This window comes from Enterobacter sp. P82, assembly GCF_037053385.1.
GTDB lineage: Bacteria > Pseudomonadota > Gammaproteobacteria > Enterobacterales > Enterobacteriaceae > Enterobacter.
Genome location: NZ_JBALHX010000008.1, coordinates 1 through 98,734 on the forward strand (window position 1 = coordinate 1; position 98,734 = coordinate 98,734).

Annotated in this window: 85 protein-coding genes, 1 rRNA gene, 1 pseudogene and 1 riboswitch; of the genes and pseudogenes, 39 read left to right on the forward strand and 48 right to left on the reverse strand. The window is 53.2% G+C overall.

Going from position 1 to position 98,734, the window contains the following annotated elements; translation table 11 throughout:
- Positions 1–363: 363 nt before the first annotated feature.
- Together murI and btuB are read right to left on the reverse strand one after the other, a co-directional pair.
- A complete protein-coding gene (gene murI, locus WB237_RS21350; protein ID WP_028018084.1) occupies positions 364–1,215 on the reverse strand; it encodes a glutamate racemase in 852 nt (283 codons plus the stop codon).
- Positions 1,160–3,007, reverse strand: a complete 1,848-nt coding sequence (btuB, locus tag WB237_RS21355) for a TonB-dependent vitamin B12 receptor BtuB (protein WP_336216201.1) — start codon at positions 3,005–3,007, stop codon at positions 1,160–1,162. The genes murI and btuB overlap by 56 nt, the downstream gene beginning before the upstream one ends.
- A 66-nt stretch (positions 3,008–3,073) precedes the next feature.
- Positions 3,074–3,249: riboswitch (cobalamin riboswitch) on the reverse strand.
- A gap of 104 nt (positions 3,250–3,353) precedes the next feature.
- On the opposite strand from btuB, the gene trmA reads away from it, so the two are divergent.
- Positions 3,354–4,454: a tRNA (uridine(54)-C5)-methyltransferase TrmA gene (trmA, locus tag WB237_RS21360; protein ID WP_236920293.1), complete on the forward strand. Its 1,101-nt coding sequence runs from the start codon at positions 3,354–3,356 to the stop codon at positions 4,452–4,454.
- A gap of 90 nt (positions 4,455–4,544) precedes the next feature.
- Here the strand turns inward: trmA and WB237_RS21365 are convergent, their stop codons facing one another.
- Both WB237_RS21365 and fabR read right to left on the reverse strand, forming a co-directional pair.
- On the reverse strand, positions 4,545–4,904 hold the full coding sequence (locus WB237_RS21365) for a YijD family membrane protein (RefSeq protein WP_008501783.1): 360 nt from the start codon (positions 4,902–4,904) through the stop codon (positions 4,545–4,547).
- A gap of 9 nt (positions 4,905–4,913) precedes the next feature.
- Complete coding sequence (fabR, locus tag WB237_RS21370; protein ID WP_028018088.1) at positions 4,914–5,552, reverse strand: HTH-type transcriptional repressor FabR; 639 nt, start codon at positions 5,550–5,552, stop codon at positions 4,914–4,916.
- 196 nt (positions 5,553–5,748) lie between these two features.
- On the opposite strand from fabR, the gene sthA reads away from it, so the two are divergent.
- Complete coding sequence (gene sthA, locus WB237_RS21375) at positions 5,749–7,149, forward strand: Si-specific NAD(P)(+) transhydrogenase (RefSeq protein ID WP_028018089.1); 1,401 nt, start codon at positions 5,749–5,751, stop codon at positions 7,147–7,149.
- Here the strand turns inward: sthA and oxyR are convergent.
- The 4 genes from oxyR to argC all read right to left on the reverse strand — a co-directional run bounded on the left by oxyR (position 7,123) and on the right by argC (position 11,589).
- On the reverse strand, positions 7,123–8,049 hold the full coding sequence (gene oxyR, locus WB237_RS21380) for a DNA-binding transcriptional regulator OxyR (protein ID WP_028018090.1): 927 nt from the start codon (positions 8,047–8,049) through the stop codon (positions 7,123–7,125). The two genes, sthA and oxyR, sit on opposite strands and share 27 nt — an antisense overlap.
- 304 nt (positions 8,050–8,353) lie before the next feature.
- Positions 8,354–9,727: an argininosuccinate lyase gene (gene argH / locus WB237_RS21385; RefSeq protein ID WP_028018091.1), complete on the reverse strand. Its 1,374-nt coding sequence runs from the start codon at positions 9,725–9,727 to the stop codon at positions 8,354–8,356.
- Between the two features lie 74 nt (positions 9,728–9,801).
- Positions 9,802–10,578, reverse strand: coding sequence for an acetylglutamate kinase (gene argB, locus WB237_RS21390; RefSeq protein ID WP_108091191.1), 777 nt, complete (start codon positions 10,576–10,578; stop codon positions 9,802–9,804).
- Positions 10,579–10,584: 6 nt separating this feature from the next.
- On the reverse strand, positions 10,585–11,589 hold the full coding sequence (gene argC / locus WB237_RS21395) for an N-acetyl-gamma-glutamyl-phosphate reductase (protein WP_063144395.1): 1,005 nt from the start codon (positions 11,587–11,589) through the stop codon (positions 10,585–10,587).
- An 88-nt stretch (positions 11,590–11,677) separates the two neighbouring features.
- Between argC and argE the strand changes: the two genes are divergently transcribed.
- From argE to WB237_RS21410, 3 genes are all read left to right on the forward strand, one after another.
- Positions 11,678–12,829, forward strand: coding sequence for an acetylornithine deacetylase (gene argE, locus WB237_RS21400; RefSeq protein WP_128348449.1), 1,152 nt, complete (start codon positions 11,678–11,680; stop codon positions 12,827–12,829).
- A gap of 246 nt (positions 12,830–13,075) precedes the next feature.
- Positions 13,076–15,727, forward strand: coding sequence for a phosphoenolpyruvate carboxylase (gene ppc / locus WB237_RS21405; protein ID WP_129994735.1), 2,652 nt, complete (start codon positions 13,076–13,078; stop codon positions 15,725–15,727).
- A gap of 54 nt (positions 15,728–15,781) precedes the next feature.
- Positions 15,782–16,630, forward strand: a complete 849-nt coding sequence (locus WB237_RS21410; RefSeq protein WP_336216342.1) for a helix-turn-helix transcriptional regulator — start codon at positions 15,782–15,784, stop codon at positions 16,628–16,630.
- Here WB237_RS21410 and WB237_RS21415 read toward each other — a convergent pair.
- Genes WB237_RS21415 through WB237_RS21435 form a run of 5 tightly spaced genes read right to left on the reverse strand, consistent with a single transcriptional unit; the run spans position 16,617 to position 21,578 of the window.
- Positions 16,617–16,973 (reverse strand): PTS fructose-like transporter subunit IIB, encoded by a 357-nt coding sequence (locus WB237_RS21415; RefSeq protein ID WP_336216216.1) that lies wholly within the window; start codon positions 16,971–16,973, stop codon positions 16,617–16,619. The genes WB237_RS21410 and WB237_RS21415 overlap by 14 nt on opposite strands.
- Before the next feature lie 2 nt (positions 16,974–16,975).
- On the reverse strand, positions 16,976–17,851 hold the full coding sequence (locus tag WB237_RS21420) for a [formate-C-acetyltransferase]-activating enzyme (protein ID WP_336216219.1): 876 nt from the start codon (positions 17,849–17,851) through the stop codon (positions 16,976–16,978).
- Positions 17,817–20,111 (reverse strand): formate C-acetyltransferase, encoded by a 2,295-nt coding sequence (locus WB237_RS21425; protein WP_336216221.1) that lies wholly within the window; start codon positions 20,109–20,111, stop codon positions 17,817–17,819. The genes WB237_RS21420 and WB237_RS21425 overlap by 35 nt, the downstream gene beginning before the upstream one ends.
- Before the next feature lie 52 nt (positions 20,112–20,163).
- Positions 20,164–20,484: a PTS fructose-like transporter subunit IIB gene (locus WB237_RS21430; protein WP_129994732.1), complete on the reverse strand. Its 321-nt coding sequence runs from the start codon at positions 20,482–20,484 to the stop codon at positions 20,164–20,166.
- Positions 20,485–20,498: 14 nt separating this feature from the next.
- Positions 20,499–21,578: a PTS fructose transporter subunit EIIC gene (locus tag WB237_RS21435; RefSeq protein ID WP_028018101.1), complete on the reverse strand. Its 1,080-nt coding sequence runs from the start codon at positions 21,576–21,578 to the stop codon at positions 20,499–20,501.
- A 306-nt stretch (positions 21,579–21,884) separates the two neighbouring features.
- Between WB237_RS21435 and ptsP the strand changes: the two genes are divergently transcribed.
- Genes ptsP through gldA form a run of 3 tightly spaced genes read left to right on the forward strand, consistent with a single transcriptional unit; the run spans position 21,885 to position 26,179 of the window.
- A complete protein-coding gene (gene ptsP / locus WB237_RS21440; protein WP_336216224.1) occupies positions 21,885–24,386 on the forward strand; it encodes a phosphoenolpyruvate--protein phosphotransferase in 2,502 nt (833 codons plus the stop codon).
- A gap of 14 nt (positions 24,387–24,400) precedes the next feature.
- The gene (gene fsa, locus WB237_RS21445; RefSeq protein WP_336216228.1) at positions 24,401–25,063 is read left to right on the forward strand and encodes a fructose-6-phosphate aldolase; all 663 of its coding nucleotides are present in this window, start codon (positions 24,401–24,403) and stop codon (positions 25,061–25,063) included.
- 12 nt (positions 25,064–25,075) lie between these two features.
- Complete coding sequence (gldA, locus tag WB237_RS21450; RefSeq protein ID WP_336216230.1) at positions 25,076–26,179, forward strand: bifunctional L-1,2-propanediol dehydrogenase/glycerol dehydrogenase; 1,104 nt, start codon at positions 25,076–25,078, stop codon at positions 26,177–26,179.
- Between the two features lie 51 nt (positions 26,180–26,230).
- On the opposite strand, the gene katG is transcribed toward gldA, so the two are convergent.
- The 4 genes from katG to metB all read right to left on the reverse strand — a co-directional run bounded on the left by katG (position 26,231) and on the right by metB (position 33,299).
- Positions 26,231–28,402 carry a catalase/peroxidase HPI gene (gene katG, locus WB237_RS21455; RefSeq protein ID WP_336216232.1) on the reverse strand — a complete coding sequence of 724 codons (2,172 nt, stop codon included), beginning with the start codon at positions 28,400–28,402 and terminating at the stop codon, positions 26,231–26,233.
- 207 nt (positions 28,403–28,609) lie between these two features.
- On the reverse strand, positions 28,610–29,500 hold the full coding sequence (metF, locus tag WB237_RS21460; protein ID WP_114980093.1) for a methylenetetrahydrofolate reductase: 891 nt from the start codon (positions 29,498–29,500) through the stop codon (positions 28,610–28,612).
- A gap of 203 nt (positions 29,501–29,703) precedes the next feature.
- Positions 29,704–32,136 (reverse strand): bifunctional aspartate kinase/homoserine dehydrogenase II, encoded by a 2,433-nt coding sequence (locus WB237_RS21465; protein ID WP_336216235.1) that lies wholly within the window; start codon positions 32,134–32,136, stop codon positions 29,704–29,706.
- A 2-nt stretch (positions 32,137–32,138) separates the two neighbouring features.
- On the reverse strand, positions 32,139–33,299 hold the full coding sequence (gene metB / locus WB237_RS21470; RefSeq protein WP_049004901.1) for a cystathionine gamma-synthase: 1,161 nt from the start codon (positions 33,297–33,299) through the stop codon (positions 32,139–32,141).
- A 276-nt stretch (positions 33,300–33,575) separates the two neighbouring features.
- Between metB and metJ the strand changes: the two genes are divergently transcribed.
- On the forward strand, positions 33,576–33,893 hold the full coding sequence (gene metJ, locus WB237_RS21475) for a met regulon transcriptional regulator MetJ (RefSeq protein WP_003862042.1): 318 nt from the start codon (positions 33,576–33,578) through the stop codon (positions 33,891–33,893).
- A gap of 48 nt (positions 33,894–33,941) precedes the next feature.
- Here the strand turns inward: metJ and rpmE are convergent, their stop codons facing one another.
- The gene (rpmE, locus tag WB237_RS21480; protein WP_003862040.1) at positions 33,942–34,154 is read right to left on the reverse strand and encodes a 50S ribosomal protein L31; all 213 of its coding nucleotides are present in this window, start codon (positions 34,152–34,154) and stop codon (positions 33,942–33,944) included.
- A 200-nt stretch (positions 34,155–34,354) separates the two neighbouring features.
- Between rpmE and priA the strand changes: the two genes are divergently transcribed.
- The 7 genes from priA to rraA all read left to right on the forward strand — a co-directional run bounded on the left by priA (position 34,355) and on the right by rraA (position 42,323).
- Positions 34,355–36,550 carry a primosomal protein N' gene (priA, locus tag WB237_RS21485; protein ID WP_336216240.1) on the forward strand — a complete coding sequence of 732 codons (2,196 nt, stop codon included), beginning with the start codon at positions 34,355–34,357 and terminating at the stop codon, positions 36,548–36,550.
- Between the two features lie 119 nt (positions 36,551–36,669).
- Positions 36,670–37,695, forward strand: a complete 1,026-nt coding sequence (gene cytR / locus WB237_RS21490; RefSeq protein ID WP_049004903.1) for a DNA-binding transcriptional regulator CytR — start codon at positions 36,670–36,672, stop codon at positions 37,693–37,695.
- Positions 37,696–37,788: 93 nt separating this feature from the next.
- Positions 37,789–38,787, forward strand: a complete 999-nt coding sequence (gene ftsN, locus WB237_RS21495; RefSeq protein ID WP_336216246.1) for a cell division protein FtsN — start codon at positions 37,789–37,791, stop codon at positions 38,785–38,787.
- A gap of 94 nt (positions 38,788–38,881) precedes the next feature.
- Positions 38,882–39,412, forward strand: a complete 531-nt coding sequence (gene hslV / locus WB237_RS21500; RefSeq protein WP_014172194.1) for an ATP-dependent protease subunit HslV — start codon at positions 38,882–38,884, stop codon at positions 39,410–39,412.
- A 9-nt stretch (positions 39,413–39,421) separates the two neighbouring features.
- Complete coding sequence (hslU, locus tag WB237_RS21505) at positions 39,422–40,756, forward strand: HslU--HslV peptidase ATPase subunit (protein ID WP_116343777.1); 1,335 nt, start codon at positions 39,422–39,424, stop codon at positions 40,754–40,756.
- A 62-nt stretch (positions 40,757–40,818) separates the two neighbouring features.
- Positions 40,819–41,745, forward strand: a complete 927-nt coding sequence (gene menA / locus WB237_RS21510) for a 1,4-dihydroxy-2-naphthoate polyprenyltransferase (protein WP_336216346.1) — start codon at positions 40,819–40,821, stop codon at positions 41,743–41,745.
- Positions 41,746–41,837: 92 nt separating this feature from the next.
- The gene (gene rraA / locus WB237_RS21515) at positions 41,838–42,323 is read left to right on the forward strand and encodes a ribonuclease E activity regulator RraA (RefSeq protein WP_014172197.1); all 486 of its coding nucleotides are present in this window, start codon (positions 41,838–41,840) and stop codon (positions 42,321–42,323) included.
- A 141-nt stretch (positions 42,324–42,464) separates the two neighbouring features.
- Here rraA and zapB read toward each other — a convergent pair whose 3' ends face one another.
- Complete coding sequence (gene zapB / locus WB237_RS21520) at positions 42,465–42,704, reverse strand: septal ring assembly protein ZapB (RefSeq protein WP_010436935.1); 240 nt, start codon at positions 42,702–42,704, stop codon at positions 42,465–42,467.
- A gap of 398 nt (positions 42,705–43,102) precedes the next feature.
- Between zapB and WB237_RS21525 the strand changes: the two genes are divergently transcribed.
- From WB237_RS21525 to fpr, 4 genes are all read left to right on the forward strand, one after another.
- On the forward strand, positions 43,103–43,948 hold the full coding sequence (locus tag WB237_RS21525) for an MIP/aquaporin family protein (protein WP_028018114.1): 846 nt from the start codon (positions 43,103–43,105) through the stop codon (positions 43,946–43,948).
- 21 nt (positions 43,949–43,969) lie between these two features.
- On the forward strand, positions 43,970–45,478 hold the full coding sequence (gene glpK / locus WB237_RS21530) for a glycerol kinase GlpK (protein ID WP_336216263.1): 1,509 nt from the start codon (positions 43,970–43,972) through the stop codon (positions 45,476–45,478).
- 99 nt (positions 45,479–45,577) lie between these two features.
- A complete protein-coding gene (gene glpX / locus WB237_RS21535) occupies positions 45,578–46,588 on the forward strand; it encodes a class II fructose-bisphosphatase (protein WP_336216268.1) in 1,011 nt (336 codons plus the stop codon).
- A gap of 96 nt (positions 46,589–46,684) precedes the next feature.
- A complete protein-coding gene (fpr, locus tag WB237_RS21540) occupies positions 46,685–47,431 on the forward strand; it encodes a ferredoxin--NADP(+) reductase (RefSeq protein WP_028018117.1) in 747 nt (248 codons plus the stop codon).
- On the opposite strand, the gene WB237_RS21545 is transcribed toward fpr, so the two are convergent.
- Positions 47,432–47,851, reverse strand: a complete 420-nt coding sequence (locus WB237_RS21545) for a DUF805 domain-containing protein (protein ID WP_114980020.1) — start codon at positions 47,849–47,851, stop codon at positions 47,432–47,434.
- Positions 47,852–47,963: 112 nt separating this feature from the next.
- Here WB237_RS21545 and WB237_RS21550 point away from each other — a divergent pair, with 112 nt between their 5' ends.
- The gene (locus tag WB237_RS21550) at positions 47,964–48,560 is read left to right on the forward strand and encodes a DUF1454 family protein (protein ID WP_336216275.1); all 597 of its coding nucleotides are present in this window, start codon (positions 47,964–47,966) and stop codon (positions 48,558–48,560) included.
- Between the two features lie 111 nt (positions 48,561–48,671).
- Positions 48,672–49,439, forward strand: coding sequence for a triose-phosphate isomerase (gene tpiA / locus WB237_RS21555; RefSeq protein WP_336216279.1), 768 nt, complete (start codon positions 48,672–48,674; stop codon positions 49,437–49,439).
- A gap of 44 nt (positions 49,440–49,483) precedes the next feature.
- On the opposite strand, the gene WB237_RS21560 is transcribed toward tpiA, so the two are convergent.
- From WB237_RS21560 to cpxP, 6 genes are all read right to left on the reverse strand, one after another.
- Positions 49,484–50,788: an SLC13 family permease gene (locus WB237_RS21560; protein ID WP_336216282.1), complete on the reverse strand. Its 1,305-nt coding sequence runs from the start codon at positions 50,786–50,788 to the stop codon at positions 49,484–49,486.
- Positions 50,789–50,861: 73 nt separating this feature from the next.
- Positions 50,862–51,605 (reverse strand): CDP-diacylglycerol diphosphatase, encoded by a 744-nt coding sequence (locus WB237_RS21565; protein WP_129994717.1) that lies wholly within the window; start codon positions 51,603–51,605, stop codon positions 50,862–50,864.
- A 111-nt stretch (positions 51,606–51,716) separates the two neighbouring features.
- Complete coding sequence (locus WB237_RS21570) at positions 51,717–52,706, reverse strand: sulfate ABC transporter substrate-binding protein (protein WP_336216284.1); 990 nt, start codon at positions 52,704–52,706, stop codon at positions 51,717–51,719.
- Between the two features lie 134 nt (positions 52,707–52,840).
- Positions 52,841–53,803, reverse strand: coding sequence for a 6-phosphofructokinase (pfkA, locus tag WB237_RS21575; RefSeq protein ID WP_028018123.1), 963 nt, complete (start codon positions 53,801–53,803; stop codon positions 52,841–52,843).
- A 174-nt stretch (positions 53,804–53,977) separates the two neighbouring features.
- The gene (fieF, locus tag WB237_RS21580; RefSeq protein WP_336216287.1) at positions 53,978–54,871 is read right to left on the reverse strand and encodes a CDF family cation-efflux transporter FieF; all 894 of its coding nucleotides are present in this window, start codon (positions 54,869–54,871) and stop codon (positions 53,978–53,980) included.
- A gap of 152 nt (positions 54,872–55,023) precedes the next feature.
- Positions 55,024–55,530 (reverse strand): cell-envelope stress modulator CpxP, encoded by a 507-nt coding sequence (gene cpxP / locus WB237_RS21585; protein WP_114980026.1) that lies wholly within the window; start codon positions 55,528–55,530, stop codon positions 55,024–55,026.
- Positions 55,531–55,680: 150 nt separating this feature from the next.
- Between cpxP and cpxR the strand changes: the two genes are divergently transcribed.
- Both cpxR and cpxA read left to right on the forward strand, forming a co-directional pair.
- Positions 55,681–56,379 (forward strand): envelope stress response regulator transcription factor CpxR, encoded by a 699-nt coding sequence (cpxR, locus tag WB237_RS21590; RefSeq protein WP_028018126.1) that lies wholly within the window; start codon positions 55,681–55,683, stop codon positions 56,377–56,379.
- Positions 56,376–57,749, forward strand: a complete 1,374-nt coding sequence (gene cpxA / locus WB237_RS21595) for an envelope stress sensor histidine kinase CpxA (protein ID WP_028018127.1) — start codon at positions 56,376–56,378, stop codon at positions 57,747–57,749. The genes cpxR and cpxA overlap by 4 nt, the downstream gene beginning before the upstream one ends.
- 43 nt (positions 57,750–57,792) lie before the next feature.
- Here the strand turns inward: cpxA and WB237_RS21600 are convergent.
- From WB237_RS21600 to WB237_RS21630, 7 genes and pseudogenes are all read right to left on the reverse strand, one after another.
- Positions 57,793–59,042: pseudogene (locus tag WB237_RS21600) on the reverse strand (MFS transporter).
- Between the two features lie 107 nt (positions 59,043–59,149).
- Positions 59,150–60,115: a sugar phosphate isomerase/epimerase family protein gene (locus WB237_RS21605; RefSeq protein ID WP_336216291.1), complete on the reverse strand. Its 966-nt coding sequence runs from the start codon at positions 60,113–60,115 to the stop codon at positions 59,150–59,152.
- 8 nt (positions 60,116–60,123) lie between these two features.
- On the reverse strand, positions 60,124–60,828 hold the full coding sequence (locus WB237_RS21610) for a UTRA domain-containing protein (protein ID WP_028018130.1): 705 nt from the start codon (positions 60,826–60,828) through the stop codon (positions 60,124–60,126).
- Positions 60,829–61,012: 184 nt separating this feature from the next.
- Positions 61,013–61,687 carry a 6-hydroxyaminopurine reductase gene (gene yiiM / locus WB237_RS21615; protein ID WP_028018131.1) on the reverse strand — a complete coding sequence of 225 codons (675 nt, stop codon included), beginning with the start codon at positions 61,685–61,687 and terminating at the stop codon, positions 61,013–61,015.
- 79 nt (positions 61,688–61,766) lie between these two features.
- Positions 61,767–67,217, reverse strand: a complete 5,451-nt coding sequence (locus WB237_RS21620) for an Ig-like domain-containing protein (RefSeq protein ID WP_336216295.1) — start codon at positions 67,215–67,217, stop codon at positions 61,767–61,769.
- A 218-nt stretch (positions 67,218–67,435) separates the two neighbouring features.
- On the reverse strand, positions 67,436–68,056 hold the full coding sequence (gene sodA, locus WB237_RS21625; RefSeq protein ID WP_010436906.1) for a superoxide dismutase [Mn]: 621 nt from the start codon (positions 68,054–68,056) through the stop codon (positions 67,436–67,438).
- A gap of 184 nt (positions 68,057–68,240) precedes the next feature.
- A complete protein-coding gene (locus WB237_RS21630; RefSeq protein ID WP_049004916.1) occupies positions 68,241–68,789 on the reverse strand; it encodes a helix-turn-helix domain-containing protein in 549 nt (182 codons plus the stop codon).
- Between the two features lie 102 nt (positions 68,790–68,891).
- On the opposite strand from WB237_RS21630, the gene WB237_RS21635 reads away from it, so the two are divergent.
- Entirely contained in the window at positions 68,892–69,551 is a 660-nt protein-coding gene (locus tag WB237_RS21635) for an AzlC family ABC transporter permease (RefSeq protein ID WP_336216300.1), read from the forward strand.
- A complete protein-coding gene (locus WB237_RS21640) occupies positions 69,551–69,874 on the forward strand; it encodes an AzlD domain-containing protein (RefSeq protein ID WP_336216302.1) in 324 nt (107 codons plus the stop codon). Before WB237_RS21635 ends, WB237_RS21640 begins: the two co-directional genes overlap by 1 nt.
- A 40-nt stretch (positions 69,875–69,914) precedes the next feature.
- On the opposite strand, the gene WB237_RS21645 is transcribed toward WB237_RS21640, so the two are convergent.
- A complete protein-coding gene (locus WB237_RS21645) occupies positions 69,915–70,127 on the reverse strand; it encodes a DUF1471 domain-containing protein (protein WP_128348430.1) in 213 nt (70 codons plus the stop codon).
- Between the two features lie 114 nt (positions 70,128–70,241).
- Positions 70,242–71,078 (reverse strand): formate dehydrogenase accessory sulfurtransferase FdhD, encoded by an 837-nt coding sequence (gene fdhD, locus WB237_RS21650; protein WP_336216305.1) that lies wholly within the window; start codon positions 71,076–71,078, stop codon positions 70,242–70,244.
- Positions 71,079–71,450: 372 nt separating this feature from the next.
- Between fdhD and fdnG the strand changes: the two genes are divergently transcribed.
- From fdnG to WB237_RS21675, 5 genes are all read left to right on the forward strand, one after another.
- On the forward strand, positions 71,451–74,501 hold the full coding sequence (gene fdnG, locus WB237_RS21655) for a formate dehydrogenase-N subunit alpha (RefSeq protein ID WP_129324946.1): 3,051 nt from the start codon (positions 71,451–71,453) through the stop codon (positions 74,499–74,501).
- Between the two features lie 12 nt (positions 74,502–74,513).
- Positions 74,514–75,416 carry a formate dehydrogenase subunit beta gene (gene fdxH / locus WB237_RS21660; protein ID WP_028018139.1) on the forward strand — a complete coding sequence of 301 codons (903 nt, stop codon included), beginning with the start codon at positions 74,514–74,516 and terminating at the stop codon, positions 75,414–75,416.
- A complete protein-coding gene (gene fdoI / locus WB237_RS21665; RefSeq protein ID WP_008501832.1) occupies positions 75,413–76,048 on the forward strand; it encodes a formate dehydrogenase cytochrome b556 subunit in 636 nt (211 codons plus the stop codon). The genes fdxH and fdoI overlap by 4 nt, the downstream gene beginning before the upstream one ends.
- Positions 76,045–76,974, forward strand: a complete 930-nt coding sequence (fdhE, locus tag WB237_RS21670; protein WP_336216309.1) for a formate dehydrogenase accessory protein FdhE — start codon at positions 76,045–76,047, stop codon at positions 76,972–76,974. Before fdoI ends, fdhE begins: the two co-directional genes overlap by 4 nt.
- Positions 76,975–77,133: 159 nt before the next feature.
- Positions 77,134–78,051, forward strand: a complete 918-nt coding sequence (locus WB237_RS21675; RefSeq protein WP_336216313.1) for an alpha/beta hydrolase — start codon at positions 77,134–77,136, stop codon at positions 78,049–78,051.
- An 11-nt stretch (positions 78,052–78,062) separates the two neighbouring features.
- Here the strand turns inward: WB237_RS21675 and fabY are convergent, their stop codons facing one another.
- The 5 genes from fabY to typA form a co-directional block, all read right to left on the reverse strand.
- Positions 78,063–79,004, reverse strand: a complete 942-nt coding sequence (gene fabY, locus WB237_RS21680; RefSeq protein WP_028018144.1) for a fatty acid biosynthesis protein FabY — start codon at positions 79,002–79,004, stop codon at positions 78,063–78,065.
- Between the two features lie 44 nt (positions 79,005–79,048).
- Positions 79,049–79,486: a D-aminoacyl-tRNA deacylase gene (dtd, locus tag WB237_RS21685; protein ID WP_047345532.1), complete on the reverse strand. Its 438-nt coding sequence runs from the start codon at positions 79,484–79,486 to the stop codon at positions 79,049–79,051.
- Positions 79,483–80,364, reverse strand: a complete 882-nt coding sequence (locus WB237_RS21690; RefSeq protein ID WP_114980041.1) for a virulence factor BrkB family protein — start codon at positions 80,362–80,364, stop codon at positions 79,483–79,485. Before WB237_RS21690 ends, dtd begins: the two co-directional genes overlap by 4 nt.
- Positions 80,358–80,957 carry a glucose-1-phosphatase gene (yihX, locus tag WB237_RS21695; RefSeq protein ID WP_028018147.1) on the reverse strand — a complete coding sequence of 200 codons (600 nt, stop codon included), beginning with the start codon at positions 80,955–80,957 and terminating at the stop codon, positions 80,358–80,360. Before yihX ends, WB237_RS21690 begins: the two co-directional genes overlap by 7 nt.
- Before the next feature lie 131 nt (positions 80,958–81,088).
- Positions 81,089–82,912 (reverse strand): ribosome-dependent GTPase TypA, encoded by a 1,824-nt coding sequence (gene typA / locus WB237_RS21700; protein ID WP_237996078.1) that lies wholly within the window; start codon positions 82,910–82,912, stop codon positions 81,089–81,091.
- A 378-nt stretch (positions 82,913–83,290) separates the two neighbouring features.
- On the opposite strand from typA, the gene glnA reads away from it, so the two are divergent.
- The 4 genes from glnA to WB237_RS21720 all read left to right on the forward strand — a co-directional run bounded on the left by glnA (position 83,291) and on the right by WB237_RS21720 (position 87,565).
- A complete protein-coding gene (glnA, locus tag WB237_RS21705) occupies positions 83,291–84,700 on the forward strand; it encodes a glutamate--ammonia ligase (RefSeq protein ID WP_008501856.1) in 1,410 nt (469 codons plus the stop codon).
- Between the two features lie 170 nt (positions 84,701–84,870).
- Positions 84,871–85,920: a nitrogen regulation protein NR(II) gene (glnL, locus tag WB237_RS21710; RefSeq protein ID WP_129994701.1), complete on the forward strand. Its 1,050-nt coding sequence runs from the start codon at positions 84,871–84,873 to the stop codon at positions 85,918–85,920.
- An 11-nt stretch (positions 85,921–85,931) separates the two neighbouring features.
- The gene (glnG, locus tag WB237_RS21715) at positions 85,932–87,344 is read left to right on the forward strand and encodes a nitrogen regulation protein NR(I) (protein ID WP_114980043.1); all 1,413 of its coding nucleotides are present in this window, start codon (positions 85,932–85,934) and stop codon (positions 87,342–87,344) included.
- A gap of 110 nt (positions 87,345–87,454) precedes the next feature.
- Positions 87,455–87,565 (forward strand): YshB family small membrane protein, encoded by a 111-nt coding sequence (locus WB237_RS21720; protein WP_049008129.1) that lies wholly within the window; start codon positions 87,455–87,457, stop codon positions 87,563–87,565.
- Positions 87,566–87,638: 73 nt separating this feature from the next.
- On the opposite strand, the gene hemN is transcribed toward WB237_RS21720, so the two are convergent.
- Together hemN and yihI are read right to left on the reverse strand one after the other, a co-directional pair.
- Complete coding sequence (gene hemN, locus WB237_RS21725) at positions 87,639–89,012, reverse strand: oxygen-independent coproporphyrinogen III oxidase (RefSeq protein ID WP_336216329.1); 1,374 nt, start codon at positions 89,010–89,012, stop codon at positions 87,639–87,641.
- A gap of 188 nt (positions 89,013–89,200) precedes the next feature.
- Positions 89,201–89,716 (reverse strand): Der GTPase-activating protein YihI, encoded by a 516-nt coding sequence (gene yihI, locus WB237_RS21730; RefSeq protein ID WP_129994699.1) that lies wholly within the window; start codon positions 89,714–89,716, stop codon positions 89,201–89,203.
- Positions 89,717–90,295: 579 nt separating this feature from the next.
- Here yihI and yihA point away from each other — a divergent pair.
- On the forward strand, positions 90,296–90,925 hold the full coding sequence (yihA, locus tag WB237_RS21735) for a ribosome biogenesis GTP-binding protein YihA/YsxC (protein WP_028018155.1): 630 nt from the start codon (positions 90,296–90,298) through the stop codon (positions 90,923–90,925).
- 98 nt (positions 90,926–91,023) lie between these two features.
- Here the strand turns inward: yihA and WB237_RS23080 are convergent, their stop codons facing one another.
- Together WB237_RS23080 and polA are read right to left on the reverse strand one after the other, a co-directional pair.
- Positions 91,024–91,071, reverse strand: coding sequence for a spot 42 RNA, inhibition of DNA synthesis (locus tag WB237_RS23080; protein ID WP_071892919.1), 48 nt, complete (start codon positions 91,069–91,071; stop codon positions 91,024–91,026).
- Positions 91,072–91,237: 166 nt separating this feature from the next.
- Positions 91,238–94,030, reverse strand: coding sequence for a DNA polymerase I (gene polA, locus WB237_RS21740; protein WP_336216334.1), 2,793 nt, complete (start codon positions 94,028–94,030; stop codon positions 91,238–91,240).
- 440 nt (positions 94,031–94,470) lie between these two features.
- On the opposite strand from polA, the gene WB237_RS21745 reads away from it, so the two are divergent.
- Positions 94,471–95,379, forward strand: a complete 909-nt coding sequence (locus WB237_RS21745; protein WP_336216335.1) for an acyltransferase — start codon at positions 94,471–94,473, stop codon at positions 95,377–95,379.
- A 23-nt stretch (positions 95,380–95,402) separates the two neighbouring features.
- Here the strand turns inward: WB237_RS21745 and dsbA are convergent, their stop codons facing one another.
- The 3 genes from dsbA to WB237_RS21760 form a co-directional block, all read right to left on the reverse strand.
- A complete protein-coding gene (dsbA, locus tag WB237_RS21750; protein WP_256068266.1) occupies positions 95,403–96,026 on the reverse strand; it encodes a thiol:disulfide interchange protein DsbA in 624 nt (207 codons plus the stop codon).
- 27 nt (positions 96,027–96,053) lie between these two features.
- On the reverse strand, positions 96,054–97,040 hold the full coding sequence (locus WB237_RS21755) for a serine/threonine protein kinase (RefSeq protein ID WP_336216337.1): 987 nt from the start codon (positions 97,038–97,040) through the stop codon (positions 96,054–96,056).
- Positions 97,041–97,115: 75 nt separating this feature from the next.
- Positions 97,116–97,385 (reverse strand): YihD family protein, encoded by a 270-nt coding sequence (locus tag WB237_RS21760; protein ID WP_003861904.1) that lies wholly within the window; start codon positions 97,383–97,385, stop codon positions 97,116–97,118.
- A gap of 68 nt (positions 97,386–97,453) precedes the next feature.
- On the opposite strand from WB237_RS21760, the gene mobA reads away from it, so the two are divergent.
- Positions 97,454–98,035: a molybdenum cofactor guanylyltransferase MobA gene (gene mobA, locus WB237_RS21765; protein ID WP_336216340.1), complete on the forward strand. Its 582-nt coding sequence runs from the start codon at positions 97,454–97,456 to the stop codon at positions 98,033–98,035.
- Entirely contained in the window at positions 98,035–98,538 is a 504-nt protein-coding gene (gene mobB / locus WB237_RS21770) for a molybdopterin-guanine dinucleotide biosynthesis protein MobB (protein WP_336216349.1), read from the forward strand. The genes mobA and mobB overlap by 1 nt, the downstream gene beginning before the upstream one ends.
- A gap of 87 nt (positions 98,539–98,625) precedes the next feature.
- Here mobB and rrf read toward each other — a convergent pair.
- A 5S ribosomal RNA gene (gene rrf / locus WB237_RS21775) occupies positions 98,626–98,734 on the reverse strand; the annotation flags it as partial.

Here is a 98,734-nt window from a genome sequence, read left to right on the forward strand (position 1 = left end):
TAAACTTCGTAATGAATTACGTGTTCACTCGTTGAGACTTGGTATTCATTTAGTGTCCGAAGACATTAAGAATCCATGTCACTTTGAGTGCCCACACAGATTGTCTGATAAATTGTTAAAGAGCAGTTGCAACGCGGCTTTCGCTCACCGTTGCGAGGTCCCGTATATTACGTTTTCCTCATTCAGAGTCAAGCGATTATTTTCACTTTTCTCTGTTGGTGTTCATCTCTGAACCCCGCTAACCCGGCGGCGTGTGTGCCGTTGTTCCGTGTCAGTGGAGGCGCATTATAGGGAGTTCTCAGACGTTGACAACCCCTCTTTTGAAAAAAACTTTCAACCGCCTCTTTTTTGCTCAAAACCGTGCTACAACGCCAGTTTTTCGAGCGTTTCAAAGCCGTAACGATGTAAAACGGGCAAAAGTTGTTCAGTTTCTTTTGTGATCGCCATACAAAAAGCGATATTTGCATCGGTAGATTTTGCATCTGGCGCTTCATGTTCCAGCAACCAGGCGGTACGACGCGCAATTGCCGCACCGGAATCCACCAGACGAGTCCCCTCAGGCAGAACAGCCAGAAGCTCTTCCTGTAAAAGAGGGAAATGGGTACATCCCAGAACAACGGTGTCTGGCGGCTCCGGCATCCGCAACCACGGGCGCAAAATGCGGCGCAGCTCTTCCAGCGAAACAGCGTGTCCATGCAACTTCGCTTCAGCCATTTCGACAAGCTCCGCCGATCCGAGCATTGCTATCTGGCATTCATTAGCAAAGCGGTCGATCAGTTCACGCGTATAAGGACGCTTCACCGTGCCACGTGTTGCCAGCAAACCAACGATACCGTTCGCCGTCAGACGCGCGGCTGGCTTTATTGCAGGAACGACACCCACAACCGGGAACTGGAATTTTTCACGCAAGGCAGGAAGGGAAACCGTACTCGCCGTATTGCAGGCTATGACCGCCAGCGCAAGGGGGTAACGCTTTTGTACCGCGGTGACAATTTCAACCACACGCTCAACAATAAACTCTTCGCTTTTTTCCCCGTACGGAAAAGCGACGTTATCAAAAGCGTAGATGTAATGGAGATTCGGCAGGAGATGCCGAATCTCATCATAGACCGAAAGCCCACCAACGCCGGAATCAAACACCAGTACAGTGGGACGCGGATCAGAAGGTGTAGCTGCCAGACAAGGTGTATTCCCGTCCTGCAGTTTGATAGCCATAAACTGTCTCGTAATCTTTATCGAACAGATTGGCTATTTTACCACGAACTGTGAGGTGAGAGGTGACAGGATATGAAACTGCGATATCCCACAGGCTCACACCGCCCATTTTCACTTCGCGAGAAGGGTAACCGCTGAAGTCATCGTCGTAGCGGGTGCCCAGATAACGGTATGCAAGATCCCAGTCAATATCCCAGGTTTGCCAGTCGAGCTGATATTTCACCTGCTGTTTAGAGCGACGCTTGAGCACTTCATTGGTGTTTGCATTGCGCGGATCAACATAGTCATAAGAGACCTGATGGCTTACCGGACCGGTATCAAACTGAGCGGTGGCTTCAACCCCTTCGATACGCGCTTTGTCCACGTTATAAGGACGGTACATCTGATCGTAACCAATCAGATTATCGACATCGTTACGGTAAGCGCTAACACGCCAGCTCACCGGGCCGGTTAAGCCTTCAAATCCGCCTTCCCACTGCTTGCTCTCTTCAGGTTTAAGATCCGGGTTGCCGTACTTCTTACTGTGGATCTGGCTCATGGTTGGCGCTTTATAGGCCGTTCCGTAGGAGGCAATGAAGCGATATCCTTCGATAAACTCCCAGGCCGCGCTGGTTTGCCAGGTGCTGTGGTTGCCGAAGTTCGAGTTGTCATCATTACGGGCGGCTGCTTCCAGCGTCACGCTATCAAACTGCTGCATACCGGAGAGGAAAACACCCGTATTGTGCTGCTCGTAGCCTTTCTCCAGAGATGCCGTCCCCGACTGGGTTTTCTGTTTCAGCCAGTCCAGACCAGCTCCGATATTACCGTGACCGACGGCCACATTGTTCATCCACTGAGCGGTGTATTGCTTCACATCATCCATGCTGGAAGAGGCTGCATAGCGACCTTTGCTCGGATCATAGTTCAGGTCTTTGCTGCGACCATAGCCTGCCACCAACTGAGATTGATAAATTCCCTGGCTAAAGCGCAGACCGGTATCCCAGTTCTGGCTATACAGTTGACGCGTGTCCGGGGTGCCGAGTATCGCCGTGTAATCATCATTGTAAGTATCGTAACCGTCATACGCCGTGCGGTTGTCATAACCAAAGCCACGGAAGAAGCCGCTCACGCTGTCGGTGATCTGCTGTTCCACAGAGCCGTATAACGACTTACTCATAAAGCCATCGCGATCCGGCTGACGCGGTGCATCCTGGGCAGCAATATCAAAACCACGGGTATAGGTGTAGTTACCCGCCATGGTGATTTTGGTTTTATCAAGAACCTGCTGGAAAGAGCCATCATAGGTTTGGTAACCCTTAGACCCCACACCCGCAGAAATTTCCGCACCCGGTTTATCGCGTCCGGTAATGATGTTGATCACACCGCCAATCGCGTCAGAACCATACAGGGCCGAACGTGGGCCACGAATGTATTCAATACGCTGAATCAGGGAAGTCGGGATCTGGCTCAGGTCAGGAACGTTGCTGATCCCGGCGTTATTCAAAGGAATACCGTCAATCAGCACCAGCACATGGCGAGATTCGGTTCCGCGAATAAAAGTCGAAGAGTTCGTGCCCATTCCACCACTTTGCGCGATATCCACGCCAGGCAGACGTGACATGATTTCCACCACACTCTTTGCCTGCCAGCGTTCAATATCTTCACGCGTCACAACAGATGTCGGAGCCAGAACGGTTTTTGCCGGTTGTTCAAAACGGTTTGCAGTCACCACCAACGAGTCTTCGCTATCCTGCGCCCAGCCCGAAAATGCCGTGACGGACAACGCCGTCAGCAGCGATACTTTTTTAATCATTGTTAAAGCATCCACAATATAAGAAGGATGCCGCAGGCCTCATCTATAGCACGCGATAATGAAACCAAATGCGACGTGATCCCGGCAGGTCTTCGGGCTAGGTGGCTTTATAAGGATGAAGACTTCCCATTTTCACAGTGTCTACAACTCTCATCCCGCCAGTCTTTACCGCTGCGCGTCAGCTCCAGATTTACACTGGATTCCCTTTTCACTCTCAGGAGACCGGAAACAGAATGCTACAATTAGACACGTATAGATGTCCAGATAGCTATTAGCCATTAAATCTGGACATCCCCTGAACAATGCCTACAATCCCCGCGTAATTCTTTATCACTCAGGACGCATCATGACCCCAGAACACCTCCCGACAGAACAGTACGACGCACAGCTGGCAGAGAAAGTTGTCCGCCTGCAAAGTATGATGACGCCTTTCAACGCGCCCGTTCCCGAGGTGTTCCGCTCTCCTGTCAGCCACTACCGCATGCGCGCTGAATTCCGCATCTGGCACGACGGTGACGACCTGTACCACATCATTTTTGATCAGCAGACAAAATCCCGTATCCGCGTAGACAGTTTTCCGGCGGCAAGCGAGCTGATTAACCAGCTAATGACCCTCATTATGGACGGTGTGCGCACCAACCCTGTGCTGCGCAATAAGCTGTTCCAGATTGACTACCTGACTACTCAAAGTAACCAGGCGATTGTCTCTCTGCTGTATCACAAAGCGCTGAATGACGAGTGGCGTGAGCAGGCAGAAGCCCTGCGCGATGCACTGCGCGCGCAGAACATCAATGTTCATCTGATTGGCCGTGCCACCAAAACCAAAATCATGCTGGATCAGGATTACATAGACGAGCGTCTGCCGGTTGCAGGTAAAGAGATGGTGTATCGTCAGGTCGAGAACAGCTTCACCCAGCCGAACGCTGCGATGAACGTGCAGATGCTGGAATGGGCGCTGAAGGCGACGGAAGGGTCGACGGGCGATCTGCTTGAGCTGTACTGCGGTAACGGCAACTTCTCGCTGGCGCTGGCGCGAAATTTCGAACGCGTGCTGGCCACAGAAATCGCCAAACCATCGGTTGCGGCTGCACAGTACAACATCGCGGCCAATCATATCGACAACGTGCAGATCATTCGTATGGCCGCAGAAGAGTTTACGCAGGCGATGAACGGCGTACGTGAGTTCAATCGATTACAGGGTATCGACCTGAAGAGTTACCAGTGTGAGACGATTTTTGTCGATCCGCCGCGCAGTGGCCTGGACAGCGAAACCGAGAAGATGGTGCAGGCGTACCCGCGTATTTTGTACATCTCCTGCAATCCGGAGACGCTGTGCAAGAACCTCGAAACATTAGGCCAGACGCACAAGGTTGAACGTCTGGCGCTGTTCGATCAATTCCCGTATACGCACCATATGGAGTGCGGTGTACTGCTCACGGCAAAGTAATGTGGGCCTTGTAGGGCAGGTAAGCGAAGCGCCACCTGCCAAAAAAGCCGGATGGCGCTTCGCTTATCCGGCCTACAATGACAAAACCTTTTACTCTGGTAACTGGCTCTTACGGCTACGCATACGCGAGCCAATCCAGAACACCAGCGCCACAGACAGTACCGCAGGGAAGAAGTTAGAGCCGATATCCGGATACTCGGCACGCACCACAGTGCTATACAGCAACACACCCAGAATAAAGCAGGCGGCAGCCAACCCCGGTAACCCGACCGGCATAGTGCGGTTCAGGTAACGTTGATGCAGACAGTAAACCGTCAGCACCAGTGCAATTAGCGGGAAAATCGAAAATGGCACGATTGAGCTAAAAATAGCGGCAAACGTACCATTAATGGATAAGCCAGCGATCAATGCCAGCAACAGCGTCCCTTTATCCTGACCTGACTGTTTCATTACTCACCTTCACTCTTCGGTTTGATGTGCCAGTTTCTCTTGTTCACGGCGATACCAGTAGTACGCGCCTTTAGAAATCATGCGCAGCTGTAATACCAGTCGCTCTTCGAGCTGCTTGCGTTGTTCAATGCTGATATCCAGCGCTTCGGCACCCGCGCTGAAAACAATCGTCACCATCGCCTCAGCCTGTGCTTCTGTAAACGCACGCGGCATATGGTTTTCGAGTTCAAGATAGTCGGCAAGTTCCGCGATGAAATGCTGAATTTCACGCGCGACGGCAGCACGAAACGCCGCAGAGGTTCCGGAACGCTCGCGCAGAAGCAGACGAAACGCGTTGGGGTTATTGCCGATAAATTCCATAAAGGTCGACACGGAGGTGCGGATCACGCTGCCGCCTTTTGCGATACGCTGACGCGCCTGGCGCATGAGCTGGCGAAGCATCAGACCACTTTCGTCGACCATGGTCAGACCCAGTTCATCCACATCACGGAAGTGACGATAGAAGGACGTTGGCGCAATCCCGGCCTCGCGCGCAACTTCACGCAGGCTCAAACTGGCAAAACTACGCTCGGCACTCAGTTGACTAAATGCGGCTTCCACCAGCGAACGCCGGGTTTTCTCTTTTTGTTGTGCTCTTACGCCCATCACGATAGTTGAATCCTTCCAAAGGCCTGATGGCACTATACCAGAGAATAAAATTAATCTGTTTGTCTGGCTTTGTGAATGATTGTTTACGCGCGGTTTGTGCTTCACTGCCCGAAAAAAGCACAACGATAATTGGGTTACTCTGGCAATGATGTTATGATCCTGTTGCTTTTATGTATAAGAACAGGTAAGCCTTACCATGCCACATTCCTACGATTACGACGCAATAGTTATTGGTTCCGGCCCCGGCGGCGAAGGTGCTGCTATGGGTCTGGTGAAACAGGGAGCCAGAGTAGCGGTCATTGAGCGCTACCATAATGTTGGCGGCGGTTGCACTCACTGGGGCACTATCCCTTCCAAAGCCCTCCGCCACGCCGTTAGCCGCATTATCGAATTTAACCAGAACCCTCTTTACAGCGACCACTCCCGACTTCTTCGTTCATCCTTTGCCGACATCCTGAATCACGCGGATACCGTCATTAACCAGCAGACACGTATGCGTCAGGGGTTTTATGAGCGTAACCACTGTGAAATTTTGCAGGGCAACGCGCATTTTGTTGATGAGCACACCCTGGCGCTCGAATGCCACGATGGTTCGGTTGAAACCATCACCGCTGAAAAATTCGTTATTGCCTGCGGCTCGCGCCCGTACCATCCGGCCGACGTCGACTTCTCGCACCCACGTATTTATGACAGCGACTCCATCCTCAGCCTGCACCACGAACCACGCCATGTGATTATCTATGGCGCTGGGGTGATTGGCTGCGAATATGCGTCGATCTTCCGGGGCATGGAGGTCAAAGTTGACCTAATCAACACCCGCGATCGCCTGCTGGCTTTCCTCGACCAGGAGATGTCGGATTCCCTCTCGTATCACTTCTGGAACAGCGGTGTCGTCATTCGCCACAACGAAGAGTACGAGAAAATCGAAGGCTGCGATGACGGTGTGATCATGCACCTGAAATCAGGCAAGAAGCTAAAAGCCGACTGCCTGTTGTATGCCAACGGCCGTACCGGTAACACCGATTCACTGGCGCTGGAAAACATTGGTCTGGAAACCGACAGCCGTGGTCAGTTGAAGGTCAACAGCATGTACCAGACCGCCCTGCCGCACGTTTACGCAGTCGGTGATGTTATTGGCTATCCAAGCCTCGCGTCAGCAGCCTACGACCAGGGACGCATTGCAGCTCAGGCGCTGGTGAAAGGCGAAGCAACGGCGCATCTGATTGAAGATATTCCGACAGGTATTTACACCATCCCGGAAATTAGCTCAGTCGGGAAAACCGAACAGCAACTGACGGCCATGAAAGTGCCTTACGAGGTGGGTCGTGCGCAGTTTAAACATCTGGCGCGCGCGCAAATCGTGGGGATGAGTGTGGGAACGCTGAAGATTTTGTTCCATCGCGAGACGAAAGAGATCCTCGGTATTCACTGCTTTGGTGAACGCGCCGCGGAAATCATTCATATCGGCCAGGCGATAATGGAGCAAAAAGGGGGTGGTAACACCATCGAGTACTTCGTTAACACCACCTTTAACTACCCGACCATGGCAGAAGCCTATCGGGTAGCGGCACTAAACGGTCTGAACCGCCTGTTTTAACGCGCTGTCAAAGTGGCCATCCATTGAACTCCGGATGGCCTCTGCCAGCTGCTCATAGCGGCTGCGCAGCGGCGAACCAGGGCGATAAACCAGGCCAATCGTACGGCGTGGCTCTGGCTTAATGCACGGCAGGTACACCACGCCATCTCGCGTGCGTTCTCGCGGTACGGCCAGCGCAGGCAGCAGTGTAATACCACTTCCCGCAGCCACCATATTGCGCAGCGTTTCCAGGCTGGTTGCGCGGAAATGGGTATCTTCATCAGCACCCGCTTCAAAGCAAAAACCCATCGCCTGATCGCGCAGACAGTGGCCATCTTCCAGCATCAGCAGTTTTTCGCCGGCCAGATCGGCCATCGGCACACGATCGCGGTTCGCCCACGGGTGATCTTGATAGATCGCCAGCATCATCGGCTCGTCAAACAGCGGTACCTCAATAAAGGCTTCACTCTCTTTCACCAGCGCCAGAATGGCGCAATCGAGTTTGCCGCTATCTAACTGCGCCAGCAGCTGATGGGTCTGCGCTTCGTGCAGGTACATTTCAAGTTTCGGGAACGTCTGGTGCAGCATCGGAATGATGTGCGGCAACAGGTACGGGCCAACGGTTGGGATCAGGCCAATATGCAGTGGGCCAGACATCGTTTCTCCCTGCTGGCTTGCCATTTCCTTGAGCACTTTGACCTCGCGCAGCACGGTGCGCGCCTGATCAACCAGCAGCAGACCGGCCTGGGTGAACAGTACCTTACGACTGGTGCGCTCCAGCAGCATCACCCCCAGCTCATCCTCCAGCTTGCGGATCTGACCGCTCAGCGTAGGCTGGCTGACGTGGCAGGAATCTGCCGCGCGGCGAAAATGACGGTGCTCGGCTAACGCTACCAGGTATTCAAGATCACGAATATTCATTATTCATCCTCCGTCGCCACGATAGTTCATGGCGATAGATAGCATAGCAACGAACGATTATCCCTATCAAGCATTCTGTTGAATAATACACCACATAGACGAGGCGGTACGTGTTTGGCCCTTGACGACCCCGCTCCGTCAGCGAGTTTCTCTCAAAACTCGAACAACTAAAGCCAACGTGAACTTTTGCGGACCCCGTGGTCCGCTTTTTTTTGCGTAAAAAAGCCTGGCGTTAAGCCAGGCTCCGTTTTTCTCCCTCTCCCCATGGGAGAGGGTCGGGGGTGAGGACACCCGCCCGCACAGTTTAAACTAACCGGTTTTTCGCATCCGCAATCGCCTGCGCGACCTGCTTAGGTGACACGCCGCCTTTCGCCGCACGCTTATCCAGACAAGACTGCAACGCCAGAATCGGATAAACATCATCCCCGATAACCGCACTGAACTTCTGCAGCTCGGCAAGCGCCAGGTCTTCCAGCGGTTTACCCTGGCGAATCGCTTCCACTACCGCTTCGCCCACAATATGGTGCGCTTCACGGAACGGTACGCCTTTCGCAACGAGGTAATCCGCCAGCTCAGTGGAGTTGGCATACCCCTGCTGCGCCGCTTCCTGGCAACGCGGGCGTTTCACCTGAATACCATCCAGCACCAGTGCGCCCATATGCAGACAGTCCAGCCAGGTGTCGAGCGCATCGAACAGCCCTTCTTTGTCTTCCTGCATATCTTTGTTATACGCCAGCGGCAGCCCTTTCAGGGTCATCATCATGCCGGTCAGCGCGCCCTGGACGCGGCCACACTTGCCGCGGATAAGCTCCAGCGCATCCGGGTTTTTCTTCTGCGGCATCAGGGAAGAACCTGAAGTCACACGGTCAGACAACTCGACAAACCCGGCCTCACCGGAGTTGAAGAAGATCAGGTCTTCTGCGAAACGCGACAGGTGGACCATGCCGATTGAAGCATTTGAGAGCAGTTCCAGCACATGGTCACGGTCAGACACGCTGTCCAGGCTGTTACGGGTGGCAGACGCAAAGCCCAGCCAGCCCGCCAGCTGCTCACGGTCAATTTCATACGCCGTACCGGCCAGCGCGCCGCTACCCAGCGGACTCACGTCCAGACGTTTCAGGGTATCCTGCAGACGGCTTTCATCACGTGCCAGCATCTCGACATAGGCCAGGCACCAGTGCGCAAACGTCACTGGCTGCGCACGTTGCAGGTGGGTGTAACCCGGCATGACCGCGTCCTGGTTATTCTGAGCGGTTTCCACCAGCGCACTCTGCAGTTGACGGTTAGCGGCCAGCAGTTCGCCAACGGTATCTTTACACCACAGCTTCAGATCGGTTGCGACCTGGTCGTTACGGCTACGGCCAGTGTGCAGCTTCTTACCCAACTGACCGACTTTATCGATCAGTTTGCCTTCTACCCAGCTGTGAATGTCTTCGGCGTCGCTCTGGAGGATTTGCTCCGGGTTCAGGCGCACTTCCTCCAGCAGATTATTCAGTGCCTCTTCCAGCTGCTGCTGTTCCTCTGCGGTCAGTACGCCAACTGTCACCAGCGCTTTGGACCAGGCCACAGAGCCGACAATATCCTGTTCGGCCAGGCGGTAGTCGAAGCGCAAAGAGTCGTTGAACTGTTTGAACCGCTGATCCGCTGCCTGTGTAAAACGCCCACCCCAAAGTGCCATAACATCGTTCCTTTATTCGTTAGTTCCGCCGGGTGGCGCTACGCTTACCCGGCCTACGGTCATTCAATAAAAACTTACGCTAAAATACGCGTGCCAATCGGCGTGCCGTTAAACAGCGCCGGGAGTTGCTCCGCGTGACGCCAGGAGGCGATATCTACCGGGCGGCCGAGCGTGCGCGCGGCATCCAGTGCAGCGTTCACTTTGACGATCATGCCGTCGGTAATAATACCCTGCGCAATCAGCTGCTCGGCTTTCGCTGCCGTCATTTCCGCAATGCGCTGACCTTTGCCGTCCAGAATACCGCTCACGTCAGAAAGCAGGATCAGGTCTGCGCCCAGCGTTGCCGCCAGTGCCGTTGCCGCCTGGTCCGCGTTCACATTCATCAGCTCGCCCTCTTCGGTGACACCGATAGAACTGACCACCGGCAGGAAACCACCGTCCAGCAGCGTGTTAATCAGCTTAGGCGAACCTGGCTGCGCCAGTCCAACATGACCGAGTTCTTCGTCGAGCTGAGTCACTTTTACGCTATCGCCATCGCCCAGGTAGAGGCCTACGGAAGCAATATGGTGTTTCTTCGCCCATGCCAGTAGCGTTTTGTTCGCCGTCCCCGCTAGTGCACCGGTGATGATGTCAATCTGATCCGCAGGCGTGACGCGCAGACCATTTTTCTTTTTCACCGGCAGATTGAGTCCTTTCATCAGTTCATCCACCACGCAACCGCCACCGTGAACAATCACCAGCGGACGTTGGTGAGATTCGCGATAGTTAACCAGCGCGGTAAAAAGACGCTCCAGCGCTTCTTCGCTGTCCAGCAGTACACCACCGAGTTTGATAATTAATGGGTTCATCATCACACCTTAAATAAGAGCCTGCGTTTCAGGGAAGCCGAAACGAATATTTGCGCACTGCATTGCCTGAGCGGCAGCGCCTTTGAGTAAGTTATCTTCTGCGGCGACCACAATCAGGTGTTCGCCCTGCACGGCAAAGCCGATATCGCAGAACGGCAGACCGACCACGTTTTTCAGCGCCGGGACGCCTTTATCGTACAAACGCACAAGCGGTTTATCCGCGTATGCCTGAGTGAAGACCTCGTTCACCTGTTCTTTGGTTACGCCCGGTTTCAGGCGGCAGGTAATGGTTTCGAGGATCCCACGCGGGAAGCTGCCCAGGTGCGGGGTGAAAATCACCTCCGCTCCCAGATGGGTGGTAATTTCAGGGTGATGACGGTGGTTAAACACGCCATACGGCTGAAGGCTCACTTCGCAGAAGCTGTTGGAGATAGCGGCCTTGCGCCCGGCACCGCTCACGCCACTGGTGGCGTTGATCACTGGCCACTGATTAAGATCCAGCAGACCTGCGTCGATCAATGGCTTAAGTGAAAGCTGCGCCGCCGTCGGGTAGCAACCCGGTACAGCAATCAGATCCGCTTCTTTCAGTTTGTCTGCGCTCCACTCCGCCAGGCCGTATACCGCTTTTTCAAGCAGATCCGGGTGCTGATGGGTAAAACCGTAATATTTTTCATAGAACGCGCCATCGTTAACACGAAACGCGCCAGAGAGGTCGAACACCACACAACCGGCCGCCAGAAATTGCGGTGCCAGGTCGTGGCTGACTTCGTGCGCAGTGGCCAAAAACACCACGTCGACACCGTCGGTGAACTCACTGATGTCAGACATTGGCTGCAACGGCAGATCAACAATGCCCTTAAGTTGCGGATGCAAATCAGAAATTAACTTTCCTGCATCATTGCTTTGCGCTGACACGGTCAAAGCGGTTATGGTCATATGTGGATGGCGATTCACGTAGCTTACAAGCTCTGCGCCCGCATAACCGCTAGCGCCTACAATCAGCGTATTCAACATCGGGTTCCTTTATGCTCAACGTTAATGTATTTTTATTCACATTTATTGCATGAATATTGATACTATCACGACCTAAGGTGTGTCAACAATGAAAATGAACTTACCGCCATTTATCGAGATCTACCGCGCCCTGATCGCCACACCGTCCATCAGTGCAACCGAAGAAGCGCTGGATCAGAGCAATGAGTCTTTAATCAATCTGCTGGCGGGTTGGTTTAGCGATCTTGGGTTTAACGTTGAGGTTCAGCCCGTCCCCGGAACCCGCCACAAATTTAACCTGCTCGCCCGCACCGGAACCGGTGCGGGCGGCCTGCTGCTGGCCGGTCATACTGACACCGTACCGTTTGATGATGGCCGCTGGACGCGCGATCCGTTCACCCTGACCGAGCACGACAACAAACTTTACGGTCTCGGCACTGCCGATATGAAAGGTTTCTTTGCCTTTATCCTCGACGCGCTGCGTGACGTCGACGTGACAAAACTGAAGAAACCGCTCTACATTCTGGCGACCGCCGATGAAGAAACCAGCATGGCGGGCGCACGCTACTTCTCTGAAAATACGTCAATTCGCCCGGATTGCGCCATTATCGGCGAACCAACATCTCTGCAACCGATTCGTGCGCACAAAGGTCATATCTCGACGGCAGTACGTGTGCTGGGCCAGTCCGGGCACTCCAGCGATCCGGCGCGTGGCGTGAACGCCATTGAGCTGATGCATGATGCCATCGGCCACATCATGCAGCTGCGTGATTCCCTGAAAGAGCGCTATCACCATGATTCGTTCACGGTTCCTTACCCGACGCTGAACCTCGGCAGCCTGCACGGCGGCGATGCCTCCAACCGTATCTGCGCCTGCTGCGAGCTGCATATGGATATCCGCCCGCTGCCGGGCATGACGCTGAGCGATCTGAACGGGTTACTGACAGAAGCCCTGGCACCGGTGAGTGAACGCTGGCCTGGTCGCCTGACAGTTTCCGATCTTCATCCGCCAATTCCGGGCTACGAGTGCCCGCCGGATCACCAGTTGGTCGACGTGGTGGAAAAACTGCTCGGCGAGAAAACCGATGTGGTGAACTACTGCACCGAAGCGCCGTTTATTCAAACGCTCTGCCCGACGCTGGTCCTTGGCCCTGGCTCCATCAACCAGGCCCACCAGCCGGATGAATATCTGGAAACTCGCTTTATCAAGCCAACCCGCGAACTGATTACTCAGGTTGTGCATCACTTCTGCTGGCATTAATGACCTTTCCCCTCTCATCTGAGAGGGGAAAATCTCGCGATCTCCGTCACATTCCCATAAGCATCACTTATCTGACGCGAAGCGAATTAAATTTCGTAAATTACCCACATTTATTCGTTTGCTGAACCGTTTTCGCAGCAATTGACGACGGGGGTTTTACGTGGCTTTATAAAGGGAGATGACAAAATAATGTCCAGAAGATTTTCGACTGGGCATAAACAAAAATGATGGGGTGACTGGGTTTTTATGAACGAACAATATTCCGCGTTGCGTAGTAATGTCAGTATGCTCGGCAAAGTGCTTGGAGATACCATCAAAGATGCGTTGGGGGAGAACATCCTCGACCGTGTTGAAACCATCCGCAAGCTATCGAAATCTTCTCGTGCAGGTAATGAGGCCAATCGTCAGGAGCTGCTAACCACGTTGCAGAACCTCTCTAACGATGAACTGTTACCCGTTGCACGCGCATTCAGCCAGTTCCTGAACCTGGCAAATACCGCTGAGCAATACCACAGCATTTCGCCAAATGGTGAAGCTGCCAGCAACCCGGAAGTCATTGCCCGTACACTTCGTAAACTTAAAGATCAGCCAGGCCTCAACGAAGACACCATCAAAAAAGCGGTGGAGTCCCTTTCGCTGGAGCTGGTACTGACTGCTCACCCAACCGAAATCACCCGTCGTACCCTGATCCACAAAATGGTGGAAGTGAACAACTGCCTGAAGCAGTTGGATAACAAAGACATCGCTGACTACGAACGCAACCAGCTGATGCGCCGCCTGCGCCAGCTGATTGCCCAATCCTGGCACACCGATGAAATTCGTAAGCATCGCCCAAGCCCGGTTGACGAAGCCAAATGGGGCTTTGCGGTGGTAGAAAACAGCCTGTGGGAAGGGGTTCCGAACTACCTGCGCGAACTGAACGAACAGCTGGAAGAGAACCTGGGCTACCGCCTGCCGGTGGATTTTGTGCCAGTGCGCTTCACCTCCTGGATGGGCGGCGACCGCGATGGTAACCCGAACGTTACCGCAGAGATCACCCGTCATGTCCTGTTGCTGAGCCGCTGGAAGGCCACTGACCTGTTCCTGAAAGACATTCAGGTGCTGATTTCCGAACTGTCGATGGTTGAAGCAACACCGGAACTGCGCGAGCTGGCTGGTGAAGAAGGTGCCAGCGAGCCGTATCGTTTCCTGATGAAAAAACTGCGCAGTCAGCTGATGGCTACTCAGGCCTGGCTGGAAGCTCGTCTTAAAGGCCAGCGTCTGCCAAAACCAGAAGGTCTTCTGAGCCAGAACGAACAGCTCTGGGAACCCCTGTACGCCTGTTATAAATCTCTGCAGGCCTGTGGGATGGGTATCATCGCGAACGGTGAGTTGCTTGATACCCTGCGCCGTGTGAAGTGTTTTGGCGTGCCACTGGTGCGTATTGATGTGCGTCAGGAGAGCACCCGTCATACTGAAGCCCTGGGCGAACTGACCCGCTATCTCGGCATCGGCGATTATGAAAGCTGGTCCGAAGCCGACAAGCAGGCCTTCCTGATCCGCGAACTGAACTCCAAACGTCCTTTGCTGCCTCGCAACTGGGAACCAAGTAACGACACCCGCGAAGTTCTCAACACCTGTAAAGCGATCGTTGATGCGCCGAAAGGATCGGTGGCGGCCTATGTGATCTCCATGGCGAAAACACCGTCCGACGTGCTGGCCGTTCATCTCCTGCTGAAAGAAGCCGGTATCGACTACGCCTTGCCGGTCGCACCGCTGTTTGAAACCCTTGATGACCTGAACAATGCCAATGATGTCATGACCCAGTTGCTGAACATCGACTGGTATCGTGGCTTTATTCAGGGCAAACAGATGGTCATGATCGGCTATTCCGACTCCGCAAAAGATGCGGGCGTGATGGCAGCATCCTGGGCCCAGTACCAGGCGCAAGATGCACTGATTAAAACCTGTGAGAAAGCTGGTATTGAACTGACCCTGTTCCACGGCCGTGGTGGTTCAATCGGACGTGGCGGTGCACCGGCTCATGCCGCACTGCTGTCACAACCACCGGGAAGTCTGAAAGGCGGTCTGCGCGTAACCGAACAGGGCGAGATGATCCGCTTCAAGTACGGCCTGCCAGAAGTGACCGTCAGCAGTCTGTCGCTTTATACCAGCGCGATTCTGGAAGCGAACCTGCTGCCACCGCCGGAGCCAAAAGCGTCCTGGTGTCATATTATGGACGAGCTGTCAGATATCTCCTGCGATCTGTACCGTGGCTACGTGCGAGAAAACAAAGACTTCGTACCTTACTTCCGTTCAGCGACGCCTGAGCAGGAGCTGGGTAAACTGCCGCTGGGCTCACGTCCTGCTAAGCGTCGCCCAACCGGTGGCGTAGAATCCCTGCGTGCTATCCCGTGGATCTTCGCCTGGACGCAGAACCGTTTAATGCTGCCAGCCTGGCTGGGTGCCGGTGCCGCGCTACAGAAAGTGGTAGAAGATGGCAAACAGAGCGAGCTGGAAACCATGTGCCGCGACTGGCCATTCTTCTCAACCCGCCTGGGTATGCTGGAGATGGTCTTCTCGAAAGCTGACCTGTGGCTGGCGGAATACTACGATCAGCGTCTGGTGAAACCTGAGCTGTGGGCACTGGGTAAAGAGCTGCGCGAACTGCTGGAAGGTGACATCAAAGTGGTGCTGGATATTGCCAACGACTCACACCTGATGGCGGACCTGCCGTGGATTGCCGAGTCTATTCAGCTACGTAACATCTATACCGACCCGTTGAACGTCCTGCAGGCAGAACTGCTGCATCGTTCGCGTCTGGCGGAAGAAGAAGGTAAAGAGCCGGATCCACGCGTTGAACAGGCGCTGATGGTGACGATTGCAGGCGTTGCGGCAGGTATGCGTAACACCGGCTAATGCTTTATGCCCGGCAGCGCTGCGCTTGCCGGGCAATACCTCGGTATTCACATCATGCACCACGATATCCCCCACATCCTGAGTGACCTGATAAACGGCACGTTGCCGCTACGTCAGGTGCATTTTGCAAACTCAACATCCTCCGTTCCCGCACTTGCCTTGCAGGTCGATTTTCCTCGTCTGGAGATCGTGCTCGAAGGTTCGGTGAAAGACCTGGCTGCTTCCGTTTTACAGCAGGGTGATGTTTTATACGTTCCTGCTGGCGGCTGGAATGATCCGCAATGGCAAAAGCCCGCGACGACGTTGAGCATTCTGTTTGGCAAACAGCAGCTTGGATTTAGCCTCCTGCACTGGGACGGTGTTGAGGTCCGTAACCTGGCAAAACGGCATGTTGCCCGCAGAGGTCCTCGTATTGGCTCATTCCTGCTGCAAACGCTCCATGAAATGCAGATGCAGCCGCATGAGCAGCAAACCGCACGGCTGATTATCGCCAGCCTGCTTAGCCACTGCGTCGACCTGCTGGGCAGCCAGATCCAAACCGCCTCGCGTAGTCAGGCTCTGTTTGAAGCGATTCGGGTCTATATTGACGAGCACTACGCCGCGCCGCTAACCCGTGAATCCGTGGCACAGGCGTTTTACATCTCCCCCAACTATCTGTCGCATCTCTTCCAGAAAACAGGTGCAGTGGGTTTCAATGAATACCTGACGCATACCCGGCTGGAACACGCGCGTCAGTTGCTGAAAGGGTATGATTTAAAAGTGAAAGAGGTGGCACATGCCTGCGGGTTTGTTGACAGTAACTATTTCTGCCGGTTGTTCCGTAAAAACACAGAGCGATCCCCGTCAGAATACCGTCGCCAGTATCACAGCCAGCTAACAGGGAAAGTGGCTAGTCCAGAATGAGCTGAGTATGCTGCGGTGCGGAAAACATTTTACGCACCGCCCCCATCACCCTTTGCGGGTCACGTAAAAAGGCGTTAATCCCGCACTTCACGTAGCGGGTATGTTCGAAGCGTTCACTGCCAGCCAGTTCGATATCCGCGATCAGTAGAACAACATCGGCGCGACGAATATCGTCATCTGTGAGCTCGTTTTCAACGCCCAGAGCTCCCTGCGTCTCAATGTGAACGCTCCACTTCTCTTGCTGGCAGAGTTTTTCAAGCCGTTCGGCTGCCATATAGGTATGTGCAACGCCACTGACACAAGCGGTTACCGCCACCAGGTGACGTTCCGTTATCACTGCCATACTTAACCTCCTACGGTGACATGGAACCCTTCGCGCTCAGCCATTTGACACATCGCCGCAACCTCACTTTCTGTTGGCGGAACCACTTGCCGCATCTCCCACTCCTGACCAAGGAGACGATACTTTGGTTCCCCGTACTGATGGAACGGCAGTAAATGCAGTTGCCGTATTCCAGAAGGTAACAGAAACGCCAGCACGCGAGCCATGTTCGTTTCATTGAGCGTAAAACCCGGAATAAGCGGCACGCGAGGGATCACATTTACTCCGTCAGCCACCAGTTGCATAAAATTATCGAGCACTCTGGGCAGATTCATTGCTACCACTGAACGCGCCTGCTCCGTATCCATTATTTTCAAATCAAACAGCACTTCATCACACTGGTGTGCCAGTGGCAGTAAGCGAGATAAAGGCGCATCTCCTGCCGTTTCGATGGCTGTATGCACGCCATATCGACGCAGCCTCTGCATAAGCAGTGTCGCAAAAGGTGCCTGCATCAACACCTCCCCTCCGGAGAGGGTGACGCCACCACCCGAAGAACGGAAGAACACATCGTCTTTCATTACCTCACGTTCGAGCACATCGAGCGTAACGTCTGTTCCAATATGCTCGAACGCGCCAGAAGGGCACTCATTAGCATCCCGCAGACAGGGGCTACAGTGCAAACATTTGCTCACGCGACGCACTGTCTCGATTTTCGGTGAGATCGACTCAGGATTAGCACACCAGGGGCAGCGGTGAGGACAACCTTTAAAAAACACTACCGTGCGAATGCCACGCCCATCATTCAACGAATAGCGCTGAATGTTGAAAATACGCGCCGCATCGGCGCGCGTTTCAACCTCGTCACAGCTGATGTGCTGTACGACGGATAATGTCATCCTGGATCTCCTTCGATAACTCAACAAAGAAGGCGCTGTATCCGGCAACCCGGACGACCAACCCGGCAAAATCCTGTGGGCGCTGCTGTGCTTCGCGTAACGTGTCCGCGTTAACGACGTTGAACTGGATATGTTGCAGTTTAAGCTGGGTGAACGCGCGCAGAAAATCCGCCAGCTTTTGCAGCCCGGCATCGCCTTCCAGCGTCGCAGGCGTGAATTTAACGTTCAGAAGTGTACCGTTAGATAATAAATAGTTATCCAGCTTACTCACCGATTTCAGTACCGCCGTCGGGCCCTGCATATCTTGCCCGAGCATAGGAGAGAGCCCACCGTCTGCCAGCTGCTCACCTGCCAGGCGACCATCCGGTGTGGCACCCACGACTGCGCCCAGCGGTACGTGTGCCGACACGGTATATGAACCGGGGGTAAATTGCCCACCACGCGGGTTGCGGTATTTTTCGACCTCTTTACAGTAATGGCGCAGCAATTCAGCGCTGATATTGTCGACATCATCAATATCATTGCCGTATTTTTCGAAGCGGTTGATCAGCCTTGCACGCACTTTCTCGCCTTCAGGGGTGGCAAAATTGGCTTTTAACACGGCTAATAGCTCATCAAAACTTAAGCGTTGCTGTTCAAAAACCAGCCCTTTCAGAGCATGCAATGAATCACTCAGATTCGCTATCCCTATCCCCTGCACGCCAGAGAAGTTATAGCGTGCACCGCCGTCGGTAATATCTCTCCCCGTAACCAGGCAATCACTGATAAACGAAGAGAGAAGCGGAACGGGCGCCCAGTCGCGGTGGCCGATATCGCAGATATTGCTCCCCTCGACCATCAGCGCAATGTAGTGATTAATTTTGGCGCGAATATGCCTCAGCAACTCTTCATAACTGAGATCCGCATTACCTTCGTTCTCCTGCATCGCGATTTCCATGACTTTCAGCAAGTTAAACATCGCGATATCGTGAAGGCCGTAGGTTTTACCCGGAATGGACAGTTCAACGCAGCCGACAACAGCGTAATCACGTGCATCTTCAAGTGACACACCACGATTCAGGAAAGCTGGCACCACCACTTCATCGTTAAATATCTGCGGAATACCGGTTCCCAGGCGGATCGTCTCTGCAGTTTTGAGCAGGAAAGGTCGATCAATAAGTTCGTTCACTCGCACGCCAAGGTTGGGTTGAGGAAGCTGAACGCTCTGGTAGGCATCCAGGCACAGGAAGGAAAGCACATTCACCGCACTGCGACCACTCTCCGTCAGGCCGCCCAGCAGTGCAGTATATCCCGTCGGGAATCCGGCAAAATAACGTGCGCTGCTGGTCGAACGTAATAGCACCACGTCATTGCACTTCACCCACAGTGATTCCAGTAGCTCTTTCAGAAACGCGGGATCGTCACCTTGCGAGAGCGAAGCCTGATAAAACGGCAACATATACTGATCAAAGCGCCCGATGGAGAGCGAGCTGGCGTTAGATTCGTACTGTAAAATAACGTTCATGTACCAGAATAGCTGACACGCCTGCCAGAACGTTTGCGGTTTATGCTGAGCGTTATGACGAGAGTTTTCCGCAATCTTCAGTAATTCCTCTCGTCGAGATCCATGGCTGATGGCAGCGACGTCTTCAGCCAGCACTGCATAGCGTAGAATGTGGCGCTGCGAGGCTTCAAGCAGAATCAGCGCCGCTGCATAGAAGGTGTTTTCCGTATCGCGGGTGCAATGTTCACGCATTTCCTCTACCAGCGCACCCAGACCATTATTCAGCAGGCGTGGATAATCAATGATGATATGCCCCTGCCCTTTATCCGTCTGGTTGACGCTAAAAATCTGTGTCCCCACGGCGGCTTTCACTTCATCCGTCATCTGGCTGTTGATGAAATCCTTCATCGACCGTTTTTCCCACCAGGGATACAGCACTTCACGGTAGATCCGCTTATCCTCGTCGCTAATGTCGAAGCGATCCTGGGGTCGTGTGGCAAACTGATCCAACTCCTTAAGCAGCCAGTACGGGTCCATCTCAGGGGACATAATCCCTGCACGCGGTTTAACGGTGCGGTTTCCGGCAATCAGTTCCTCATCACGAATCGCGATATTCACATGGTCGAGAATGTACGCCGTGGCTTTCGCACGCCTGAGCATAACCGGCTCGCCTTCCGTCTGCTGATAACTGGCGGTATAGAGCAAAGCACGCTCAAGTGAGATTTCGCGCGGGTTAGCAAAGAGTGCGTCTTTCAGACGCTGGGTACGATTCGTCATGAGGTAACTCCTGTAACGGAAAAACGAGCCCGCCCCGAAGGGCGGGAGAGCATCAGGCAGTTTGTGTCAGGTGGGCATCAATTTTGTTCATGATGGCGTCAGCACGCTTTACCGCGTCGCTAATGTTGACGCGCACGATGGTTTTCCCGGCAAAACGTTCCTCGAATTTAATGCCGATATCTTTAGTCAGGATCACCATATCCGCTGCGGCGATATCCTCAGCCGTCAGTTCGTTCTCAAGACCTATCGACCCCTGCGTTTCAACTTTCACTTCCCAGCCTTTGGCTTTAGCGGCACTTTCCAGTGCTTCGGCCGCCATATAGGTATGCGCAACGCCTGACGGGCATGCCGTTACTGCGATAATTCGGGCCATGTTCTCTTCCTCATTCAGTTAATTTCGAAATCCAGATCCAGGTCGTCCTCTTTTTCTTCGACCTGTTTTGCATTCTTGCGGGCAATACTTTTCAGCACGTTAACGCTGATGGCGGTAACCACCGCACCCACGGCTACTGCCGCGATGTAGCCCAGTTTGCCCTCCACCACAGGGAGAACGATAAGCCCGCCCCATCCGGCATAACATTGTGCGCCCATCACGGCAGCCGTCACTGCACCGCACGCGGAGCCCAACATGATGGAAGGGATCACGCGCAGAGGATCGGCTGCAGCAAATGGAATCGCCCCTTCGGTGACCCCCACGCAGCCCATCACCAGTGCCGCTTTACCCGCTTCACGCTCTTCACCAGTAAAATTCTTGCGATTAATGAGCGTCGCCAGGCCTAACCCCAGCGGAGGCACACAGATACCCACCGCTGCGATTGCCACAACGGTGTAGACGCCCTGGGCAACACAGATCAACATAAAGGCATAGGCCACTTTGTTAATTGGCCCTCCCATATCGAAGGCCAGCATCAGCCCCATGATGACGGCCAGCACAACGATGCTGCCCTGCTGCATTCCTTGCAGCCACTGAGTTAACCCTGTGGTTAACGCCCCGACAGGCTCACCCAGGCCCCACATCATGATGCCCGCGGTAAGAAAAGTGCCGATAATAGGGATGATGAAGATAGGCATGACTGAGCGCAGCACTTTCGGAACCGGCAGTTTCTTCAGATACCAGACAACTATCCCACCGAGTATCCCGGCAATAATGGCGCCGAAGAACCCCGCACCGAAGCTATTACCAACCCAGGCCGCAATGGCGCAAGGAGCAAGCGCGGCACGTTCGGCAATGGAATAGCCAATATAGGCGGCGAGGAAGGGGACCATCAGCGTTAACCCGGCCACGCCGATATCGAACAGTTTTTTCAGGTTGGGATCGGTTGCTGCATCCGGTACCGCGCCTTTGCCGTACAACATGACTGAAACCGCCAGCAAAATTCCGCCTGCAACCACGAACGGAATCATGTGCGACACACCTGTCATCAGATGCTGCCGCGTGTTCTTGAGAATATGCACCAACTCTTTCATATGTCGCTCCTGGCCTAAAACCCTAAAGGTGTTGTGGCAAACAATAGGCAATCAGAAAGTCGGCGGACAGGAGACAAAAAGGCCATTTACTGGATTTTTGTAATGTTGAAATGAAAATGCGATCCGCCTCGACATTTCGCACAGACGGAAGCGTAAGACAAACCATCACAACCTGTGAGTCAAATCTCACTTTTCGCGTGATATTACATTTGTCCAGTTTTTGGCAGATTTGTCACATGGCGCGCGTCATCACCGCACTCGTATGCTGTTCCCCAATTAATGATGATTGGTTTGAGGAGTGTGTGTATGGCTCTGGTAGTGGAATTTACCTGTGAATTACCCAACGGGGTTCACGCGCGTCCGGCAAGTCATGTGGAAACGCTGTGCAATACGTTTAGCTCACAAATCGAATGGCACAACCTGCGCACTGGCCGTAAAGCCGATGCCAGAAGCGCACTGGCTCTTATTGGTACCGATACGCTGGCAGGTGATGCATGTCGCCTGGTGATTCAAGGGGAAGATGAGCAAAACGCCCATCAACAACTGGAACACTGGATCCGGGAAGAGTTCCCGCACTGTGATTCACCACTCACAGAAGCCATCACTACCGAGCTTGATCCATTACCAGAATCCCTCACGCGCCTTAACCCAACGCTGTTCCGCGCCATGCCTGTTTGCAGCGGTAGCGCCCAGGGTATTCTGACCTTACTGACCTCGTTGGATCTCAATGCACTGACTGATTTGCCCGACGCGAAAAATGTTGAAGAAGAGCAGTCTGCGCTGAATAACGGTCTCACCCTGCTGGTGAAAAACATTGAGTTGCGTGCGATGGACAGCGAGAGTACCGCCAGCGCCATTCTCGATGCGCATCGATCGCTGGCGACGGATACCTCACTGCGCCAGCATCTTCTTGCAGGCGTGAGCCAGGGACTGAGCTGCGCGCAAGCAACAATCGCTACTGCAAACCATTTCTGCGATGCGTTTTCTCATTCCAGTAGCAGCTACCTGCAGGAGCGGGTACTGGATGTGCGCGATGTCTGCTATCAACTTTTACAACACATTTATGGAGAACAACGCTTCCCGGCGCCAGGCCAGTTGACGCAGCCGACCGTCTGCCTTGCTGACGATCTCACTCCCGGTCAGTTCCTGGAACTGGATAAAACATTACTCAAAGGGCTGCTGTTAAAGAGTGGCGGAACCACTTCGCACACCGTTATTCTTGCGCGCTCCTTCAATATTCCCACGCTGGTCGGCGTCGATAGCGAAGGTCTTCTTCAATGGCGCAACCAGCCTGTCTTCGTAGATGGCAATGCGGGCGCGGTTGTGGTCAATGCCAGTGATGCGGTGGTGCGCTACTATCAGCAGGAAGCACGAGTACAACAGGCGATCCGCGAGCAGCAACGCATCTGGCTTGTTCGGGAAGCCAGAACATCAGATGGCCTGCGCATTGAGATTGCCGCGAACATCGCTCATGCAGTGGAAGCCGTGGCGGCATTTGGTAACGGTGCCGAAGGCGTTGGCCTGTTCCGCACCGAAATGCTGTATATGGATCGCACCAGCGCCCCCGGTGAAAACGAGCTGTACAACATTTTCTGCCAGGCACTTGAAAGTGCAAATGAGCGCAGCATTATCGTGCGTACTATGGATATCGGCGGCGATAAACCGGTGGAGTACCTGAACATACCGGCAGAAAACAACCCCTTCCTCGGCTACCGCGCAGTACGTATCTACGAAGAGTATGCAACGCTTTTCACCACCCAGCTTCGGGCGATCCTGCGCGCCTCTGCTCACGGCAACCTGAAGATCATGATCCCGATGATCTCCTCCATGGAAGAGATCCTGTGGGTTAAAGAGAAGCTTGCCGAAGCGAAGCAGCAGCTTCGTACTGAACATATTCCATTTGATGAAAAAATCCCGCTCGGCATCATGCTGGAAGTGCCCTCGGTGATGTTCATCATCGATCAATGCTGCGAAGAAATTGATTTCTTTAGTATCGGCAGCAATGACCTGACGCAGTATCTCCTGGCCGTCGACCGCGACAACGCCAAAGTCACGCGCCATTACAACAGCCTGAACCCGGCTTTCCTGCGCGCTCTGGATTACGCGGTACAGGCCGTCCATCGCCAGGGAAAATGGATTGGCCTGTGCGGTGAGCTGGGTGCAAAAGGTTCTGTGTTGCCATTGCTGGTAGGTTTGGGCCTGGACGAGCTCAGTATGGGGTCGCCTGCTATCCCGGCGACCAAAGCGCGCCTGGCACAGCTTGATAGCCGCGCCTGCCGCCAGTTGTTGAACCAGGCCATGGCGTGTCGCACCTCACTTGAAGTGGAACACCTGCTCGCCCAGTTCCGCATGAATCAGCAGGATACACCGCTGGTGACACCACGCTGCATTTCTCTGGATAACGACTGGAACAGTAAAGAAGAGGTCATGAAAGGCATGACCGATAACCTTTTGCTCGCAGGGCGTTGCCGCTATCCGCGCAAGCTGGAAGCCGATCTGTGGGCGCGCGAAACCGTATTTTCTACCGGGCTGGGTTTTAGTTTTGCCATCCCACACAGCAAATCGGAGCACATTGAGCAATCCACCATCAGCGTTGCACGCCTGAAAGCCCCCGTCATGTGGGGAGATGAGGAAGCGCAATTCATCATCATGCTGACGCTGAACAAACACGCCGCAGGCGACCAGCACATGCGAATTTTCTCACGCCTGGCACGTCGCATCATGCATGAAGATTTCCGCAATGCGCTGGTGAACGCCAGCTCCGCGGAGGCTATTGCTTCTCTGCTGCAACACGAATTAGAACTTTAATACGAGGAAGAGTGATGGAACTGTATCTGGATACCGCCAATGTGGCGGAAGTCGAACGCCTTGCACGCATTTTTCCCATTGCGGGCGTGACCACTAACCCAAGCATTATCGCTGCCAGCCGTGAATCCATCTGGAACGTGCTGCCGCGCCTGCAAAAGGCCATCGGGCCGGACGGCACGCTGTTTGCCCAAACCATGAGCCGCGATGCAGAGGGCATGGTGGCGGAGGCTAAACGCCTGAGTAATGTCATACCGGACATCGTGGTCAAAATCCCGGTGACGGCTCAGGGGCTTATCGCGATTCAGGCTCTGAAAAAAGAGGGCATTACCACGCTGGGTACCGCCGTATACAGCGCAGCACAGGGGTTACTCGCCGCACTGGCAGGAGCAAAGTATGTGGCCCCGTATGTGAACCGCGTCGACGCTCAAGGCGGTGACGGTATTCGCATGGTGCAAGAACTGCAATCCCTGCTTGAAATGCATGCGCCAGAGAGCAAGGTACTTGCCGCCAGCTTTAAAACTCCGCGACAGGCGCTGGACTGCCTGCTTGCCGGCTGTGAAGCAATCACGCTTCCTTTAGATGTAGCGCAACAAATGCTCGGCACCCCGGCGGTAGAGTCAGCAATAGAGAAGTTCGAGCAAGACTGGAAAAACGCGTTTGGTAACCTCAACCTCTAAGGGAGAACTGTTATGGACCGTATCATTCAATCGCCGGGGAAATACATCCAGGGCGCTAATGTGTTAACCCGTCTCGGCGACTATCTGAAGCCACTTGCACAGCGCTGGCTGGTGGTTGGCGATAAATTTGTGCTGGGCTTTGCTGAAGAGACTTTACGCAAGAGCTTTAAAAACGCAGAACTGCATGCTGAAATCGCGCCGTTTGGCGGCGAATGTTCGCAAAATGAAATCGATCGACTGAAAAAACTGGCAGACAGTGCCGACTGCATGGCGGTACTGGGTATCGGCGGCGGAAAAACGCTGGATACCGCCAAAGCGCTGGCACACTTTATGGACGTGCCGGTCGCCATTGCCCCGACTATCGCCTCCACTGATGCGCCGTGCAGCGCGCTTTCCGTGATTTATACCGACAACGGCGAGTTCGATCGCTACCTGATGCTACCGCACAACCCGAACATGGTTATCGTTGACACAACCGTGGTGGCAGGAGCACCGCCGCGTCTGCTGGCTGCGGGGATTGGCGATGCACTGGCCACCTGGTTTGAAGCACGAGCCTGTTCCCGCAGTGGCGCAACCACCATGGCAGGAGGCAAATGTACGCAGGCTGCGTTAGCGCTCGCCGAGCTGTGCTACAACACGCTGATTGAAGAGGGCGAAAAGGCGATGCTGGCGGCAGAACAGCACGTCGTAACACCGGCGCTGGAACGCATCATTGAAGCCAATACGTATCTCAGCGGCGTCGGTTTTGAAAGCGGCGGGCTGGCTGCAGCACACGCCATTCACAACGGCATGACGGCAGTGCCGGACGCACATCACTTCTATCATGGTGAAAAAGTCGCATTCGGTACGCTGACGCAGCTGGTACTGGAAAACGCCCCAGTAGAAGAAATAGAGACCGTCGCGGCGCTTTGTCACAGCGTTGGTTTGCCCATCACGCTGGCACAGCTGAACATCAAAGAGGATATCCCGGCTAAAATGCGTCTGATTGCGGAAGCCTCCTGCGCGGAAGGCGAAACCATTCATAACATGCCGGGCGGCGTGTCGCCGGACCAGGTTTACGCGGCACTTTTAGTTGCCGATCAGTACGGACAGCGGTTCTTACAGGAGTGGGAATAGCCGCAACTCGCATGGCGTTAAAAAAATCCCCGCCGGAGCGGGGATTTTTTATTACTGCAGGTCGAAACGATCCAAATCCATCACTTTCGCCCATGCTGCAACGAAGTCACGGACAAACTTCTCGCTGGCATCGCTGCTGGCATAAACTTCTGCCAGCGCGCGCAGGACGGCGTTGGAACCGAAGACCAGATCAGCGCGGGTCGCGGTATATTTCACTTCACCGCTGGCGCGGTCGCTACCGGCAAACAGCTCGTTTGATTCATCGGTCGCTTTCCACTGGGTATTCATATCCAGCAGATTGACAAAGAAGTCATTACTCAGCACACCCTCGCGGTCGGTGAACACGCCATTCTTGCTGCCATCGAAGTTAGCACCCAATACACGCAAGCCACCCACCAGCACCGTCAGTTCAGGCGCGGTCAGCGTCAGCTGTTGGGCCTTATCAATCAGGAGTGATTCCGTGGTCGAGGCATTAACCTGGGCACGGTAGTTGCGGAAGCCATCGGCAATCGGTTCGAGCAGGTTAAACATCTCGATATCCGTTTGATCCTGACGAGCATCCACACGGCCCGGCGTGAACGGTACAGTGACATATACGCCTGCCGCTTTCGCAGCTTGCTCAACACCCACTACACCCGCCAGCACGATGATATCTGCCAGGGAAGCTTTGTTAGTGGTGCGCTGAATAGCTTCCAGAGCAGGAAGTGCACGAACCGCTGCGGCGTTCACATCCCAGTCACGTTGAGGCGCCAGCGCCAGACGTGCGCCGTTGGCACCGCCGCGCTTATCGCCGCCGCGGAAGGTTGAAGCCGACGCCCAGGCAACAGAAACCAGCTCGCTTACGGAGAGACCCGATGCCGTAATTTCCGCTTTCAGACTTTCAATATCTTCTTTCGAAGGGTTGAACACCGCCTGTGGCAGCGGATCCTGCCAAATCAGATCTTCTTTCGGCACTTCCGGACCAATGTACCGCGCTTTTGGCCCCATATCACGGTGGGTCAGTTTGAACCACGCACGTGCGAAGGCTTCGTTAAAGGCCTGCGGATCGTTCAGGAAACGACGGGAAATTTTCTCGAATTCCGGGTCAAAACGCAGCGTCAGGTCGGTGACCAGCATGGTTGGTTTGCGTTTTTTCGACGGGTCGAACGGATCAGGCATAATGTCCGGCGCATTTACGGCTTCAAACTGAATGGCACCGGCCGGGCTACGTGTCTGCACCCACTCATATTTGAACAGGTTCTCGAAGAAATAGTTGCTCCACTGGGTCGGGGTTTGTGACCAGATGACTTCCAGACCAGAGGTGATAGCATCTTCGCCAACGCCAGAGCCGTGCGTGCTATGCCAGCCAAGACCCTGCGCCTCAATCGGTGCGGCTTCCGGATCAGCACCTACATGGGTCGCTTCTCCTGCGCCGTGGGTTTTACCGAGAGTATGCCCCCCCGCAATCAACGCGACGGTCTCTTCGTCATCCATACCCATGTTACCAAAGGTGGCGCGGATCGCTGCTGCCGCTGACAGCGGTTCGCCGCTGGCATTTGGCCCTTCCGGGTTAACGTAAATCAGGCCCATTTCGGTTGCGCCGAGTGGACGCTTCGCCAGCTCTTCCGGATCGCGGTGCTTCAGCCAGGTCGTTTCATCGCCCCAGTTAACGTCCATATCCGGTTCCCAGACGTCTTCACGCCCGGCACCAAAACCAAAGGTGCGGAAGCCCGAGTTTTCCAGCGCCACGTTACCCGCAAGGATAAACAGGTCAGCCCAGGAGATTTTTTGCCCGTATTTTTGCTTAATTGGCCACAGCAGGCGACGTGCTTTATCCAGGCTGACGTTATCAGGCCAGGAGTTCAGCGGCGCAAAGCGCTGTTGACCGCGTCCTGCACCACCGCGCCCGTCAACGGAGCGATAGGTGCCTGCACCGTGCCAGGCCATACGAATAAACAGACCGGCATAGCTGCCCCAGTCGGCTGGCCACCACGGTTGAGAGTCGGTTAAAAGTGCTTTGAGGTCGCCTTTAAGCGCGGAATAATCAAGTTTGCTGAATTCTTTGCGGTAGTCGAAGTCTTCACCCAGAGGGTTCGAACGGTTGGAATGTTGGTTAAGAAGGTCGACACGGAGTTGTTTTGGCCACCAGTCACGGCTGCTGGTACCTGCCCCCGCGCTCTGATCGTGACCGCCCTGATGGAACGGGCATTTGCCGACTTTATTGGTATCGTCTGACGTGCTCATCGCTATGCTCCCTTTTACAGTGTTACCGTTACGATATACGCCCTTATTGATAAGGTACAGTTGGGATAACCCACAGATTCGATAGTTAATTCCGTTTAATTACACTTTGAAAATTTGTGACTTTTGTACGTCTTTGGCAGAATTGCCGATATGACAGGAAAATAAAACCCTTATAAATCAAAAAACCCTCCGAAGAGGGCTTTTTTGTTACACGCCTGGTCTAACACCGAGCGTGTGGCATATGGCGTAACTCATCTCCGCACGGTTCAGCGTGTAGAAGTGGAAATCCTTCACCCCTTCACGACTTAAAATCTTCACCATGTCCATCGCGATATTTGCGCCCACCAGCTTGCGTGTTTCCGGGTCATCGTCCAGCCCTTCGTACATTTTAGACATCCAAAGCGGAATGCGCACATTCGTCATGTCAGCAAATTTCTTCGCCTGTTTGAAGTTAGAGACCGGCAGAATACCTGGGATGATTTCAACGTCGATGCCTGCGGAAACACAACGGTCACGGAAGCGCAGGTAGCTTTCCACATCAAAGAAGAACTGGGTAATCGCGCGGTTTGCACCGGCTTCCACTTTACGCTTCAGGTTAAGCAGATCGGCCTGGGCACTTTTCGCTTCCGGGTGAACTTCAGGATAAGCGGCAACGGAGATATCAAAATCGGCCACGTCTTTCAGCAGCGCGACCAGGTCGGCAGCATACATTTCCGGCTTACCGCTACCCGGCGGCAGGTCACCGCGCAGGGCAACAATATGACGAATGCCGTTGTTCCAGTAATCCTGGGCGATAGCACGCAATTCTTCACGGGTTGCGTCGATGCAGGTGAGATGTGGGGCCGCTTCCAGACCGGTACGATCTTTAATGCCTTTAATGATGCTGTGCGTACGGTCACGCTCGCCGGAGTTTGCACCGTAGGTTACAGAGACAAACTTCGGTTTCAGGCTGCTGAGACGATCGATAGAGCTCCACAGGGTTTGCTCCATTTCACTGGTGCGCGGCGGGAAAAATTCAAAAGAGACGTTAATCTGGCCGTTTACTTCGGCCAGGCTCTGATTCAGGGCTTCCCGCTGGTTGGCGTGAAAAAAGCTCATACCGTACCTCTATCAATCGCGTGTCGTTGTGTGTTGTTTTGTGAACTTCTATACGTTTAGACGTCCAGATGTAAAAATGACGGAAAAGCGGAGGGACGTCAACAGAAATAATCAACAATAAAGGTGAGGTTTGCTCAGGGAATATGAGGAAAATTCATGATGAGGGTAACTCCCTCTCCCGGCGAGAGAGGGAACTTTAGGTATTACAGCAGCTTAGCCAGACGGTTGATGTCGGACTGGATCGCGCCGGCGGTCACATCGCGCCCCGCCCCCGGACCGCGGATCACCAGTGGGTTATCACGATACCAGCGGCTTTCGATTGCGAAGACATTATCGCACGGTAGCAGTGCTGCCAGCGGATGTTCAGGACGCACCGCCTCAACACCCACACGCGCTTTTCCGTTGGCCTCAAAACGCGCCACATAGCGCAGTACCAGCCCCATCTCGTTCGCCGCTTCCAGACGCTGTACCATCTGCTCGTTAAGCTCTTCACCATTTTCAAAGAAATGGTCTATAGAACCTTCTTCACAGCCAGCAGTCACCAGTGATTCGACGCGTACGGAATCCGGTTCGATGTCGTAACCGGCTTCACGCGCGAGGATCACCAGCTTGCGCATTACATCTTTACCGGAGAGGTCAACGCGCGGATCGGGCTCGGTTAAGCCCTGCTGCCACGCCTGATCCACCAGGTCGGTGAACGGTACGGTGCCGTCAAACTGCAGGAACAACCAGGAGAGCGTGCCGGAGAAGATACCGCTCAGCGCCAGAATACTGTCGCCGCTTTCAATCAGATCACGCACGGTGTGGTTAACCGGCAGGCCCGCACCCACGGTGGCGTTATAGAGCCAGTGACGCCCTGTTTTTTCAAACGCGTCGTGGATCTGACGGTATTTATCGGTGCTGCTTGCCCCCGCCAGCTTATTGGCGCTAATCACGTGGAACCCATGGCTGGCGAAATCAAGATACTGATCGGCCAGTTGTTCGCTGGCGGTGACGTCCAGCACCACCAGATCGTCATACGGGTGCGCACGCATCCACAGGAACAGCGATTCTTCATCCTGCTCGACAGCTTCATCATTAAAGAAAGCAAGCGCACGGCTGGCGTCCAGCCCTTCGTAGTTCAGCAGGCTGCGGCGGCTATCCACCACGCCAGCGAGAATAAATTCAAACCCGGTACGTGCAGAGAGCGTGACCTGTTCGCGGGCAAACAGCTCCAGCCAGCGGGAACCGATGTTGCCTTTACCGAACAGCACCAGGCCAATGCGTTTTTCCGCGCGGAACAGAGAGGTATGCAGACCCTGAATCAGGCTCTCGGTAGGCCCTTTACGCAGCACGGCGACCAGGCTGATGCCCTCTTCCGACTGCCAGGTGAACTCAACCGGCTGTCCCTTCAGTTGCTGCCAGAAACGGTGGCAGTGCAGAGGGTTACGGGTGACACCCGCCCCCACCATCGCCACCAGCGCCAGCCCCTGACGCAGGCGAAGTTCACCCGGCAGACCTGCTTCATCCAGAATTTTCAGCGCGCTGTCCGCCACTTCAGCGGTGTAGCAGAACTGCAGCAGCTGGCGGTCATTGTGCACGCCAACGGCCAGCGGACGCACCTGAGCACGCTTTAACACCAGGTCGATGTCCTTATGTGCCAGTTTGAAATCCTGTCCTGCCGGAACCTGGAACTCAATCAGACAGATGTCATCGTGGCTGGTAACAATACGCGCCCCGGTACCGGAAGCCAGCACGCGCTCAATACGCGTGGAGCCCTGATCCGGGGTGTAACTGCAGCGCAGCTGCAGGTCAATATCGCTGCCGGAAACTGGCTGCAGCGTGCGCGCGTGCAGTACCGGCGCCGCCAGACGTGCCAGTTCGCTGGCTTCGTCAAGACGCAGCAGCGGCAGTAAACAGGCATCTTTCACTTTGCGCGGGTCGGCGCTGTAAACACCAGCCACATCACTCCAGATGGTGACGCGGGACACGCCCGCCAGAGCACCGATTTGCGTTGCAGAGTAGTCGGAGCCGTTACGCCCCAGCAGCACCGTTTCGCCCGCGTTGCTGCGGCTGATAAAGCCGGTGACGACAATGCGTTTACCTGGATGTTGCACCAGCAGCTGTTGCAGTAACGGGTAAGACAATCCTTCGTCGACCTGCGGCTGTGCAGCACGCTCAGCGCGCAGGAAATCGCGCGCATCGAGCCAGGCAGCTTCAACGCCGAGATGTTGCAAAACAGCAGCCATCAGGCGAGCAGACCACACTTCCCCATGGCCGACCACTTCGGCATACACCGCATCGGTAATGCCGCTGTCCAGCAGGGCAGCAAGACGCTCAAGGTCATGGGTGAAGGCACTGATCAGCCCGTCCGCTACGTCTGCAGGCAGCAGGCCGGCAATCAGTTCGCTCTGATAACGACGTAAGGACTGTTGCACCTGATGCGCAGAAAGGCGATCGGTCTGGCTCAATTTCAGCCAGCTAATCAACTGGTTAGTGGTGCTGCCCGCCGCAGAGACAACCATCATGTCCCCCGGCTGCGAATACTCTGTCATGATCCCTGCGACACGCAGATAACATTTCACATCAGCAAGACTACTACCACCAAACTTGTGCAGCTGACGACCCTTCGCCCCTGCCTGCGCTATCACACTCATGATTACCCCTTGGCTGCGACCCGGAAGCCATTTTCCAGATCGGCAATTAAATCTTCAGAATCTTCAATACCGGTTGAGATTCGCAGCAGCGTCTCGGAAATCCCGGCGGCGGCACGTGCTTCGGGTGCCATACCTGCGTGCGTCATGGTTGCGGCGTGGGAGATTAAGCTTTCAACCCCACCTAAGGATTCCGCCAGCGTAAACAATGACAGCCCGCTCAGGAAGCGACGCAGCGTTTGCTCGTCACCGTCCAGTTCAAAACTTAACATCGCGCCAAATCCCTTCTGCTGGCGCGCGGCGATCTCGTGCCCCTGGTTTTCCGGCAGCGACGGGTGATAGAGCTTCTTCACCAGCGGCTGCGTTTTCAGGAAATCGACAATCGCCTGAGCATTGCGCTGCGCCACTTCCATACGCGGCGACAGCGTACGAATGCCACGTAACAGCAAGTAGCTGTCGAAGGCACCCGCGGTGACGCCAATATTATTGGCCCACCATGCCAGTTCCGTGACAACCTCGGGGTCTTTTGCAATCACCACGCCCGCTACCACGTCAGAATGGCCGTTCAGATATTTAGTGCATGAATGCAATACCAGATCAGCACCCAATGCTAATGGGTTCTGAAGGGCCGGACTGAGGAACGTATTATCCACTACACTTATCGCTCCCGCATCCCTTGCGAGCTGACAAATTTTCGCAATGTCGACAACGCGCAACAATGGGTTGCTTGGACTTTCCACCAGTACCAGCTTCGGTTTCTCTGCCAGCGCCTGTTTCAGCGCCTGTTCGTCGTTTTGATCGACAAACAGCACGCGATAACAGCCGCGCTTTGCCAGACTATCAAACAGACGATAGCTACCGCCGTAGCAGTCGTGCGGCGCAACCAGCAGGTCACCCGGTTTCAGGAACACAGTGGTCACCAGATGAATGGCGGACATACCGGTATTGGTTAATACTGCACCTGCGCCACCTTCCAGCTCTGCCAGCGCGCGCTGGGTCACGTCACGCGTAGGGTTACCACGACGCGAGTAGTCATGCGCGCGGGGTTCATTAAATCCGGTGAAATTATAGGTACTGGAAAGATGAATGGGCGGAACAACACAGCCGTACTGCTCGTCATCATTCAATCCGCTACGCACTGCGATGGTGGCCTGTTTACGCGTCATGGTGAAGGCTTCCTGGCTAATTAGGTGAAAAGTCAGGCACCAGAGTAAACATTGAAAGTATGGACGTCAATACATCTGGACATCTAAACTTCTTTGCGTATAGATTGAGCAATGCGCAAATAGCCGTTAAAATTATATGCTTTAGTGCACGCTGCAGCGGCAATATCCGTGCCACGGTATCGTCTCTACGGTAAACTAGGCAAGATTACGGTTCAAAACCCAGAGTTACAGGTTTTGCACCCTTAGATAAATGACTGAGAGGATTAAAGGTATCTCATGGCTGAATGGAGCGGCGAATATATCAGCCCATACGCTGAGCACGGTAAGAAGAGTGAGCAAGTAAAGAAAATTACGGTTTCCATTCCTCTGAAGGTGTTGAAGATCCTCACCGATGAACGTACGCGTCGTCAGGTGAACAACCTGCGCCACGCAACCAACAGCGAACTGTTGTGCGAAGCGTTTCTGCATGCGTTTACCGGTCAACCGTTGCCGAACGATGACGATCTGCGCAAAGAGCGTAGCGACGAAATCCCGGAAGAGGCGAAGGTGATCATGCGTGAACTGGGTATTGACCCGGAGACGTGGGAATACTGAAAAGCGGATACAAAAAAGGCACCTTGCGGTGCCTTTTTTTCGGGAAACTTATTTAGCGCCCGGGATGCTGAAACGCTTGTTGAAGCGGTCAACACGGCCACCGGTTGCAACATCACGCTGCTTACCAGTGTAGAACGGGTGGCATTTGCCGCACACGTCCAGGTTCAGATCGTGACCCACGGTAGAGCGGATCTGGATAGAGTTACCGCAAGAGCAGTTTGCAGTAATCATTTCGTATTTCGGGTGAATATCTTTTTTCATGGGAGAACCTCAGTTAAGGCCGCGTCGCTCTTCCAGCCCTAACGCCAGACACCACGCGATGTTGATTGTAAGTTCTTTGGCGTAAAGTACACCAAAGGCGGCGAATCATACAGAATTTGACCAACGTATGCAAACTGATCCGCACGCCGCTTTTACTAATGTGTATACTAACGCGCCACTTTTCAAGTCAGGAAGATTAGATGCCCGTCGCTCACGTTGCCCTGCCCGTTCCGCTTTCCCGCACCTTTGACTATCTGCTGCCTGACAGCATGAGCGTCAAAGCGGGCTATCGCGTGATCGTGCCCTTTGGCAAGCAGCAGCGTGTGGGGATTGTGGTTTCGGTCAGCGATAAGAGCGAGTTACCGCTTAATGAACTGAAATCGGTTGTTGAAGTGCTGGACAGTGAGCCGGTTTACTCCAGCAGCATCTGGCGCCTGCTGCTGTGGGCGGCGGATTACTACCACCACCCCATCGGCGACGTCCTGTTCCATGCCCTGCCGGTTATGCTACGCCAGGGTAAAAGCGCCAGCCATGCGCCAATGTGGTACTGGTTTGCCACCGAAGAAGGTCAGGCTGTCGACATCAACAGCCTCAAACGCTCGCAGAAACAGCAGCAGGCGCTGGCGGCGCTGCGCCAGGGGAAAATCTGGCGTCATCAGGTCGACGAACTTGAGATCAGCGAAACGGCGCTACAGGCCCTGAGAAAGAAAGGGTTGAGTGAACTGGGCAGCGAAGCGCCTGCGCTTTACGACTGGCGGGAGAGTTTCTCTGTTTCAGGTGACCGACTGCGTCTGAATACCGAGCAGGCCACCGCCGTCGGCGCGATTCATAGCGCCTCCGATCATTTCTCTGCCTGGCTGCTGGCGGGAGTTACCGGTTCCGGCAAGACCGAAGTCTACCTGAGCGTGCTGGAAAACGTGCTCGCACAGGGCAAACAGGCGCTGGTGATGGTGCCGGAAATTGGCCTGACGCCGCAAACCATCGCCCGATTCCGCGAGCGCTTTAACGCGCCGGTTGAGGTGCTGCACTCCGGCCTGAACGACAGCGAGCGCCTCAACGCCTGGCTGAAAGCGAAAAACGGTGAAGCGGCGATTGTGATCGGCACCCGCTCGTCGCTGTTTACGCCGTTTAAAAATCTCGGCGTTATCGTGATCGACGAAGAGCACGACAGCTCCTATAAACAGCAGGAAGGCTGGCGTTACCATGCCCGCGATCTGGCGGTCTATCGCGCGCACAGCGAGCAAATCCCTATTATTCTCGGCTCCGCCACGCCGGCGCTCGAAACGCTCCACAACGTGCGCCAGCGTAAATACCATATGCTGCGCCTGACGCGTCGCGCGGGAAATGCTCGTCCGGCCATTCAGCACGTACTGGATCTGAAAGGCCAGCAGGTGCAGGCGGGGTTAGCACCCGCACTTATCACCCGGATGCGCCAGCATTTGCAGGCCGGGAACCAGGTCATTCTGTTTCTCAACCGGCGCGGATTTGCGCCAGCCCTGCTGTGCCACGACTGCGGCTGGATTGCCGAATGCCCGCGCTGCGATCATTACTACACCTTCCATCAGGCCCAGCGTCATTTGCGCTGCCACCACTGCGACAGTCAGCGCCCTGTTCCGCGCCAGTGTCCATCGTGTGGTTCAACGCACATTGTGCCGGTGGGTCTGGGGACGGAACAGCTGGAACAAGCTCTTGCGCCCTTCTTCCCTGACGTCCCCCTGTCCCGCATCGACCGGGACACCACCAGCCGCAAAGGCGCGCTGGAACAACAACTGGCGGAAGTGCATCGTGGCGGCGCACGCATTTTGATTGGCACCCAGATGCTGGCGAAAGGACACCATTTCCCGGATGTAACGCTGGTTGCCCTGCTGGATGTCGACGGCGCACTCTTCTCAGCAGACTTCCGTTCCGCGGAACGTTTTGCCCAGCTTTATACCCAGGTCGCCGGTCGTGCCGGACGCGCGGGCAAACAGGGCGAAGTGGTTCTGCAAACGCACCACCCTGAACACCCGTTACTCCAGACCCTGCTACACAAAGGCTACGATGCTTTTGCTGAACAGGCGCTGGCAGAACGCCAGACCCTGCAGCTGCCGCCGTGGACCAGCCACGTGATCATTCGTGCAGAAGATCATAACAACCAGCAGGCCCCACTTTTCCTGCAGCAGCTGAGAAACCTCCTGCAGGCCAGTCCACTGGTGGATAACCAGCTGTGGATTTTGGGCCCGGTTCCGGCACTGGCACCAAAGCGCGGCGGACGTTTTCGCTGGCAAATTTTGCTCCAGCACCCTTCGAGAATTCGTCTCCAGCATATCGTCAGCGGCGCGCTGGTACTGATTAACACCCTTCCGGAAGCGCGAAAAGTGAAGTGGGTGCTGGACGTCGATCCCATCGAAGGCTGAAGACGGATCGAAAAATTTAACGTTCCTCACACTTTTTATGAAAATTCTGTAACCGATTCCATTAACTATCTGTAAAAATGGTGATGTCAGAAGTTCGGTGTTCAGGCGAGGAGAAGACGTTGAAGTCCAGCAAAGAGGTTGCACCGGCGACCATGAAAGACGTTGCCCAGAAAGCACAGGTCTCTACGGCAACGGTATCCCGCGCATTAATGAATCCGGATAAAGTCTCCCAGGCGACCCGTAACCGGGTTGAGCAGGCTGCGCTGGAAGTGGGCTATTTTCCACAGGCGATGGGCCGTAACGTCAAACGCAATGAGTCGCGCACCATCCTGGTGATTGTGCCGGACATCTGCGATCCCTTTTTCAGCGAGATTATCCGCGGTATTGAAGTGACCGCGGCTGAGCAGGGTTATCTGGTGCTAATTGGCGACTGCGCGCACCAGAACCAGCAGGAAAAAACCTTTATCGACCTCATTATCACCAAGCAGATCGACGGTATGTTGCTGCTTGGCTCTCGCCTGCCGTTTGATGCCAGCATTGAAGAGCAGCGTAATTTACCGCCGATGGTCATGGCCAACGAGTTTGCGCCAGAGCTGGAGCTGCCGACGGTCCATATCGATAACCTCACCGCCGCATTCAACGCCGTCAACTATCTCCAGGAATTGGGTCATAAACGTATTGGCTGCATTGCCGGGCCGGAAGAGATGCCGCTGTGCCACTACCGTCTGCAGGGTTACGTTCAGGCGCTGCGCCGTACTGGCGTCACTGTCGATCCGCACTATATTGCTCGTGGTGACTTCACCTTCGCTGCGGGTGGACAGGCGCTGGAAAAACTTCTGGACCTGCCTGAGCCACCCACCGCCGTATTCTGTCACAGTGACGTAATGGCGTTGGGCGCATTGTCGTATGCCAAACGTCGTGGCCTGCGGATACCGAAAGATTTATCGATCATCGGATTCGATAATATTTCGCTTTCGGAATTTTGCGATCCGCCGCTCTCAACGGTCGCTCAGCCGCGCTATCAAATTGGCCGCGAAGCGATGCTTCTTCTGCTGGATCAGCTTCACGGTCAAACAGTTAGCAGCGGCTCGCGTTTGCTGGACTGCGAACTGATTGTTCGCGGCACTACCCAGGCATTGACTTAAAGTAAACGTCTTTCGGACACCCTTATCTGGTCAAAGCCCCGCCGCTTAAGTAACATGGCGGACTGACGAACGAATAAATACAGCGAAACGATAGTGGCACAACGAGATTATGTACGTCGCGGCCAGCCGGCACCTTCGCGACGCAAAAAGAGTAGCTCAAGGAAAAAGCAGAGTAACCTGCCTGCTGTCTCGCCAGCAATGGTCGCTATTGCTGCGGCTGTAGTCGTCGCCTTTATTGGTGGACTGTACTTTATTACGCACCATAAAAAAGAAGAGTCTGAGGCGCTTCAGGCCAGCAAAGTGGCCGGAAATGGTCTTCCTCCGAAGCCTGAAGAACGCTGGCGCTATATCAAAGAGCTGGAAAGCCGTCAGCCTGGCGTACGTGCGCCAACCGAGCCTTCCGCAGGCGGAGAAGTGCAGAATGCCAATCAGTTGACGGATGAACAGCGTCAGTTGTTGGCACAAATGCAGGCTGATATGCGCCAGCAACCCACGCAGTTGAATGAAGTCCCGTGGAATGAACAGACTCCGGCACAGCGTCAGCAAACGTTACAGCGACGTCAGGCGCAACAGCAAATTCAGCAGCAGCAACAGCAACAACAGTGGGCGCAAACCCAGCCGGTACAGCAGCCGAAAGCACAGCCGCGGGTAACGGAACAACCTTACCAGCAGCAGACGCGTACGGTGCAGTCCCAGCCGGTTCAGCAACAGCCGAAGGCTCAGCCACAGAAGCAGACGGCTCAGCCATATCAGGATCTCTTGCAGACGCCAGCGCATACCACCGCTCAGCAGCCGAAAACGCAGCAGGCAGCGCCGATCACTAAAGAGACCGATGCACCGAAGCAGACAGCGGAGAAGAAAGATGAGCGCCGCTGGATGGTTCAGTGCGGTTCGTTTAAAGGTGCAGAGCAGGCGGAAACGGTGCGCGCGCAGCTGGCCTTTGAAGGGTTTGATTCACGTATTACCACCAACAATGGCTGGAATCGCGTAGTGATTGGCCCGGTTAAAGGCAAAGAAAATGCTGATGGCACCATTTCACGTTTGAAAGTCGCCGGTCACACAAACTGTATTCGACTCGCATCCGGGGGTTGAAACCCCCAATTTCCCCCCCATCTATCATTCTATTCAGCCCTGAGCACAGGCTCAGGGCTTCTGTTTCCCGATTCTGTAACCAGGGGGTCTGCTCGTGACAACAATAGTAAGTGTACGCCGTAACGGCCATGTGGTAATCGCCGGTGATGGCCAGGCCACGCTGGGTAATACCGTCATGAAAGGCAACGTGAAGAAAGTACGTCGTCTCTATAACGACAAAGTGATCGCCGGTTTTGCTGGCGGCACCGCTGATGCCTTCACGCTGTTTGAACTGTTTGAACGCAAACTGGAAATGCACCAGGGTCATCTGGTGAAAGCCGCTGTTGAGCTGGCGAAAGACTGGCGTACCGACCGCATGCTGCGCAAGCTCGAAGCACTGCTGGCCGTGGCCGACGAAACCGCATCGCTGATTATCACCGGTAACGGTGACGTCATTCAGCCGGAAAACGACCTGATTGCCATCGGCTCTGGCGGCCCTTATGCCCAGGCTGCAGCCCGCGCGCTGTTGGAAAATACCGACATGAACGCGCGAGATATCGCGGTGAAGGCGTTGGATATTGCAGGTGATATCTGCATTTATACCAACCACAACCACACCATCGAAGAATTACCGTCTAAAGCGTAAGGATCTCCCATGTCTGAAATGACCCCACGCGAAATTGTTAGCGAACTGAACAAACATATTATCGGCCAGGATAACGCCAAGCGTTCCGTGGCGATCGCCCTGCGTAACCGCTGGCGCCGCATGCAGCTTGATGAAGAGCTGCGCCACGAAGTGACACCAAAAAACATTCTGATGATCGGCCCGACCGGTGTCGGTAAAACCGAGATCGCCCGTCGTCTGGCGAAGCTGGCTAACGCGCCGTTCATCAAAGTTGAAGCCACTAAGTTCACCGAAGTGGGTTATGTCGGTAAAGAAGTGGATTCTATCATCCGCGATCTGACCGATTCTGCTATCAAAATGGTGCGCGTTCAGGCGATTGAGAAAAACCGTTACCGCGCAGAAGAGATGGCCGAAGAGCGCATTCTCGACGTGTTGATCCCACCGGCAAAAAACAACTGGGGCCAGGCTGAACAACAGTCTGAACCTTCAGCCGCACGTCAGGCGTTCCGCAAAAAACTGCGTGAAGGCCAGCTGGATGATAAAGAGATTGAGATCGATCTCGCGGCCGCACCGATGGGCGTGGAAATCATGGCGCCTCCAGGCATGGAAGAAATGACCAGCCAGCTGCAGTCCATGTTCCAGAACCTGGGCGGCCAGAAGCAGAAAGCGCGTAAGCTGAAAATCAAGGACGCGATGAAGCTGCTTATCGAAGAAGAAGCGGCAAAACTGGTGAACCCGGAAGAGCTGAAACAGGATGCTATCGACGCGGTTGAGCAGCACGGTATCGTGTTTATCGACGAAATCGATAAAATCTGTAAACGTGGCGGCAACAGCTCCGGCCCGGATGTGTCCCGTGAAGGCGTTCAGCGCGACCTGCTGCCGCTGGTTGAAGGCTGCACCGTTTCCACTAAGCACGGCATGGTAAAAACAGACCACATTCTGTTTATCGCATCCGGTGCATTCCAGGTTGCCAGCCCGTCTGACCTGATCCCGGAATTGCAGGGTCGTCTGCCCATCCGCGTTGAGTTGCAGGCGCTGACCACTGAAGATTTCGAACGTATCCTGACCGAGCCAAATGCCTCTGCTACCGTACAGTACAAAGCGCTGATGGCGACCGAAGGTGTGAACCTCGAGTTCACCGAAGACGGTATCAAACGTATCGCTCAGGCCGCATGGCAGGTGAACGAAACCACCGAGAACATCGGTGCGCGTCGTCTCCATACCGTGCTGGAACGCCTGGTGGAAGATATCTCTTATGATGCGAGCGACCTTAACGGTCAAACCATCACCATTGACGCAGAATATGTGAGTAAACATCTGGATGCGTTAGTGGCAGATGAAGATCTGAGCCGTTTTATCCTATAATCGCGGTTACTGGATTCTCATCACGTTTAATGGGGGCTAATGCCCCCATTTTTATTGGCTAAATAACTATGACTGATATCAGCCGTACTCAGGCGTGGCTCGAAAGTCTGCGCCCTAAAACACTTCCTCTGGCCTTTGCTGCGATTGTCGTCGGTACGGCTCTTGCCTGGTGGCAAGGTTATTTTGACCCGCTGGTCGCGGCACTGGCATTGATTACCGCCGGCCTGCTGCAAATTCTCTCCAATCTCGCCAACGATTACGGTGATGCGGTAAAAGGCAGCGATAAATCTGACCGTATCGGGCCACTGCGCGGGATGCAGAAAGGGGTGATTACTCAGGCGCAGATGAAACGCGCATTGATTATCACCGTGGTGCTGATTTGTTTATCGGGTCTGGCACTGGTGACGGTGGCGTCTAAAACCACCAGCGATTTTATTGGCTTCCTGGTGTTAGGTTTATTGGCCATTGTCGCGGCCATCACCTACACCGTAGGCACGCGTCCTTATGGTTATATTGGTCTGGGTGATATTTCCGTGCTGGTGTTCTTCGGTTGGTTGAGCGTGATGGGAAGCTGGTACTTACAGGCGCATACCCTTATCCCTGCGCTGTTCCTGCCTGCAACCGCCTGCGGACTGCTGGCGACGGCAGTGCTCAACATCAACAACCTGCGCGATATCGACAGCGATCGTGAGAATGGTAAGAACACGCTGGCGGTACGTCTGGGTCCGGTTAACGCGCGCCGCTACCACGCCTGCCTGCTGATGGGTGCGCTGGTCTGCCTGGCACTGTTTAACCTGATCTGGCTGCACAGCGTATGGGGCTGGCTGTTTGTACTTGCCGCACCCCTGCTGATTAAGCAGGCGCGATTTGTCATGCGCGAATTGAGCCCTGCAGCCATGCCACCGATGCTGGAACGCACGGTAAAAGGCGCACTCCTGACTAACCTGTTGTTCGTCATCGGGATTGTCTTAAGCCAGACACTTCGTTAGCTGACAAATATCAATTAACAATTGATGATTTTGCCAACAACGCATTTCGCACGATATACTGAACACATTCGCAGCAACTGAGCGTTAAACCTATGAAATACGATACCTCCGAGCTTTGTGACATCTACCAGGAAGATGTCAACGTCGTTGAACCGCTGTTCTCCAACTTTGGTGGGCGGTCGTCGTTTGGCGGACAAATCGTCACGGTGAAATGTTTCGAGGACAACGGGTTGCTGTACGATCTGCTCGAACAGAATGGCCGTGGTCGCGTTCTGTTAGTTGACGGCGGGGGTTCCGTACGTCGCGCACTTATTGATGCTGAACTGGCTCGCCTTGCCGTGCAAAACGAGTGGGAAGGGATTGTGGTTTACGGTTCCGTGCGCCAGGTAGACGATCTTGAAGATCTGGATATTGGTATTCAGGCCATTGCCGCCATTCCGGTCGGTGCAGCGGGTGAAGGCATTGGTGAAAGCGATGTGCGCGTTAACTTCGGCGGCGTGACCTTCTTCTCCGGGGACCATCTCTACGCCGATAATACCGGCATTATCCTTTCCGAAGATCCGCTGGATATCGAGTAGTAAAACCGTAATTGTGAACCAAAAAAAAACCGCCAACAGAAGCGTTAAGGCCGCCTCTGGCGGCCTTTTTTATAACTGGCATAAAAAAAGCCGGGTGGCGGCTTCGCCTTACCCGGCCTGTTCAGTTCATTCCAATGGGAATCAGACTTCTTCCATACGTCCCAGCAGCGCCTGCAGGCGATCCTGCCAACCGTTCTGCTGTTCGCGCAGTTGGTTGTTTTCGCGCTCCAGTTCTTCGCGGCCGTGCTGAGCGTTCTGAACTTCCTGCGCCAGGCTGTTGTTCTTCTCTTTCAGCTCTTCAATTTCCATCTGCAGCAGGGTGATGGTGTCAATCGCCTGCTGTACTTTCGATTCCAGTTTCTCAAACACTTCTAAAGACATGATGCTACCTCTCCTGAATTGCAAGGCGACGCTTTAACGTAAACGCGCACGACATATACCGTCGATTGTATGGAGCACGGCGCTCTGTGTCCAGCGACACACCGCGCAGATCGCGGTTTGCAACACTTTTAGGTCTGGTCCTGGTGCGTTCGCGTCATATCACCCTAAATTGTTAACTCATTCGTTAATGAAATGATTCAGCTCACATTCCGCCACTGATGCAAAAATGTGCTTTATGGCGCGAAAACGCTCATTTTATGACGAAGACCACACATTTTGATTTCGATATTTCTCGTTTTTGCTCGTTAACGATAAATTAACACTATGTCTACAGGGCATCGTGGCTGTCACGGGCGGCCATGCTAACAATAAACATCAATTTCTTCAGGATTCCGATTATGAGTCAGACATCAACCTTAAAAGGCCAGTGCATTGCCGAGTTCCTTGGTACCGGGTTGTTGATATTCTTCGGAGTGGGCTGTGTCGCTGCACTGAAAGTGGCGGGTGCCAGTTTTGGTCAGTGGGAAATCAGTATTATCTGGGGTCTGGGCGTGGCGATGGCCATCTACCTGACTGCAGGTGTTTCTGGTGCACATCTTAACCCGGCGGTGACTATCGCACTGTGGCTGTTCGCGTGCTTCGAAGGACGCAAAGTTGTTCCTTTCATTCTTTCTCAGTTTGCCGGCGCGTTTTGCGCAGCGGCGTTAGTTTACGGGCTTTATTACAATCTTTTCATCGACTTCGAACAGACGCATCATATGGTGCGCGGCAGTGTCGAAAGTCTGGACCTGGCAGGCATCTTCTCAACCTACCCTAACCCGCATATCAATTTTGTGCAGGCGTTCGCAGTTGAAATGGTGATTACCGCTATCCTGATGGGCGTTATCCTGGCGCTGACTGACGACGGAAACGGCATTCCGCGCGGCCCGCTGGCACCCCTGCTGATTGGCCTGCTGATTGCGGTGATTGGCGCATCAATGGGCCCGCTGACTGGGTTTGCGATGAACCCGGCACGTGATATCGGACCAAAAGCGTTCGCCTTTATCGCAGGCTGGGGCGACGTCGCCTTCACCGGTGGCAAAGACATTCCTTACTTCCTGGTTCCGCTGTTTGCGCCGGTTGTCGGGGCTGCGCTGGGTGCATTTAGCTACCGCAAATTAATTGGTCGCCACTTACCGTGCGACACCTGTGTGGAAGAGGAGAAGGAAACGACTTCTACCGCACAACAAAAAGCTTCGCTGTAATCTGACTACGGGACACATACCATGACCGAAAAAAAATATATCGTTGCGCTCGACCAGGGCACTACCAGCTCCCGCGCTGTCGTAATGGATCATGACGCGAACATCGTCAGCGTGTCACAGCGCGAATTTGAGCAAATTTATCCTCGTCCAGGCTGGGTAGAGCACGACCCGATGGAGATCTGGGCATCACAAAGCTCCACGCTAGTCGAAGTGCTGGCGAAAGCCGATATCAGTTCCGACGAGATTGCCGCGATTGGTATTACTAACCAGCGTGAAACGACGATTGTCTGGGAGCGCGAAACTGGTAAACCTATTTACAACGCCATCGTCTGGCAGTGCCGCCGCACATCTGAAATCTGTGAACAGCTGAAGCGCGATGGCATGGAAGAGTATGTGCGCAGCGCCACCGGTCTGGTTGTTGACCCGTATTTCTCCGGTACCAAGGTGAAGTGGATCCTCGACCATGTGGAAGGTTCACGCGAGCGTGCAAAGCGTGGTGAGCTGCTGTTCGGTACGGTTGATACCTGGCTTATCTGGAAGATGACCCAGGGACGCGTCCACGTCACCGACTATACCAACGCCTCACGTACCATGCTGTTCAACATCAACACCCTGGAGTGGGATGACAAGATGCTGGACGCGCTGGATATCCCACGCGCGATGCTGCCTGAAGTACGCAAGTCTTCTGAGGTATATGGCCAGACCAACATCGGCGGTAAAGGTGGCACCCGTATTCCTATCGCCGGTATCGCGGGTGACCAGCAGGCGGCGCTGTTCGGCCAGCTGTGCGTCAAGGAGGGGATGGCGAAGAACACCTATGGCACTGGCTGCTTTATGCTGATGAACACCGGCGAGAAAGCGGTGAAATCAGAAAACGGCCTGCTGACCACCATTGCCTGCGGCCCACGCGGCGAAGTGAACTACGCGCTGGAAGGTGCAGTGTTCATGGCGGGAGCGTCTATTCAGTGGCTGCGTGATGAGATGAAACTGATCAGCGATGCGTTTGACTCCGAGTACTTCGCGACCAAAGTGAAAGACACCAACGGCGTGTACGTGGTACCTGCATTCACCGGTCTGGGCGCACCGTACTGGGACCCGTATGCACGCGGCGCAATTTTCGGTCTGACGCGTGGTGTGAACTCTAACCACATTATTCGCGCCACCCTGGAATCCATCGCCTACCAGACGCGCGACGTGCTGGAAGCGATGCAGGCTGACTCCGGCATTCGTCTGCACGCCCTGCGCGTGGACGGTGGTGCGGTCGCGAACAACTTCCTGATGCAGTTCCAGTCGGACATTCTGGGTACTCGCGTTGAACGCCCTGAAGTGCGTGAAGTCACGGCGCTGGGTGCAGCATACCTCGCCGGTCTGGCAGTAGGTTTCTGGCAGAACCTGGACGAGCTGCAGGAGAAAGCGGTGATCGAACGCGAATTCCGCCCAGGTATTGAAACCACCGAACGTAACTTCCGCTACAACGGCTGGAAAAAAGCGGTGAAACGCGCCCTGGCATGGGAAGATCACGAAGAGTAATTCCCCTCACCCTACCCCTCTCCCCAAAGGGGAGAGGGAACTCGTCTCCCCACTCTGTGATAAACTTCGTGCAATTCCTTTTGATTGCACGAGTACCTCATGAAACGTGAACTTGCTATCGAGTTTTCCCGCGTCACCGAAGCGGCCGCCCTCGCAGGCTATAAATGGCTGGGTCGTGGCGACAAAAATACCGCAGACGGTGCGGCTGTCCATGCCATGCGCATCGTCCTTAACCAGGTCAACATCGACGGCACCATCGTGATCGGCGAAGGCGAGATCGACGAAGCACCAATGCTCTATATTGGTGAGAAAGTCGGCACCGGCAAAGGCGATGCGGTGGATATCGCCGTCGATCCGATCGAAGGCACACGCATGACGGCGATGGGTCAGGCCAACGCCCTTGCGGTGCTGGCAGTGGGCGATAAAGGCTGCTTCCTCAACGCGCCAGATATGTACATGGAAAAGCTGATTGTCGGCCCGGGTGCCAAAGGCGCAATCGACCTCAGTCTGCCGCTGGAAGAGAACCTGCATAATATCGCCAAAGCATTGAGTAAACCGCTCAGCGAGCTGACCGTCACCATTCTGGCGAAACCGCGCCACGATGCCACGATTGCGCAGATGCAAAAACTCGGTGTGCGCGTGTTTGCCATTCCGGATGGCGACGTTGCCGCCTCGATTCTGACCTGTATGCCGGACAGCGAAGTCGATGTGCTTTATGGCATCGGTGGCGCACCGGAAGGAGTCGTATCAGCAGCAGTGATCCGCGCCCTGGACGGCGACATGCAGGCGCGCCTGCTCCCACGTCATGATGTCAAAGGCGATAGCGAAGAGAACCGTCGGATTGGCGAAGAGGAGCTGGCACGCTGCGAAGCAATGGGCATCGAAGCTCATAAAGTTCTCGCTCTGGACGAAATGGCCCGCAGCGATAATGTTATCTTCTCGGCAACCGGCATCACGAAAGGCGATCTGCTGGACGGCATTACCCGTAAGGGCAACATGGCAACCACTGAAACGCTGCTGATCCGCGGTAAATCACGCACCATTCGTCGCATTCAGTCTATCCACTATCTCGACCGTAAAGACCCGGACGTACAGACGCACATTCTGTAAAACCGTTTGATCGATAGAGCTTTCCGGCCCAAATGGGCTGGAAATCTTCACGACAAGACAGGAAGATAGACCAGAGAAACAGCACAGGAGAAGATCATGGCGGACTGGGTAACAGGTAAAGTCACAAAGATACAGTTCTGGACCGATACGCTATTTAGTCTCACCCTGCATGCTCCCGTTCACCCGTTTACGGCCGGGCAATTTGCGAAGCTGGGGCTGGATGTCGACGGTGAACGCGTACAGCGCGCCTACTCTTACGTTAACGCGCCAGATAACCCGGATCTCGAGTTCTATCTGGTTACCGTTCCGGACGGCAAACTCAGCCCGCGCCTCGCCGCTCTTAAGCCCGGTGATGATGTGCAAATTGTGAGTGATGCTGCCGGCTTCTTTGTGCTCGACGAAATTCCTGACTGTGACACGCTATGGATGCTGGCAACCGGTACGGCCATCGGTCCTTATCTCTCCATTTTGCAATATGGCAAAGACCTTGAACGCTTTAAAAACATCGTGTTGGTTCATGCCGCGCGCTACGCTGCAGACTTAAGCTATTTGCCGCAAATGCGCGATCTGGAACAGAAGTATGGCGGTAAGCTCAAAATTCAAACGGTGGTCAGTCGTGAAACGGCAGAAGGTGCGCTGACGGGCCGTGTGCCGGCATTAATTGAAAGTGGAGTTCTGGAAAAGGCAGTGGGTTTGCCGATGACGGCGGAAACCAGCCATGTCATGCTGTGTGGTAACCCGCAGATGGTTCGTGACACGCAACAACTTCTGAAAGATACCCGGCAGATGACGAAACATCTTCGCCGCCGGCCGGGCCATATGACCGCCGAACACTATTGGTGATCAGCGGAATTTCACCTCAAGGGTGTCTTTACCGTATTTGTTTTCGCTCTGGGTGCCAATAAACGCACCCAGATCGACAATCATCATCACGAAGATGACTGACGGCAGCAGCCTGCCGACGACCCAGGGAAGAATGGACGGAAGCATCGCCCAGTTCCCTGCCACCAGCATCCACGCCAGAATAATCAGAAATGCCCACGCCCCGGAACGCCCGCGATCGTGCAAACGTTTTACCACCACGGCCGCTGTTGGCCATAGCAGACAGACCAGCGCAAATGCCGCCGTTTGCGTACTCAGCCATGCGTTGTAAGCAACAAAAAACAGAACCAGCATGGCGACGACCCACGTCACCATCCAGATCCAGAAATCACGGCGTCCAATACGCCCTTTGAATGAAAACAACCACTGCTGTATGGTCATGTAAGGTTCCTTATTATCGTATAGCGCGCATTTTACCCTGGAGTTGTGACCTTTTGACAAGCCGACCAGATATCGTTTTAATCATGAGCACTTACGGCCAGGGGCAATGTTGATGAAAAGTTCGGCACGTTCTCTTTTCCTGTGTTTAGCGCTGCTCAGCGCGGGCTTTCCCCTGCACGCTGCCGAAACCACCGCCCCGACAACGGCGCCATATCTACTGGCTGGTGCACCGTCTTTTGATCAGTCCATCAGCCAGTTTCGTGAAACCTTCAACCAGACCAACCCAACGCTGCCGCTGGATGAATTTCGCGCCATTGATAGCTCTCGCGATACCCCTGCACTGACCCGTGCGGCAAGCAAGATTAACGAAAACTTGTATGCTTCAACGGCGCTGGAGCGCGGCACGCTAAAAATCAAAAGCATGCAAATCACCTGGCTGCCGATTCAGGGGCCTGAGCAGAAAGCTGCGAAGGCGAAGGCGCTTGAGTATATGAGTGCGGTGTTGCAGGCCTTTACCCCGGCACTGACGAAAAAGCAAAGCCAGCAAAAGCTACAAAAACTCCTCACCGCCGGTAAAAACAAGCGTTACTACGCCGAGACCGAAGGTGCGATTCGCTATGTTGTCGCAGACAACGGCGAAAAAGGACTGACCTTCGCAGTTGAACCGATTAAGCTGGCACTATCTGACACTCTCGGCGGGGCGAATTAATGACAAAAAGCAAAGCCTTTCGAGGGAAAATCTCTATACTGATTCACAGACCATGCTGCCCGACAGGGTGGCCATATTCCTTAATTCGCTTATTTAGCGTGGAGAATTGAAATGCGACATCCTTTAGTGATGGGTAACTGGAAACTGAACGGCAGCCGCCACATGGTAAACGAACTGGTTGCGAACCTGCGTAAAGAGCTGACTGGTGTGACGGGCTGTGCGGTTGCTATCGCTCCGCCGGATATGTACCTGGATCTGGCTAAACACGCCGCTGACGGCAGCCACATCATTCTGGGTGCACAGAACGTTGACGTTAACCTGTCTGGCGCGTTCACCGGTGAAACCTCCGCTGAAATGCTGAAAGATATCGGCGCGAAATACATCATCATCGGCCACTCTGAGCGTCGTACCTATCACAAAGAATCCGACGAGTTCATCGCGAAGAAATTCGCTGTGCTGAAAGAGCAGGGTCTGACCCCAGTTCTGTGCATCGGTGAAACCGAAGCTGAAAACGAAGCCGGCAAAACGGAAGAAGTGTGTGCTCGCCAGATCGACGCAGTTCTGAAAACTCAGGGCGCGGCAGCATTCGAAGGCGCGGTCATTGCTTACGAGCCAGTCTGGGCGATCGGTACCGGCAAATCAGCAACCCCTGCGCAGGCTCAGGCAGTTCACAAGTTCATCCGTGATCACATTGCTAAAGCTGATGCGAAAGTGGCTGAGCAAGTGATTATCCAGTACGGCGGTTCCGTAAACGCCTCCAACGCTGCTGAGCTGTTCACCCAGCCAGACATCGATGGCGCGCTGGTTGGCGGTGCATCCCTGAAAGCTGACGCTTTCGCGGTGATCGTTAAAGCAGCAGAAGCGGCTAAACAGGCATAATGCTGTTGTGGCGGGTGGCGCTTGCGCCTACCCGCCCTACTCCGCTACAAACGACCCAATACGCTAAACCACAAGTAATCCAGCGGCAACAGCACCAGATAGGTCGCTATCGCCAGCGCCAGACAGAGTACCATCCCCGCCTTTGCAGGCACCTTCCCGAGCCCCATTGCGACCACAATTGGCGACGCCTGATACGGCAGCAGCGGTGTGGAATAACCCAATACCTGAATCATGATCACCGATAGCAGCGGGAAACCCGTCGCGTCGGAAAAACTCTGTGCCAGCGTGGTATACAGCGCAGGAACACCGTTGGCAGTCATAATGAAGTTGAGCGCCGTGGTGATCCCCGTCAGCGCCAGGAAACTGGTGAAGGGGTTATCAGCGTCCAGCGGCATTATCCGCAGCAAAGCTTCACCCACGGCTGCGCCAATCCCGGTCTGCGTCACCACAATCGCCAGACCAAGAATGCCCGCGACATAAATACAGGTACGCATATTCACCCCCGCAGAAAACTCTTCTCCGGTGATAAAACCAATGCGCGGTAGCATGACGATGACCGAGGCCGCCAACCCCGTCCACGCGGGTCCCACACCGTGCCAGCTCTCCGTCACCCACATCCCCAGCACCACCGCCAGCAGCCAGGCGAGACGCTTTTCATCCCGCCCCATCGGTTCAGACGGTGCCTGATCCTTCGGTGGTTTTGGATTACCGGGAAAGAGCCAGCAGATCAGGCCAATCAGAATCAGACCTTTGAGAATACCCAGTACGGGGGTGTGCAGCAGCAGATACGGGACGTAACTCAGGTGGATGCCGTACGAACCTTCCGCCGCACCGCTCATCACCAGGTTAGGGACGTTTGCAGGCAAAATAGTTGCCGAGAGCTGGAATGTACCGAACCCCACAGCCAGCGCCAGGCCAAACCACGCCCGCGCACCGTCTGCGATACTCGCCCTTTTCGCCATCGCAGCAACGATAGGCATCAGGAGCGCAATACGCCCCATATTCGACGGCATCACAAACGCCAGCGCATAGCTCAGCAGCACCACGCTCGCCACCATCAACACCCAGGAGTCGGTGAGCTTTGCCGACAGCGCCCGCGCGGCCCTGTCCGCCAGGCCGGTTTTTCGGATCGCCACGCCGAGCACAAAACCGCTAAACACCAGCCAGAACGCCGACGAGGCAAAACCGCCGAAGATCACCTCCGGCGGGGCGATTCTGGCGGTCATTGCCGCCGTGAAGAACAACAGTGCGGTGATAAATTCCGGTAATAGCGACGTCGCCCACAGCACGATGGTGACGCCAACAATCAGTGAGGGCAGCAGTAGAGGATGAGCTAACCAGAACGACATACCTGTCTCCTGTAGATTTTTTCAGCAAGTCTACGGTGACAGGCAGCCGGAGTAAACGCGATTTATGGTGGGGTCACTTCAGGATAGCGCATTGATGATCCTGCAATTCCTCAGCCGACGCGCGATTAAGGGTCAGAAGGTTACGTTCCGTTGCCAGTAAAACAAAAGAGCCATCTGACTGCTGCGCCATCGCCAGCGCAAAGCGTCCCATATGGTCGCGTGCTTCCGGCAGCTCTTCAGCCAACATCATAAACGGACTGCGCTGCACCAGCTCATTCTCCGTTACCCGACGGGCAAGATACTCATGCCCTTCCAGCCCACCCGGCAGAGGCAGCCACTGGGTGCTAATTTCTCCCTGAGCCGCGTTCAGCTTCTCACGCACGTCCGGGCGCAGGCAGGAGATATGAATATGAAAATGGTTCTGCGTACGGCCTGTCGGGGAGTTAATCGTCAGTGAAATGGCGCTGTCAGGTACCTCGGTTCCCCGCTTCAGGGTCATAAAACTGCGTGACTGCCACGCCAGCCAGAAAAAGTTCGGCGTGTGAGGCTCGGTCAAAAGCGGACTTTCTGTGCCGTTGATACGGTAGGTTGGCATCAGCAGATACTGCAGCGGTCCATTGCGGTCTTTAAACACCACATAACCTGCATCTGTTTTCACCTGCGCACACGGCGCCGGGTTACGGTTCTGGATCTGATTCGGCACACACTGGTCGAGAACGATATGTCGCAGCGCATCCGGATTACCCGCTTTCATCCAGTACCAGCCGCCGGCGGCAAGGGCGATGACAATCAGGATCAATAAGATAATTTTTTTCACAGCGCGTTCCCCGTATCCATTTGAAGTGAAAGAGTAACGCAAAATGATGACCAAATAAAAAACCCGGTGGATTTCTCACACCGGGTCACCGTGTCATTCTTTGCGAAATACTTAGCGTTTGCTGATCTGGTCGAAGGTACCGCCGTTAGAGAAGTGATCTTTCTGGGCTTTGGTCCAGCCACCAAACTCGTCATCAATGGTGAAGAGCTTCAGTTTCGGGAAGACATTCTCGTATTTCTTCGCAACCGCCGGGTCACGTGGGCGATAGAAGTTTTTCGCTGCAATTTCCTGACCTTCTGGCGAGTAGAGATACTTCAGGTAGGCTTCCGCCACTGCTTTGGTCTCTTTCTTCTCTACCACTTTGTCGACCACAGAAACGGTTGGTTCCGCGAGGATAGATTCGCTTGGGGTCACAATCTCGAATTTGTCTTTACCCAGTTCGTTGGTGGCCAGCAGGGCTTCGTTTTCCCATGCGATCAGCACATCACCAATACCTCGCTCGACGAAAGTGTTGGTTGCGCCACGCGCGCCGGAGTCCAGCACCTCAACGTTTTTATACAGCGCTTTCACGAATTCCTGAGCTTTGGCCTGCTCACCGTTGTTGTGGTGCAGCGCGTAACCCCACGCCCCCAGGTAGTTCCAGCGAGCGCCGCCAGAGCTTTTTGGGTTAGGCGTGATGACTGACACACCGGGTTTAATCAGATCATTCCAGTCATGGATTTGTTTTGGGTTGCCTTTACGCACCAGGAAAACAATGGTCGAGGTGTAAGGCGCGGAGTTATCCGGCAGGCGTTTGATCCAGTTTTTATCTATACGACCACGTTCGGCGATGGCGTCGACATCGTAGGCCAGTGCCAGAGTGACCACATCGGCTTCAATACCGTTGATCACAGACGTCGCCTGCTTGCCGGAACCACCGTGAGACTGGCGAACCACAACGTTGTCACCGGTTTGCTGCTTCCAGTGTGCGGCAAACGCTTTGTTGTACTGCTCGTAAAGTTCACGCGTCGGGTCGTATGACACGTTCAGTAACTGGATGTCCTTAGCCAGAACGCTGGTCGATGCCAGCAATAATGTTAAACCCACGCCCCATTTATTCATCGCCCAGCTCTCGTGTGTAGTGTTTTGATGAATGCAGCGTGCCAGAAAGAGATGCGATGATTAAAGAATAAAAAAAGATTGGCTATAACGTAGAGGAATAAAAGCCCTCTCCGCAACGGAGAGGGCTTGAGGGATCAGTACAGTTTTTTCGCGCAGTCCAGCCAGTCACCTTTGAATGGACGTTTCATGTTTTCAATGGCGTCGATGATGTCATGGTGCACCAGCTGCTCGTTCTGAATACCGACACAGCGGCCGCCGTGACCCTGCAGCAGCAGTTCAATAGCGTATGCCCCCATACGGGACGCCAGAATACGGTCGTACGGTCCAGGGGAACCGCCACGCTGGATGTGTCCCAGTACGGTTGCACGGGTTTCACGTTTGGTTTCGGTTTCGATGTACTTCGCCAGCTCGTCAACATCACAGATGTGCTCGGTGATGGCAACAATCGCGTGTTTTTTACCTTTCGCGATACCCGCTTTGATTTCAGCCACCAGATCTTCACGGCTGAATTCCACTTCCGGCACAACCACGAACTCACAACCACCCGCAATCGCGGCAGCCAGGGTCAGGTCACCACAGTAACGACCCATCACTTCAACGATGGAGATACGCTGGTGAGAAGAAGAGGTGTCACGCAGGCGGTCAATCGCTTCCACAACGGTACCCAGCGCGGTGAAGTAACCGATGGTGTAGTCAGTGCCTTTGATGTCGTTGTCGATAGTGCCTGGCAGACCGATGCACGGGAAGCCCATTTCAGTCAGACGTTTTGCACCCATATAAGAGCCGTCACCACCGATAACCACCAGGGCGTCCAGACCACGTTTCTTCATGTTCTCGATAGCCACTTCACGAACGTGTTCATCACGGAATTCCGGGAAGCGTGCAGACCCAAGGAAGGTACCGCCACGGTTGATCATGTCAGACACGCTGTAACGGTCGAGCTGAACCATACGGTCTTCGTACAGACCCAGGTAACCATCATAGATACCAAAAACTTCCAGACCTTCCGTCAGCGCTGCACGGACAACCCCACGAATTGCCGCGTTCATGCCCGGCGCATCACCGCCGCTTGTCAACACACCGATTTTCTTAATCATGACTACCTCTGAACTTAGGAATGCAAAATTGAAATCTGTTGCCGGAAGAAACTTATCGACCAACGAATACTGCAAATAGTATATCAATCACTTCCAGCTGAATTGATTCAGGTCAGACCAAATGGCGGTAATTTATACACAAAATGCTGGCCTGGCTCACTTTTTTACAACGAATTACGAAAGCCCAACATGTCCAGGTACAACCGAGCAGGGATCCTGGTGAATAATGACGTCTGAACCAGGAAAACGCTGCAAAATCGCCTGCTCGACCTGCTCAGCAATAACGTGAGCCTGAACCAGTGGCAGGTTGTCTTCCATTTCAATGTGAATCTGAATAAAGCGGGTCGGCCCTGACTGCCGCGTTCGAAGATCGTGCGCACCGCTGACACCAGGCCAGGAGGTCACAATAGTATAAATTTCATTACGTTCTGAGTCAGGGAGGGCGCGATCAAGCAGTGATTGCACCGCTTCATACCCCATCCGTAAGGCACTATATAAAATATAGATACCAATCCCTAACGCGAACAACGCATCGGCCCGATGCCAGCCATACCAGGCCAGGCCGAGTGCAATAAGAATAGCCCCATTCATCATAACATCAGATTGATAATGAAGCATATCCGCCCGTACCGCCTGACTTTGCGTTTTGCGAACGACCCAGCGCTGGAACGTTACCAGAACAAGTGTGCATATAAGTGCAACGACTGTCACAACGACGCCCACGCCGGGCTCGTTCATCGGGGTCGGCGAGACGAGATGCTGAATGCCGGTTAAAAACAGGAACAGTGCAGACCCGGAAATGAACATGCTTTGTGCCAGCGCGGCCAGCGATTCCGCTTTGCCGTGCCCGAACGTGTGCTCTTCATCCGCCGGTTGCAGCGAGTAACGCACCACCAGCAAGTTGGTCAGTGAGGCTGCAATGTCCATCAATGAGTCTACCAGCGCCGCCAGAATACTGACCGAGCCGGTATACCACCAGGCAAAGATTTTGATCAGTAGCAGGCTAGAGGCCATGACGGTCGCCGCAATGGCGGCCCGGCTTACCAGCCTTCCATAGGATTGATTCATAAACACTCCTGTCATGTCATGCCGCTAGTATAACGGAAGCGTGAGGAGTCAAAGGATGAATAAACGGTTAACAAATTAGAATGAAGGCAAAAAAAACCCCCACATCATGTGGGGGAAGACAGGGATGGTGTCTATGGCAAGGAAAACAGGGTTTACTGGTTACTACGGGTACTGCTATTGCTACTGAAAAACGTCGTTTCCGAGTTTCGCTGCATCCGTGCAACCTCACGCAGCTGGTCCATACGCTGCTGATGTTTGGTGTTCAAAACCGCTTGCTGCTCGGGCGTTAGCAGGTGGAACATTTGGTTGCGGACCTTCGCCATCTCTACCTGGCGGGCAACCTGTTCCTGTGCCATTTTCTCGGCCTGAGCGCGTACAGCGCTTTCGTCAAAATTTTCTGCGGTGACAAGGCGATGCATTGTCTCCATTTCGCTAACATTAACAGGGGGCTGGTCATGTCTTGCCCTCTGCATCAGATCTCGCATCTGTTGACGCTGATGTTCGGTTAAACTTATGCCGTCAAACATATGGCTTTGGCTACTGTGCTGCGTTGTGTCCTCTTGTGAGGAACCGTTATCGCTGATGATAGCTACAGCAGCCTGGCTAAACGCACTGAACGCCAGCGTTGAGGCCATGACGGCAGCGGTAACTTTGCGCATCACTTGCTCCCAAAATCTTTCGTGTCGCGATTCAACGAGAGACAGTCTACGATTCAGGCTGCAAACATGCGTCAGGGGGTGTAAAACAACGTAAAGTCATGGATTAGACAGCCTTGATGTCGTAATTTCTGCCTCGGAGGTATTTAAACAATGAATAAAATCCTGTTAGTTGATGATGACCGAGAGCTCACATCCCTTTTAAAGGAGTTGCTCGACATGGAAGGTTTCAACGTTCTGGTTGCCCATGATGGCGAGCAGGCGCTGAGTCTCCTTGACGACAGCATCGATTTACTTTTGCTCGACGTCATGATGCCGAAGAAAAACGGCATTGATACGCTGAAAGAGCTTCGCCAGACACACCAGACACCCGTAATTATGCTGACCGCACGCGGCAGCGAACTTGACCGCGTACTAGGCCTTGAGCTGGGTGCGGATGACTATTTACCGAAACCGTTCAACGACCGTGAACTGGTCGCCCGTATTCGCGCTATCCTGCGTCGTTCGCACTGGAGCGAGCAGCAGCAGAATACCGACAACAGTTCGCCGACGCTGGAAGTGGACTCCCTGAGCCTGAACCCGGGCCGCCAGGAAGCCAGCTTCGACGGCCAGGCGCTGGAATTGACCGGCACGGAGTTCACCCTGCTTTATCTGCTGGCGCAACATCTTGGCCAGGTGGTATCGCGTGAACATCTGAGCCAGGAAGTGCTGGGCAAGCGTCTCACGCCGTTTGACCGCGCCATCGACATGCACATCTCTAACCTGCGCCGTAAGCTGCCGGAGCGTAAAGACGGTCACCCATGGTTTAAAACCCTGCGTGGTCGCGGTTATCTGATGGTCTCCGCTTCATGATAGGAAGCTTAACCGCCCGCATCTTCGCCATTTTCTGGCTGACGCTGGCACTGGTTTTAATGCTCGTACTGATGTTGCCAAAACTCGACTCACGCCAGATGACGGAGCTTCTCGACAGCGAGCAACGTCAGGGCGTGATGATCGAGCAGCACGTCGAAGCCGAGCTGGCAAATGACCCGCCAAACGATTTGATGTGGTGGCGCAGGCTGTTTCGCGCTATCGACAAGTGGGCACCACCCGGGCAGCGCCTGCTGCTGGTCACCAGTGAAGGCCGAGTCATTGGTGCCGATCGCAATGAAATGCAGATTATCCGTAACTTTATCGGTCAGGCAGATAACGCCGATCACCCCCAGAAGAAGAAATATGGCCGCGTTGAGATGGTGGGGCCTTTTTCTGTCAGGGACGGGGAGGATAATTATCAGCTCTACCTGATTCGACCGGCGAGCAGTTCCCAGTCTGATTTTATCAATCTGCTGTTTGACCGTCCGCTCCTGCTGCTGATTGTCACCATGTTGGTCAGCTCGCCGCTGCTGTTATGGCTGGCGTGGAGCCTGGCAAAACCGGCGCGTAAGTTAAAAAATGCCGCCGATGAAGTGGCGCAGGGCAACCTGAGACAGCATCCTGAGCTGGAATCCGGACCACAAGAGTTCCTTGCCGCAGGCGCCAGTTTCAACCAGATGGTGAGCGCGCTGGAGCGTATGATGACGGCGCAACAACGGCTGCTTTCGGATATCTCGCACGAACTGCGTACCCCGCTAACACGGCTACAGCTTGGTACCGCCCTGCTCCGTCGTCGCAGTGGTGAGAGCAAAGAGCTGGAACGTATTGAAACGGAAGCGCATCGTCTGGACAGCATGATCAACGATCTGCTGGTGATGTCGCGCAATCAGCAGAAAAACGCGCTGGTCAGCGAGACGGTGAAAGCCAATCATCTGTGGCATGAAGTATTAGACAACGCGGCGTTTGAAGCAGAACAGATGGGTAAATCCTTTACCGTCAACTTCCCGCCGGGGCCATGGCCGCTGTACGGTAACCCTAACACGCTGGAAAGCGCGCTGGAAAACATCGTACGTAACGCCCTGCGCTACTCGCATACGAAGATTGAGGTCGCCTTCTCGGTGGATAAAGACGGGATCACCGTGATCGTCGATGATGATGGTCCTGGCGTGAGTCCGGAAGACCGCGAGCAGATTTTCCGACCGTTCTACCGTACCGACGAGGCGCGTGACCGCGAATCTGGCGGCACGGGGCTGGGTCTGGCGATTGTTGAAACCGCCATGCAGCAGCACCGCGGTTGGGTGAAAGCTGACGACAGCCCATTGGGCGGATTGCGGTTAACCCTGTGGCTGCCACTGTATAAACGTTCCTGACCCACGTCCCCCGATGTTGCATCGGGGGACGCTTTTCATGATCTTATGCCGCCTCACTGACCGACATAACTTTCTGTTTTTTGATGCGTTTCACCAGCAATGTCGAGCAAATAAATCCTGAAAGACTAAAGGCAATCATCACGCTGAACACATAGTTGTATCCGGTGATCCCTTTAAAGTTATCCAGAATCCAGCCGTAGAGTGTGTACGCAAACATCGCAGGCATATAGCCGATAATACAACCAAATGCCATTGCCGAACCGGCATATTGCCGTGGGGTTCCAATTTCATCCATCGGGGCAAAGAATATGGCACGCTGCGAGAAGATGATGGCGCCAAACCCTAATGTTGCAACCATCCCGATGTAAACGTTCATCGACTGATGAGGGAGTTGCATAAACAACATCATCGCAACGGCAGAAATCAAGAACGTCCATTTCAGGTAGACCGTGGGAGACTTAGCCACTTTATCTGCCAGGAAACCACCCACCGGCCCACCCACCATTTTAAGGGCATACTGGTTAATGATCCCGTACGCCCCTACCAGCGCAACCGGAAGCATGTAGATGTCTTTCAGGAACGGGATGAAATAGGTTAAACCGCAGTAAGCCGCATACACAAAGAAGATGCCAAATGATGCTAACCAGACGTTCGGGCAGGTCAGAACATGCTTAATACCTTTCAGGGTTTCAATGTTTGCGCTGCTTCCTTTAGCGTTTTTGACATGGTCATCATCAACGATGAAGTAGGTGATAACACCGGCAATCAGGGTGATGACCGTGTAGTAGAGCAAACCAGCCTGCATCCCCGCTTTCCCTTCGCCAAAGTGCACAAAGACAAACAGAGCGCCAGAAGCCACAATAACGTCCACCACACCACGCCCTGCCTCCAGAAGCCCGAACAACCGCCCCTGTTCTTCTTGTGTCCCTAACAGGCGTACAGCTTTTAATAACACCGGCCAGTAAACGACATCAGCAAAGAAGGCCATCGCCGCAAAGCAAATAAGATAGCCAGTGAAAGACGGCAACGTGGATAAATAGAGACCACACAACCCCACACCAATTAACCCGAAGGGCAGAAGGATCTTCTTAGAATAGCGGTCGGCAATATATAAAGAGAGGAAAAGCCCCGTGGTTTGCACAATCGTATATACCGTAAAACTGAGCCCTATTTGTGTATTTGTCAGACCCAGTCACTTTGCATTGGGACATAAAAGACATCCTTCATGCTGGAAAGCTTAAATATCGCCCCACCACCTAACACCAAAAAGCACAGACGAGCCCATTTATTCATGAACATATTCGACACCCTCACTGCAATTTTGAGAGAAAACCGTTCTGTAATATATAAAAATCCAGGCCATCCCTGAAAAAGGAAGCCGTAAGTCACTGTTAAATTAATTAAGCAGGTTGTTTTATATTTATAAATTTAGCGCACAAATTACGAATAAATTCAATTTGAGAAATAGCATACTCTTTTTCCTGTGCCAGACGAGCATCAACCAGTTCATTATCAGGAAGTGGCGTAAAACTTGCGTCACGCCACGGTATCCAAGGGTTATCTCCTTCATCATCAAAACGAAATGCTGGCGCGTAATAATCAACCTCTTCTTCAAGTCCAAAAGAAGTAACCTGGGCCTGGTCTTCACCCAACAGTAAAAGTTCACGCAACATCATCTCTACAGGGAGATCGCCGAGCCCTGTACGGCAGGCTTCATGCGCCCATCCTTTACCCTCTTTTATCACTCTGGCATCCTTGATATGAACCTGAGTAATGTAAGGCGACATAGTCCGTAACGCAGCCATTGGCTCTTCATTAGCATTGATCATATTGCCAAAATCAAAGAGTATTGAGAGGTTTTTCATACCACTGTTTTTTACCAGTGTAACCAGTTCATGTCCTTTGAGATCTTCATGCTGTTCAATCGTAAACTGGATACCGCTATTATCAAACTGCGCCAGATAAGCAATATCCTGGGCGATTTTTTTCAGTACTGAATTTAAACGCCCTTCATAACGTGGATAAAATCTGACAGAGGTAGCACCTGTGGCCTGCGCAATAGCAATAGCCTCATCCAGGGTCTTTTTATCTGACGCGCTGGTTTCAATATGAATATCCAGTCCGTATTGCTCGGCTTTCTTTTTAAAAGAACTCAACTGCTCTGGTCGCATATTTCTCAGTGAAAAGGATTCACCGTCTTCAACATGCACTTTCACACCCGATAAATGATTCTGATATGCAATATCCAGTAAATCTTCAGGAAGAACTCTCTCGTAGCGCATGTTTAAATGAAAGGCATAGGCGTGCAAATAAAGACGAATATTTTTTGCACGCTCAGCCAGTTTTTCTCTGATAACTTTTTCCATAATTTTTCTCACTCATCACGAATAACCAGTTCGACGGATTCAAGTCTCCAGTACTCCAGATCAACCTGAACCACTTTCTTTTCAGAGGTAGCACGATGCTTCTCTACCAAAATACCGTACGTATTGGGTGCTACTCCCAGCTCTTTGCAGGCAAGCTCAGGCATATTGACGGGTTTGAAAATCATCTCTTTGATGGTTAAGGCAAGCCCAAACTGCTCTTCCCAGACTTTAGAAAAAGCGTGGTTTTCCAGCTTCACCATAAACTCCGGGGCGGCTTCGGCATCAATCCAGGACTCATGGTAAAAAACTTTATGATCGTCCAGTCCGCACCAGCCGGTAATCAGGTAGGGAGCCCTGGAAGACGAAAAAGCTTTCTCAATGTGACGAGGTACGGTATCAACAACATCTTTGGTCAAATAACCCCAGGAAGGTTTTCGCCCCTGCGCACGCGCCTCCGCATTAAAACTGGAGAGCGATTTTGGGTTGTAGATGAATCGCCGGGGAGAGATGAACCACCCGCTGCGGTTCTTGCGGAAAATACGTGCCGCAACCTCAAGCTCAATTAAAACCTGCCTTAAGGTCATGCGTTTCGCATCCAGCAATTCGCACAATTCGCGCTCGGAGGGAAGTCTGGAGCCCGGCGGAAAATCATTAGCCGCTAGCCAACTTTCGAAGCGGTCTCTCAGGAGATCAACATTGTTTTTTTCTTTCATGTCTCGCAATCTGGTTTAAACCAATTTGAAGACACAATATTTGAGCGGAGAAAATTCTCAAGTTTTTTCGGCAAGCTGACGCTATTTTTGTGGGCCAGGTATCAAGTTCATGATTAGCGAGGACAGCGCCAGAAAGGTGCTGTCCTCTTGATTCAGGCGGAGGCTCTCGTTTTTGCAGAAACCGCTATTTCCCCCACAATCTCCGCGAATTATCCTCGATCTCCCCACTAATACGCCGTTTTTGCATCGTTCTTGTCCAGCTGGTTGATAACCCTGCCGCCGACAGAAGGCGATGATACTGGTCGTCATCAAACGGCATATGCCAGGCTATCGCGCAGGCGTCATATACTGAGACATCGCTCAGACGTGATGCCAGTTCCAGCGGCGCGTCCGCAGAGACTTGCCCGGCCAGCACTACGCGGTACAGCCAGCCGGTTTTGCCTGCCGTCTGCAGTTGGGCAGACATATCGCTGATGCCAAAATGGTAGTTAAGTTTGAAGCACGGTGAGCGCGGCTGCGTCACCTGAATCAGGGCGTCGCCCCAGCGGAAGATATCGCCGATGAAAACATTCCTCTCCGTCAGCCCTTCGGTGGAGAGGTTCTCGCCAAAGGCTGGCGCGACAAAGAGGTCCGCCTGCTCGGGGAATTCGGCTATCCAGTATTGATAGTGCTCGCGCGGATAGTGGCATAGCGCCCGATCGGGCCCACCGTGGATTTTCTTCTCGGCCTGCTCGTCACCCGCAAGCCCAAGCTCGGTTAACGTCAGCTCACCGTCGACCTGCACTTTGGCGATGGCACTCGGGCGGCTGCCGTCGTACTCCCTGACCTTGCCTGTAAATACATTCACCGGATAATGCATTGCTGCTCCTTTTTGCAGATACAAAAAAGCGAGTCATCAGACTCGCTTTTCCTTATTCCTTTCGCAAGTTTTTTAGCGGTTAGTTCACGGTAAGATCCAGCGTTAACTTGTACTCAAATGCATAACTGGTATGCCAGTCTTTACCCAGGAAGTGAACCAACCCGGTGTAATGTCCGGCTGGTAAGTCTGCATTGTCTGTACGGGCATAAGTAAATTTAGCGCGCATGCCACTGCCACCACCGCACCCTACCGCTGCGTTCAATGGTCGCAGAGAACAATCAGACTCTCTGTACCCTTTCAAATTCACCATATACTGCTGCCCACTTTCGTCAGTCAACATAACTGGTGTGGAAACGTCGGAATATCCGCTGGGCGCCCATTCCAACTGAGTCGGCCCATTTGTTGGATCAACCGTAACAAAACCTAATGACGGGAACCCACTGATCTTTGCTGAAGAATAATTTGATGAATCTGAGTTAATAACCCAGGTATCTTCAATAGTGTTAATAAACTTCACGTTAGCGTTAGACAACGTCGAGTTATTAATGGAAGCCGTTACCGTTACCATCCCGATATCATGACCCGAAAGCTTAACGGTCGCGATACCGGAGGCATCCGTTTTAGTGCTGGCCGATGACAGCGTGTTGAGCGTGGATTGCCAGTTTATCGCCGCATCCGGAACAAGGTTCTGGTTGGCATCTTTGACCTCAACAGTGTACGTTGCTGAATCCACGCCGTTACTGAGAATGACCGATTTATCCACGTTTAACGACACAAGTTCCGCCGTTTTCACATCGCCGATAAAACTGACTTTAGCTGCTGTAAGCGACTGACCACCTGCCGCCAGCGTTGCCGTCAACACAACATCGCCCGCTTTTGTCGTCGTGCCACTTACCGTTGCAACACCGTTCGCATCCGTCACGCTACTGTCGCCTGATAACGTCATGGCGGCTTCGTTACTGCGCCAGTTCACCGTTACACCAGACAGAAGGTTGCCATTGACGTCTTTCACCGTCGCCGACCAGGTTACGCGCTCTGCGTTATCCGCCACAGCTTTCGACTTATCGGCTTTGATGGCAGATAACGTCGCCGTATCTGCGTTACCGATGTAGTTGACCGTCAACGTTTGCTGCGTATGGTTAATCCCCGCGCCAATGACCGTTGGTTGTGCTTTTGTCGCCGTAAATGTAATTTCGGCAATACCTTCGCTATTCGTCGTACTGCTATCGGCAGGCTGGAATTCACCGCTATCGTTATCCGACCCCCAATGCACGACGGCATTGTTAACCGGGTGGTTTCCCTCATCCACCACTGTGGCCTGAAGCGTAATGACATCTTTGCCAGCCACCACATCCGCCATTTTGCTGGAGGTAATCTGAGACACTTTCTCTGTCGCAGCATCGGCAACATAACGCAATGTCGCAGAGGGTTTATTCACACCATTGAATGTTGCAATCGCTTTGCAGGCGACAACATCCGAGCTCGACAGCATAACGTTTGACTTACCAGCATCATCAGTCACCTGCTCCGCAGCGGATAACTGATAATTCCCCGGAGGCGTTACCTGCCATCCCACATTGGCCTGACTGACCGCGTTACCGTACCGATCTTTTACTGTTGCAGTTAATGCGATTTTATCCGCGCCATTGGCTGCAGCGCTGGATTTATCTGCCACAACCGTTACGGGTATTGCGCTCTGAAGATCGGGAACAATAGTGAGTTGCACTGTTTTTTCGCTATTATTACTGCTCTTAGCCATCACTATTGTCGATGTTGCCAGTGTGCTGCTGTAGGTAACGGACGTTTTACCCTCACTATCTGTCGTTGTGTTGGCTTCACTGAATACGCCACTCGCGTTATCACCAGACCACACTACCGGAGCATTTGCGACGGGATGATTGTAATCATCCATAACCGTTGCCGTTAATGTTACTTGCTCGCTTCCTGCGCTGATATCGCTGGTTTTATCTGCAACCAGTGAACGGATCGCTGCCGTAGAAGAATCGATCGTAAACGACACGCTGTCAGATGTTTCTTCATGCCCATTAACAGTCACTTTCACACGATAATCCGCGACCTGGTTTGATTTCAGGGTAACCGATACATTTCCCTGAGCATCAGATTCACTCGTTGTTGAGGAAAGCACACCTGTCGCGGGTACAACCGACCAGGCCGCCGTCTCGCCGCTTACTGGATTACCGTTTTTATCCGTTACCACGCCAGTGAACGTGATGCTGTCCACGCCGTTAGCCAGCGCGGTCGCTTTGCTCGCCGACAGTTCGCCAATCTGCGCTGTCGTGCTATCGGCAGTGAATGTCACCACCGGCGCATTCCAGGCGGCTCCTGTTCCAGCCTGCGCGGTAAGGCTGACGTCCCCGGCTTTCAGCGTCGTCACACTCACTGACGCAGTGCCGTCTGCACCTGTCTGTGACGTTGCTAAAGACAGTTTCGCGGAAGAAGGTGTGACGCTCCAGTTTACATCCATTCCCTGAAGCGGATTGCCATTCGCATCCGTCACGGTTGCGGTATAAGTCACTTTGTCTTTGCCATCGGCCATCGCGAGTGTTTTATCCGTGGTCACCTGCGAAACCTTGCCAGTGGCCGTATCGGCTACAAACACCAATTCAGGTGAATTTACCGCAGTTCCCGTCGCAGTATTCACCGATACGATAACGGTTCCCTGCTGCGTGGCGGTGAGTGTCACTGACCCCATACCTGACTCATTTGTCGCATTCTGTGATGCGCTCAATGTGCCTTGCCCCTGAACAATGGACCACTGCAACGTTGATGCAGGAACCGGATGATCGTTAGCATCGACAACTTCCGCCGTCAGCGTAATACGATCATTGTTATTCGCTGTCGCCTGAGATTTATCAACATTCAGCGTTTTGACCACTGCCGTTGTGCTATCCACGGTAAAATTAAGTGCAGGAGATGTCTGTGTTTGTCCGCCCATCGTCGCCGTCACTTCAAGCGTTTCAATGTTTGCTGAAGTGACTTCAATGGTCGCTATCCCGAGAGCGTTAGTTTCAGTAGATGTCCCGGAAAGGTGGGCGGTCGCGCTGCCCGTAGACCAATCGACTTTTGCACCCTTCACCGGGTTTTTGTTGGCATCTTCCACTTTAACTTCAAGTGAGATCGTATCCTGCCCGTTCGCCAGCGCACTGGTTTTACTGGCCGTGATAGTTCCAAGGGTTGCGCTTTCGCTATCGGCAACAAAGGTGAGTTTGTCAGAGGTGACGCTCTCGCTATTGCCGGCAGTGGCGGAAACAATTCCCTGCCCGGCTTTAGCCGAGGCGATCGAGATCGTCGCCACCCCTTGTTCATTGGTGTTGCTCTGTTTATCCGCGAGATGTACCGACGTATCTGCAGAGTCTATCGCCCATTGCACAGGCTGATTAACCAGCGGATGCTGACTGTCATCAGTCACCACTGCGGTAAGTGTGATCGTATCCTGATTATCCGCTTTGGCGACGGTCTTATTCGCTTCAAGATGCGTCACGACGGCGGAATCGGCATCAGCGGTAAATTGCAGCGCAGGGCCCGTCATCGATTGACCATTTTCCAGTTGCGCGTTAACCGTCAGACTGAGTACATCGTGACTGGTGACTGATACCGTCGCATTACCTTGCGCATCGCTGGTGCTTTGCGCAGCAGAGAAAACGGCATGCGAGTTATCCCCCTGCCATTTAACCTTCGCACCTTGTACCGGTTCATTCGCCGCATTAACCACATGCGCCGTCAGCATAATCGCATCCTGACCGTTCGCCAGTGCCGTATTTTTTGACGCCTCCAGATGGTCAAAGTGTTGAGAGTCGTCTGTTGCATCAAGGGTGACCACGGTTTTATTCAGCTTCGTCGTATCGTACAACGGCTGGATTGTCACATCCCCCGGAACACTTCCGCTGGTGAATGTACTCACATACACCCCTGCGGACTGTTCCCGGAACGCCGTCATTTTCTCGCTAACCAGGTCGGTACCCACGGTTTTTTTCCGTGCAGACACACGGAGCAACTGGCTGCTCAGATGGCTGGCAAGCCCCGTAATTTTCTGCCCGCCACCGGATGTTATCGTCACCATGACTTGTGTGGTACTCACGCCATCGGCTGGCAAATGCGTATTTTCGGAAGTGGTATCAGAAGTGACCTGAGTGACGTCAAATCCATTCACCGCCACGGTCATATGCGCGGTATCAGATTTATTTCCTCGATTGTCATAAGCCGTTGCGGCGACCACATACATATTTTTCTCAGCACCGTTTTGCTCATAATGCGGCAATACAACAAACCAGGCGCCATTTTTCTCGCTAATTTTTCCGCCATTTTTAACCAGATTTTCGTCTTGCCAGACAATATGATCGACAGGGTATTTCGTCTTAATGTTCACAGTAACAGGCACTGTTTTCGATTCAACGCCTTCAATACGCTCAGGAAGCGAGAGCGAAATAAGATCCTGCTTACGGTATTCCAGCACAATGTTATTGTTACGATTAACCAGATCCATTCGACTGCCAAGTAATGTACGGCGCTCTTTGACTTTTTCGGAGTCTAGCTGTGTTGCAATGGGTACACCCGGCATCCAGTTAACATTAAATTCAACCTGTGTATCATTGTGATCACCCTTACCCATTTTTTGGTTAAGACCAAATGAAATAAGGGGGAATGGGGTAAAGTTAATTCCAGCAGTAACAGCATAAGGATTTTTTTGGCGGTCATCATCGTCGTCACCAAACAAGGCAACATCATCGCCATAATATTGTTCCCAGACCAGTTTTGCGCCGAGTTGAGGATAAACGGGTAAATACCCCTCTGTACGCACATCATAGCCATCTGCGACGCGCTCTTCGTAATCCTGATGTGTTGAAGATGTTTTCCACCCGGAAAGGCGTTTATAACCGTTGGCACTGAGTTTCAAGTAGTCCCAACCTAATTCGCCACCGACACCCATTCGCTGGTGCGTATTGCCGGATACTTGCTGGTCATAGAAGGCGTTCACCCCCCACATCCAGCTATCAGCAAAGTAGCGATAGCCAAGGCCGGCGTTAAAGATGTTACGATCGTCTTCGCGTCGCCCACCCAGTTGCGTGAATAATAAATTGGCACCTTTATCATCATACAGCGGGAGCAGCAGATCCAGGTTCGCACTCTCAAGCGAAAAGTTCTGATCAAGACCAATATTGACTCTGGCCGTGCCAAATTGCTGCAACCACTGTTGAATTTCATTAGTAGCTTTACTTGAACCGCTATTAATCAATGAATTTATAATAGCGTCGCTTTTATTATCCTGACTTAATAATGAGCCAGCACCAGAAAGCACCCCGGCTATATCTTTATCGCTATCGCGGGTATCTGATGGCGTATCTTTTACTTTTACAGTATTATTTTCACCACTTTTTGTATTGATTTCTACGTTCCGATTTGTTTCAGCATGCGCGGGAAACGAGAACAAGAATGCATTACAAAACGTGAAGTGCAGGTAAAAAAAAACCTGCAAACATATTGTTAGCTTTTTATTAACATGCATGGACATTGACCTGAAAAGGGTGGGAACAAAAGCGTTAGCAACTGTCAGCCAGAATATTTTTCAGGTCAAATTATATTCATACAGATAAACCTCAGGTGCTGATATTTTCTTAATTAGAATTTAAGTAAAAATAATCTGATGCGCTGAGAGGGAACAATTGAAAAAGCCTGGTGAAATTAACCAGGCTTCATTTATGAATTAACCGGTGATGCCGATATCAGGGATTATTTTTTAGCAGCAAAACGTGCAGCGGCTTCGTCCCAGTTAACAACGTCCCAGAATGCTTTGATGTAGTCCGGGCGACGGTTCTGGAATTTCAGGTAGTAAGCATGTTCCCATACGTCCAGACCCACGATTGGGAAACCGGATGCACCAGAAATTGCTTCACCCATCAGAGGGGAATCCTGGTTAGCCGTTGAAACTACCGCCAGTTTGTCACCTTTCAGTACCAGCCACGCCCAGCCAGAACCAAAACGCGTTGCAGCCGCTTTTTCGAATTCCGCTTTGAAGTTGTCAACTGAACCGAAGTCGCGCTCGATCGCCGCTTTCAGATCACCCTGCAGGGTGGTACCGGTTTTCAGGCCTTTCCAGAACAGGCTGTGGTTCGCATGACCACCTGCGTTGTTACGCAGTACGGTTTTCTTGTCCGCTGGCAGTTGATCCAGTTTGGTGATCAGCTCTTCAGCAGACAGGTTAGCGAACTCTGGCAGGCTTTCCAGCGCCGCATTCGCGTTGTTCACATAGGTCTGGTGGTGTTTAGTATGATGGATTTCCATCGTCTGCTTGTCGAAATGCGGTTCCAGTGCGTCGTAGGCATACGGCAGGGATGGCAGTGTATAACTCATAATCCTCTCCATTATTATCGGGCGGCACAGCTGTTAATGCCGCGTAAGCAGTTGGTTCATTATAGTTAATTAAATGATATTGAAAATGATTATCAATGCCGTAATTTTTATAAGGTTATTTGCTTTTAGAAAATGGAGAAATTGTTATTTCTATCATTGAGTTAACACAAAATTGCCCGGCGGTTTAATTCTGTTCCGCCACCAGCAGCGCATACGTGTCTGGCTCCAGAGCTTTAAAGATGTGCGGACGATCGGCGGGATAGCAGATGTAATCCCCCGCATTCAGCTCTTCCGCCGCGTCAATCAGGCCGACCAGTGCCCGCCCCTGGGTCACGATAATATGCTCTACCGAGCCCGGTGGATGCGGCTGAGAGAGTCGGTCTGCACCCGGTTGAGTCATCAGAAGGTAAACATCGCGGCGCGCACCCGGTGGACACGCCGCCAGTAAAATGGCTTCATAGTTAGCCTGCCCGGCGACCACTTTGGTCCCTTCACCGCGGCGAATCACCTGCGTGGTCGGCTGTTGTGGTTCCAGTAAACGGGCGAAAGGAATATCCAGCGCCACGCAAAGCGACCACAGCGTTTCCAGGCTAGGGTTGCCATTGCCAGACTCCAGCTGGGACAACGTGGATTTAGCGATCCCGGCACGGCGGGCAATTTCCGCCAGTGAAAGTCCGGTTCGCTGGCGTTCTCGCACCAGACTTTTGGCGATTACGCTAATTGGCTGCGTCATATAACGGCCTCTTGTTCTATAAATCGAACGAATCGTTCGCCTTGAAAAACTGTTTTGTTGCGTTCATTATAATGGATACACGTTCGATATGGCTAAAATTGTATGAAGCATCATTTCTCTTGCCTGAAAGGCGACACGATAAAAGCAATCATCCTGGTTTGTCTCGCCGTTGGTGTGGTCGGGATGTCATACGGCTCGCTGGCGATAGCCTACGGTTTTCCTGTTTGGGTACCGTTTGTGCTTTCCATTACCGTACTCGCGGGCGCGTCCGAATTTATGTTTATCGGCATTGTCGCGAGCGGGGGTAACCCTCTGGCGGCTGCGGCTGCCGGGTTGCTGGTGAACGCCCGCCATGTGCCGTTTGGCGTCACGGTACGTGAACTGGTCGGCAAACGTGGTTTGAGTTTTTTGGGCTGTCACATCATGAACGATGAAAGCGTGGTGTTTGGCCTGTCGCAAAAAACACCCGAACAGCGTAAAGCCGCTTACTGGTTATGTGGTTTAGGTGTGGCGATTATCTGGCCGCTGGGAGCCCTGCTGGGTGCCATGGTCGGTAAACTTCTGCCAGATCCAGAAACCATCGGGCTGGATGCGGTGTTCCCGGCCATATTACTGGCCTTAGTGGTTCCCGCATTTAAAAACCGTACCACGCTGATCCGTGCCTGTAGCGGCGCAGTGTTGTCACTGGCTGCCGTACCGTTTGCTCCGGTCGGTTTGCCGGTTCTGCTGTCTTTACTGGGCCTGGCGGCGAGGAAAAAATAATGGGAAACATGACATTCTTTATCCTGGGGATCGCCATCTTATCGGCAGGGACATATCTGATGCGTCTGGGTGGTGCAAAGCTCGGCAGCAGGCTGGCACTGTCGGAGCGTTCACAGTCGCTGCTTTCTGACGCGGCAACGGTTTTACTCTTTTCCGTGGCGCTGGCGACAACCTTTTATGAAGGGGAACATTTTGCGGATATGGCGCGCGTGCTGGGCGTATCGTTTGCCGTATTTCTGGCCTGGCGTAAAATGCCGTTAATTGTGGTGATCGTTGCGGCGGCGGTGGTAACGGCGCTACTGCGCCTGGCGGGGATCCAATAAAAAAGCGCCCCGGGGGCGCTCTTTCGACGGTAAAGCGAGATTATTTGTTCAGTTCAGCCGTCATGTGTACACGATTACCGGAGAATGCCTGGGTAATTTTGTAAGATGACGCGCCTGCTTCCTGAGCCTGTGCAGCGATTTTCGCTTCTGCGCCGTCAATGGTAGAGGCAGTTGCGGTCACAGTCTGTGCTGCGAAAGAACCGAAAGAAGTAGCCAGAGCGATTACAGCGACAAAAGTTTTGATGTTTTTCATGATTTAAACCCTTTCGTTAAGTTGTTTAGATAAGGCGTTGTGCCTTGATGAGATAAATACTAGACCTCATCACCAACAACTAAAAGCGGAAGGATTTGCTAATATCATTCAAAATTACTGATTAACAATTAAGCGCTGAGGATGCGTATAAATCGTCGCTCTTCCCGGCTTGCAGAACCCTACCAGCGTCAGGTTACAGCGCTCGGCCACTTCCACCGCCAGCGTGGTCGCCGCCGACACGGCAAACAAAATTTCAACGCCACACATCGCGGATTTCTGCACCATCTCGTAGCTGGCTCGACTGGACACCAGCGCAGCACCTTGCTGCCAGATGTCGTTTTCACGCGCACGGCGACCGAGCAGCTTATCCAGCGCCACGTGGCGACCCACATCCTCATGCCCACCGGCAATTTCACCTGATGGCAGCACCCAGGCTGCGGCGTGTGTACAACCGCTCAGTTGACCTATCGGCTGAACGTCGTTGAGGTGTTCAAGCGCATGGTCGAGATGCGCCAGATTAAAGGTCTGAGTAAACGGCAGAGGCGTAACGGGTTTACCAATATCGTTGAGTTGCTCAACGCCGCAGACACCGCAACCGGTGCGCCCTGCCAGCGCACGTCGACGCTCTTTCAGCCCCATAAAACGGCGGCTCGAGAGTTCAATTTGCACTTCCAGGCCGTTGCAGGCCTGAACCACGTCCATGCCGTAGATCTCCTGCGGGTGCTCAATAATTCCCTCCGAAAGAGAAAAACCAATGGCAAAAAGCTCGAGATCTTTCGGAGAGGCCATCATCACCACATGCGAAATACCGTTGTAAACCAGGGCAACGGGAACTTCCTCGGCCAGAAAATCGGGCGTGGCGTGAGTAATGTGGGGCGGCCTGTGCACCGACAATTCCACAATGCCCGCAGGCAATGACGACGAGTGAGGAGCACGGTTTTGTTTAGACACAGCGGTATTCCTGAACAACCACGAAGGTGAGCCTGCTATTGCAACATAAACTGCAGGTCTTACGCATAGTATGGATCAACTTTTCAACAACCATTCTCCTACTCAATTCGGAGGGGTGCAACCCGACACCCGCTACACGGCTTTAACATGTCGTGCTGTTAACGTGATCAATATCACACTTTATAATCAGCAAGGTGATAATACGTTCACTTTGTTTTAACGCCATGAGAACAGGCATACCGACATTGTGGTATTCTTATGATATCCCTCGTGGAATTGAGGGATTAACGCAAATTTTTCTCCTTTGCGGTCATTCTTTAGCCGCGAAGTCAAAACACCATATATAAGCAATGTCGAAACAAGGAGTGACCCATGCAGGTCAGCAGAAGGCAGTTCTTTAAGATCTGCGCTGGCGGTATGGCAGGCACCACGGCAGCGGCACTGGGCTTTGCGCCCGGCGTAGCGCTGGCGGAAACGCGGCAGTACAAACTGCTGCGGACCCGTGAAACCCGTAATACCTGTACATACTGCTCTGTCGGTTGCGGGCTGTTAATGTATAGCCTCGGCGACGGTGCTAAAAACGCCAAAGCGTCTATTTTCCATATCGAAGGCGACCCGGATCATCCGGTCAACCGCGGCGCGTTGTGCCCGAAAGGGGCCGGTCTGGTGGACTTTATCCACTCCGAAAGCCGCCTCAAATTCCCTGAATATCGCGCGCCTGGCTCCGACAAATGGCAGCAAATTAGCTGGGAAGAAGCGTTTGACCGCATCGCAAAACATATTAAAGAAGACCGCGATGCCAACTTTGTTGAGAAGAACGCCGACGGCGTCACGGTCAACCGCTGGCTCTCCACCGGGATGCTGTGTGCCTCTGCTTCCAGCAACGAAACCGGTTATTTAACCCAGAAATTTACGCGTGCACTCGGTATGCTCGCGGTCGACAACCAGGCGCGTGTCTGACACGGACCAACGGTAGCAAGTCTTGCTCCAACATTTGGTCGCGGTGCGATGACCAACCACTGGGTCGACATCAAGAACGCCAACCTCATTGTTGTGATGGGCGGTAACGCCGCTGAAGCGCACCCTGTCGGGTTCCGCTGGGCGATGGAAGCCAAAATCCACAACGGTGCGAAACTGATTGTTATCGATCCCCGCTTTACGCGTACTGCGTCAGTGGCGGATTTCTACACCCCTATTCGTTCAGGTACTGACATCACTTTCCTGTCAGGCGTATTGCTGTACCTGATGACCAACGAAAAATATAACCGCGAATACACCGAAGCCTATACCAACGCCAGCCTGATCGTGCGTGAGGATTATCACTTCGAAGATGGCCTGTTCAGCGGTTATGACGCCGAAAAACGCAAATACGACAAAACCAGCTGGAACTACGAGCTGGATGAGAAAGGCTTTGCGAAACGCGACACCACACTGCAACATCCGCGCTGCGTATGGAACCTGCTGAAAGAGCACGTTTCCCGCTATACGCCGGACGTTGTCGAAAACATCTGCGGTACGCCGAAAGCAGACTTCCTGAAGGTCTGCGAGTTGATCGCCGAAACCAGCGCGAAAGATAAAACCGCGTCGTTCCTGTATGCCCTCGGCTGGACGCAACACTCTATCGGTGCGCAGAACATCCGTACCATGGCGATGGTTCAGCTGCTGCTCGGTAACATGGGGATGGCAGGCGGCGGCGTGAACGCCCTGCGCGGCCACTCCAACATTCAGGGTCTGACCGACCTCGGTCTCCTGTCTCAAAGCCTGCCAGGCTATATGAGTCTGCCAAGCGAGAAACAGCCTGACCTGCAAACCTACCTGACGGCCAGCACACCTAAACCGCTGCTGGAAGGCCAGGTGAACTACTGGGGCAACTATCCGAAGTTCTTCGTCTCCATGATGAAAGCGTTCTTCGGCGACAAAGCGACGGCGGAAAACAGCTGGGGCTTTGACTGGCTGCCGAAGTGGGACAAAGGTTACGACGTTCTGCAGTATTTCGAGATGATGCACCAGGGCAAAGTGAACGGCTATCTGTGCCAGGGCTTTAACCCGGTTGCCTCGTTCCCGAACAAGAACAAGGTTGTTGAGTCACTGTCGAAACTGAAATTCCTGGTGACGATTGACCCGCTCAATACCGAGACCTCGACCTTCTGGCAGAACCACGGTGAATCGAACGATGTCGATCCATCGAAGATTCAGACCGAAGTGTTCCGTCTGCCATCGACTTGCTTCGCGGAAGAGAACGGTTCTATCGTCAACTCTGGGCGCTGGTTGCAGTGGCACTGGAAAGGTGCGGACGCCCCGGGCATCGCCATGAACGACGGCGAGATCCTGGCCGGTATCTTCTTACGCCTGCGTAAGATGTATGCGGCAGAAGGCGGCGCGAACCCGGAACCGGTGCTGAACATGAGCTGGAACTATTCGACGCCGGAAAACCCAGCGCCGGAAGAAGTAGCAATGGAGAGCAACGGTAAAGCGCTGGCGGATGTTATCGACCCGGCCACCGGTACCGTGCTGGCGAAGAAAGGTGAGCAGCTGAGCACCTTCGCGCATCTGCGTGATGACGGCACCACCTCAAGCGGCTGCTGGATCTTTGCCGGTAGCTGGACGCCGAAAGGCAACCAGATGGCCAACCGCGACAACGCCGACCCATCGGGCCTTGGCAATACGCTGGGCTGGGCATGGGCATGGCCGCTCAACCGCCGCATCCTCTATAACCGCGCCTCCGCTGACCCGCAGGGTAACCCGTGGGATCCGAAGCGTCAGCTTCTGAAGTGGGACGGTGCGAAATGGGGCGGTGTAGATATTCCGGACTACAGCACTGCTGCACCAGGCAGCGATGTCGGGCCGTTTATTATGCAGCCTGAAGGGATGGGACGTCTGTTTGCTATCGATAAGATGGCGGAAGGGCCGTTCCCGGAACACTACGAGCCGTTTGAGACGCCGCTGGGCACCAACCCGCTGCACCCGAACGTGGTCTCTAACCCGGCAGCCCGTATCTTCAAGGGTGATTTTGAAGCGCTGGGTAAAAAGGACAAGTTCCCGTACGTGGGCACCACTTACCGTCTGACCGAGCATTTCCACTACTGGACCAAGCACGCGCTGCTTAACGCCATCGCGCAACCGGAACAGTTTGTGGAGATCGGTGAAAAACTGGCGAACAAGCTCGGCATTGCCCATGGCGATACCGTGAAAGTCTCCTCTAACCGTGGCTATATCAAAGCCAAGGCGGTGGTGACCAAGCGTATTCGCACGCTCAACGTTCACGGTCAGCAGGTGGATACCATCGGTATTCCAATTCACTGGGGTTATGAGGGCGTGGCGAAGAAAGGGTTCATTGCGAACACTCTGACGCCATTCGTCGGCGATGCGAACACGCAGACGCCGGAGTTTAAGGCCTTCCTCGTGAACGTGGAAAAGGTGTAACGGAGACGACTTATGGCTTATCAATCTCAGGACATTATCCGTCGTTCCGCGACTAACGGTTTCACGCCCGCGCCTCAGGCGCGGGACCACCAGCAGGAAGTGGCGAAGCTTATCGACGTGACCACCTGTATCGGCTGTAAAGCCTGCCAGGTGGCCTGTTCAGAGTGGAACGACATCCGTGACGAAGTGGGTCACAACGTCGGGGTCTATGACAACCCGGCGGACCTGACCGCCAAGTCCTGGACGGTGATGCGCTTCTCTGAAGTGGAGCAGAACGACAAACTGGAATGGCTTATCCGCAAAGACGGCTGTATGCACTGCGCGGATCCGGGCTGTCTGAAGGCGTGCCCGTCAGAAGGGGCTATCATTCAGTATGCCAACGGCATCGTCGACTTCCAGTCCGAGCAGTGCATTGGCTGCGGCTATTGCATTGCCGGCTGTCCGTTCAACGTGCCGCGACTAAACCCGGAAGACAACCGCGTCTACAAATGTACGCTGTGTGTTGACCGTGTAAATGTCGGCCAGGAGCCGGCTTGCGTGAAGACCTGCCCGACCGGTGCTATCCACTTTGGTTCGAAAGAGGATATGAAAACGCTGGCGGCAGAGCGCGTAGGCGAGCTGAAAACCCGTGGTTACGACAACGCAGGCCTGTACGATCCGGCCGGGGTTGGCGGTACTCACGTGATGTACGTACTGCACCACGCCGACAAGCCGAATCTGTATCACGGCCTGCCGGAAAACCCGGAAATCAGCGCCACCGTGAAGTTCTGGAAAGGCATCTGGAAACCACTGGCAGCGGTTGGTTTTGCTGCTACCTTCGCAGCGAGCATTTTCCACTACGTCGGTGTCGGCCCGAACCGCGCGGAAGAGGAAGATGACAACCTGCATGAAGAGAAAGACGAGGTGCGCAAATGAGAAAACGTGACACCATCGTGCGCTATACCGCACCGGAACGTATCAACCATTGGGTCACCGCCTTCTGCTTCATGCTGGCGGCGATAAGCGGGCTGGGGTTCTTCTTCCCGTCCTTCAACTGGCTGATGCAGATCATGGGGACACCACAACTGGCGCGTATACTGCACCCGTTTGTTGGCGTCATCATGTTCGCGTCGTTCATCATCATGTTCTTCCGCTACTGGCACCATAACCTAATCAATCGGGATGATATCTTTTGGGCGAAGAATATTCGTAAGATTGTCGTCAACGAGGAAGTGGGTGATACCGGGCGTTATAACTTCGGCCAGAAATGCGTATTCTGGGCGGCGATTATCTTCCTGGTCCTGTTGCTGGTCAGCGGCGTGATCATCTGGCGTCCGTACTTTGCGCCTGCTTTCTCAATCCCGGTGATCCGATTCGCGCTGATGCTGCATTCATTTGCCGCAGTGGCGTTAATTGTGGTTATCATGGTGCATATCTACGCCGCCCTTTGGGTGAAAGGCACCATTACCGCGATGGTGGAAGGATGGGTAACCAGTACGTGGGCAAAGAAACATCACCCGCGCTGGTACCGTGAGGTCCGCCAGAAACAGGAAAAGTCATCTGAATGAGTATTCGCATAATCCCGCAAGATGAGCTGGGGTCGAGCGAGAAACGCACGGCGGAATATATTCCGCCGTTGTTATTCCCCAGACTCAAGAACCTCTACAACCGCCGCGCAGAGCGTCTGCGCGAGCTGGCAGAGAACAACCCGCTGGGCGATTTTCTGCGCTTCGCCGCGCTGATTGCTCACGCGCAGGAAGTGGTGCTGTACGACCACCCTCTGCAAATGGACCTGACTGCGCGCATCAAAGAAGCCAGTGAGCAAGGCAAACCACCGCTGGATATTCACGTGCTGCCGCGCGATAAACATTGGCACAAGCTGCTGCATTCGCTGATTGCCGAGCTGAAGCCAGAGATGAGCGGCACCGCGCTGGCCGTTATCGAAAACCTGGAAAAAGCTTCCGATCAGGAGCTGGAAGAGATGGCGAGTGCGCTGTTTGCTTCCGATTTTACGCTGGTCAGCAGTGATAAAGCCCCATTCATCTGGGCTGCGCTGTCACTGTACTGGGCGCAAATGGCGAGCCTGATCCCCGGTAAAGCCCGTGCAGAATATGGCGAAGCACGCCAGTTTTGCCCGGTATGCGGCTCTATGCCAGTCTCCAGTATGGTGCAAATTGGTACTGCTCAGGGGCTGCGCTACCTGCACTGCAACCTGTGTGAAACTGAATGGCATGTGGTGCGCGTAAAGTGCAGCAACTGTGAACAGACCCGCGATCTCAACTACTGGTCGCTGGAAAATGAAGACGCGGCAGTGAAAGCCGAAAGCTGCGGTGACTGCGGCACTTACCTGAAGATTCTGTATCAGGAAAAAGACCCGAAAGTCGAAGCGGTGGCCGACGATCTCGCCTCGCTGATTCTGGACGCAAAGATGGAGCAAGAGGGCTTTGCCCGGAGCTCGATCAACCCGTTCCTGTTCCCGGGTGAAGGGGAATAATCTCCCGTAACCGTGCCGGGCGACATCAGCTTGCCCGGCCTACAGCTCGACAGCAATACACACCGCTTTCCAGATTTTTATCCTCGACAATATTCTTGTTTTCTTTTGAATTAAACCAGGCTATAAAGCTGTATATCCATACAGTTAAAGGGCATTTTCATGGCACTGGAAAAGGGTATTGCGCAGCTGGTTCAGGGATTTATCGCTGCAGGTCGGCCATCGTCGCGTCGACAGACCATTGAGGTACGACGAGCAGGGTATGTTGCCAGCACGGGGCTTGCCGGGAAGATAGAAACGCACGTTCAGGTGGAGACGCTTGTCCTTGATGGAATTACCATCCGGGTGTTTTCACCTCTCAATGCGTCTGAATTATTGCCTGCAGCCATCTACTATCATGGCGGGTGCTTTATCAGCGGTGGGTTTGATACGCATGATAATCAGCTCCGCCAGCTGGCATTTTACGGTAACTGCCGGGTGATTGCGGTTCAGTACAGACTGGCACCCGAGCATCAATTTCCCGCAGCACATGACGACGCAGAACGCGCTGCAGAGCTTGTCTGGCAGAATGCAGACAAACTGGGTGTGGATAAAAACCGGATCACCCTTTGCGGAGACAGCGCAGGGGGGCATCTGGCGCTGGTGACGGCTCTGAGGGTCAAGACCAAAGGTCTCTGGAACCCTGCTCAGCTCATTCTTATCTATCCCATGCTCGACGCCACAGCCAGTTTTGAAAGCTACACCCTTAATGGTCAGGATTACGTCATTACCCGCGATACCCTGCTCAGCGGATATGAAATGTATCTCGCAGAGACTGACCTTCAGCATCCGGAAGCGAGCCCCCTATGGCGCGATGATTTTCACGGCCTTCCGCCTGTGCACATTGTTACGGCTGAATATGATCCCCTATGTGATGAGGGAGAAATGTTGTTCCAGCATCTGACTGAGCAGGGGGTGACATGTACCGCTCAGCGCTGGCTGGGTGTTATCCATGGCTTCTTTCAACTCGGTGGCATCAGCCAGTCAGCACGAGACGTTATACGGGACATCGCCTGGCGGATTAGCTCAGCCAGGCGATAACAACGAAGGGATTATTCCTCTTCGTTCCCACCTTCTTCATACGCGCCGAATGGCTTCGCCGGAAGAACAATATAGGTGCCTTCAAACACCGCGCCAGATGTTTTGTCACCAAATAGTTCAACCTGCATTTGTACGCGGGCTTTGCGACCTCGGGCCAGGCGGTCGAGGTCGCCCCCCAGTGAACCCAGATCGGCCACGGCGCTCGGTTTACCGCTGATCGGTGCGCTATAACGGATATGGGCGTCGGCAAGAATGATCGTCCCCCCCAGATGGCGCTCACGCAGCATCAGCCAGATAAGCCCCCAGCCGGTCAATGTGGCCAACGAGAACAGACTTCCGGCAAACAGGGTGTGGTGCGGGTTTTGATTGCCGATTTCCGGCATCGTGGTGATGAATTTTTGCCCGGTGTACTGCTGTATACGGACACCCATTTTTTCACTCAGCGGGATGTGCTGATACCAGGCTTGCTGTAGCTGCCCGCACCAGTCGGCACGATGCAGAATATCATCCAGCGTGGCGATGGGTTTAATCATCAAAAAGTGACGAATGGGTGTGGTTTGCGGGGTTGTGATTTCCCCCTGATTAACAAAACCGAGTTTGGCGAAGAACTCCACGGCATCTTCGCGGGCACTACAGGTGACGCGCTTAACGCCTTCCTGACGGGCGACAGATTCCAGGGTCATCGCCATCAGCGTCCCCAGGCCTTTGTCCTGCACGGAGGGATGAACCGCCATAAAGCGAATAGACGCTTCGTTATCGGCGTTGATATACAAACGCCCGACGGCGACGAGGTTGCCCTCTTCATCCATCACCATCTGATGGTGGGCCATCGCGTCCCAGGCGTCGCGTTCAGATCCTTTTGGCTGATGTAATGGCTTGCGCAGCATTTCCCAGCGGAACTGGTAATAGGCTTCTAACTCTTCTTCCGTTTGCGGTACTCGAAGGTGATACATAGCTGTACTCTCTCTTGTTACCCGCGGCCACGCCGCCAGTTGGCTCATACCTGGAGCCAGAATGTGACGGGGCCATCGTTCACCAGCGAAACCTGCATATCCGCAGCGAATCGTCCGGTTTGCGTATTCATTTCCTGCTGGCGACAGCGCTCAACAAAATACTCATAAAGTTCTTCAGCACGATCAGGTGCGGCGCCTTTAGAAAAACTCGGACGCATGCCGCGCTCGGTATCCGCCGCCAGCGTGAACTGGGAAACCACCAGCACGCTGCCGCCCGCCTGCTGAACGTTAAGGTTCATCTTACCTTCCGCATCGCTGAAAATACGGTAGCCCAACACACGCTCGCACAAGCGGTTGGCTTTTTGTTCGTCATCATCCTTTTCGACACCTAACAACACCAAAAGTCCTGGGCCAATTTCACCCGTCACCTCTCCCTCCACGGTGACGCTGGCACGGGTTACGCGCTGTATCAATGCAATCATGGTTGGTCTGCTTCTTGTTGTTTTTCAGCTGCTGCTGCTTTTTTGAGTTCGCGATAGACACCGAGAGTGACAGTTATTTCGGCACCAAGCAAGACGATACACCAGGTCCAGTAGACCCAGACAAACAAAATCGGGATCACCGCCAGCACGCCGTAAATCAGCTGATAGGACGGAAACATGGTGATGTAGAGGGCGAATCCTTTTTTACCCAGTTCAAACAGCACCGCGGCCACCAGCGCGCCAACAACGGCATCACGGTTAGGCACGCGCGTGGTCGGCACAACGCTATAGAGCAGCCAGAATGAGAGCCACGACAGGATCAGCGGGAAGATGCGAAGCACATTATCAATTACGCCGTTTAAATCACTCGCCCAGCGTAATGAAAGAAGATAAGAACTGATTGCCAGACTCGCCCCGGCCAGCAACGGACCCAGCGTCAGGATCATCCAGTACACGGCAAAGGAGTACACCTTTGGTCGTGCCTTTTTACTCCGCCAGATGGTGTTCAGCGCGTTATCAATGGCGTACATCAACAGCAGCGCAGTGACGATAAGACCGCATGCCCCCACTGCTGTCATCTTGTTGGAGTTGGCAACGAACTGCTCAATGTAGTTCTGGATGACATCCCCGGTTGCAGGAATAAAATTCGCGAAGACAAAATGGCGAAGCTGCAGACTCACGTCTGCAAACATTGGAAAAGCGGAAAAAAGCGCAAAGATAACCGCCACCAGCGGCACTAATGAGAGCAACGACACGTACGCGAGATTACCCGCCAGTGTGGTCATGTTGTCCTCATCAATGCGATGCCAGAGCAGTTTTAGCCAGGCTCTCAGTGGACGAGTATGATGCGTGGCTTTTTGATGAACGGTTTTTAGCATAACTGCTTCGCAAAGTAGTTTGGTATCGTCTCTTTTCCGGTCACCAGAATTGACGTAATACCCAACTGGTTAGCTCCCTCTATATTATCGGCGTTGTCGTCGAAAAAGACCGCATCGGCCGCGGTAAATCCTTCTGCCTGAAGAACAGCCTGATAAATTCGTGCCTCAGGTTTACGCATCCCCATTTCCTGCGAAAGATAAATCTTATCTGCCGCTGCCTTAACTTCAGGGTACTCCTCAGGCCAGAATGTGGTGTGCAGACGGTTGGTATTTGACAACACCACCACACGATGTCCCTGCTCTCGCAGTTTGTGCATGATGTTCGTAACTTCCGGACGTATCGCCACAAATACCGCCTGCCAGCCGTGAGAAAACTGCTCGTAGCTTAACGGCAGATCCAGTTCATGGCAGAAACGTTCGGCGAACTCTTCATCGCTGATTTCGCCGCGTTCGTGTTGATGGAAGGTCTCGCTCATCACGAAACTCTGCTTCAATGTCGCCAGTGGGACACGGCTAAAATCGCTCCATGCGCCCAGCACCCGATTAAAATCGATATCGACGATTACATTTCCTAAGTCAAAGATATAAAGCATGTTTATCTCCTGCTCGCCGTGGAAAAGTAACTGTAGCGGGAAAGATAAGCTTTGGCTATGAAGTACGCACAGGGTAGAAAAAGAAAAACCCCGACACAAGGACGGGGTTTTGTTGACCAGAGAGGAGTGAATTACTCTTCTTTCGCACCGCGCATAGCACGTTTACGATCGTTCTCGGTCAGGTGACGTTTACGGATACGAATTGACTGTGGAGTCACTTCTACCAGTTCGTCGTCATCGATGAATTCCAGAGCCTGCTCCAGAGTCATTTTGACCGGTGGAACCAGAACCGTTGCTTCGTCAGTACCGGACGCACGCATGTTGGTCAGTTTCTTACCGGTCAGGCAGTTTACAGTCAGGTCGTTAGAACGACTGTGAATACCGATGATCTGGCCTTCATAAACTTCAGCACCGTGACCCAGGAACAGCTTACCGCGATCCTGCAGACCGAACAGCGCAAACGCAACCGCTTTACCCTGACCGTTGGAGATCAGCACGCCGTTGTTACGCTGGCCAACTTCGCCCGGACGAACATCGTCGTAGTGGCTGAAGGTGGAGTACAGCAGACCAGTACCGGAAGTCATGGTCATGAATTCTGAACGGAAGCCGATCAGACCACGGCTTGGGATCACGTAGTCAAGACGTACGCGGCCTTTGCCATCTGGATTCATGTTTTTCAGGTCGCCTTTACGCTCACCCAGAGCCTGCATCACAGAACCCTGGTGCTGCTCTTCAACGTCCAGCGTCACGTTTTCGAACGGCTCTTGTTTACGGCCGTCGATTTCGCGGAAGATAACTTTCGGACGGGAAACCGCCATTTCGAAACCTTCACGACGCATGTTTTCGATCAGAACAGACAGGTGCAGCTCACCACGACCTGAAACGCGGAATGCATCAGCGTCTTCGGTTTCTTCAACGCGCAGCGCAACGTTGTGCACCAGCTCTTTGTTCAGGCGGTCAAGGATCTGACGAGAGGTAACAAATTTACCTTCTTTCCCGCAGAACGGAGAGGTGTTGACGTTGAAGAACATGGATACGGTTGGTTCATCAACGGACAGGGCTGGCAGCGCTTCGACGTTCTGCGGGTCGCAGATGGTGTCGGAGATGTTCAGTTCACCCAGACCAGTGATGGCGATGATGTCGCCCGCTTCCGCGATGTCGCTCTCGATACGCTCAAGGCCCAGGTGAGTCAGTACTTTACCGACTTTACCGTTACGGGTTTTGCCTTCGCTATCAATGATAGTGACCTGCTGGTTAGGCTTCACTTTACCGCGCTTGATACGACCAATGCCGATTACACCAACATAGTTGTTGTAGTCGAGCTGAGAGATCTGCATCTGCAGGGTGCCGTCGAGATCGACGTTTGGCGCAGGAACACGGTCAACAATCGCCTGGTACAGCGGGGTCATGTCTTCAGCCATGTCTTCGTGATCCAGACCCGCAATACCGTTCAGCGCAGAAGCGTAAACGATAGGGAAGTCCAGCTGCTCGTCGGTCGCGTCGAGGTTAACGAACAGGTCGAATACCTGGTCAACAACCCAGTCAGGACGCGCGCCAGGACGGTCAACTTTGTTGATAACAACGATTGGCTTCAGACCATGGGCAAATGCTTTTTTGGTCACGAAGCGCGTCTGTGGCATTGGGCCATCCATTGCGTCAACGACCAGCAGAACGGAGTCTACCATGGACATTACACGTTCAACTTCACCACCGAAGTCGGCGTGCCCTGGGGTATCAACGATGTTGATACGGTAGTCATTCCATTTAATCGCGGTGTTTTTCGCGAGGATGGTAATCCCACGCTCTTTCTCCAAATCGTTGGAGTCCATCACGCGTTCTTGGGTTTCGGCACGCGCATCAAACGTACCGGATTGCTGCAGCAGCTTGTCAACCAAGGTAGTTTTACCATGGTCAACGTGCGCGATGATGGCGATGTTACGCAAATTTTCGATCACAACTTTGCCTCAGGCATTTAGAAATAGCGCGTTATTGTACACGGATTAATCGCACTACAAAACAGGATCACAAACATCCCCCGCAAACAAGTATTGCAGAGATGCTTTGTGATCGCTTTCACGGAGCGGTAAAAGGGCACTTTAACGTAAATTGCACCAATATGGTGCTCAATGTTCACATTGAAGCACTATACTGGTGCAACAAATCCATTGTGGTGCAGCCCTTTTGCACTATGGTGCGCATGATAACGCCTTTTTGGGGTGTTTTAAAAGTTGGCACAGATTTCGCTTTATAAAAAATACATGGCAACAGCCAGTACAAACAGAAATTGAAGACCTCGTTACCACGACGACAATGACCAATCTGGAGAGTTAAGTATGTCCGCTGAACACGTTTTGACGATGCTGAACGAACATGAAGTGAAGTTTGTTGATCTGCGCTTCACCGATACCAAAGGTAAAGAACAGCACGTCACAATTCCTGCTCATCAGGTAAACGCCGAATTCTTCGAAGAAGGCAAAATGTTTGACGGCTCCTCCATTGGTGGCTGGAAAGGCATTAACGAATCCGACATGGTTCTGATGCCAGATGCGACCACTGCGGTCATTGATCCGTTCTTCGAAGAACCAACCCTTATCATCCGTTGCGACATCCTCGAGCCAGGCACGCTGCAGGGCTACGACCGCGACCCACGTTCTATCGCAAAACGCGCTGAAGAGTACCTGCGTTCTACCGGCATCGCAGACACCGTTCTGTTCGGGCCAGAGCCAGAATTCTTCCTGTTCGACGACATCCGTTTCGGTGCGTCTATTTCTGGTTCCCACGTTGCTATCGACGATATCGAAGGCGCATGGAACTCTTCCACCAAATACGAAGGTGGTAACAAAGGTCACCGTCCAGGCGTTAAAGGCGGTTACTTCCCGGTTCCTCCGGTCGACTCAGCACAGGACATTCGTTCCACCATGTGTCTGGTGATGGAAGAGATGGGCCTGGTAGTTGAAGCTCACCACCACGAAGTGGCGACTGCGGGTCAGAACGAAGTGGCTACCCGCTTCAACACCATGACCAAAAAAGCAGACGAAATTCAGATCTACAAATACGTTGTGCACAACGTTGCGCACCGTTTCGGTAAAACCGCTACCTTCATGCCAAAACCTATGTTTGGCGACAACGGTTCCGGTATGCACTGCCACATGTCCCTGTCCAAGAACGGTACCAACCTGTTCTCTGGCGACAAATATGCTGGTCTGTCTGAGCAGGCGCTGTATTACATCGGCGGCGTAATCAAACACGCTAAAGCGATCAACGCCCTGGCTAACCCAACCACTAACTCCTACAAGCGTCTGGTCCCGGGCTACGAAGCGCCAGTAATGCTGGCCTACTCTGCGCGTAACCGTTCTGCTTCTATCCGTATCCCGGTTGTTGCTTCTCCTAAAGCGCGTCGTATCGAAGTGCGCTTCCCGGACCCAGCGGCTAACCCATACCTGTGCTTCGCAGCACTGCTGATGGCTGGTCTGGATGGTATCAAGAACAAGATCCACCCAGGCGAAGCAATGGACAAAAACCTGTACGACCTGCCGCCAGAAGAAGCGAAAGAGATCCCACAGGTTGCTGGTTCTCTGGAAGAAGCCCTGCAGGCGCTGGACGCAGACCGTGAGTTCCTGACTGCAGGTGGCGTATTCACTGACGACGCTATCGATGCTTACATCGCCCTGCGTACTGAAGAGAACGACCGCGTGCGTATGACTCCGCATCCGGTAGAGTTCGAGCTGTACTACAGCGTTTAATTAAGTTGTTTTACCCGGCGTGACAAACGCCGGGGGTAGTTGCCGTGGAAACTTTTAGCCCATCTCCGGATGGGCTTTTTTCTCCACCAACAACCTGATCTCGCGCGCTTTTTACGACGAAAAAGCTATACTGCACTAAATTAGTGCAAACAACTCCAGGAGACTGCTGAATGGCAACTGGCACGCTGCCCGATGCTGGGCAGATCCTCAATTCTTTGATTAACAGTATCTTGCTGGTCGACGACGAGCTGGCCGTACATTATGCCAACCCGGCGGCACAGCAGCTGCTCGCCCAAAGCGCACGTAAACTGTTTGGCACCCCGCTTCCAGAATTACTGAGTTATTTTTCGCTGAATATTGGCCTGATGCAGGAAAGTTTGCAGGCCGGTCAGGGATTCACGGATAACGAAGTCACGCTGGTTATCGACGGGCGCTCGCATATTCTGTCACTGACTGCCCAACGCCTTCCTGAAGGACTGATCCTGCTGGAAATGGCTCCGATGGATAATCAGCGCCGACTGAGCCAGGAGCAGCTTCAGCATGCCCAGCAAATTGCCGCCCGCGACCTGGTGCGAGGTCTGGCGCATGAAATCAAAAACCCGCTGGGTGGATTACGCGGCGCAGCACAACTCCTGACCAAGGCGCTGCCCGACCCCGCGCTGGCGGAGTACACCAACGTCATCATTGAGCAGGCGGACCGTCTGCGCAATCTGGTAGACCGTCTTCTCGGTCCTCAGCAGCCGGGAATGCACGTCACAGAAAGCATCCATAAAGTGGCTGAGCGGGTGGTGAAACTGGTTTCGATGGAGTTACCAGAAAACGTCACACTGGTGCGTGATTACGACCCAAGCCTGCCGGAACTGGCACATGACCCGGATCAGATTGAGCAAGTGCTGTTGAATATTGTACGCAATGCCTTGCAGGCTCTGGGGCCGGAAGGGGGCGAGATTATTTTACGTACCCGCACCGCCTTCCAGCTCACGTTACACGGCGTACGCTATCGTCTGGCAGCCCGAATCGACGTTGAGGATAACGGACCTGGTATTCCATCGCATCTACAGGACACCCTGTTCTACCCGATGGTAAGTGGTCGCGAAGGCGGAACCGGCCTGGGCTTATCCATTGCACGCAGTTTGATCGATCAACACTCTGGAAAAATTGAATTTAACAGTTGGCCGGGACATACCGAGTTTTCGGTTTTCCTGCCGATTAAAAAATAAAGGTGACGTTTATGCAACGAGGGATAGTCTGGGTAGTCGATGACGATAGCTCCATCCGTTGGGTGCTTGAACGCGCGCTCACAGGGGCAGGATTAAGCTGCACGACGTTTGAGAGCGGCAGCGAAGTACTCGACGCACTCACCACCAAAACGCCGGACGTTCTGCTTTCGGATATTCGCATGCCGGGAATGGACGGGCTGGCGCTTTTAAAGCAGATCAAACAACGTCACCCGATGCTTCCGGTCATCATAATGACGGCACATTCCGATCTTGATGCCGCAGTGAGCGCCTATCAGCAAGGGGCGTTCGATTACCTGCCAAAACCGTTTGATATCGACGAAGCGGTCGCGCTGGTTGAGCGCGCGATTAGCCACTATCAGGAACAACAACAGCCTCGCCACACACCCGATTTTGGGCCAACAACTGACATCATCGGTGAAGCGCCGGCGATGCAGGATGTGTTTCGTATTATTGGCCGTTTGTCCCGCTCGTCCATCAGTGTATTGATTAACGGTGAATCGGGAACCGGTAAAGAGCTCGTGGCACATGCATTACATCGCCACAGCCCGCGGGCAAAAGCCCCGTTTATCGCCCTGAATATGGCAGCGATCCCGAAGGATTTGATTGAATCCGAACTGTTCGGCCATGAAAAAGGGGCATTTACCGGCGCAAATACCATTCGCCAGGGACGTTTCGAACAGGCGGACGGCGGTACGCTATTCCTGGATGAAATTGGCGATATGCCGCTGGATGTCCAGACCCGCCTGTTGCGTGTACTGGCCGACGGGCAGTTTTATCGCGTGGGTGGCTATGCGCCGGTGAAGGTGGACGTGCGCATTATCGCCGCGACTCACCAGAACCTGGAGCAACGCGTGCAGGAAGGAAAATTCCGTGAGGATTTATTCCACCGTCTGAACGTCATTCGCGTTCATCTGCCGCCGCTGCGTGAACGTCGGGAAGATATTCCCCGCCTGGCACGTCACTTCCTGCAGGTGGCAGCCCGGGAACTGGGTGTGGAAGCGAAGCAGCTTCACCCGGAAACCGACGCAGCCCTCACGCGTCTGGCGTGGCCTGGCAACGTGCGCCAGCTGGAAAACACTTGCCGCTGGCTAACCGTGATGGCCGCCGGGCAGGAAGTGTTGATTCAGGATTTACCGGCAGAGTTGTTTGAGGCATCCGCGCCAGAGAGCAGTACCGGGCACGCGCTGCCGGACAGCTGGGCAACGCTACTGGCGCAGTGGGCCGACCGCGCCCTGCGTTCCGGTCATCAAAACCTGCTGTCTGAAGCTCAGCCAGAGATGGAGCGTACGCTTTTAACTACCGCGCTTCGTCATACACAGGGGCATAAGCAGGAAGCCGCTCGCCTGTTGGGATGGGGACGTAATACCCTGACGCGCAAGCTGAAAGAGCTGGGTATGGAGTAATGTTCCCCCGAAGTGTAAAGGTTATTAATTGAGCGCAAAATGCTGTTATTTTGCGCTTTACTGTTCCGATGAGTTTTGTATGATCGTGCCCGGAAATTGGGGGGACCATCATGCTGGAATCATTAGTGAATTTGCTCTCTAGCGGTGCAGCCGAAAGCCACACACCGCAAACAGCCGTTGCGGCTATGTTGTGTGCGGCGCTGGTTGGGCTGTTTAGCTAGCGGAGTTGAACGTAAAAGCCGGGTGGCGGCTTCGCCTTACCCGGCCTACGTTTCATACTTTTGGCTATGCGCCTTAAATCACCCGCGAGAACTGCTGCATACGTGCTTTCTGACGCAGATACGCGTCAAAGCACATGCAGATATTACGGATCAACAGACGCCCTTTCGGCGTGACCTCAATCATACTCTCAGATACATCCACCAGCCCATCTTTCGCCAGCGGTGCAATCAGCTTCAGGTCTTCCGCAAAATAATCGCTGAAGTGCAGACCCCACTGCGACTCAACGTCACTGAAATCGAGACGGAAGTTGCAGATAAGCGCCTTAATGACATCACGGCGAATGCAGTCATCGCGCGTTAACGCAATGCCGCGCCACAGCGCGTTGCCGGCGTCATCAACCTGCTGGTAGTACGACTTCAGCTCTTTCTGGTTTTGTGCATAGCAGTCGCCAATCATGCTGATGGCAGAGACGCCCATCCCCAGCAAATCGGTATCGCCCTGGGTAGTGTAGCCCTGGAAATTCCGGTGCAATACCCCTTCACGCTGAGCAATGGCCAGTTCGTCATCCGGACGGGCAAAGTGATCCATACCGATGAACTGGTAACCGGTCTCAGTCAGTGAAGTAATGGTTTCCTGCAAAATATCCAGCTTCTGTTGGGCAGAAGGGAGATCGGCATCTTTTATTTTGCGCTGGGCAGCGAACAGCGTTGGTAAGTGCGCATAGTTAAAGACGCTCAGACGGTCCGGATTGAGTTCGGCCACGCGTTTCAGTGTGAAGGCAAAACTTTCGGGCGTCTGCTTTGGCAGGCCGTAAATCAGGTCAATGTTGGTCGAGGTGAAACCAATTTCACGCGCGTGATTCAGTAAGGCGAAGATAAACTCTTCGTCCTGCTCACGGTTCACCAGACGCTGTACTTCTTTATTGAAATCCTGCACGCCCATACTCAGGCGGTTAAAACCTTCAGCGCGTAAGTGATCCAATACATCCAGTTCAATTTCACGCGGATCGACTTCGATCGAGATTTCAGCGTCGGCGTTAAAACTGAAATTACCGCGCAGCAGGCTCATCAGACGGCTTATTTGCGCTTTATTCAAATAAGTTGGCGTACCGCCGCCCCAGTGAAGTTGGCTGACGTGACGGTCTTTAAACAGCGGCGCGCGATGCACAATTTCCTGTTCGAGCGCGTCAAGATACTGATCAGCTTTATGCTGCTGGCGGGTCACTATTTTATTGCAGCCGCAGAAGTAGCAGAGCTTATGGCAGAACGGAATATGGACGTAGAGCGAAAGCGGGCGTTCAGGATAGCGCGCCACGGCCTGCTGAAAATCCCCCTCGCCGAAGGTATCGGAGAACTCCAGCGCGGTGGGGTATGACGTATAACGCGGCCCGGAATAGTTATATTTCTGGATTAGGGCCAAATCCCAGTCGATAGATGGTACAGACATGCTCACTCCTTCCGTTGGTGTCGCGTTCGTATACGGCGGCCCGACCTGGCCCCGTTGCGAGCCATCATTCGGGTGCGCAGCCATTTCTGGCGCCGCGACAACCGCCGTAGTTTAACGAATAACCACACCAGATAACATATAACCGGAAGGGTTATAAGCAGGACCAGCGTTCCTGCCGGGTGCAAATGTTAGTTTCCACCCTTCAGAAGACGCATCATATCTTCCTGCTTTTCTTCTTCTTCTTCGTCATCTTCATCGTCGTAAGACAGACCAAGCTTCTGCATCAGCTCATCAATGCGATCCAGTTTGGCATCAACCCAAGACTGCTCTTCGGCAGTCAGGGTTTCCCCCTCTTCAAGACGTTCCAGCAGCGCGTCCAGGCGCTCATCGTTCTCCAGCATATCCAGCTCAGCCTGCGGTGAAAGCATAGGTTTCTCGCTCTTTGGTTTGTGCTGCTTAGTGACCGGGGTGTCTGTCACGCCCAGTGGAATGGGAGTTTTACTGCCGATACGAGGATCTTTCTGCTGCTTACCTTTTGCAGAAGCGCCCGCAGTACCACCGCCGTTCGCACGGCTACCCGCAGCATGACCGCGATGCTTTTTGTCGCGTTTACGATCGCGCGCTTCCTGGTTCAGTTCTTCGCGCGTTTTGCGGCGTGCTTTTGCAGGGCGTTTAGCGCCCGCAGCGGAGGTTGGTTTTTTCATGATGTTTTATCTTTAAGTCGTTTTCTTCAGTATAGAATTGCGGCGAAATCTAGCAGAAAGCAAGCAAAGAAAAAAGGCGACAGAGCAATCTGTCGCCTTTTTTCCTGACTCACAACCCTTAGCGGGTCAGACATTCCGTGTTTGCCAACAACAAGCCCTGTTTATCCCTTGGCTGATACCGTCCGTGATACGGTTCCATTTCCTGTTAAAACGCCTCCAGGCGCTGGTCATCCTGACAATCCTGCGTCTTCGCCTCCTGGCGCTCCTGACCCCTAATCCTTAAGTCGATTTCCTGTTGGCTTCCTCGCCCTGACGCACACTTTACCTTGTTCCGTTAAACTAACAAGCAACGAAACAGTACAAAAAGGGATTTTCAGATAATTACCCGCATTTAAGTTTATGATTTAAAATAGTTTGCCATTTTTGGCACCTGCGATTTCTCTGAAATCTCCCAAAGCTTAATTAGCCGATCTCTCACAACGGCCAGGGCTTTCACCTACAGGCCATATGCAATCAGAAAAGCCTTTTGCCTGCATTCGGGTATAATCCCCTTCAGATTACGATTTTGGAGACGACCACGTGACTACCTGGAACTACCAACAGACGCATTTTGTCACCAGTGCGCCCGATATTCGCCACCTTCCTTCTGATACCGGTATTGAAGTGGCATTTGCTGGCCGCTCCAATGCGGGAAAATCCAGCGCCCTGAACACGCTGACCAATCAGAAAAGCCTGGCGCGTACCTCAAAAACACCTGGCCGTACCCAGTTGATTAACCTGTTTGAAGTGGCAGAGGGCAAACGCCTGGTCGACTTACCGGGCTACGGTTACGCTCAGGTACCCGAAGAGATGAAAATCAAGTGGCAGCGTGCGCTGGGTGAATACCTGGAAAAACGCATGTGCCTGAAAGGTCTGGTGGTACTGATGGATATTCGCCACCCTCTGAAAGATCTTGATCAACAGATGATCGACTGGGCTGTAGCAAGCGATATTGCCGTACTGGTGCTGTTGACGAAAGCCGATAAGCTGGCAAGCGGCGCGCGTAAAGCGCAGGTGAATATGGTTCGCGAAGCGGTGCTGGCTTTCAACGGTGATGTGCAGGTGGAGCCTTTCTCCTCTCTGAAAAAGCAGGGTGTAGACAAACTGCGTCAGAAGCTCGACACCTGGTTTAGCGAGCTGGAGCCCGCGACGGAAGCGGAAGAAGAGTAATACCGAGCGCGGCGATGTCCGCGCTTTTTTTTACCTGAATGTTTCTTTGCCGCAATAAAAAACGCCCCAGTCATTACTGACTGGGGCGGCTAAAATATTCAGCCAAATCCGATTACGTGAAGTAAAAGGTCTGAAAGATAGAACATCTTACCTCTGTACCCTACGTCGATAACTCTACCCCTTTTTTTGCTGCAGAAAAAGCACTTTTTGTAGTTTTTTTTCATTATTTACATAGGGAATTCTAATGATCGTCACAAAACGCACTTTGTTATGTTGCTAACTTACATAAAAAGCGCGTTATTCACAGAGCCTTTAGTGAGCCTGATCCCAGTTTTCACCACTTCCGACTTCCACCAGCAACGGCACGTCGAGTGTCATGCTACTTTCCATCAGTTCGTGGATCTTCTTCGATACAGCTTCGAGGTCGTCTTTGTGCACTTCGAATACCAGTTCATCGTGAACCTGCATGATCATTTTCACGCGAGGGTTCTCTTTTTCCAGCCAGGTATCAACGGCGATCATCGCACGCTTAATGATGTCCGCCGCAGTACCTTGCATAGGGGCGTTGATTGCCGCACGTTCTGCACCAGCGCGTCGCGCTGCATTGCTGGATTTGATGTCTGGTAAGTAGAGACGGCGGCCATCCAGTGTTTCGACATAACCTTTCTCTTTCGCCTGTGCGCGGGTGCGTTCCATATATTCCAGCACGCCAGGATAACGCTCGAAGTAGAGATCCATATACTTCTGCGACTCTTTGCGTGGAATGTTGAGCTGGCGCGACAGACCAAATGCGCTCATACCGTAGATCAAACCAAAGTTGATCGCTTTGGCGCTGCGGCGCTGTTCGTTGGTTACGCTATCCAACGGCAAACCGAAGACTTCCGCCGCGGTTGCACGGTGGATATCTTTCCCTTCGGCAAAAGCGGTCAGCAAACCTTTGTCACGGGACAAATGCGCCATAATACGTAGCTCAATTTGCGAGTAGTCAGCAGAGACGATCAGGTAGTCATCTGGAGCAATAAAAGCCTGACGGATTCGGCGACCTTCTTCATTACGTACCGGAATGTTCTGCAGGTTTGGATCTGTTGACGAGAGTCGACCCGTCGCCGCCACAGCCTGATGATACGAGGTATGCACACGGCCTGTTTTCGGGTTGATCATCAGCGGGAGCTTATCAGTGTAAGTGGACTTCAGCTTCGCGAGACCCCGATACTCCAGAAGCACTTTTGGCAGGGGGTAATCCAGTGCCAGCTCTTCAAGCACCTCTTCAGACGTCGACGGTGCACCGCCAGGTGTTTTCTTCAGCGGCTTGATGCCCTGCTTTTCAAACAGGATGGTTTGCAGCTGTTTCGGCGACGAGAGGTTAAACGGTTCTCCAGCAAGCTCATGCGCTTTTTGCTCAAGCTCGGTCAGACGCTGCGCAAGCTCCCCGGAGTGGTTATGCAATACGGTTGGATCGATTTTAACGCCATTGCGCTCAATACGTGAAAGCACAGGCACCAATGGCATCTCAATATGCTGGAATACGTTCAGCGGCCCTGCTTCTTTCTGAAGTTTTGGCCACATCTTCAGGTGCAATTGCAGGGTGACATCCGCGTCTTCCGCGGCATAGCGACCCGCCTCTTCGAGTGCAATCTGGTTGAAGGTAAGTTGATTTTTCCCCTTACCGGCAATCTCTTCGAAAGTGATGGTTTTATGTTTCAGCCAACGGTCTGATAAGGAATCCATATCATGGCGACCTGCAACACTGTCCAGAATGTAGGATTCCAGCATGGTGTCGAATGCAATACCGCGCAGCTCAATACCGTAGTTTTGCAGAATACCGCGATCGTACTTCAGGTTTTGCCCGACTTTGAGCGTCTTGTCGTCTTCCAGAACCGGCTTCAGCAGCTCAAGCACACGTTCACTGGAGATCTGCGCCGGCGCATCCAGGTAATCGTGTGCAACAGGAACATAAGCCGCCATCCCCGGTTCTGTCGCAAATGACAGGCCCACCATATTGGCAGAGATGTTGTCGAGGCTGTCGGTTTCCGTGTCGAAAGCAAAGACCGGCGCTTTTTTCAGTTTCTCAATCCAGGCGATCAGCTGTGACTCTTCAAGAATGGTCTCGTAGTTGTCGAAGGACAAGGTTACGGCTTCTTCTTCGGCCTGTTCTTCAGCATCAACAACTATCGTCTCTTTCGGTTTTGCTGCTGGCTTAGCCCCTTTTGCCTGTAACCACTTGCCGCTTTCGACGTCGGTGATCCAGCGCTTGAATTCGTATTGCTTAAACAAGCTCAGCAGATCGTCAGCAGAAGGCTGCTGCACTTCCAGTTGCTCACAACCCAGTTCCAGTTCGACATCGGTTTTAATCGTTGCCAGCTTATAAGAGAGGTAAGCCACCTCTTTGTTATCTTGAAGTTTTCCGGCCATGGTTTTTGCACCACGGAAGGAGAGCCCGGCGATTTTATCCGATTCCGCGTACAGCGTATCCAGCCCGCCTAACCCCTGAAGCAGCGCCTGTGCCGTTTTTTCACCGACACCAGGGACTCCAGGGATGTTATCCGACGAGTCGCCCATCAACGCGAGGAAGTCGATAATCAGCTCAGGCGGTACGCCATATTTTGTGACAACCTCTTCAGGCCCAAGAATGGTGTTGGTCATGGTGTTAATCAGGGTGATACCTGGCGTTACCAACTGCGCCATATCTTTATCACCGGTGCTGATCAGCACCGGACGGCCCATTTTTTCAGCTTCACGCGCCAGTGTGCCGATGACGTCATCGGCTTCAACACCAGAGACCGCCAGCAGCGGCAGGCCCATCGCTTTCACCATGGCGTGCAGCGGCTCAATCTGCGCACGCAGATCGTCAGGCATTGGCGGACGGTGAGATTTGTAATGCTCAAACAACTCGTCGCGGAAGGTTTTGCCTTTGGCATCAAAGACCACCGCCGCATGGGTTGGCTGATACTGGAGTATCAGGCTGCGCAGCATGTTAAGCACGCCGTACATCGCGCCGGTAGGTTCCCCTGCGCTATTGGTCAGAGGAGGAAACGCATGATACGCCCGATACAGGTAAGAAGAGCCGTCGACGAGAATAAGAGGGTTTTCTGGGATCTGAACCATAATGTCCGTGCCTTTAATCAATTTATGGCTAAAGGATGCCACAGAAGGATGAAAACATCAGTTATTAGCGCCAGATACAGGAAAAGATTTTACGATCGTGAAGATCTCTCGCAAAAAACAAACTGTGGATAAGTTTGTGTATATTTTCACTTCATATGAATAACAGACGCAAAAAATACATACGAGATATAATTTAGATCTTAATTATCATAATGTTATTTTGTTAGATCTCATCTGTATTACCCACTGATGACAATTTAGTCTATGTGGATATAAGCCCTGATTCGTGCAGAATCGTAGCGAAATCTTCTGCAGTAGGGAAAAAGCCATCAACTCCCCGTGTGAAAGCGCCATTATTTCGTCTGTTTTCTGGTAAAATCAGCGCCCAGCGCCGAATAGCCGGTCGCTCAATTACAGCTAACTATTTGAAAAAGCTAACCATGTCGAGATTGCTCGCTGCAATAACATTACTGTTAAGCATCATTTTAACGATTCTGGTGACTATCGCCTGTTCTGTACCGATCATTGTCGCAGGAATGATTAAACTGCTGCTGCCTGTGCCTGTGGTGTGGCGAGCCGTGTCCACATTTTGTAATTTCATGATGTATTGCTGGTGTGAAGGGCTGGCGATCCTGTTGTACCTGAACCCGCAACTGAAGTGGGATGTTGAAGGACTGGAGAGCCTCAACAAAAAGAACTGGTACCTGCTAATTTGCAATCACCACAGTTGGGCTGACATCGTGGTGTTATGTGTGCTTTTCCGTAAGCACATCCCGATGAACAAATATTTCCTGAAACAGCAGCTCGCCTGGGTTCCTTTCATCGGTCTGGCCTGCTGGGCGCTTGATATGCCGTTTATGAAACGCTATTCGCGCAGCTATTTGATCCGTCATCCTGAGCGTCGCGGTAAGGACGTGGAGACCACACGCCGTTCCTGCGAAAAGTTTCGCGCGCATCCAACAACCATCGTGAACTTTGTTGAAGGCTCCAGGTTTACTGAAGAGAAGCGTCAACAAACACGTTCTCCTTTTCAGAACCTGCTGCCGCCAAAAGCCGCGGGTATTGCAATGGCGCTTAACGTGCTGGGTGCTCAGTTCGATAAATTACTTAACGTCACCCTCTGCTACCCGGAAAACGATAAAACGCCGTTCTTCGATATGCTCAGTGGCAAGCTGACACGCATTGTTGTGCGTGTTGATCTGGTACCGATCGAGGCCGAATTGCACGGTGATTATGTTAACGATAAGAATTTCAAACGTCGTTTCCAGTTATGGCTTAATACACTCTGGAAAGAGAAAGACGAACAGATAGACAACATTAAATCTTCATACAAAAACGCCGGTCAGTGACCGGCGTTTTTACATCAATAATCTTACTTCTTCTCAACCAGGTATTTCACAGTATCGGCATACTGCTGTACGAAGATATCCATGCTGCTGGTGTCCATGCCCTGCATATTCAGCTGATATTTGCCATTAACAAACATCGCCGGAACACCCTGAAGCTGCAGGTCGGCAGCGGCTTTTTCTTGTTGAGCCACCAGAGATTTCACGACAAAGCTGTTCCATGCCGCGTCATAGTCTTCCCCTTTCACACCCGCATCAACGAAAACTTTACGGATATCGGCAGTAGTCTGAACGGTCTGGGTTTTCTGTACGGCTTCAAACATTGGGGAAGTGATCTTATCTTCTACGCCCAGTGCGATCGCAACTGCCCACGCCTGAGTCAGGTCTTTACCCAATGGGCCCAGAAATTCAACGTGGTACTTGGTCATTTTGGTGCCTTCTGGCAGCTTTTTCTTCACGTTGTCAGATACATGCAGCACCTGCTCGAACTGATAGCAATGTGGGCAATAGAACGAGAAAAACTCCAGAACCTGTGGCTCGCCAGCAACAGGCTTGTCCAGCGTGATGTACTGTTTGCCGTCGGTAAACTGCGCAGCAGAAGCGCTAAATGCCAGAATCATTCCTGCCAGCGCCAGCCAAATTTTTTTCATGATTAACTCTCTCCTGGGTGTGTCCAATTAATACATCGGCGTTAATTGCAGAGGGGGTTCCTGAAGAACCTTAACCTGCTCAGTAAATGTAGATATCTGGCTGCGCCAGTAATCCTCTCCGGTAAGCCACGGGAAATTTCGGGGAAACGCGGGATCATCCCAACGCCTGATTAACCATGCGAGATAATAAACAAAACGCATCGCACGTAAAGGTTCAATCAAGGTAATTTCATCTGAATTAAACGGGCTAAACTCTTCATAGGCTTCAATAATGGTTTCAAGCTGCATGCGCTGCTCGGCTTTGTCGCCATTGAGCAGCATCCACAAGTCCTGAACTGCTGGTCCCATACGCGCATCATCGAGATCGACAAACAGCGGGCCATCACGCCAGAGAATATTTCCTGTGTGACAATCGCCATGCAGACGCAGCACGGAAATATCATCGCGCCAGCTGGCTTTAACTGCCCCAATAAGCTTATCGGTAGCGCTGAGGAAACTATCCTTTAGCGCTGTGGGGATCAGCGCAGAGGTTTCGAATACTTCGCGAGGTTCAAGAAGGTATTCCTGAATGCCAATAGTCGGACGGGCAATAAAGGATTTTTTGCGTCCCGTCTGATGTATACGTCCCAGATAGCGGGCCACCCACTCCATTTGATCAATATTATCCGCTTCAAACTGGCGACCACCGAGGCTTGGGAAGACAGCGTAGTAAAACCCTTCGTGCATAAGCAGCGTTTGGTTATTGAATTTTAGCGGGGCGGCAACGGGTACATCGTCATCCAGCAGATCATGAGCAAATTGATGCTCTTCCTGAATTTGTTCTGCTGACCAACGTTTAGGGCGATAGAACTTCACGACGAAGCGCTGACGCTCCTCATCCTGAAATTGATACACACGGTTTTCGTAGCTATTTAATGGCGTTAGCCCAGAATCCACCCGGATACCCTGTTCAAACAGGGCATCCATAATGGTATCCGGGTGTAATGTCTGGAAAGTAAAAGCCTGGTCGTTCATCCGATCATCCGGAAATTATACGAATGATTCAGGATATCATCTTGTGGCGATTTCGGTGCCGCCGCTTACAAGCTTTTACTCTTTAATTACGCCTCTGGCGCGCAGCAATGCGGTTTTAAAATCTTCCTCATAATCTTTTTGAATACCTGGAATAACAGCATCTTTAGCAGAGTCACGCATTTTAAGATGGTAGATCAGGATATCATCAGAAAGGTCTGCCAGTTCGCCGTCAAAACCTGACTCTTTCGCCAGTTTCTGTAAAAATTGCATCAAATTCAGCTCTGGCTCTTTTTGCCAGGCTGGCTGGAGGAGTTCAATGACTTCATTCAGACGTTTACATTTCATGGTGGTGCTCCTTTCATTTAGAGTGACACGTTAGCAGGGTCAATCCCACAATAAAAGAGGCGATATTCGTGAATCTTAACCTGGAAATCACTGGGGTCGTTCTGGCGGGTGGCAGATCGACGCGAATGGGGGGAAAAGATAAGGGGCTTCAGCTTTTGAACGGTAAACCCTTGTGGCAATGTGTCGCTGATGCGCTTACAGGCCAGGTGACGACAATGGTCATCAGTGCTAACAGGCATATTGAGACATACCAGCGCAGCGGGTACGCCGTTTATCAGGATAACCAGACAAATTACCCAGGTCCGCTGGCTGGTATGCTTTCGGTTATGCAGCAGTCGCCCGGAGAGTGGTTTATTTTCTGTCCTTGCGATACCCCATTGATTCCGTCCTGCCTTGTCGAGCGTCTGGTACGGCTTCGTGCTGCAGCCCCTGTGGTCTGGGTACATGACGGTGAGCGTGACCATCCTGCTATCGCGTTGATGCACAGATCATTAGTGCCTGCTCTGCAGGAGTACCTGACGGCGGGAGAGCGTAGGGTGATGGTCTTTATGCGCCAGTCTGGCGGCCATTCGATTGATTTCAGTGATATGAAGTCTGCGTTTGTGAATGTGAATACAACTGAAGATTTGCAAATGATGCAGGAGAAATGATGATACCTGTTCTGGCTATTTCCGCCTGGAGTGGGACCGGGAAAACCACGCTGTTGAAAACGCTCATTCCTGCCCTTTGCGCCAGGGGTATACATCCAGGATTGATCAAGCACACCCACCATAATATGGATGTCGATAAACCGGGCAAAGACAGCTATGAGTTACGTAAAGCGGGTGCAGCTCAAACTATGGTAGCAAGTCGTCAGCGCTGGGCGCTGATGACAGAAACACCAGATGAAGCGCCGCTGGATCTCGCTTACCTGGTCAGTCGAATGGATCATTCCAGGTTGGATCTGGTGCTGGTTGAGGGTTTTAAGCATGAGGCTGTACCTAAGATCCTGCTTTTCAGAAGCGATGCCGGGCATGATGTTAGCGAGTTAACGCTTGATGAGCATGTGATTGCGGTGGCCAGTGATGTTGTGTTGCCGCTTGAGGTTCCGGTACTCAATTTAAATGATGTGGATGGGATTGCGGAGTTTATTGTGGAGTGGAGTGCGATCTGACGACTTGCCGGGCGGTACTTCGCCTGTTTTTTTTGCATATAAACGCAAAAAGGCCATCCTTCCGGATGACCTCTTCACTTATTTGATGCCTGGCAGTTCCCTACTCTCACATGGGGAGACCCCACACTACCATCGGCGCTACGGCGTTTCACTTCTGAGTTCGGCATGGGGTCAGGTGGGACCACCGCGCTAAAGC

Bases quoted from the DNA above. Each gene is read 5' to 3' on its own strand.
- murI (WP_028018084.1), bottom strand. From the start codon at position 1,215: ATGGCTATCAAACTGCAGGACGGGAATACACCTTGTCTGGCAGCTACA.
- btuB (WP_336216201.1), bottom strand. From the start codon at position 3,007: ATGATTAAAAAAGTATCGCTGCTGACGGCGTTGTCCGTCACGGCATTT.
- trmA (WP_236920293.1), top strand. From the start codon at position 3,354: ATGACCCCAGAACACCTCCCGACAGAACAGTACGACGCACAGCTGGCA.
- WB237_RS21365 (WP_008501783.1), bottom strand. From the start codon at position 4,904: ATGAAACAGTCAGGTCAGGATAAAGGGACGCTGTTGCTGGCATTGATC.
- sthA (WP_028018089.1), top strand. From the start codon at position 5,749: ATGCCACATTCCTACGATTACGACGCAATAGTTATTGGTTCCGGCCCC.
- oxyR (WP_028018090.1), bottom strand. From the start codon at position 8,049: ATGAATATTCGTGATCTTGAATACCTGGTAGCGTTAGCCGAGCACCGT.
- argH (WP_028018091.1), bottom strand. From the start codon at position 9,727: ATGGCACTTTGGGGTGGGCGTTTTACACAGGCAGCGGATCAGCGGTTC.
- argB (WP_108091191.1), bottom strand. From the start codon at position 10,578: ATGATGAACCCATTAATTATCAAACTCGGTGGTGTACTGCTGGACAGC.
- argC (WP_063144395.1), bottom strand. From the start codon at position 11,589: ATGTTGAATACGCTGATTGTAGGCGCTAGCGGTTATGCGGGCGCAGAG.
- argE (WP_128348449.1), top strand. From the start codon at position 11,678: ATGAAAATGAACTTACCGCCATTTATCGAGATCTACCGCGCCCTGATC.
- ppc (WP_129994735.1), top strand. From the start codon at position 13,076: ATGAACGAACAATATTCCGCGTTGCGTAGTAATGTCAGTATGCTCGGC.
- WB237_RS21410 (WP_336216342.1), top strand. From the start codon at position 15,782: ATGCACCACGATATCCCCCACATCCTGAGTGACCTGATAAACGGCACG.
- WB237_RS21415 (WP_336216216.1), bottom strand. From the start codon at position 16,973: ATGGCAGTGATAACGGAACGTCACCTGGTGGCGGTAACCGCTTGTGTC.
- WB237_RS21420 (WP_336216219.1), bottom strand. From the start codon at position 17,851: ATGACATTATCCGTCGTACAGCACATCAGCTGTGACGAGGTTGAAACG.
- WB237_RS21425 (WP_336216221.1), bottom strand. From the start codon at position 20,111: ATGACGAATCGTACCCAGCGTCTGAAAGACGCACTCTTTGCTAACCCG.
- WB237_RS21430 (WP_129994732.1), bottom strand. From the start codon at position 20,484: ATGGCCCGAATTATCGCAGTAACGGCATGCCCGTCAGGCGTTGCGCAT.
- WB237_RS21435 (WP_028018101.1), bottom strand. From the start codon at position 21,578: ATGAAAGAGTTGGTGCATATTCTCAAGAACACGCGGCAGCATCTGATG.
- ptsP (WP_336216224.1), top strand. From the start codon at position 21,885: ATGGCTCTGGTAGTGGAATTTACCTGTGAATTACCCAACGGGGTTCAC.
- fsa (WP_336216228.1), top strand. From the start codon at position 24,401: ATGGAACTGTATCTGGATACCGCCAATGTGGCGGAAGTCGAACGCCTT.
- gldA (WP_336216230.1), top strand. From the start codon at position 25,076: ATGGACCGTATCATTCAATCGCCGGGGAAATACATCCAGGGCGCTAAT.
- katG (WP_336216232.1), bottom strand. From the start codon at position 28,402: ATGAGCACGTCAGACGATACCAATAAAGTCGGCAAATGCCCGTTCCAT.
- metF (WP_114980093.1), bottom strand. From the start codon at position 29,500: ATGAGCTTTTTTCACGCCAACCAGCGGGAAGCCCTGAATCAGAGCCTG.
- WB237_RS21465 (WP_336216235.1), bottom strand. From the start codon at position 32,136: ATGAGTGTGATAGCGCAGGCAGGGGCGAAGGGTCGTCAGCTGCACAAG.
- metB (WP_049004901.1), bottom strand. From the start codon at position 33,299: ATGACGCGTAAACAGGCCACCATCGCAGTGCGTAGCGGATTGAATGAT.
- metJ (WP_003862042.1), top strand. From the start codon at position 33,576: ATGGCTGAATGGAGCGGCGAATATATCAGCCCATACGCTGAGCACGGT.
- rpmE (WP_003862040.1), bottom strand. From the start codon at position 34,154: ATGAAAAAAGATATTCACCCGAAATACGAAATGATTACTGCAAACTGC.
- priA (WP_336216240.1), top strand. From the start codon at position 34,355: ATGCCCGTCGCTCACGTTGCCCTGCCCGTTCCGCTTTCCCGCACCTTT.
- hslU (WP_116343777.1), top strand. From the start codon at position 39,422: ATGTCTGAAATGACCCCACGCGAAATTGTTAGCGAACTGAACAAACAT.
- rraA (WP_014172197.1), top strand. From the start codon at position 41,838: ATGAAATACGATACCTCCGAGCTTTGTGACATCTACCAGGAAGATGTC.
- zapB (WP_010436935.1), bottom strand. From the start codon at position 42,704: ATGTCTTTAGAAGTGTTTGAGAAACTGGAATCGAAAGTACAGCAGGCG.
- WB237_RS21525 (WP_028018114.1), top strand. From the start codon at position 43,103: ATGAGTCAGACATCAACCTTAAAAGGCCAGTGCATTGCCGAGTTCCTT.
- glpK (WP_336216263.1), top strand. From the start codon at position 43,970: ATGACCGAAAAAAAATATATCGTTGCGCTCGACCAGGGCACTACCAGC.
- glpX (WP_336216268.1), top strand. From the start codon at position 45,578: ATGAAACGTGAACTTGCTATCGAGTTTTCCCGCGTCACCGAAGCGGCC.
- fpr (WP_028018117.1), top strand. From the start codon at position 46,685: ATGGCGGACTGGGTAACAGGTAAAGTCACAAAGATACAGTTCTGGACC.
- WB237_RS21545 (WP_114980020.1), bottom strand. From the start codon at position 47,851: ATGACCATACAGCAGTGGTTGTTTTCATTCAAAGGGCGTATTGGACGC.
- WB237_RS21550 (WP_336216275.1), top strand. From the start codon at position 47,964: ATGAAAAGTTCGGCACGTTCTCTTTTCCTGTGTTTAGCGCTGCTCAGC.
- tpiA (WP_336216279.1), top strand. From the start codon at position 48,672: ATGCGACATCCTTTAGTGATGGGTAACTGGAAACTGAACGGCAGCCGC.
- WB237_RS21560 (WP_336216282.1), bottom strand. From the start codon at position 50,788: ATGTCGTTCTGGTTAGCTCATCCTCTACTGCTGCCCTCACTGATTGTT.
- WB237_RS21570 (WP_336216284.1), bottom strand. From the start codon at position 52,706: ATGAATAAATGGGGCGTGGGTTTAACATTATTGCTGGCATCGACCAGC.
- pfkA (WP_028018123.1), bottom strand. From the start codon at position 53,803: ATGATTAAGAAAATCGGTGTGTTGACAAGCGGCGGTGATGCGCCGGGC.
- fieF (WP_336216287.1), bottom strand. From the start codon at position 54,871: ATGAATCAATCCTATGGAAGGCTGGTAAGCCGGGCCGCCATTGCGGCG.
- cpxP (WP_114980026.1), bottom strand. From the start codon at position 55,530: ATGCGCAAAGTTACCGCTGCCGTCATGGCCTCAACGCTGGCGTTCAGT.
- cpxR (WP_028018126.1), top strand. From the start codon at position 55,681: ATGAATAAAATCCTGTTAGTTGATGATGACCGAGAGCTCACATCCCTT.
- cpxA (WP_028018127.1), top strand. From the start codon at position 56,376: ATGATAGGAAGCTTAACCGCCCGCATCTTCGCCATTTTCTGGCTGACG.
- WB237_RS21605 (WP_336216291.1), bottom strand. From the start codon at position 60,115: ATGGAAAAAGTTATCAGAGAAAAACTGGCTGAGCGTGCAAAAAATATT.
- WB237_RS21610 (WP_028018130.1), bottom strand. From the start codon at position 60,828: ATGAAAGAAAAAAACAATGTTGATCTCCTGAGAGACCGCTTCGAAAGT.
- yiiM (WP_028018131.1), bottom strand. From the start codon at position 61,687: ATGCATTATCCGGTGAATGTATTTACAGGCAAGGTCAGGGAGTACGAC.
- WB237_RS21620 (WP_336216295.1), bottom strand. From the start codon at position 67,217: ATGTCCATGCATGTTAATAAAAAGCTAACAATATGTTTGCAGGTTTTT.
- sodA (WP_010436906.1), bottom strand. From the start codon at position 68,056: ATGAGTTATACACTGCCATCCCTGCCGTATGCCTACGACGCACTGGAA.
- WB237_RS21630 (WP_049004916.1), bottom strand. From the start codon at position 68,789: ATGACGCAGCCAATTAGCGTAATCGCCAAAAGTCTGGTGCGAGAACGC.
- WB237_RS21635 (WP_336216300.1), top strand. From the start codon at position 68,892: ATGAAGCATCATTTCTCTTGCCTGAAAGGCGACACGATAAAAGCAATC.
- WB237_RS21640 (WP_336216302.1), top strand. From the start codon at position 69,551: ATGGGAAACATGACATTCTTTATCCTGGGGATCGCCATCTTATCGGCA.
- WB237_RS21645 (WP_128348430.1), bottom strand. From the start codon at position 70,127: ATGAAAAACATCAAAACTTTTGTCGCTGTAATCGCTCTGGCTACTTCT.
- fdxH (WP_028018139.1), top strand. From the start codon at position 74,514: ATGGCTTATCAATCTCAGGACATTATCCGTCGTTCCGCGACTAACGGT.
- fdoI (WP_008501832.1), top strand. From the start codon at position 75,413: ATGAGAAAACGTGACACCATCGTGCGCTATACCGCACCGGAACGTATC.
- fdhE (WP_336216309.1), top strand. From the start codon at position 76,045: ATGAGTATTCGCATAATCCCGCAAGATGAGCTGGGGTCGAGCGAGAAA.
- WB237_RS21675 (WP_336216313.1), top strand. From the start codon at position 77,134: ATGGCACTGGAAAAGGGTATTGCGCAGCTGGTTCAGGGATTTATCGCT.
- fabY (WP_028018144.1), bottom strand. From the start codon at position 79,004: ATGTATCACCTTCGAGTACCGCAAACGGAAGAAGAGTTAGAAGCCTAT.
- dtd (WP_047345532.1), bottom strand. From the start codon at position 79,486: ATGATTGCATTGATACAGCGCGTAACCCGTGCCAGCGTCACCGTGGAG.
- WB237_RS21690 (WP_114980041.1), bottom strand. From the start codon at position 80,364: ATGCTAAAAACCGTTCATCAAAAAGCCACGCATCATACTCGTCCACTG.
- yihX (WP_028018147.1), bottom strand. From the start codon at position 80,957: ATGCTTTATATCTTTGACTTAGGAAATGTAATCGTCGATATCGATTTT.
- glnA (WP_008501856.1), top strand. From the start codon at position 83,291: ATGTCCGCTGAACACGTTTTGACGATGCTGAACGAACATGAAGTGAAG.
- glnL (WP_129994701.1), top strand. From the start codon at position 84,871: ATGGCAACTGGCACGCTGCCCGATGCTGGGCAGATCCTCAATTCTTTG.
- glnG (WP_114980043.1), top strand. From the start codon at position 85,932: ATGCAACGAGGGATAGTCTGGGTAGTCGATGACGATAGCTCCATCCGT.
- WB237_RS21720 (WP_049008129.1), top strand. From the start codon at position 87,455: ATGCTGGAATCATTAGTGAATTTGCTCTCTAGCGGTGCAGCCGAAAGC.
- hemN (WP_336216329.1), bottom strand. From the start codon at position 89,012: ATGTCTGTACCATCTATCGACTGGGATTTGGCCCTAATCCAGAAATAT.
- yihI (WP_129994699.1), bottom strand. From the start codon at position 89,716: ATGAAAAAACCAACCTCCGCTGCGGGCGCTAAACGCCCTGCAAAAGCA.
- polA (WP_336216334.1), bottom strand. From the start codon at position 94,030: ATGGTTCAGATCCCAGAAAACCCTCTTATTCTCGTCGACGGCTCTTCT.
- WB237_RS21745 (WP_336216335.1), top strand. From the start codon at position 94,471: ATGTCGAGATTGCTCGCTGCAATAACATTACTGTTAAGCATCATTTTA.
- dsbA (WP_256068266.1), bottom strand. From the start codon at position 96,026: ATGAAAAAAATTTGGCTGGCGCTGGCAGGAATGATTCTGGCATTTAGC.
- WB237_RS21755 (WP_336216337.1), bottom strand. From the start codon at position 97,040: ATGAACGACCAGGCTTTTACTTTCCAGACATTACACCCGGATACCATT.
- WB237_RS21760 (WP_003861904.1), bottom strand. From the start codon at position 97,385: ATGAAATGTAAACGTCTGAATGAAGTCATTGAACTCCTCCAGCCAGCC.
- mobB (WP_336216349.1), top strand. From the start codon at position 98,035: ATGATACCTGTTCTGGCTATTTCCGCCTGGAGTGGGACCGGGAAAACC.